General features: G+C 63.1%; 109 protein-coding genes and 1 tRNA gene (2 of these 110 running past the window's edge). 64 read left to right on the top strand and 46 right to left on the bottom strand.

Features of this window, described 5'->3' with window-relative positions; genetic code table 11:
• From IB279_RS22035 to IB279_RS22025, 3 genes are all read left to right on the top strand, one after another.
• Window positions 1-147 carry the end of a DUF2325 domain-containing protein gene (locus IB279_RS22035; protein ID WP_112771964.1) on the top strand. Its footprint begins 267 nt before the window's first position, so only the last 147 of its 414 coding nucleotides appear in the window; its start codon lies beyond the left edge, outside the window; its stop codon occupies window positions 145-147.
• Window positions 148-176: 29 nt separating this feature from the next.
• On the top strand, window positions 177-446 hold the full coding sequence (locus tag IB279_RS22030; protein ID WP_034794016.1) for a hypothetical protein: 270 nt from the start codon (window positions 177-179) through the stop codon (window positions 444-446).
• A 101-nt stretch (window positions 447-547) separates the two neighbouring features.
• Window positions 548-862 carry an antibiotic biosynthesis monooxygenase gene (locus IB279_RS22025; protein ID WP_034794014.1) on the top strand — a complete coding sequence of 105 codons (315 nt, stop codon included), beginning with the start codon at window positions 548-550 and terminating at the stop codon, window positions 860-862.
• Window positions 863-950: 88 nt separating this feature from the next.
• Here the strand turns inward: IB279_RS22025 and IB279_RS22020 are convergent, their stop codons facing one another.
• Both IB279_RS22020 and IB279_RS22015 read right to left on the bottom strand, forming a co-directional pair.
• Window positions 951-1,319 carry a DUF423 domain-containing protein gene (locus IB279_RS22020; RefSeq protein WP_034794246.1) on the bottom strand — a complete coding sequence of 123 codons (369 nt, stop codon included), beginning with the start codon at window positions 1,317-1,319 and terminating at the stop codon, window positions 951-953.
• A 2-nt stretch (window positions 1,320-1,321) separates the two neighbouring features.
• A complete protein-coding gene (locus IB279_RS22015; protein WP_034794012.1) occupies window positions 1,322-1,714 on the bottom strand; it encodes a group II truncated hemoglobin in 393 nt (130 codons plus the stop codon).
• A 141-nt stretch (window positions 1,715-1,855) separates the two neighbouring features.
• Here IB279_RS22015 and IB279_RS22010 point away from each other — a divergent pair, with 141 nt between their 5' ends.
• Window positions 1,856-2,416 (top strand): TetR/AcrR family transcriptional regulator, encoded by a 561-nt coding sequence (locus IB279_RS22010; RefSeq protein ID WP_034794011.1) that lies wholly within the window; start codon window positions 1,856-1,858, stop codon window positions 2,414-2,416.
• Window positions 2,417-2,537: 121 nt separating this feature from the next.
• The gene (locus IB279_RS22005) at window positions 2,538-2,879 is read left to right on the top strand and encodes a multidrug efflux SMR transporter (protein WP_034794243.1); all 342 of its coding nucleotides are present in this window, start codon (window positions 2,538-2,540) and stop codon (window positions 2,877-2,879) included.
• 21 nt (window positions 2,880-2,900) lie between these two features.
• Here the strand turns inward: IB279_RS22005 and IB279_RS22000 are convergent, their stop codons facing one another.
• Window positions 2,901-3,920: a substrate-binding domain-containing protein gene (locus IB279_RS22000; protein WP_112771965.1), complete on the bottom strand. Its 1,020-nt coding sequence runs from the start codon at window positions 3,918-3,920 to the stop codon at window positions 2,901-2,903.
• 363 nt (window positions 3,921-4,283) lie between these two features.
• Here IB279_RS22000 and IB279_RS21995 point away from each other — a divergent pair, with 363 nt between their 5' ends.
• From IB279_RS21995 to IB279_RS21970, 6 genes are all read left to right on the top strand, one after another.
• A complete protein-coding gene (locus IB279_RS21995) occupies window positions 4,284-5,546 on the top strand; it encodes an ABC transporter substrate-binding protein (RefSeq protein WP_112771966.1) in 1,263 nt (420 codons plus the stop codon).
• 116 nt (window positions 5,547-5,662) lie between these two features.
• Entirely contained in the window at window positions 5,663-6,646 is a 984-nt protein-coding gene (locus IB279_RS21990) for a carbohydrate ABC transporter permease (protein ID WP_112771967.1), read from the top strand.
• Window positions 6,646-7,476 carry a carbohydrate ABC transporter permease gene (locus IB279_RS21985; protein WP_034794005.1) on the top strand — a complete coding sequence of 277 codons (831 nt, stop codon included), beginning with the start codon at window positions 6,646-6,648 and terminating at the stop codon, window positions 7,474-7,476. The genes IB279_RS21990 and IB279_RS21985 overlap by 1 nt, the downstream gene beginning before the upstream one ends.
• An 11-nt stretch (window positions 7,477-7,487) precedes the next feature.
• On the top strand, window positions 7,488-8,516 hold the full coding sequence (locus tag IB279_RS21980; protein WP_060582430.1) for an ABC transporter ATP-binding protein: 1,029 nt from the start codon (window positions 7,488-7,490) through the stop codon (window positions 8,514-8,516).
• 107 nt (window positions 8,517-8,623) lie between these two features.
• Window positions 8,624-9,415 (top strand): ThuA domain-containing protein, encoded by a 792-nt coding sequence (locus IB279_RS21975; RefSeq protein ID WP_210333263.1) that lies wholly within the window; start codon window positions 8,624-8,626, stop codon window positions 9,413-9,415.
• Between the two features lie 5 nt (window positions 9,416-9,420).
• Complete coding sequence (locus IB279_RS21970) at window positions 9,421-10,464, top strand: Gfo/Idh/MocA family protein (RefSeq protein ID WP_112771987.1); 1,044 nt, start codon at window positions 9,421-9,423, stop codon at window positions 10,462-10,464.
• Here the strand turns inward: IB279_RS21970 and IB279_RS21965 are convergent.
• Window positions 10,461-11,735 carry an alpha/beta hydrolase gene (locus IB279_RS21965; RefSeq protein WP_234798763.1) on the bottom strand — a complete coding sequence of 425 codons (1,275 nt, stop codon included), beginning with the start codon at window positions 11,733-11,735 and terminating at the stop codon, window positions 10,461-10,463. The two genes, IB279_RS21970 and IB279_RS21965, sit on opposite strands and share 4 nt — an antisense overlap.
• Before the next feature lie 345 nt (window positions 11,736-12,080).
• Here IB279_RS21965 and IB279_RS21960 point away from each other — a divergent pair, with 345 nt between their 5' ends.
• From IB279_RS21960 to IB279_RS21935, 6 genes are read left to right on the top strand one after another with little or no spacing between them, the layout of a single operon-like run.
• Window positions 12,081-13,136 (top strand): dipeptidase, encoded by a 1,056-nt coding sequence (locus IB279_RS21960; protein WP_034794001.1) that lies wholly within the window; start codon window positions 12,081-12,083, stop codon window positions 13,134-13,136.
• 48 nt (window positions 13,137-13,184) lie between these two features.
• Window positions 13,185-14,825 carry an ABC transporter substrate-binding protein gene (locus IB279_RS21955; RefSeq protein ID WP_090298167.1) on the top strand — a complete coding sequence of 547 codons (1,641 nt, stop codon included), beginning with the start codon at window positions 13,185-13,187 and terminating at the stop codon, window positions 14,823-14,825.
• A gap of 42 nt (window positions 14,826-14,867) precedes the next feature.
• Window positions 14,868-15,929 carry an ABC transporter permease gene (locus tag IB279_RS21950; RefSeq protein ID WP_034793987.1) on the top strand — a complete coding sequence of 354 codons (1,062 nt, stop codon included), beginning with the start codon at window positions 14,868-14,870 and terminating at the stop codon, window positions 15,927-15,929.
• Window positions 15,926-16,858, top strand: a complete 933-nt coding sequence (locus IB279_RS21945) for an ABC transporter permease (protein WP_112771968.1) — start codon at window positions 15,926-15,928, stop codon at window positions 16,856-16,858. Before IB279_RS21950 ends, IB279_RS21945 begins: the two co-directional genes overlap by 4 nt.
• On the top strand, window positions 16,855-17,688 hold the full coding sequence (locus tag IB279_RS21940; protein ID WP_112771969.1) for an ABC transporter ATP-binding protein: 834 nt from the start codon (window positions 16,855-16,857) through the stop codon (window positions 17,686-17,688). The genes IB279_RS21945 and IB279_RS21940 overlap by 4 nt, the downstream gene beginning before the upstream one ends.
• A complete protein-coding gene (locus IB279_RS21935; RefSeq protein WP_060582433.1) occupies window positions 17,685-18,452 on the top strand; it encodes an ABC transporter ATP-binding protein in 768 nt (255 codons plus the stop codon). Before IB279_RS21940 ends, IB279_RS21935 begins: the two co-directional genes overlap by 4 nt.
• Window positions 18,453-18,527: 75 nt before the next feature.
• Here the strand turns inward: IB279_RS21935 and IB279_RS21930 are convergent, their stop codons facing one another.
• The 9 genes from IB279_RS21930 to IB279_RS21890 form a co-directional block, all read right to left on the bottom strand.
• Complete coding sequence (locus IB279_RS21930) at window positions 18,528-19,265, bottom strand: hypothetical protein (protein ID WP_234824482.1); 738 nt, start codon at window positions 19,263-19,265, stop codon at window positions 18,528-18,530.
• Window positions 19,266-19,456: 191 nt separating this feature from the next.
• On the bottom strand, window positions 19,457-20,689 hold the full coding sequence (locus tag IB279_RS21925) for a class I SAM-dependent methyltransferase (RefSeq protein WP_034793975.1): 1,233 nt from the start codon (window positions 20,687-20,689) through the stop codon (window positions 19,457-19,459).
• 8 nt (window positions 20,690-20,697) lie between these two features.
• Window positions 20,698-21,765 (bottom strand): CDP-glucose 4,6-dehydratase, encoded by a 1,068-nt coding sequence (rfbG, locus tag IB279_RS21920; RefSeq protein WP_112771970.1) that lies wholly within the window; start codon window positions 21,763-21,765, stop codon window positions 20,698-20,700.
• Window positions 21,762-22,529, bottom strand: coding sequence for a glucose-1-phosphate cytidylyltransferase (gene rfbF / locus IB279_RS21915; protein WP_034793969.1), 768 nt, complete (start codon window positions 22,527-22,529; stop codon window positions 21,762-21,764). Before rfbF ends, rfbG begins: the two co-directional genes overlap by 4 nt.
• A gap of 99 nt (window positions 22,530-22,628) precedes the next feature.
• Window positions 22,629-23,738: a DegT/DnrJ/EryC1/StrS aminotransferase family protein gene (locus IB279_RS21910; protein ID WP_060582436.1), complete on the bottom strand. Its 1,110-nt coding sequence runs from the start codon at window positions 23,736-23,738 to the stop codon at window positions 22,629-22,631.
• 102 nt (window positions 23,739-23,840) lie between these two features.
• Window positions 23,841-24,992, bottom strand: a complete 1,152-nt coding sequence (locus IB279_RS21905) for a class I SAM-dependent methyltransferase (protein ID WP_034793964.1) — start codon at window positions 24,990-24,992, stop codon at window positions 23,841-23,843.
• The gene (locus tag IB279_RS21900; protein ID WP_112771972.1) at window positions 24,989-25,846 is read right to left on the bottom strand and encodes a phytanoyl-CoA dioxygenase family protein; all 858 of its coding nucleotides are present in this window, start codon (window positions 25,844-25,846) and stop codon (window positions 24,989-24,991) included. Before IB279_RS21900 ends, IB279_RS21905 begins: the two co-directional genes overlap by 4 nt.
• Entirely contained in the window at window positions 25,843-26,568 is a 726-nt protein-coding gene (locus tag IB279_RS21895; protein ID WP_112771973.1) for a WbqC family protein, read from the bottom strand. Before IB279_RS21895 ends, IB279_RS21900 begins: the two co-directional genes overlap by 4 nt.
• A 94-nt stretch (window positions 26,569-26,662) precedes the next feature.
• Window positions 26,663-27,415: a cephalosporin hydroxylase family protein gene (locus IB279_RS21890; RefSeq protein WP_112771974.1), complete on the bottom strand. Its 753-nt coding sequence runs from the start codon at window positions 27,413-27,415 to the stop codon at window positions 26,663-26,665.
• A 191-nt stretch (window positions 27,416-27,606) separates the two neighbouring features.
• On the opposite strand from IB279_RS21890, the gene IB279_RS21885 reads away from it, so the two are divergent.
• The 6 genes from IB279_RS21885 to IB279_RS21860 all read left to right on the top strand — a co-directional run bounded on the left by IB279_RS21885 (window position 27,607) and on the right by IB279_RS21860 (window position 31,818).
• On the top strand, window positions 27,607-28,167 hold the full coding sequence (locus IB279_RS21885) for a dTDP-4-dehydrorhamnose 3,5-epimerase family protein (RefSeq protein WP_112771989.1): 561 nt from the start codon (window positions 27,607-27,609) through the stop codon (window positions 28,165-28,167).
• A 64-nt stretch (window positions 28,168-28,231) separates the two neighbouring features.
• The gene (locus tag IB279_RS21880) at window positions 28,232-28,702 is read left to right on the top strand and encodes an aminoacyl-tRNA deacylase (RefSeq protein WP_034794215.1); all 471 of its coding nucleotides are present in this window, start codon (window positions 28,232-28,234) and stop codon (window positions 28,700-28,702) included.
• A gap of 213 nt (window positions 28,703-28,915) precedes the next feature.
• Window positions 28,916-29,245, top strand: a complete 330-nt coding sequence (locus IB279_RS21875; RefSeq protein ID WP_234824483.1) for a hypothetical protein — start codon at window positions 28,916-28,918, stop codon at window positions 29,243-29,245.
• Between the two features lie 260 nt (window positions 29,246-29,505).
• Complete coding sequence (locus tag IB279_RS21870; protein ID WP_034793947.1) at window positions 29,506-30,183, top strand: L,D-transpeptidase; 678 nt, start codon at window positions 29,506-29,508, stop codon at window positions 30,181-30,183.
• Window positions 30,184-30,196: 13 nt separating this feature from the next.
• Complete coding sequence (locus tag IB279_RS21865) at window positions 30,197-30,733, top strand: OmpA family protein (RefSeq protein WP_112771976.1); 537 nt, start codon at window positions 30,197-30,199, stop codon at window positions 30,731-30,733.
• A gap of 452 nt (window positions 30,734-31,185) precedes the next feature.
• Entirely contained in the window at window positions 31,186-31,818 is a 633-nt protein-coding gene (locus IB279_RS21860) for a formyltransferase family protein (RefSeq protein ID WP_112771977.1), read from the top strand.
• Window positions 31,819-31,922: 104 nt separating this feature from the next.
• Here the strand turns inward: IB279_RS21860 and IB279_RS21855 are convergent.
• Window positions 31,923-31,999, bottom strand: a tRNA-Arg gene (locus tag IB279_RS21855).
• Between the two features lie 430 nt (window positions 32,000-32,429).
• Between IB279_RS21855 and IB279_RS21850 the strand changes: the two genes are divergently transcribed.
• The 3 genes from IB279_RS21850 to IB279_RS21840 are packed head-to-tail and all read left to right on the top strand — an operon-like array spanning window position 32,430 to window position 35,729.
• Window positions 32,430-33,908: a glycosyltransferase family 39 protein gene (locus tag IB279_RS21850; RefSeq protein ID WP_146749550.1), complete on the top strand. Its 1,479-nt coding sequence runs from the start codon at window positions 32,430-32,432 to the stop codon at window positions 33,906-33,908.
• 43 nt (window positions 33,909-33,951) lie between these two features.
• Window positions 33,952-34,959 carry a UbiA family prenyltransferase gene (locus tag IB279_RS21845; protein WP_051659300.1) on the top strand — a complete coding sequence of 336 codons (1,008 nt, stop codon included), beginning with the start codon at window positions 33,952-33,954 and terminating at the stop codon, window positions 34,957-34,959.
• Window positions 34,956-35,729: an HAD family hydrolase gene (locus tag IB279_RS21840; protein ID WP_090298132.1), complete on the top strand. Its 774-nt coding sequence runs from the start codon at window positions 34,956-34,958 to the stop codon at window positions 35,727-35,729. The genes IB279_RS21845 and IB279_RS21840 overlap by 4 nt, the downstream gene beginning before the upstream one ends.
• Here IB279_RS21840 and IB279_RS21835 read toward each other — a convergent pair.
• The 3 genes from IB279_RS21835 to IB279_RS21825 are packed head-to-tail and all read right to left on the bottom strand — an operon-like array spanning window position 35,713 to window position 38,608.
• Entirely contained in the window at window positions 35,713-36,741 is a 1,029-nt protein-coding gene (locus tag IB279_RS21835; RefSeq protein ID WP_060518859.1) for an NAD(P)-dependent oxidoreductase, read from the bottom strand. The two genes, IB279_RS21840 and IB279_RS21835, sit on opposite strands and share 17 nt — an antisense overlap.
• A gap of 36 nt (window positions 36,742-36,777) precedes the next feature.
• The gene (locus IB279_RS21830) at window positions 36,778-38,247 is read right to left on the bottom strand and encodes a GMC family oxidoreductase N-terminal domain-containing protein (protein ID WP_210209366.1); all 1,470 of its coding nucleotides are present in this window, start codon (window positions 38,245-38,247) and stop codon (window positions 36,778-36,780) included.
• The gene (locus IB279_RS21825) at window positions 38,213-38,608 is read right to left on the bottom strand and encodes a hypothetical protein (RefSeq protein WP_143556401.1); all 396 of its coding nucleotides are present in this window, start codon (window positions 38,606-38,608) and stop codon (window positions 38,213-38,215) included. The genes IB279_RS21830 and IB279_RS21825 overlap by 35 nt, the downstream gene beginning before the upstream one ends.
• Before the next feature lie 192 nt (window positions 38,609-38,800).
• On the opposite strand from IB279_RS21825, the gene IB279_RS21820 reads away from it, so the two are divergent.
• Window positions 38,801-39,244 carry a GtrA family protein gene (locus IB279_RS21820; RefSeq protein WP_060518852.1) on the top strand — a complete coding sequence of 148 codons (444 nt, stop codon included), beginning with the start codon at window positions 38,801-38,803 and terminating at the stop codon, window positions 39,242-39,244.
• 59 nt (window positions 39,245-39,303) lie between these two features.
• Here the strand turns inward: IB279_RS21820 and IB279_RS21815 are convergent, their stop codons facing one another.
• The 3 genes from IB279_RS21815 to xylF form a co-directional block, all read right to left on the bottom strand.
• On the bottom strand, window positions 39,304-40,089 hold the full coding sequence (locus IB279_RS21815; protein WP_034793927.1) for an ATP-binding cassette domain-containing protein: 786 nt from the start codon (window positions 40,087-40,089) through the stop codon (window positions 39,304-39,306).
• A gap of 12 nt (window positions 40,090-40,101) precedes the next feature.
• A complete protein-coding gene (locus tag IB279_RS21810; RefSeq protein WP_112771980.1) occupies window positions 40,102-41,427 on the bottom strand; it encodes a sugar ABC transporter permease in 1,326 nt (441 codons plus the stop codon).
• Between the two features lie 226 nt (window positions 41,428-41,653).
• Entirely contained in the window at window positions 41,654-42,691 is a 1,038-nt protein-coding gene (gene xylF, locus IB279_RS21805; RefSeq protein WP_192339804.1) for a D-xylose ABC transporter substrate-binding protein, read from the bottom strand.
• A gap of 347 nt (window positions 42,692-43,038) precedes the next feature.
• Between xylF and IB279_RS21800 the strand changes: the two genes are divergently transcribed.
• Window positions 43,039-44,265, top strand: a complete 1,227-nt coding sequence (locus IB279_RS21800; protein WP_060518848.1) for an ROK family transcriptional regulator — start codon at window positions 43,039-43,041, stop codon at window positions 44,263-44,265.
• A gap of 116 nt (window positions 44,266-44,381) precedes the next feature.
• Window positions 44,382-46,742, top strand: a complete 2,361-nt coding sequence (locus tag IB279_RS21795; RefSeq protein WP_112771981.1) for an EAL domain-containing protein — start codon at window positions 44,382-44,384, stop codon at window positions 46,740-46,742.
• A gap of 87 nt (window positions 46,743-46,829) precedes the next feature.
• Here the strand turns inward: IB279_RS21795 and iolG are convergent, their stop codons facing one another.
• Entirely contained in the window at window positions 46,830-47,822 is a 993-nt protein-coding gene (gene iolG / locus IB279_RS21790; protein WP_034793914.1) for an inositol 2-dehydrogenase, read from the bottom strand.
• Between the two features lie 336 nt (window positions 47,823-48,158).
• Between iolG and IB279_RS21785 the strand changes: the two genes are divergently transcribed.
• Window positions 48,159-48,413: a hypothetical protein gene (locus tag IB279_RS21785; protein WP_043611667.1), complete on the top strand. Its 255-nt coding sequence runs from the start codon at window positions 48,159-48,161 to the stop codon at window positions 48,411-48,413.
• A gap of 3 nt (window positions 48,414-48,416) precedes the next feature.
• Here IB279_RS21785 and IB279_RS21780 read toward each other — a convergent pair whose 3' ends face one another.
• Both IB279_RS21780 and IB279_RS21775 read right to left on the bottom strand, forming a co-directional pair.
• Window positions 48,417-48,866, bottom strand: a complete 450-nt coding sequence (locus IB279_RS21780) for a hypothetical protein (RefSeq protein WP_060582450.1) — start codon at window positions 48,864-48,866, stop codon at window positions 48,417-48,419.
• A gap of 75 nt (window positions 48,867-48,941) precedes the next feature.
• Window positions 48,942-49,913 (bottom strand): LysR family transcriptional regulator, encoded by a 972-nt coding sequence (locus IB279_RS21775; RefSeq protein WP_034793895.1) that lies wholly within the window; start codon window positions 49,911-49,913, stop codon window positions 48,942-48,944.
• Between the two features lie 288 nt (window positions 49,914-50,201).
• On the opposite strand from IB279_RS21775, the gene chvE reads away from it, so the two are divergent.
• The 8 genes from chvE (at window position 50,202) to IB279_RS21735 (ending at window position 60,379) form a co-directional block, all read left to right on the top strand.
• A complete protein-coding gene (chvE, locus tag IB279_RS21770) occupies window positions 50,202-51,269 on the top strand; it encodes a multiple monosaccharide ABC transporter substrate-binding protein (protein WP_034793892.1) in 1,068 nt (355 codons plus the stop codon).
• 97 nt (window positions 51,270-51,366) lie between these two features.
• A complete protein-coding gene (mmsA, locus tag IB279_RS21765; protein ID WP_034793889.1) occupies window positions 51,367-52,902 on the top strand; it encodes a multiple monosaccharide ABC transporter ATP-binding protein in 1,536 nt (511 codons plus the stop codon).
• Complete coding sequence (mmsB, locus tag IB279_RS21760) at window positions 52,902-54,110, top strand: multiple monosaccharide ABC transporter permease (protein ID WP_034793886.1); 1,209 nt, start codon at window positions 52,902-52,904, stop codon at window positions 54,108-54,110. The genes mmsA and mmsB overlap by 1 nt, the downstream gene beginning before the upstream one ends.
• 168 nt (window positions 54,111-54,278) lie before the next feature.
• Window positions 54,279-55,274: an AraD1 family protein gene (araD1, locus tag IB279_RS21755; protein WP_112771983.1), complete on the top strand. Its 996-nt coding sequence runs from the start codon at window positions 54,279-54,281 to the stop codon at window positions 55,272-55,274.
• Window positions 55,275-55,340: 66 nt separating this feature from the next.
• Window positions 55,341-56,774, top strand: coding sequence for an aldehyde dehydrogenase family protein (locus IB279_RS21750; protein ID WP_192339802.1), 1,434 nt, complete (start codon window positions 55,341-55,343; stop codon window positions 56,772-56,774).
• 55 nt (window positions 56,775-56,829) lie between these two features.
• A complete protein-coding gene (araD, locus tag IB279_RS21745; protein WP_034803454.1) occupies window positions 56,830-58,575 on the top strand; it encodes an L-arabinonate dehydratase in 1,746 nt (581 codons plus the stop codon).
• Window positions 58,576-59,092: 517 nt separating this feature from the next.
• The gene (locus IB279_RS21740; RefSeq protein WP_112772307.1) at window positions 59,093-59,479 is read left to right on the top strand and encodes a nuclear transport factor 2 family protein; all 387 of its coding nucleotides are present in this window, start codon (window positions 59,093-59,095) and stop codon (window positions 59,477-59,479) included.
• A 231-nt stretch (window positions 59,480-59,710) separates the two neighbouring features.
• Window positions 59,711-60,379 (top strand): hypothetical protein, encoded by a 669-nt coding sequence (locus IB279_RS21735; protein WP_060518841.1) that lies wholly within the window; start codon window positions 59,711-59,713, stop codon window positions 60,377-60,379.
• Window positions 60,380-60,430: 51 nt separating this feature from the next.
• Here IB279_RS21735 and IB279_RS21730 read toward each other — a convergent pair whose 3' ends face one another.
• The 4 genes from IB279_RS21730 to IB279_RS21715 form a co-directional block, all read right to left on the bottom strand.
• Window positions 60,431-61,294, bottom strand: coding sequence for a transglutaminase family protein (locus IB279_RS21730; RefSeq protein WP_192339800.1), 864 nt, complete (start codon window positions 61,292-61,294; stop codon window positions 60,431-60,433).
• 113 nt (window positions 61,295-61,407) lie between these two features.
• Window positions 61,408-62,346 (bottom strand): alpha-E domain-containing protein, encoded by a 939-nt coding sequence (locus tag IB279_RS21725; RefSeq protein WP_034803460.1) that lies wholly within the window; start codon window positions 62,344-62,346, stop codon window positions 61,408-61,410.
• A gap of 3 nt (window positions 62,347-62,349) precedes the next feature.
• Window positions 62,350-63,744, bottom strand: a complete 1,395-nt coding sequence (locus IB279_RS21720; RefSeq protein ID WP_034803477.1) for a circularly permuted type 2 ATP-grasp protein — start codon at window positions 63,742-63,744, stop codon at window positions 62,350-62,352.
• Window positions 63,745-63,978: 234 nt separating this feature from the next.
• Entirely contained in the window at window positions 63,979-65,058 is a 1,080-nt protein-coding gene (locus IB279_RS21715) for a YeiH family protein (RefSeq protein ID WP_090298347.1), read from the bottom strand.
• Window positions 65,059-65,138: 80 nt separating this feature from the next.
• On the opposite strand from IB279_RS21715, the gene IB279_RS21710 reads away from it, so the two are divergent.
• The 3 genes from IB279_RS21710 to IB279_RS21700 all read left to right on the top strand — a co-directional run bounded on the left by IB279_RS21710 (window position 65,139) and on the right by IB279_RS21700 (window position 67,604).
• Entirely contained in the window at window positions 65,139-66,008 is an 870-nt protein-coding gene (locus tag IB279_RS21710) for a LysR substrate-binding domain-containing protein (RefSeq protein WP_112772306.1), read from the top strand.
• Window positions 66,009-66,090: 82 nt separating this feature from the next.
• Window positions 66,091-66,546 (top strand): GyrI-like domain-containing protein, encoded by a 456-nt coding sequence (locus tag IB279_RS21705; protein ID WP_112772305.1) that lies wholly within the window; start codon window positions 66,091-66,093, stop codon window positions 66,544-66,546.
• A 182-nt stretch (window positions 66,547-66,728) separates the two neighbouring features.
• On the top strand, window positions 66,729-67,604 hold the full coding sequence (locus tag IB279_RS21700; RefSeq protein WP_034803471.1) for a DMT family transporter: 876 nt from the start codon (window positions 66,729-66,731) through the stop codon (window positions 67,602-67,604).
• A 147-nt stretch (window positions 67,605-67,751) separates the two neighbouring features.
• Here the strand turns inward: IB279_RS21700 and IB279_RS21695 are convergent, their stop codons facing one another.
• The 3 genes from IB279_RS21695 to IB279_RS21685 form a co-directional block, all read right to left on the bottom strand.
• Entirely contained in the window at window positions 67,752-69,302 is a 1,551-nt protein-coding gene (locus IB279_RS21695) for a DEAD/DEAH box helicase (protein WP_060518966.1), read from the bottom strand.
• Between the two features lie 294 nt (window positions 69,303-69,596).
• Entirely contained in the window at window positions 69,597-70,697 is a 1,101-nt protein-coding gene (locus IB279_RS21690; RefSeq protein WP_112772304.1) for a DNA alkylation repair protein, read from the bottom strand.
• 38 nt (window positions 70,698-70,735) lie between these two features.
• Complete coding sequence (locus IB279_RS21685) at window positions 70,736-71,035, bottom strand: hypothetical protein (RefSeq protein ID WP_034789021.1); 300 nt, start codon at window positions 71,033-71,035, stop codon at window positions 70,736-70,738.
• A gap of 143 nt (window positions 71,036-71,178) precedes the next feature.
• On the opposite strand from IB279_RS21685, the gene IB279_RS21680 reads away from it, so the two are divergent.
• Both IB279_RS21680 and IB279_RS21675 read left to right on the top strand, forming a co-directional pair.
• Complete coding sequence (locus IB279_RS21680; protein WP_090298358.1) at window positions 71,179-71,853, top strand: YafY family protein; 675 nt, start codon at window positions 71,179-71,181, stop codon at window positions 71,851-71,853.
• Window positions 71,854-71,980: 127 nt separating this feature from the next.
• Window positions 71,981-72,430 (top strand): host attachment protein, encoded by a 450-nt coding sequence (locus tag IB279_RS21675; protein WP_034789016.1) that lies wholly within the window; start codon window positions 71,981-71,983, stop codon window positions 72,428-72,430.
• A 54-nt stretch (window positions 72,431-72,484) separates the two neighbouring features.
• On the opposite strand, the gene IB279_RS21670 is transcribed toward IB279_RS21675, so the two are convergent.
• The gene (locus IB279_RS21670; RefSeq protein ID WP_060581679.1) at window positions 72,485-74,071 is read right to left on the bottom strand and encodes a trimethylamine methyltransferase family protein; all 1,587 of its coding nucleotides are present in this window, start codon (window positions 74,069-74,071) and stop codon (window positions 72,485-72,487) included.
• A 166-nt stretch (window positions 74,072-74,237) separates the two neighbouring features.
• Entirely contained in the window at window positions 74,238-74,954 is a 717-nt protein-coding gene (mnmD, locus tag IB279_RS21665) for a tRNA (5-methylaminomethyl-2-thiouridine)(34)-methyltransferase MnmD (RefSeq protein ID WP_112772302.1), read from the bottom strand.
• 39 nt (window positions 74,955-74,993) lie between these two features.
• Here mnmD and IB279_RS21660 point away from each other — a divergent pair, with 39 nt between their 5' ends.
• Window positions 74,994-76,136, top strand: a complete 1,143-nt coding sequence (locus IB279_RS21660) for an FAD-binding oxidoreductase (RefSeq protein ID WP_192339798.1) — start codon at window positions 74,994-74,996, stop codon at window positions 76,134-76,136.
• Between the two features lie 58 nt (window positions 76,137-76,194).
• Here IB279_RS21660 and IB279_RS21655 read toward each other — a convergent pair whose 3' ends face one another.
• Complete coding sequence (locus tag IB279_RS21655) at window positions 76,195-76,584, bottom strand: PRC-barrel domain-containing protein (protein WP_192339796.1); 390 nt, start codon at window positions 76,582-76,584, stop codon at window positions 76,195-76,197.
• Window positions 76,585-76,809: 225 nt separating this feature from the next.
• Between IB279_RS21655 and IB279_RS21650 the strand changes: the two genes are divergently transcribed.
• Window positions 76,810-77,613, top strand: a complete 804-nt coding sequence (locus IB279_RS21650) for a DUF1045 domain-containing protein (RefSeq protein ID WP_112772300.1) — start codon at window positions 76,810-76,812, stop codon at window positions 77,611-77,613.
• Here the strand turns inward: IB279_RS21650 and IB279_RS21645 are convergent.
• The gene (locus IB279_RS21645; RefSeq protein ID WP_112772299.1) at window positions 77,610-78,071 is read right to left on the bottom strand and encodes an NUDIX domain-containing protein; all 462 of its coding nucleotides are present in this window, start codon (window positions 78,069-78,071) and stop codon (window positions 77,610-77,612) included. The genes IB279_RS21650 and IB279_RS21645 overlap by 4 nt on opposite strands.
• Window positions 78,072-78,263: 192 nt before the next feature.
• On the opposite strand from IB279_RS21645, the gene puuE reads away from it, so the two are divergent.
• From puuE to uraH, 4 genes are all read left to right on the top strand, one after another.
• Entirely contained in the window at window positions 78,264-79,193 is a 930-nt protein-coding gene (gene puuE, locus IB279_RS21640) for an allantoinase PuuE (RefSeq protein ID WP_034789000.1), read from the top strand.
• The gene (gene uraD, locus IB279_RS21635) at window positions 79,193-79,696 is read left to right on the top strand and encodes a 2-oxo-4-hydroxy-4-carboxy-5-ureidoimidazoline decarboxylase (RefSeq protein ID WP_060518819.1); all 504 of its coding nucleotides are present in this window, start codon (window positions 79,193-79,195) and stop codon (window positions 79,694-79,696) included. The genes puuE and uraD overlap by 1 nt, the downstream gene beginning before the upstream one ends.
• A 96-nt stretch (window positions 79,697-79,792) precedes the next feature.
• The gene (locus tag IB279_RS21630; RefSeq protein ID WP_112772298.1) at window positions 79,793-80,290 is read left to right on the top strand and encodes an ureidoglycolate lyase; all 498 of its coding nucleotides are present in this window, start codon (window positions 79,793-79,795) and stop codon (window positions 80,288-80,290) included.
• 59 nt (window positions 80,291-80,349) lie between these two features.
• Entirely contained in the window at window positions 80,350-80,712 is a 363-nt protein-coding gene (uraH, locus tag IB279_RS21625; RefSeq protein ID WP_043623670.1) for a hydroxyisourate hydrolase, read from the top strand.
• Between the two features lie 217 nt (window positions 80,713-80,929).
• On the opposite strand, the gene IB279_RS21620 is transcribed toward uraH, so the two are convergent.
• The 4 genes from IB279_RS21620 to IB279_RS21605 form a co-directional block, all read right to left on the bottom strand.
• Window positions 80,930-82,066: an alpha-hydroxy acid oxidase gene (locus tag IB279_RS21620; protein WP_060518813.1), complete on the bottom strand. Its 1,137-nt coding sequence runs from the start codon at window positions 82,064-82,066 to the stop codon at window positions 80,930-80,932.
• A 115-nt stretch (window positions 82,067-82,181) separates the two neighbouring features.
• Entirely contained in the window at window positions 82,182-83,498 is a 1,317-nt protein-coding gene (gene guaD, locus IB279_RS21615) for a guanine deaminase (RefSeq protein ID WP_112772297.1), read from the bottom strand.
• Window positions 83,495-84,733 (bottom strand): urate hydroxylase PuuD, encoded by a 1,239-nt coding sequence (puuD, locus tag IB279_RS21610; protein ID WP_112772296.1) that lies wholly within the window; start codon window positions 84,731-84,733, stop codon window positions 83,495-83,497. The genes guaD and puuD overlap by 4 nt, the downstream gene beginning before the upstream one ends.
• Before the next feature lie 72 nt (window positions 84,734-84,805).
• Window positions 84,806-85,720 (bottom strand): LysR substrate-binding domain-containing protein, encoded by a 915-nt coding sequence (locus IB279_RS21605; RefSeq protein WP_034788978.1) that lies wholly within the window; start codon window positions 85,718-85,720, stop codon window positions 84,806-84,808.
• Between the two features lie 12 nt (window positions 85,721-85,732).
• Here IB279_RS21605 and IB279_RS21600 point away from each other — a divergent pair, with 12 nt between their 5' ends.
• Window positions 85,733-86,071 carry a hypothetical protein gene (locus IB279_RS21600; RefSeq protein ID WP_156411756.1) on the top strand — a complete coding sequence of 113 codons (339 nt, stop codon included), beginning with the start codon at window positions 85,733-85,735 and terminating at the stop codon, window positions 86,069-86,071.
• A gap of 18 nt (window positions 86,072-86,089) precedes the next feature.
• On the opposite strand, the gene xdhB is transcribed toward IB279_RS21600, so the two are convergent.
• The 3 genes from xdhB to IB279_RS21585 all read right to left on the bottom strand — a co-directional run bounded on the left by xdhB (window position 86,090) and on the right by IB279_RS21585 (window position 90,835).
• The gene (gene xdhB, locus IB279_RS21595) at window positions 86,090-88,426 is read right to left on the bottom strand and encodes a xanthine dehydrogenase molybdopterin binding subunit (RefSeq protein ID WP_060581689.1); all 2,337 of its coding nucleotides are present in this window, start codon (window positions 88,424-88,426) and stop codon (window positions 86,090-86,092) included.
• A gap of 2 nt (window positions 88,427-88,428) precedes the next feature.
• Window positions 88,429-89,904: a xanthine dehydrogenase small subunit gene (gene xdhA, locus IB279_RS21590; RefSeq protein ID WP_113079387.1), complete on the bottom strand. Its 1,476-nt coding sequence runs from the start codon at window positions 89,902-89,904 to the stop codon at window positions 88,429-88,431.
• A gap of 154 nt (window positions 89,905-90,058) precedes the next feature.
• Window positions 90,059-90,835, bottom strand: coding sequence for a 3-hydroxybutyrate dehydrogenase (locus IB279_RS21585; protein ID WP_089045040.1), 777 nt, complete (start codon window positions 90,833-90,835; stop codon window positions 90,059-90,061).
• A 254-nt stretch (window positions 90,836-91,089) separates the two neighbouring features.
• Between IB279_RS21585 and glpK the strand changes: the two genes are divergently transcribed.
• Window positions 91,090-92,577 carry a glycerol kinase GlpK gene (gene glpK / locus IB279_RS21580; protein WP_112772295.1) on the top strand — a complete coding sequence of 496 codons (1,488 nt, stop codon included), beginning with the start codon at window positions 91,090-91,092 and terminating at the stop codon, window positions 92,575-92,577.
• 95 nt (window positions 92,578-92,672) lie between these two features.
• Here glpK and IB279_RS21575 read toward each other — a convergent pair whose 3' ends face one another.
• The gene (locus IB279_RS21575; protein WP_034788969.1) at window positions 92,673-93,161 is read right to left on the bottom strand and encodes a RidA family protein; all 489 of its coding nucleotides are present in this window, start codon (window positions 93,159-93,161) and stop codon (window positions 92,673-92,675) included.
• A gap of 197 nt (window positions 93,162-93,358) precedes the next feature.
• Here IB279_RS21575 and IB279_RS21570 point away from each other — a divergent pair, with 197 nt between their 5' ends.
• The 5 genes from IB279_RS21570 (at window position 93,359) to sbmA (ending at window position 98,897) form a co-directional block, all read left to right on the top strand.
• On the top strand, window positions 93,359-94,054 hold the full coding sequence (locus IB279_RS21570; protein ID WP_112772294.1) for a TetR/AcrR family transcriptional regulator: 696 nt from the start codon (window positions 93,359-93,361) through the stop codon (window positions 94,052-94,054).
• A gap of 106 nt (window positions 94,055-94,160) precedes the next feature.
• Window positions 94,161-95,219, top strand: a complete 1,059-nt coding sequence (locus IB279_RS21565; protein ID WP_192339794.1) for an LLM class flavin-dependent oxidoreductase — start codon at window positions 94,161-94,163, stop codon at window positions 95,217-95,219.
• Window positions 95,220-95,320: 101 nt separating this feature from the next.
• Window positions 95,321-96,070, top strand: coding sequence for a type I methionyl aminopeptidase (gene map / locus IB279_RS21560; RefSeq protein ID WP_034788960.1), 750 nt, complete (start codon window positions 95,321-95,323; stop codon window positions 96,068-96,070).
• Between the two features lie 213 nt (window positions 96,071-96,283).
• Complete coding sequence (locus IB279_RS21555) at window positions 96,284-97,483, top strand: MFS transporter (RefSeq protein ID WP_181529574.1); 1,200 nt, start codon at window positions 96,284-96,286, stop codon at window positions 97,481-97,483.
• Window positions 97,484-97,637: 154 nt separating this feature from the next.
• Window positions 97,638-98,897 (top strand): peptide antibiotic transporter SbmA, encoded by a 1,260-nt coding sequence (sbmA, locus tag IB279_RS21550; protein WP_060609315.1) that lies wholly within the window; start codon window positions 97,638-97,640, stop codon window positions 98,895-98,897.
• Window positions 98,898-98,918: 21 nt separating this feature from the next.
• Here sbmA and IB279_RS21545 read toward each other — a convergent pair whose 3' ends face one another.
• Window positions 98,919-99,926, bottom strand: a complete 1,008-nt coding sequence (locus tag IB279_RS21545) for a polysaccharide deacetylase (RefSeq protein WP_112772292.1) — start codon at window positions 99,924-99,926, stop codon at window positions 98,919-98,921.
• Between IB279_RS21545 and IB279_RS21540 the strand changes: the two genes are divergently transcribed.
• The 5 genes from IB279_RS21540 (at window position 99,925) to der (ending at window position 103,487) form a co-directional block, all read left to right on the top strand.
• Complete coding sequence (locus IB279_RS21540; protein WP_060581700.1) at window positions 99,925-100,116, top strand: hypothetical protein; 192 nt, start codon at window positions 99,925-99,927, stop codon at window positions 100,114-100,116. The two genes, IB279_RS21545 and IB279_RS21540, sit on opposite strands and share 2 nt — an antisense overlap.
• 33 nt (window positions 100,117-100,149) lie before the next feature.
• A complete protein-coding gene (locus IB279_RS21535; protein WP_112772291.1) occupies window positions 100,150-100,737 on the top strand; it encodes an NnrU family protein in 588 nt (195 codons plus the stop codon).
• A 285-nt stretch (window positions 100,738-101,022) separates the two neighbouring features.
• Window positions 101,023-101,691: a tetratricopeptide repeat protein gene (locus IB279_RS21530; RefSeq protein ID WP_034788954.1), complete on the top strand. Its 669-nt coding sequence runs from the start codon at window positions 101,023-101,025 to the stop codon at window positions 101,689-101,691.
• Between the two features lie 57 nt (window positions 101,692-101,748).
• A complete protein-coding gene (locus IB279_RS21525) occupies window positions 101,749-102,060 on the top strand; it encodes a hypothetical protein (protein ID WP_112772290.1) in 312 nt (103 codons plus the stop codon).
• Window positions 102,057-103,487, top strand: a complete 1,431-nt coding sequence (gene der / locus IB279_RS21520) for a ribosome biogenesis GTPase Der (RefSeq protein ID WP_112772289.1) — start codon at window positions 102,057-102,059, stop codon at window positions 103,485-103,487. The genes IB279_RS21525 and der overlap by 4 nt, the downstream gene beginning before the upstream one ends.
• Window positions 103,488-103,565: 78 nt before the next feature.
• Here der and IB279_RS21515 read toward each other — a convergent pair whose 3' ends face one another.
• Window positions 103,566-104,483: a sugar kinase gene (locus IB279_RS21515; protein WP_090298387.1), complete on the bottom strand. Its 918-nt coding sequence runs from the start codon at window positions 104,481-104,483 to the stop codon at window positions 103,566-103,568.
• A gap of 174 nt (window positions 104,484-104,657) precedes the next feature.
• Between IB279_RS21515 and IB279_RS21510 the strand changes: the two genes are divergently transcribed.
• Both IB279_RS21510 and aac(6') read left to right on the top strand, forming a co-directional pair.
• Window positions 104,658-106,289: an alpha-glucosidase family protein gene (locus IB279_RS21510; RefSeq protein WP_112772288.1), complete on the top strand. Its 1,632-nt coding sequence runs from the start codon at window positions 104,658-104,660 to the stop codon at window positions 106,287-106,289.
• The gene (aac(6'), locus tag IB279_RS21505) at window positions 106,289-106,753 is read left to right on the top strand and encodes an aminoglycoside 6'-N-acetyltransferase (protein WP_060609302.1); all 465 of its coding nucleotides are present in this window, start codon (window positions 106,289-106,291) and stop codon (window positions 106,751-106,753) included. The genes IB279_RS21510 and aac(6') overlap by 1 nt, the downstream gene beginning before the upstream one ends.
• 13 nt (window positions 106,754-106,766) lie before the next feature.
• Here aac(6') and ade read toward each other — a convergent pair whose 3' ends face one another.
• Together ade and IB279_RS21495 are read right to left on the bottom strand one after the other, a co-directional pair.
• Window positions 106,767-108,464: an adenine deaminase gene (ade, locus tag IB279_RS21500; RefSeq protein ID WP_112772287.1), complete on the bottom strand. Its 1,698-nt coding sequence runs from the start codon at window positions 108,462-108,464 to the stop codon at window positions 106,767-106,769.
• 128 nt (window positions 108,465-108,592) lie between these two features.
• Window positions 108,593-109,918 (bottom strand): aspartate aminotransferase family protein, encoded by a 1,326-nt coding sequence (locus tag IB279_RS21495; protein ID WP_112772286.1) that lies wholly within the window; start codon window positions 109,916-109,918, stop codon window positions 108,593-108,595.
• 264 nt (window positions 109,919-110,182) lie between these two features.
• Here IB279_RS21495 and IB279_RS21490 point away from each other — a divergent pair, with 264 nt between their 5' ends.
• Window positions 110,183-112,066, top strand: partial view of a glycoside hydrolase family 9 protein gene (locus IB279_RS21490; RefSeq protein ID WP_112772285.1) — the 5' portion only. Its footprint extends 369 nt past the window's final position; the window shows 1,884 of its 2,253 coding nt (coding positions 1-1,884); it begins with the start codon at window positions 110,183-110,185; the stop codon falls past the right edge of the window.

Genomic DNA, 112,066 nt, shown 5'->3' with positions numbered 1-112,066 from the left:
ATCGACTGCATCAGCCATGACGCATGTCTTCGCGTGAAGACCGGCTGCAAGAAGTGGGGCAAGGCCTTCGTGCCGCTGCGCAACGGCTCGAAGTCGAGCCTGGAACGCGCGCTCCAGGACCTGACCACCAGCCGCAACGAGCGGTAATCCTCTGAAAGACAAGACGAGAATTTGCAATGAACGAAGAACGTCCCGACCTCGCCATGATGATCGGCTTGCACAAGCTGGCGGCCCAGCAGGGCGACGGCCTGGTGCCCGAGCTCTACGAGATCCTGACGCGACGGGCGCGGATGGTGGAAGAGAATACCAACGTCGCCGAGTTCCCCACCTGGCAGGCGCGCCCGCCGGTGCGCGACCCGTTCGGGCTTGCGGAGCCGAAGGAAGGAACTATCCTCGCCTTTCCACGGGCCACAAGCGATGCCGCCCTCAAGAAGGAAAGTGCCTAGCAATTCCAGGAAAAGTGCGAAGCGGTTTTCCGTGCGGGGTTGCGTCCGTTTAAAGATTCAGATCGTTTCGCCGTATCGGCGAAAGGACCTAGGAGACCAAGATGTTTGTTGCCATGAACCGTTTTCGTATCGCCATCGGCCACGAGGAGGCTTTCGAAGCGGTGTGGAAGGGGCGCGATTCCAGCCTTTCGGAAATGCCCGGCTTCGTTTCCTTCCATCTGCTGCGCGGCGACAGCGTGCCGGAGGAGGGCTACACGCTCTTCGTCTCGAACTCGGTCTGGAAGGACAAGGATTCGTTTTCAGCCTGGACCAAGTCGGAGAATTTTCGCGCGGCCCACAAGAACGCCGGCGAGAACAGGGCGATGTATCTCGGTCCGCCGAAGTTCGAGGGTTTTTCGGCCGTTGAAGGCGCCTGATCCGCGCGCCGGCGCGGACATATGATCCTGATTTTGCGTGTTATTCGCCTCCCGGATGGACCTCTCCGGGAGGCGGATTGTTTTGGGGTCAGGCCGTCTTCTTCGGCAGGAAGGCGCCGAGCGAAACGGCGAGCCACCCCGCCATAATCGTCGTGCCGCCGAGCGGAGCGGACATCGGGAAGAGACCGTGGCCTGCAACATGGCGCATGGCGAGATCGGCCGAAAACAGCGCCGTGCCAGCCGCGATCAGGAGCGCGGCAACGGCCGCCGTTCGAAAGTGCGGCCAGGCGGCGTAGAGCGCCACCAACGCCGGGGCGTGGGCGAGGCACATCGCCGAAATGCCGGCAAGCAGCCTCGGGTCGTCGCCATGCGAAGCGGCGGCCGCGCTGACGACGCCGGTCAGGCCCATCAAACCGGCAACAAATAGCGTCGTGGCGCGAAATCCGCTGTGCGACATGGTCATTCCTTGTTCTGCATGTGAAGGGCGAGGCGGGTGATCGGGTCGAGGATGATCTGCCGGAGCTTCGGATGGTCGATCGTTTCCTCAAGCGCGCGGGTAAAGCAAAGCAGCCACTCGTCCCGTTCCTCAGGCCCGATCTCGGCGACGAAATGGCGACGGCGCAGCATCGGATGGCCGCGCTTTTCGACATAGATGGGCGGCCCGCCGAGCCAGCCGGTCAGGTACTCGTAAAACTTCTCTTCGCTTCCGGAAAGATCGGGCGGATGCACGGCACGGCAGCGCGCCGCTTCCGGCAACGTGTCCATCAGCTCATAGAAACGGCGCGTCAGGGCGCGGACCGTCGGGTCGCCGCCGATGGCTTCGTAGAGGGTCGTGGTTTCCGGTTCCGCCATGCTCTGCGTCCTTCGTTCGTTCGGTCCTAGCGCGCAGCGACCGGGCGGACAACGAATTTCAGAACGCGAATTTGCGGCGTTTCATCGCGGTCAAACAACACTTCTCTTGACAAACCGTCCAGACGGTATCTTTATGGATGCATGACCGAAGCTCATCGTCGCAAGAAACAGCCGGAACAGGTGCGCCAGCAATTGCTGGAGGTTGCCGCACGCCTTTCGCACGAGCAGGGCGTGGCTGGCATCACGCTCGATGCCGTGTCGCAGGCAGCCGGGGTCAGCAAGGGCGGGCTGCTGCACCATTTCCCGAACAAGCTCGCGCTGCTCGACGGGCTGTTCGACGACCTGGTGACACGGTTCGATCGCGAGATCGAGGCGGCGATGGCGCGCGATCCGGTGGCGAAGGGGCGCTTCACCCGCGCCTATATCGATGTCTGCTTCGCGCTCGATCCGGCAACAGACGTGCCGGGCTGGCGCATGCTGACCATCGCGCTGATTGCCGAGCCGCATCTGAAGAGCCGTTGGCGCGACTGGGTCGGCCGGCGATCGGCGGAGTTTGCGGAGACGGACGGTTCGACCGGCTGCGTGCTTGCGCGTTTCGCCTGCGACGGCGTCTGGCTCGCGGATCTGATGCAGAGCCACGACCTCGATGCCGAGGCGCGGGTCGGTCTGGTTGAAAATCTCAAGGCGCTTTCGGCGCAATAGATCACTTCATCGTTTTATCGAAACACTGGAGTGATCTAAGTCTTTGAAATCACGCAGTTCCGGACGGAAAACCGCTTTGCACTTTTCCTGGAACTGCTCTGGTCCGGAATGGAGTCCCCCGATGAACCCCGCCATGCTCTATACCGTCCTGGTTGCAGCCATCGTCTTCGAAGTGCTCGGCACCTCGGCGATGCAGGCCGCGCAGCATTTCACCCGGCTGGGGCCGACGGTGATGATGGTGGTCTGCTATGCGATCGCCTTCTTCTTCCTGTCCTACACGCTGCGCTTCATCCCCGTCGGCATCGCCTATGCGGTGTGGAGTGGGCTCGGCATCGTGCTCATTTCGCTCGTCGGTTACTTCGCCTTCGGGCAGAAGCTCGATCTGGCGGCGATCCTCGGACTGGGGCTGATCATAGCAGGCGTGGTGGTCCTCAATCTCTTTTCCAAGTCGACCTTCCACTGAAGCGGTCGGCAGCGCCTGTCCTCAAGCGCCCTGCGGTGGCGCGGTCGATTCCCTGAGGATCAGTTCCACCGGCCAGAGTTCGTGAACCTCTTCGGTCGGCCGGCCTGAGAGAAGCTGCAGCACGAGGTCGGCCGAGCGCGCGCCCGCCGCCCGCATCGAAGAGCGTGTCGCCGAGAGCGACGGAACCATGTTGTCGGCCGTGAGGTAAGGGAAAACGTCGTCATGGGCGATGACCGAGACCTCGCGGCCGATCTCCAGGCCCATGGACCGTGCTGCCCGGTAGATGCCGAGCGCTGTCATCATCGAGCCGGCAACGAAGGCGGTCGGGCGGGGCGTCTGCTCCAGGAACGAGCGCGCGAAGCGGAAGCCGAGTTCGTCGGTAAAGTTGCCATGGGCGACGAAGCGCGGATCGAAGGCGATGCCGCGCGCCTGCAGCGCGTCGCGGTACCCCTTGTCGCGGTGAAGCGAGAAAGTGCGGCCCTGCCGGCCGTTGATCATGGCGATGCGGCGATGGCCGAGATCGATGAGATGCGAGGTCGCGCGGCGGATCGCGCCTTCGTTGTCGATGTCGAGCCAGGCGTGCGGCACGTCGATATCGGAGCGCCCGTGCACGAGGAAGGGCATGCCGAGCTTGTGGAGGAGGGCGATGCGCTCGTCGTTCGGTTCGGGCGAGTGCACGATCACGGCGTCGACGCGGCCGCTGACGGCGAGCCGGCTATAGAGCTGGATTTCGCCCGTGGGGTTCTTGTCGTCCATTGGGCTGACGAGAATGTCGATATCCTCGGTGCCGAGCCGTTCGGCCAGGCCACCCATGAACTCGGAAAAATGGAACTCGCCGGAGCGGCCCATGACCACGCCGATCGCGCCGGCCCGACCGGTGGCGAGCCGCACCGCATTGATGTTCGGACGATAGCCAAGGCGGGTTGCCTCTTCGGCCACGCGCTTGCGCGTCTTTTCGCTGACTTCGGGATAACCGCTCAGCGCCCGGCTGACCGTCGTCGGCGAAAGCCCCAGTTGTTGTGCGAACTCCCTCAGCTTCATTCGAAATGCGTTTCCTCAAGCCTAGCCCGGTCCCAGAAATATACACCTTCGCTGCCCGTAACAATCGGTTTGTCGGGGACGCCAGGTTCTACAGGTCGGGTATGGATTTTACCAAACCGTTTTAAATTAATACGGTTCCCCTTTGATTTTATGGGGTTCTGTGAGGGGCGAGCGATTTTTCTCTCCCATTGCTATTTGTTTGAAAAACAACGAATATTTGTAATAATCCACGCCAAATGGACTTTTCTAAGTGTGTGGATTGACAGTTTTTCTGTCTTCTGCCAACTTTTTCTCATCCAAACCGCTTTCGAATTTGCCGAGGAGCTTTCGTGCGGTGGAGGGGGAACAGGAGGAGTCGACCCAATGACAACCACGCTCAATGTGCTGAGTTTTTGTGCCGCAATCGTTGCAGCCGGGACGGCTGGCGCCGCCGAGCTTTCGCTGGCCGCTAACACGACCGGGAAGAACGTTCATTTCATTCGCGAACAGCTGGACATTTTCGAGAAGCAGACCGGGCACAAGGTGAGCCTGGTCACCATGCCGCCATCGAGCAGCGAGCAGTTCAGCCAGTACCGGCTGTGGCTTGCCGCCGGAAACAAGGATGTCGACGTCTACCAGACCGATGTCGTCTGGGCGCCGCAACTGGCCGACCAATTCGTCGATCTGACGGAGGCGGCAAAGGACGTTGTTGGCCAGCACTTCCCGTCGATCATCGCTTCGCAGACGGTGAACGGTCGCCTCGTGGCCTTGCCGGTTTTCACCGATGCACCGGCACTGTTCTATCGCAAGGACCTGCTCGAAAAATACGACAAGACGCCGCCGAAGACCTGGGACGAGCTGGCTGCGACCGCCAAGGAAATCCAGGAGAAGGAGCGGGCCGCCGGCCAAGCCGATCTCTGGGGCTATGTCTTCCAGGGCAATGCCTATGAGGGCCTGACCTGCAACGCACTCGAATGGGTCAAGTCGTCGGGCGGTGGCCAGATCGTCGAGCCCGACGGCACGATCTCGATCAACAACGAGAAGGCGGCCGCCGCAATCGACCGGATCAAGGGATGGGTCGGCACGATCTCGCCGCAGGGCGTGCTTGCCTATCAGGAGGAGGAATCGCGCGGGGTCTGGCAGACCGGCAATTCCGTCTTCATGCGCAACTGGCCCTATGCCTATGCGCTCGGCAATGGCGATGACAGCGCGGTGAAGGGCAAGTTTGCCGTCGCGCCGCTGCCGACGGCCACCGATGGTGACCAGCCGTCTTCGACGCTCGGCGGCTGGAACGTCGCCGTCTCCAAATATTCCGACGACCAGGAGGCGGCGATTGCGCTCGCCAAGTTCCTGTCGTCCGCCGAGGTGCAGAAGCGCCGGGCGATCGAGCTTTCGAACCTGCCGACGGTTGCCGCACTCTACGACGATGCGGAGGTCGCCAAGGCCCAGCCGTTCATGCCGGCCTGGAAACCGATCTTCGAAAGCGCGGTGCCGCGCCCGTCGGCCGTCACCAAGGTCAAATACAACGAGGTTTCCGCCAAGTTCTGGAACGCGGTGCACAACTCGCTTTCCGGCAACGGCACGGCAGCGGAAAATCTTGAACTGCTCGAAGTCGAACTCACCGAGATGAAGGGCGACAACTGGTGATCCTCCCGGGGGCGAGGGGAGTGCTTGTCAAGCCTCCCTTCGCTCCACCGAGCCACCGCCTTTTCTCTCCGATCAACCGCTCGGCCGTGCGCCGAATGGCAAGGGTGAGTACAGACATGACCGACATTTCCGTCGCAGACCCGCCTTCCGCCCTTGGGCAGCAGGCCCGGATCCGCTCCGATCTCAACGCCGAGCGCATCCGCTCCGCCTGGATCTTTCTCGCACCGACGCTTCTGGTGCTGGCACTCGTCGCCGGCTGGCCGCTCATTCGCACAGTCTATTTCAGCTTCACCAATGCGTCGCTGACCAACCTCGAAGGCGCCGAGTTCGTCGGCTTCAAGAACTACCTTTCCTGGATCACGCTGAAGAGCGGGCGCATCGTCTATAACGGCCTGCTTGCCGATCCGGCCTGGTGGAACGCCGTCTGGAACACGCTGAAGTTCTCGGCCGTTTCCGTCACCATCGAGACGGTGCTCGGCCTGATCGTCGCGCTGGTCCTGAATGCGAATTTCCCGGGCCGCGGGCTGGTGCGCGCCGCAATCCTGATTCCCTGGGCGATCCCGACGATCGTGTCCGCCAAAATGTGGGCCTGGATGCTCAACGACCAGTTCGGCATCCTGAACGATCTTCTGCTCGGCCTCGGCCTCATCAGCCAGAAGGTCGCCTGGACGGCCAATCCGGAGACCGCGATGGTCGCCGTTTTGATCGTCGACGTCTGGAAGACGACACCGTTCATGGCGCTCCTGATGCTGGCTGGCCTGCAGATGGTACCGTCGGATATCTATGAGGCGGCCAAGATCGATGGCGTGCATCCGCTCAAGGTCTTCTGGCGGTTGACGTTGCCCTTGATCCGGCCGGCGCTGATGGTGGCGGTGATCTTCCGCATGCTCGATGCGCTGCGCATCTTCGATCTCATCTATGTGCTGACGCCCAACAACGCGAAGACCAAGACGATGTCGGTGCTCGCGCGCGAAAACCTGTTCGACTTCGACAAGTTCGCCTATGGCGCCGCGGCCTCGACGATGCTGTTCCTGATCATCGCGGCGATCACCGTCGCCTACATGTGGTTCGGCCGCGTCAATCTCGAAGGAGAGCGCTGATGGTTGCCACCCTTGCCAAGCGCACGGCGTTCTACGCGCTCGTTGCCGCCATCATCATCATGGCCGTCTTCCCGTTCTACTATGCGGTGCTGACGAGCTTTAAATCCGGGACGGCGCTGTTTCGGGTCGACTACTGGCCGACCGAGATCTCCTTCGACAACTACGCGGGCATCGTCACCAGCAGCGGCTTCCTGCGCAACCTCGCCAATTCGCTGCTGGTCGCAACGATCGTCGTTGCCGTGTCGTTGCTCCTGGCCGTCACCGCGGCCTATGCGTTGGCGCGAGTGCGGTTCCGCGGTCGCGGGCTCCTGCTTCTGACGATCCTGTCGGTGTCGATGTTTCCGCAGATCGCGGTGCTTGCCGGCCTTTTTGAACTCATCCGCTCGGTCGGCATCTTCAACACGCCCCTGGCGCTGATCTTTTCCTACATGATCTTCACCTTGCCGTTCACGGTCTGGGTGCTGACCACCTTCATGCGCGATCTGCCTGTGGAGATCGAGGAAGCGGCGATCGTCGATGGCGCCACACCCTGGGTGATCATCACCCGCGTGTTCATGCCGCTGATGTGGCCGGCGCTGGTGACGACGGGGCTGCTCGCCTTCATCGCCGCCTGGAACGAGTTCCTGTTCGCGCTGACCTTCACCTCATCGGACAGCCAGCGCACGGTGCCGGTCGCGATCGCGCTGCTCTCGGGAAACAGCCAGTACGAAATTCCGTGGGGCAACATCATGGCCGCATCGATCATCGTCACCGTGCCACTGGTTGTTCTCGTGCTGATCTTTCAGCGGCGGATCATCTCCGGGCTCACCGCCGGCGGCGTCAAAGGATAAGGGGAGAAAATATGGCAGAGCTTCAATTGCGCAACATCCGCAAGTCCTTCGGCGCCTTCGAGGTGATCAAGGGCGTCAGCATGGATATCCGGGCCGGCGAATTCATGGTCTTCGTCGGGCCCTCCGGCTGCGGCAAGTCCACGCTGCTGCGGCTGATCGCCGGGCTCGAAGACATCTCATCGGGCACGCTGTCCTTCGACGGCCAGGTGGTCAACCAGTTGACGCCGTCGAAGCGCGGCATCGCGATGGTGTTCCAGTCCTATGCGCTTTACCCGCATATGACCGTATTCGAGAACATGTCCTTCGGCATGCAGCTTGCCGGCAAGGACAAGGAGCAGTGCAAGAAGCGCGTCGAGGCGGCAGCCGAGATGCTGCAGCTGACGCCCTATCTGCAGCGGCTGCCGCGGCAGCTCTCCGGCGGCCAGCGCCAGCGCGTGGCGATCGGCCGGGCTATCGTGCGCGATCCCAAGGTCTTTCTCTTCGACGAGCCGCTCTCCAATCTCGATGCGGCGCTGCGCGTTGCGACCCGCATCGAGATCGCCAAGCTGCATCGCAGCATGCACAAGACGACGATGATCTATGTCACCCACGACCAGGTCGAGGCGATGACACTGGCGGATCGCATTTGCGTGCTACGGGATGGCCGGGTCGAACAGATCGGCACGCCGCTCGAACTCTATGAAAGCCCGAACTCCGTCTTCGTCGCCGGCTTTATCGGTTCGCCGAAGATGAATTTTCTGTCCGGCGCACTGGCTGCGCCCTACGATGCCCATACGATCGGCATCCGAGCGGAGCATCTGGAGATCAAGGCGAGTGGGGGGCAATGGTCGGGAACGGTGGTGCATTCCGAAATGCTGGGGTCCGACAGCTACATTTATCTCGATATCGGCGCTGGCGAACCGGTCATCGTCCGGGAAGGTGGCACCTCGCATCACCGGCCGGGTGAGACAATTCACATCTCGCCGCTCGGCGGCAACATCCACCGCTTCGATGCATCGGGGCAGGCTCTCGGCCGCGCACCCATGAAAGGGGCGGCCTGACCAGACCCCGATCAAGCTGAAGACACCCAGAGCTTCGGGGTCGCCAATTCCTGGCGGCCCCATCTATCGTAAGACGAAGGCCCGCAACGGGCGAACACGCAAGGAGAATGGCCGTGCCTATCAGAACAGTTGTTTGGGGCGAGAATATTCACGAGCAGACCAACGAAATCGTCCGCAGCATCTATCCAAACGGGATGCACAACACGATCGCGGCGGCGCTGAATACGGAAGCTGCGATCGAGGCGACGACGGCGACGCTGCAGGAGCCGGAACATGGCCTGAGCGTCGAGCGCCTTGCCAACACCGATGTGCTTCTCTGGTGGGGCCACAAGGACCATGGCGCCGTCAGCGACGAGATCGTCGAGCGTGTTGCCAAGCGCGTCTGGGAGGGCATGGGCCTGATCGTCCTGCACTCCGGCCATTTCTCCAAGATCTTCAAGCGGCTGATGGGCACGCCCTGCGCGCTGAAATGGCGCGAAGCAGGCGAGCGTGAGCGCGTCTGGGCGATCAATCCGCGTCACCCGATCGCCGAAGGCATCGAGGAGAACTTCGTGCTCGAGAACGAGGAAATGTACGGTGAGCAGTTCTCGGTGCCGGAGCCGCTCGAAACCGTCTTCATCTCGTGGTTTGCCGGCGGCGAAGTGTTCCGCTCGGGGCTGACCTGGCGCCGCGGTGCCGGCAACATCTTCTATTTCCGTCCCGGCCACGAGACCTACCCGACCTATCACGACGGCAATGTCCAGAAGGTGCTGCGCAATTCGGTGAAGTGGGCCTACAACGCCGACAACCGCTACACGGCGATCCACGACGCACCAAACGTGCCGGTCGAAAAGGCGCTGGAGCCGATCGTCGAGCGCGGCCCCAGGCTGCACCAGGCCGGCGAAGCAGGATACAGGTGAGCATCATGCGTCTTCTCATTGTAGGAACCGGCGGCATGGCAAACAGCCATGCCCAGGCCTTTGCCAAGATCGAAGGCGTCGAGATGGTCGGCGCTGTCGATGTCGATCCCGCGCGGGCCAAGGCTTTTGCCGACAAGCACGGCATTGCCGCGACCTTCACCTCGCTCGACGAGGCGATCGCCTGGGGCAAGTTCGATGCGGCGACGAACGTGACGCCCGACAAGGCGCATCACCCGACGACGCTGGCGCTCATTGCCGCCGGCAAGCATGTGCTGTGCGAAAAGCCGCTCGCCGAGAATTATGCCAAGGCGGCAGAGATGGCGGAAGCGGCCGAGCGTTCCGGCCTTGTGACCATGGTCAACCTCACCTACCGCAACGTCGCGCCGCTGCAGAAGGCACGCGCAATGGTGCTTGCCGGCGAGGTCGGCAAGCTGCGCCACCTCGAAGCGTCCTATCTGCAGAGCTGGCTCGTTTCCAAGGCCTGGGGCGACTGGGCGACGGAATCGCAATGGCTGTGGCGGCTCTCGACGAAGCACGGCTCGAACGGCGTGCTCGGCGATGTCGGCATCCACATCCTCGACTTTGCCGGCTATGGCGCAGGCACGGACGCCGCCCGCATCTTTGCGCGGCTGAAGACCTTCGACAAGGCGCCTGATAACCGCATCGGCGAGTATGATCTCGACGCCAATGACAGCTTCGTCATGACGGCCGAGTTCGGCAACGGCGCCATGGGCGTCGTCCATGCCAGCCGCTGGGCGACCGGGCATCTGAACGAACTCCGGCTGAGGCTACACGGCGACAAGGGTGCCCTCGAAGTGGTGCACACGCCCGATGGATCGACGCTGCGTGCCTGCCTCGGGGCGGACGTCGAAACCGCGACCTGGCGCGATGTCGATGCGGGCACCGTCGCGACGAACTACGAGCGCTTCGTGGCCGCCGTCCGTAAGGGCAAGACGGAGGAGCCCGGGTTCCGCCATGCGGCGAACCTGCAGAAAGTGCTCGACCTCGCGATGGTGACGGAAGCCGAGCGGCGCGAGCTGCCCGTCTAACGAGAGTGACGGTCGGGGGTGTTGCTTTTCGCGGCTCCCCCGCTTTCCGGCGGTGTCCAAGGGGTCACTGCCGAGCCGACGGTGTTTTCCATCGATTGGCCGAGACGCCGCAGCTGCCCGTCGTAGTTCCTGCGGGTGTTGGGATCGAAGATCATGATCGGCGTCGAAACCGCCAGGCTCGCGGCATTGCCGACCGTCTGCGTGGCGCCGAGCGTGACGGCGCCGATGCGTTCGCCGAGACCGACATCGGAATCGGTCACGGTCTGGCCGGCGATCAGCCGGTTGCCAAGCAGGCGCACGACTTCGGGGCTTTCGGCGAACTTCCCGTGGTTGAGCTTGTCGCCGCCCTTCAGCGCTGTCAGATCGATGACGCTGATGCCGGCCTGTTCCAGCTGAGTGCGATAGGGCTCGGCGGTCGGGTCGATCTGGCCGAGGCGGTCGACATTGCCGGAGATACGCCTCGACAAGGTCAGCGCCCGGTCGTCGCGCGATACGAACAGCGTGAACTTCGGGCGCTTCGTACCCATGGCGCGGATCTGCTGGCCGAAGACGTCGACGTCGAGGTCGGGCGACGCCAGGATGACGTCGGTGATCTTGGGCGCGATGCGTCCGTCGCGGATCGCCATCTGGCGCAGTGCCTCGACCGTCACCCACGACCCCATGGAATGGGCCATGACGGTGATTTCGCCGACAGCAGGATTGCTTGAGGCACGCCGCAGCAGTTCCTCCAGCGCGTCGCGCGAATAGTTGGTGCTTTCCTTGTCGTAATTGTAGTCGAATATGCTGGCGCGCGAGGGCCAGGTGAAGATGACGGGCGCGACATCGGTGCCGCTGTCGTGCACGATCTGGGCGAAACGATAAACGGCGTCTTCGTAGCGGTTGTTGAAGCCGTGAACGAAGATCAGTACGCGCCGGGTTTTCGGCAGATGACCTTTCACCCAGTTCTGCACGTCGTTGCCCTGATTGAGCGGCGTGACGCTGACGGTGGAGAAATCCCGCTCCGGATTGGCGGGAAGCTTCGTCGGCCATTGCACCTGGCCGACCTTGCGGTTCTTTTCCGGCGGAATGGAGACGGCAATTTCCGTCAGTGAAAGCTCGGCTGAGCGTTCGCCGCTAAAAAGCACGCCCGGCTCGGTGGAGGGGGCACGGGTGGTTGCGACCAGCAGATCGACCTTGGAGGCGCCACCCGTCGTGCCCGAAGGGACGAGCACGCCCACGGGGCGTCCGGCGCAGGCCGCAAGGGTGGCCGCCAGGAGAAGCGTCGCAGCGATGCGGCCCCAGGGCCTCTCCGAGCCCGCAAGAGAAAACGAACGCACCACCAACCTCCCTGTGCCGCATCATGCAGCATGTCGGCCCGATCCGTGGGCCCAAGCCATTCTCCTTGCATGAGAAACGCTGGGTTTTCATCCCTTGGCTGGGGTTCGAAGCCCTGCGGCACCGTGTTTGCCAGCGGCTATGCGGCAATCATGCAACATTTCGCTACAGGCAGGCCTGGGTAAAACCCCCTGATATTCATTGAAAAGGCTTTGGGCTTTCACTAGCATCGCTTCGACTTTCCCCTGGACGCGACCCGAACGGCCCGTCCGATCTCCCTGAAATGATAAGGAAATTCAGGAATGCAGGCGGTTTTCGATGGCCATAACGACGTGCTTCTGCGTCTGTGGCAGAACGCCCGGAAGGGCCAGGACCCGGTACGCGAATTCGTCGACGGCATCGACCAGGGCCATATCGATGCGCCGCGCGCCAAGGCGGGCGGTCTCGTTGGTGGCCTCTCGGCAATCTACGTGCCCTCGGGAGATCTCGTCCTGCAGCCGCCGAACGAGAACGGTCACTACGAAACGCCGCTTTCGGCACCGCTCGAGCACCTGCCGTCGCTGGCGATCGCCATGGAGCTCGCCGATATCGCCGTCCGCCTCGACCGGGCAGGGGCGTGGAAGCTCTGCCGGTCGACCGCCGAAATCCGTAGAGCGGTCGAGGCCGGCGTCTTCGCCTCGGTCCTCCACATGGAAGGCTGCGAAGCGATCGGCGCCGATCTTTCCGCGCTCGAAACGTTCTATGCCGCTGGCCTGCGTTCGCTCGGGCCGGTCTGGAGCCGCCACAACGTCTTCGGTCATGGCGTACCGTTCTCCTATCCGATGTCTCCGGACACCGCACCCGGACTGACGGACGCCGGCTTCGAGCTCGTGCGGACCTGCAACCGTCTGGGCATTCTGATCGATCTTGCACACATCACCGAGAAGGGCTTCTGGGACGTGGCGAAGACCACCGACCAGCCGCTGGTCGCCAGCCATTCGAATGCGCATGCGCTGACCCCGGTCGCGCGCAACCTGACCGACAAGCAGCTCGACGCCGTCCGCGAAAGCAAGGGCCTCGTGGGGCTCAATTATGCGACGACGATGCTGCGCGCCGACGGCCAGGAAAATGCCGCAACGCCGCTTTCCGACATGGTGCGCCATGTCGACTATCTCATCGAGCGCATGGGCATCGACTGCGTCGCACTAGGGTCGGATTTCGACGGGGCAACGATCCCCGAGGAGATTGCTGATGCGGCCGGTAGTCAGGCGCTCGTTGCGGCGCTCAGAAGCGCCGGATATGGTGATGCCGAACTGGCAAAGATATGCCGGGAGAACTGGTGGAGAGTTCTGGGGCAGGCTTGGCACGAGGCCGCCTGAACCCATGAAGAAGGGGCCCAAAAGGGCGTAAACGAGGGAACTGCAAACATGATGCACAAGCTCAATGGACGTCTTCGTCTTCTGACGGCTTCTGCGGCGCTGGCCATGGTGATGGCTGCAACCGCACCGGCCTTTGCGGAAACGCCGAAGGACACGCTGGTCGAAGCCTTTGCGATCGACGACGTGATTACAATGGATCCGGGCGAAGCTTTCGAGCTGACCGCGGCCGAAATCACCGGCAACACCTACAGCATGCTGGTGCGCCTCGACATCAACGACACGACCAAGGTCGTCGGCGACCTCGCCGACAGCTGGACCGTGTCCGACGACGGCCTGACCTATACGTTCAAGCTGAAGCCCGGCCTGAAGTTCGCTTCCGGCAATCCGGTGACCGCTGAAGACGTCGCCTGGTCCTTCGAGCGTGCCGTGAAGCTCGACAAGAGCCCGGCCTTCATCCTCACCCAGTTCGGCCTTACGGGCGACAACGTGACGGAAAAGGCCAAGGCAACGGACGCGCAGACCTTTGTCTTCACCGTCGATCAGGCCTATGCGCCGAGCTTCGTCTTGAACTGCCTGACGGCAACCGTGGGCGCCGTGCTCGACAAGAAGCTCGTGCTCGAAAACGTCAAGCCGGTCACGCCGACGGACGAGTACAAGTATGACAACGACTTCGGCAATGAATGGCTGAAGACCGGCTATGCCGGCTCGGGCCCATTCAAGCTGCGCGAATGGCGCGCCAACGAAGTCATCGTTCTCGAGCGCAACGAAAACTACTATGGCGAACAGGCAAAGCTTGCTCGCGTCATCTATCGCCACATGAAGGAAAGCTCGGGCCAGCGCCTGGCGCTGGAAGCGGGCGATATCGACGTGGCACGCAACCTCGAGCCGGGCGATTTCGACGCCGTTTCGAAGAATGCCGAACTCGCCACCACGAACGCGCCGAAGGGCACGGTCTACTACATCAGCCTCAACCAGAAGAATGCGAACCTCGCAAAGCCCGAAGTGCGCGAAGCGTTCAAGTATCTGGTCGACTACGATGCCATCGGCTCGACCCTCATCAAGGGCATCGGCGAGATCCACCAGAGCTTCCTGCCGAAGGGCGTTCTGGGTGCACTCGACGAGAACCCCTACAAGCTCGACGTCGCCAAGGCGAAGGAACTGCTGACCAAGGCCGGCCTTGCCGACGGCTTCACCGTCACCATGGACGTTCGCAACGGCCAGCCGGTCACCGGCATTGCCGAGTCCTTCCAGCAGACGCTGGGCCAGGCCGGCGTGAAGCTCGAAATCATCCCCGGCGACGGCAAGCAGACGCTGACGAAGTATCGTGCCCGTAACCACGACATGTATATCGGTCAGTGGGGCATGGACTATTTCGACCCGAACTCGAACGCCGAAACCTTCACCAGCAACCCTGATAACTCCGACGAAGGCAAGAACAAGACCCTTGCCTGGCGCAATGCCTGGGACGTTCCGGAGCTGACGAAGAAGACCAAGGACGCTCTGCTCGAGCGCGACAGCGCCAAGCGTGCGGAGACCTACAAGGAACTGCAGAAGACGGTGCTGGGCGAAAGCCCGTTCGTCATCATCTTCCAGCAGACCGAAGTCGCTGGCTACCGCGGCAACGTCAAGGGCCTGAAGCTCGGTCCGAGCTTCGACACCAACTTCGTCGCCGGCATCACCAAAGAATAAGCCGTCTCGAAGGAATAAACCGAAAGGATCGTTCCCTTGAGCATGAGCGCAACAGGGACAGTGGGCGGGCGCAAACGCGCCCGTCCCGGTAAGATCGTGGCAGCGGTGCTGCGCTTTCTTGTCGTTGTCGTCACCACCTATCTCGGCCTTCTGGCCGTCACCTTTTTCATCGGCCGGGTAATCCCGATCGACCCGGTTCTGGCCGTTCTCGGCGACCGGGCGCCGACGCATGTCGTCGAAAGGACGCGCGAGGCGATGGGGCTCAATCTGCCCCTCTACCAACAATTCTTCATCTATGTCCGCCAGGCGCTGACCGGTGACTTCGGCGTTTCGGTGCTGACGACCAATCCGGTCATGACCGACATCCGCCGCGTCTTCCCGGCGACCATGGAGCTCGCGACGCTCGGCACGCTGATCGGCGCCCTGTTCGGCGTTCCGCTCGGCGTACTTGCGGCCGTCAAGCGCGGCAGCATTGCCGACCAGATCGTGCGCGTCATCGGCCTTGTCGGCTATTCCGTGCCGATCTTCTGGCTGGCGCTCCTGTCGCTGCTGGTGTTCTACGCGCGGCTGAAGTGGGTCGCCTATCCCGGCCGTATCGATATCGTGTTCGAGTACACGTTCACGCCGATCACAGGCTTCTACCTGTTCGACGCACTCTGGCAGCGGCAGTGGGACGTGCTCTGGGATGTATTCCGCCACATCATTCTGCCGGCCTCACTGCTCGGCTACTTCTCGCTTGCCTATATCAGCCGCATGACGCGCAGCTTCATGCTCAACGAGCTGCAGCAGGAATACATCGTCGCGGCGCGCGCCAAGGGCCTGTCCGAGACCCGGATCATCTGGGGCCACGCGCTCCGGAACGCGGCCGTGCCGCTCGTGACGGTGATTGCGCTCTCCTATGCCGGCCTGCTCGAGGGCTCGGTCTTGACGGAAACCGTCTTCGCCTGGCCAGGTCTCGGTCTCTACATCACCAACTCGCTGCAGAATGCCGACATGAACGCCGTGCTTGGTGGCACCATCATCATCGGTTCGGTCTTCATCGGCATCAATCTCCTGTCCGATCTTCTCTACCGGACGCTCGACCCGAGGACGCGCCAGCGATGAGTACCGTTACCGAAATCCGTGCGATGACGCGTCGCGAATGGCTGCTGTCCGATCGCCCGCAGTCGCGCACCCAGGCCCGGCTTGGCCGTGCCTATATGACGTGGCAGCGTTTTGCCGCCAACAAGCTCGCCGTTCTCGGCCTGCTCATCCTGCTGGCGTTGGTCTTCGTTGCCGCCTTCGCCGATTTCCTGGCGCCGCATTCGCCCTATATCGGGGATCTTGCCAACGCCCGTCTGCTGCCGCCGGGAACCCCCGGCTACCTGCTCGGCACCGACGATCTCGGCCGCGATATTCTCTCGCGGCTGATCCATGGTTCGCGGCTGACGCTTGCCGTCGTGCTTCTCGTTGCGATCATCGCAGCACCTGTCGGGCTCATCGTCGGCGCTGTCGCCGGCTATGCTGGCGGCTGGGTCGACGCAGTGCTGATGCGTATCACCGATATCTTCCTCGCCTTCCCGAAACTGGTTCTGGCGCTCGCCTTCGTGGCAGCGCTCGGACCGGGCATCGAGAACGCCGTCATCGCGATCGCCATCACCTCCTGGCCGCCCTATGCGCGTATCGCCCGCGCCGAGACGCTGACGGTGCGCAACTCCGACTACATCGCCGCCGTGCAGCTCATGGGCGCATCGCCGATCCGTATCGTCTTCCGCCACGTGATGCCGATGTGCATGTCGTCGTTGATCGTGCGTGTCACGCTCGACATGGCCGGCATCATCCTCACGGCCGCGGGCCTCGGCTTCCTCGGCCTCGGCGCACAGCCGCCGCTGCCGGAATGGGGCGCGATGATCGCCTCGGGCCGCCGCTTCATCCTCGACCAGTGGTGGGTGGCAACGATGCCCGGCATCGCGATCCTGATCGTCAGCCTCGGCTTCAACCTGCTCGGCGACGGTCTGCGCGACGCGCTCGATCCGCGGGAGAGCGGCCAATGAGTACGCTTCTGACCGTTGAAGACCTCAAGGTCTCGTTCCCGACCCGCACCGGCCTCGTCGAGGCCGTGCGCGGCGTCTCCTTCACGCTCGGCCGCGAGCGCCTCGGCATCGTCGGCGAAAGCGGCTCCGGCAAGTCGCAGACCGGCCGGGCGATCATGGGGCTGACGCCTGGTCATGCGCAGGTGACGGCAAAGCAGTTGAACTTTGACGGCATCGACCTGCTCTCCGCATCGCCGAAGGTCCGCCGGGATCTCAGGGGCAAGCGGATCGCGATGATCCTGCAGGACCCCAAGTACTCGTTGAACCCGGTGATGAGCATCGGCCGGCAGATCGTCGAGACGCTAAGGCAGCACGAAAATGTCAGCCGCGGCGAGGCCCGGGAGAGGGCACTCGACATGCTGGCCGCGGTGCAGATCCGTGATCCGAAGCGCGTTTACGATCTCTACCCGCACGAGGTTTCGGGCGGCATGGGGCAGCGCGCGATGATCGCGATGATGCTGGTTGCCGGGCCGGAACTCTTGATCGCCGACGAGCCGACCTCGGCGCTCGACGTGACGGTACAGCTCGAAGTGCTTGGCATCCTCGACAAGCTCGTCGCCGATCGAGGCATGGGTCTGATCTTCGTGTCGCACGATCTGCGACTCGTGTCGTCCTTCTGTGACCGCGTGATCGTCATGTATGCCGGCCGGATTGTCGAGGAACTGGCGGCGTCCGAGCTTGCCAATGCCAAGCATCCCTATACCCAAGGTTTGCTGAACTGCATGCCGGCGATCGGATCCGATCGTCATCCTCTGCCGGTTCTCGACCGCAAGCCGGAGTGGGCCCAATGACCTCAACCGTTTCCGTTTCGAACCTTTCCGTCACCTATGACGAGTTCAAGGCGCTGAACGACGTCAGCGTCGAGATTGCGCCGGGCGAATCCTTCGGGCTCGTCGGCGAGTCCGGATCGGGCAAGTCGACCTTGCTTCGGGCGATCGCCGGTCTCGCGCCCGTCACCGGCGGCACCATTCGCGTGCATGATCGTGTTCTGCAGGGGGCAAAGCGCGACAAGGCCTTCTACCGCGCCGTGCAGATGGTGTTTCAAGATCCCTATGGCTCGCTGCACCCGCGCCAGACGATCGACCGGCAATTGCTGGAGCCGCTGGCGATCCACGGCGTGGCCGACGGCGAGCGGCGCATCCTGAAGGCGCTCGACGAGGTCGGTCTCGGGTCGGGTTTCCGCTTCCGCTATCCGCACCAGCTTTCGGGCGGTCAGCGCCAGCGCGTTGCGATCGCCCGGGCGCTGATCCTTGAACCCTCGATCCTGCTGCTCGACGAGCCGACTTCGGCGCTCGACGCCTCGGTCCAGGCGGAAGTCTTGAATCTCCTGGAACAGGTCCGGCGCGACCATAAGCTGACCTTCATCATGGTCAGCCACGATCTCGGTGTCGTCACCCATATGTGTGATCGGTTGGCGGTGATGCAGGGTGGACGCGTCGTCGAGCGCTTGTCCTCGGCGGACCTCGTCGCCGGGCGTATCGGTGAAGATTACACGCGCAGCCTTATGGTCGCGAGCAAGGGCTTTCAGCGCAAGGACGCTGCCGTGACTGCGTGAAGGTACCGATACAAGCGGGGCCATCGTCCCGCTTGTATCGCTTCGTTTCGAGCCATCCGGTCCAGGCCCGGCCGCTTAGGCGCTTTGCCGCCAGACCGAGGTCGAGTCGGTGATCACCTTCTGGATGCGGCGTTGCTCGCGCCACTCCCGGCCCATATCCTTGATGACCGGCTGCGCCTCGGGCGAGAAGATATAGTTGCGGCGACTGGCGACATAGGCCTCCATCGCCGGGTTGACGCCCGAATAGAACTGCTTTTCCGGATCACGCGAGAGGTCCATCAGGCCGGCGCATTGCCGCGCGAAGTCGCCGCGAAGGATCGACGGCGACGTCGTGAATTTCGGGAAAGTGCGAAACAGCGGGATCTTGATCCCGAACAGATACGCGTATTCGTTGCGCCGATGGAAATGGCCCTTGCGGCGGATATCCCAGTTCTGGTCCGCCGTGTGGAACGAGACCTGGCTGATCGCCGGATCCGCGAAGGGCGTCAGCAGTTCGTCGCCCATGTCCCTCAGCGAGATCCAGTCGTCCTCCAGGTGGAAGACGTAGTCGGCGCTGGTGGCCGACCAGAGTTTCGCGACGGCCGCACAAAAGCCCGGGCTCTCGGGCTGGAACACGGTTCCGTCGGGGAAATGGTTGCGGAATATCTCGACGCAGGCGCGATGATCCTCCTCCGATCCGAAAACCGGATCGAGATTGAGATAGGCGCCGCGCAGGTCGAGCCTGCAAAAGATTTTGTCCCGGAAGCTCGCCAGCGTCTGGGCAAGCAGGTCCGGGCGCCGGGTGGCGACAAGGCATAGGTCAATCGTGGACATAGCACCTCCTTGGGTGCATTTTTTTCAACCGTCAATACCCACGCCAACCCTGACGTTCACTTAGATCGTGCCGAATTTACGGCAAAGTCACCGAATTTACGGCAAAGCGACCTAAGGCGATCAATAAAGTCGATTTTGGGCGGCTCAACGCGGTCTGGTTGAGGACTGTCCACACTTCCTGGCGTCTAGGATTAGAAGACGCTCAGCTTCGGAATGGCGACGACGAAGCGGCCGCCCCAGTCGCGGATCGCCTCGTTGTCGGCGACGATCTCGGTCTTCAGGTTCCAGGGCAGGATGACGAGATAATCGGGCTTTGCATCCTCGATGACCGTCGGCGCGTGCACCGGAATATGGGTACCGGGCAGGAGCTTGCCCTGCTTCAGGTCATTGCGGTCCACGGCAAAGGCGATTTCGCTGGGCGACAGCCCGCAGACATTGAGGAACGTGTTGCCTTTCGCAGCGGCGCCATAGGCGGCTACGGTTTTTCCCTCCGCCTTGGCGTTCGCCAGGAAATTCTGAAAATCCTTGCAGACGGCGGCGATGCGGTCGTCGAATGCCGTGTAGGTCTCCATCCGCATCAGCCCGGCAAGCGCCTCAGTCGCTCGCAACCGCTCGAGTTCCAGCGTGGTCTCGCGCACGCCGGACCTCAGCTGCGCATAGACGCGCAGCGAACCGCCATGGGTCGGCAGTTCCTCGACGTCGAAGACCTTGAGGCCTGAGCTTTCGAAGATGCGTTCGACGGCCGCCAGCGACAGATAGGAATAGTGCTCGTGGTAGATCGTGTCGAATTGCACGCCTTCCATCAGACGCAGCAGATGGGGGAACTCGAACGTCGCAACGCCATCGGGCTTCAGCAGGATGGCGAAGCCGCCGACGAAGTCGGCGATATCGGGCACATGGGCGAGCACGTTGTTGGCCGCCGTGAGATCGGCGCGAATGCCGCGCTTGACGAGTTCGGTTGCCGTCTCCCGTCCGAAGAAGGCGACCTCGGTCGGGACCTGCCGCTCCTCGGCCAGTCGCGCGGCATTGGCGGCCGGTTCGATGCCGAGCGCCGGGATGCCCTTGGCAACGAAATACTGCAGCAGATAGCCGTCGTTCGAGGCGATCTCGACGACCTGCGAATTGTCATCGAGCGCGAAGCGTTCGGTCATGCTCTCGGCGTAGCGGCGTGCGTGTTCGAGCCAGCTTGTGGAGAAGGAAGAGAGGTAGGCGTAGCCGTCAGTGAAGATTTCATCGGCCGGCACGTTTTCCGTCGTTTGCACCAGCAGGCACTCGGAGCAGACCATCGCCTTCAGCGGAAACGATCGCTCGCGGGCGATGGCTTCCTTCGTCGGTTCGAGAAAGGAATTGGACCAGGGCGTGGAGCCCAGGTCGGCAACGACGGTCTTGAGCGGTGTCGAGCAGAAACGGCAGTTGTGGGACATCGAAGTCGTTAGCCTCTCATGAATGCGTCGATTTGGCTGAGTGTCAGATCACGGGCGTCAGCGCCGCGGCGCCAGCCGTCATACCAGCGCGCGGTCCAGGCGATCGCCTCGTCCTGCGATAGACGGGTTGCCCATGACAACGTCCGTCCGGCAAGCGCCGGATCGAGGCCGAGCGACTTCATTTCGTGCGGCTGGTCCTCGGATGACGCGTCACGCCATTGCGTGGGCAAGCCCATTGCGGTCTGGATGGCGGCGGCAACGTCCCGAACCGGGATCTGTCGCTCGTCGGGCGCCGGGCCGAAATTCAGCGCCGCCACATCGGTCTGGCCGCCATGAAGCGCCTCGGCATAGACGAAGTATCCGTTGAGGCAGTCGAGCACGTGCTGCCAGGGCCGTGTCGCCATCGGACTGCGGATGTCCAGCGTCTCGCCCGAAAGGGCAGCGCGAACGATATCCGGAACCAGCCGGTCCGCGGAAAAATCGCCGCCGCCGAGCACGTTGCCGCCACGGGCGGTTGCCACCCGTATGCCGCGCTCACGCAGATAGGAATCCCGCCAGGTCGAAACGACCAGCTCGCAGGCGGCCTTCGAACCGGAATAAGGATCATGGCCGCCAAGCACGGCGTCTTCCGGAAAATGCCGGCCGCTTTCGTCGTTGCGGTAGACCTTGTCGGTGGTGACGACAAGGACGGTCTTGAGGGCAGGGGCTGCGCGTGTTGCCTCCAGCAGGCGCGCCGTGCCCATGACGTTGACGTCGAAGGTTTCGACCGGCGTCCGGTAGCTTTCGCGAACCAGAGGCTGGGCCGCCATGTGAAGGACGATCTGCGGGTCGCAAGCGCGGACGGCGGATGCGAGCGTGTCGCCGTCGCGGATGTCGGCGAAATGTTCGTTGGTGGCCGATTCCGATCCGAGCAGTGCGTGCAGCGAGGGGGTGGCCGCCGGTGACAGGCCGTATCCGGTCACCTCAGCGCCCATTTGTGTCAGCCACAGGCGGGCCCAGCTTCCCTTGAAGCCGGAGTGACCCGTCAGCATCACCCGTTTTCCGGCCCAGAAGGACGGGTCCGCAAGCCTGCTCATGCCCAGACTTTCCAGGGGGCCGCTCCGCTCTGCCAGAGGTCTTCGAGCTGGTTCTTGTCGCGCAACGTATCCATCGGGCGCCAGAAACCGGCGTGTTCGAAGGCCATCAACTGGCCGTCTGCGGCGAGACCTTCCAGGGGCTCCGCTTCGAACGGCGTCTGATCGCCCTCAATGCGATCGAGCACCGAACGGTTGAGGACGAAAAAGCCGCCATTGATGTGACCGTTGTCGCCTGCCGGCTTTTCGATGAAGCTTCTGACCCGCCCGTCGCTGACAGCAAGCGCGCCATAGCGGCCGGGCGGGACCACACTGGTGACCGTCGCCTGGCGGCCGTGATGGCGGTGGAAGTCGGTCAGCGCCTTGATATCGATGTCGGCGACGCCGTCGCCATAGGTGAGGCAGAACGTATCGCCGAGATGGTCGGCCACGCGTTTCAGGCGCCCGCCGGTCATGGAGTCCGTTCCGGTATCGACGAGCGTCACGCGCCAGGGCTCGGCCTTGTTCGAATGGAACAGGGTTTCACCCGTCGCCATGCAATAGGTGACGTCGGAGGAATGCAGCACGTAGTTGGCGAAGTATTCCTTGATCATGTAGCCGCGATAGCCGAGGCAGATCACGAAATCCGAGAAGCCGTAGTGGCTGTAGATCTTCATGATGTGCCAGAGAATCGGCCGCCCGCCGATTTCGATCATCGGTTTTGGCCGGAGATGGCTCTCCTCCGAGATCCGCGTGCCGTAGCCACCGGCGAGAATGACGATTTTCATGCGACCGCCCCGTATTTGCGCCGGCCACTCGGCATGGCGCATTGCAAAGTCCTAATATCCTGGCGACCTTGCGCGGAGGTGGTCTGCGCGCGCCTGCTCTCAGGCGGCGAGGCAGCCCCGCAGGACCTCGACTACGCGGCCGATCTCGTCGGATGTCATGTCGTGATAGCTCGGCAGGTTGATCGCGCGGCCGGGCAGGTCATAGGCCACGGTGTTCGCTGGCACCTCGTCGAAGGGCGGCAACGAACTCAGCGGCCAGAAAAAGACACGGGCGTCGATGTTCTCGGCCGCAAAGGCGTTCTGCAGAGCCTCCCGGGTGACGCCGGTTTCCGGCGCAAAGACGACGGTCGGCATCCAGAAGCCGTTCTTCGTTCCCTCCGGCTCTGGGTTCATGGCAATGGCGTTCACGCCTGCAAGCTGCTCGCGATAGGCGTAGAAGATTTCTCGCTTGCGATCGACCAGCTCGCCGACGCGCTCGATCTGCGCGAGGCCGACGGCGGCCTGCAGGTTCGACATCTTGTATTTGAAACCGATCTCGTCCGGCCAAAACTGCTTTTTCTGCCCGCGGGCGCGGCCGTGATTGGAGAGCGTCAGCACCTTTTCATGGAGCTTCGCATCGCTGGTGACGAACATGCCGCCTTCGCCGGTCGTCACCGTCTTGGTGCCGTGGAAGGAAAAGGCGCCGAAGGCGCCGAGCGACCCGGCCTTGCGTCCATGCCACTCGGACCCGAGCGCTTCGGCCGCATCCTCGACAACAGGAATGCCGTGCCGGGCGCCGATCTCAAGCAACCGGTCCATGTCGCAGAGATTGCCGTAGATGTGAACCGCAAGGATCGCCCTGGTTCTTGGCGTGATTGCCGCTTCGACCTTTTCCGGGTCGATGCACCAGCTGTCGGCAAGCACGTCGATGAAGACCGGTTTTGCGCCGAGGTGAACGATCGGCGCGGCAGACGCCGTCCAGTTGGTGTCCGCAAGGATCACTTCGTCGCCGGGTCCGACGCCGAGTGCGGCAAGCCCCATGTGCAGCGCGCCGGTGCAGCTCGATGTCGAGATCGCGTGCGTCGTGCCGAGATGCGCGGCGAAGGCCGCCTCGAAGCGGTTGATGTAGTCGTAGCAGCGCTCGCCCCAGCCATTGGCCGCCGCATCGGTCGCATAGGTCACTTCACGGTCGGTGATCGAAGGTTTGGTGTAGAGGATGCGGGGTTTCATGGGGAGCGCTTGGTGAGAACCGGGAGTTCGAAAGAGGCGTGGATGCCGGGCGGGATTTTGTCGAGTTTTCGTCCCGCTCCGGCTTCTTGCTGTGTGCTCTTGTCAGAGCCAGACGTGGTCGAGCCCAGGCCGCTGCAGCCAGGGTTGCGCGGCAATCGCAGCGCGGGCCTTCAGTGGGTTGAGGCCGATGAACAGTGCTTCGGCTTCCGCTGGCAGGTCCTCAGGCGAAAGCACCGGGATGCCGAAATGGGTGGCGCCCTTCATGTTCTCGTTGCGGTCGAGGAATGCCACGACATCGACGGCCTGGCCGATCCGGCAGTAGATCCAGCTTCCGTAGAAACCGGCGCCGTAGATCGCGACCTTGCGCTTGGCGTAGCGATCTGCCCCGCCCGCGAGCGTTTCCGACGCCCGATCCCAGAAGGCGCAGATGTCGCGGGCTTCCTTGGCCGCATCGGCGGCGGATTTCGACGTGTGGGCGGCCTCGACGGTCGCTTCCGCGCGCTTTGCAACGACGAAGAAGGCGCCAGGGAACGAGGTCGAGTCGATCACCTGCAGTTCGAACCCGACGCTTGCCAGGGCATGGGCGAGCGAGGCTTCGCTGAAATGGTTGACGTGATCGGCGACGGCCATGTCGCCCGGGTTGCCGGCGACATCGGGCATGGAAAACAGGAAGCTGCCGCCCGGCCGCAGGAGGTTGCGCACGTCGCGCATGAAGCCGACGGGATCGGCCACGTGCTCGATGACGAAGTGGCTCATGACGGCGTCGAACTTGTTCTGCCAGCCTTCGGGCGCGGCGTAAGTGGCCTGGGCCGCTTCCGGCACCCAGCCCTGCCAGGCGGCCGCATAATCGGCACTGACGTCGAAGACGTGCGGACGCAAGTCGCTGCGGTTCGCAACCATCTTGCGCAGTGTCACGGCCTTTGCTGCACCATAGTCGAGGATTGAGGCGCCCTCGGGCAGATCGAGCAACCGCAGCGCCAGTGCGGCCTGGTGATCGGTGCGATAGGTGATCGTGCCATCGGTTGCGACCGCGAAGATCTGATCATGATTTTCGCTGGTCAGCGAGATCCGGTAGCCAGTGTCGTAGAAGGCTTGGATATCGGGAATATCGTCGCTTTGGGCATGTCCACAAGCGCCGCAGACGAAGACGCGTGTCGGTACGTCGAGCAGCGTCATGATCGAGGTCAGCGCCGGCGCGGGCACGTCGTAGGTCGGTGCGCCAATGTGGCCGCCGCACACACGGCAGTTCGTCATGCCAATTCTCCCTGCGGTGCAACCAGCTCCGGCAGAACCTCGGCGAACTTTACGCCTGCGGCGAACGAGCCCTTCCAACCGATGCGGATGCCGAGCGGCTCGGCGTAGTTGAAATAGCGGAACTGGATGCTCCACCGCGGAGTCTGCGAAACGTTGTGACCCGACTGATGCAAGGTCAGGAAGTCCATCAGGATCAGATCGCCGGGCCTGCTCAAGGGAGCAACGTGTTTGTAGCGGGCAAGCCGCTCTTCACCCTTGTGAAGATGCAACGCATAGGCGCCGGTCTTGCCAGCGCCGGCGTCGTCTTCATAGACCGGAACGAGACCTTCGGCCTGCGACCCCTCGGCAATCTGGACCGGACCCATGTCTTCGGTGACCGGCAAAAGCGGCGTCCAGAAAACGATGCCGTCGACACTGCGCAGTTGCGAGGGGAATTCTTGATGCCACTGCGCGCGGAACTTTTCTTCGCCGGGATTGTCGATGCGCATGCCGTAGCCGCCAGCTGCGATGCCCGGGATGCTGCCGGGCCGAAGTGCCTTAAACACCTCGTCGTTGGCAGCCGAGCTGACGAGCCGCATGAAGGCAGGAATCTGCTTTATCGCATCATAGACTTCACCGCCCCAGGAGCGATTGACCGCAATGAGCTTGCGATAGGCGATCGTCATCGCCTCGTGCGCCGTGCCGGTCGGGGCATCGACGCCGTACTTGTTGCAGATCAGTTCGAGGGTCTGGCGGATGCCTTCGTGGATCGGGGCAATCTCTGACTGAATGTCGTAGAAGCCGGGTACGACGTGATAACCCTTGGTCTCGAATTCCTGGCGCGCGCTTTCGGAAATGATGGTGCCGTTCTTCATGATACGCTTGCTTCCTCCTTCAGGAATTCCCGCCACGAAATGGTTTTTGGTAACAAATGCTTGCGCGCATCGGGCCCAGTGCGCGCAATGAGGTCCAGGACGGAAACATAAGGCGTGAAGGTTTCGCGGGGCTGGGGCCACGGCGTGCAGCTGTAATTCATGTATTCGACGTAAACACCGGCAGCCTCGAAGGCCTGATGATCGAGATAGTTGGCAGCGCCGTGTCCGGTCAGGTAGCGCGTTCCGTTCGCCTCAAGCACCAGGTCGAGCACGCGCTGCCAGGACGTTCCATTCGAAGCCATGTCGCAGGAGCGCCGGATGATGCGTTCGAAGCCGATGCCGAGATAGCGGGCCGGGACCTCGGTGCTCGCAATCAGAAGATCACACAGGCTGTCGTTGGCGTAGACCTCGTCTAAGATTGCCAGCGCGTCATCGATGTAGGGCGCGCCATCAAGCGACTGGCGCAGCAACGAGCGATGGCTGGCGCGCCAGTTGTCGGCGGTCGCCGAAAGGTCCTGGATCTTCTGGAAGCTTCCTTTTCCCGCAAGCGGTATCGTCATCCAGCAACGATCGTTGCCTTTCAGGAGCTGGATGCGATTGGTGAAGCTGCCTTTCGAGAATTGGGCATCGTCGAGGTAGATGTAGCCGTCGGCAAGCGCCAGTTGTTCGAAAAAGCCCGGCCAGGGAAAAAGCATCGGCTGGGAGATGACGACGGCGGTCATACGTGGGGCTCGTCCGGCGCGAAGACGGTGTCGAGGTCTCCATCCGTGTCGTGGCAAGGACCCTCGAACAGCGCGCTTGGGATATCTCCGGTTCCTAGTTGCGCACGCACTTCAGATAGCCTCCGGGGGAGCTCGAAAGCACAAGCTTGCCGTTGAGAACCGGGTCCGTTTCGAAGCGATCCGTTTCCTTGAGGTAGGCGTTGAGCGCGGCGTAGGGCTCATCACCCGGATGCCAGATTTTCGAGCGCTTCGTAGGTGTCTGAGACGCGTCGCCATAGCCAAGCAGCGTGTCGGCGACCACGAGATATTGCCCTTCGGTCACCAGAGGTCCGTAGTTCCGCAATTCGTCCAGCACGTGATCACGGCTGTGGTCGCTGTCGAGTACCACCATGACCGAAGCACCCTCTGGGATTTCGGCCGCGACCCTCGCCAGCGTTTCGGCCGTCGTCGACGGCCCCTCGATCAGCGTGATGCGCGAGGACATCGGGTGGTTTTCGATCGAGTCACGATTGTGGGCGCGGATATCGATATCGACGCCGATGACTTTGCCTTTGCCGATCAGTTGCAGCATTGCGGCCATGAAGATCATCGAGCCGCCGCGGGCAACGCCCGTCTCGATGATGATGTCTGGCTTGGTGTTCCAGATGACCTCCTGGGTCGCCATGACATCGGCCGGCATCTGGATGATCGGCACGCCCATGAACGACCAGAGATAGGAGTACTCGTACTTGTCGAGCGCTACCACAGTGTCGTGTGCCTGCTGGAAAGCGCCCTGATCCTTGCCGAGCGCAAGGGCCATTTCGGTCTTGTGGGCTTCGAATGCGAGACGATCGTCTTCCACTGCCATTGCTGTCTGATGCCCTTCTTCGGATACAACCTATGGATACGCTCTCGACCGCGAATCGCGATCCCTGGCGCTTTCGCCGATTCGCAACGCTTTCCTGTGAACGCTTTCATGTCGGCAATTGCAAATACGGTCAAGGCCGGTTTCTTAAGGGCGAAAAGACGGGTAGTCCTTGGTCTCTGGCGGAAGGAACCATGTCGCGATTCGATCGAATTTCTACACCCATAGCGGGTCTCATCGTCGTCGAGCGGCAACGCAGGGGCGATGATCGCGGTTTCTTCTCGCGCTTCTTCTGTCGCGAGGCGCTGGCCGATTTCGGCGGCGATGGAAAGATCGCGCAGATCAACCATACCCTGACGCAGGCAGCAGGCACGATCCGCGGCCTGCACTTCCAGCAGGCGCCGCACGACGAGGCGAAATTCGTCTCCTGCCTTTCCGGCGCTGTCTTCGATGTGGCGGTCGACCTGCGGCCGGATTCTGCGACCTATCTGCAATGGCACGGGGAGGTGCTGAGTGCGGACAATGGTCGCTCGATGATGATCCCTGGCGGTTTTGCCCACGGGTTCCAGACGCTGACCGAGGATTGCGAGCTGATTTATCTGCACGACAAGCCCTATGCGCCCGAGGCCGAAGGCGGGCTTAACCCGCTCGATCCGGGGCTCGCGATCGCCTGGCCGGTGCCGGTCTCGCAAATGTCGCCGCGCGACCAGGCGCTCCCTTTGCTGCCGAACAGGATCGTCGGCGCCCGTCGTTGACTTCGTGAGGGATGGGAGGACAATAACCTCTCCGCGCCACCACGAGAGAGAAGGGGTGTCGACGATGACGATCGCCAGAAAACTTCAGGACTATATCGACGGTTCGGGTGTCGCCTATGACACCGTTGACCATCACCGCACCGCGACCACCAGCCAGACGGCGCGGGCGGCGCATGTGCCGGGCAGCCGGCTTGCCAAATCCGTGGTCGTTCACCACGAAATGGGCTACGTGCTCGCCGTCGTGCCGAGCACGCACCGGGTCGAACTCTCGACCCTGCAGGACGTAATGGACCGCCGCCTCGGCCTCGCTTCGGAAGAGGAGGTCTGCAATCTCTTTGCCGATTGCGACATCGGCGCCGTGCCGCCGGTTGGTTCGGCTTATGACGTGCCGGTGCTGCTAGACGAAAGCCTCGGCGATGTGAGCGACGTCTATTTCGAAGGCGGCGATCACCGGACGCTGGTGCACATGAGCGGCGCGAATTTCCGCAACCTGATGCGGGGCGCGCAGATCGCCCGCTTCAGCCATCCGGCGTGACTGGCCGTTCAGAACGATTTTGTTTGCGCTGGCGTGACGCCTGCCGCCTGTTCCTTGGCGCCATCCGCTTGAAGCGGGAAGGAGCGGCCAACCGCTGGTCGATATTTGCTGTGCTTGAATCTGCCAGTCGGGCTTGTCAAAGCGCATGCTAGGCGGCACCATCGCGCTCGACGGATACCTTTATCTAACTGGGTTGGGGGATCGATGGTGCGCATGCGCTCTGCGAATATGTCCAAGTCTCTGGCAGTCCTGCTGGTTGCGACCAGCGTTCAGTCCTTCGGTACCTCGGCACGTGCCGAAGGCGTCCTGTTCGATCAATTTCCGTTTGCCGTTGCCTGCGAATACAAGGGCACCCAGCACGCCTTCTATTTGTCCAAGGTGACGGCGGATGGAACCGCAACCTATCAGGCTTCTGACAACTTCGCCGGTACGATCACTCTGGACGGGGCGGCCAAGGCGGTTGGCTCTGATGCCGGCGGGAGTTGCCTTGGAAAGACGCTCGCGGAGCTCAGGGCGTCAGGTCAGGCACGCGATATCAAGTAGTTCGCCGCATATTGCCGGTAAACGCAGCTGATGCTTGCGCCGCGGCCGGCGCCGCGCAGCTGCAACGGCGAGGCGGGCGAAGGCACGTCCGCGGTGGGCTGGCGATGTCTGCCGCCTTTTCGTTTGCGACGAACGCCGAGAAGATCCAATCTATTGTCCGGTCGTCGCGAAAGAATCGATGCTTGAGAATTTTCTGTTGTAGCAGTTCAAAAATCTGATTTACTGCAGCCTCGCTAATTGGCTTTCGGGGGATATTGCCGATGGTGTGGACCCGCAGGGAGACTATGCTTGGTGGTTTGGCGCTGCTTGGCGCCAATGCGCTTCAGAGCCCGGCACTGGCAAAGGCGACAGCCTATTTTTCCGGCCCGGCCGTGGATAACGGCGTGACATACCGGAGCACCAATTTCGCCAACATTGACAGGAAATGGCAGCGCCAGGTCGTCAAGTATTTCAGCAGCGAGCCGATCGGCACCGTCGTCGTCGATACCAGGCACCACTTTCTCTACCTGATCATGGAGAACAAGACGGCCATCCGCTACGGCGTCGGCGTCGGGAAAGAGGGTTTCAAATGGTACGGCCGGGCGACAATCGACCGGAAATCGCTGTGGCCGCGCTGGACGCCGCCACCGGAGATGCGTGAGCGCCATCCCGAACTGCCTGAGTTCGTCGAGGGCGGCTCGCCGAAAAACCCGCTCGGCCCCCGCGCCATGTACCTGCTGCGCGACGGCGTCGATACCGGTTACCGCTTCCATGGCACGCTGGAGCCGGGCAGCATCGGCAAGGATGCCTCCAGCGGCTGCATCCGCATGTTCAACGAGGATGCGATCGACCTTTACCAGCGTTGCCCCATCGGCACGGCGGTGCAGGTGCTGCCGCATATCGCCGAAAAGGCCCCCGAGGTCAGCCAAGCAACCCCGGTCGCAACTCCGGTCGAATGAGGAATATCACCCGATGCCCGCTATGACCGGATTGACGAGGCTGCTTTCCGCGGCCGCCATTCTCTTGACGCTTGCTTCCTGCAACACCACCGAGATTGCCGCCGTCGAAGAGCCCGCAGCCGTGCCGATGACCGGAAAAACCGACGACCCGGCACCCGGCTTTGAGACCGTATCGGTCGGCACGGAAGAGGACTTTATCCTCAATGTCGGCCGCCGGACTTACTTCACCCAGGATTCCTCCGCACTCGACAGCGTCGCCAAGGCGACACTCGACAAGCAGGCGATCTGGCTCAACAGCAACCCGCGCTGGCTGGTCAAGCTGCAGGGCTTTTCCGACGACAGCGGCTCTGCTTCCAAGATGGAAACGCTGTCGCAGAAACGCGCCGATGCGGTAATGGCCTATCTGGTGTCCAAGGGTGTGGACCCCAATCGCTTGTGGGCCAAAGGCTACGGCAACGACCGCGAGGTGCGCGACTGCACCGAGCGCTCCTGCAAGGTCCAGAACCGGCGCGTCGTCTCCAACCTCAGGACGGAACGCGACGCGACTTGAGCGGGCGGCGGCTTCCAACGACCGTGGACGGTCGCTTCCGCCAACGCGGAATGGACTACATGTGTTGGCCATCAGCGCGGCGTTCAGCACAGGAGACCAGGGCGCATAGCCACAAACGGGCGGGCGTGGCTATTCGCAGCCCGGTACTTTTCTCGTTGGCCTATCGGTCGACGAATATGTTGCCCTGTGTTTCGCGGAACGACAGGGCACGGCGGCCGCCGCATCAATTGGTTGAAGCGCAAGTGCCATAGTCTTCTCAAAGCAGGGGGTGATCTGATACTTCCGTCTGCCTGCCTCTGCGTCATGCGTCCTTTCATGGCATCCACACGGATGGAAAGTGCGGCAGTTCGAAAACCTACAGTGCTTTCAGCGTCTCACCAGACGTGCGACGCGGTAGCTGCGCCATGTCGGGGCATTCCTCGGGGCGGTAAAATATTTACGGAGCGCAAAACATGAAACTCGCCGTCCTTGTATCTTCTGGTGGGGCAGCGTTTGAACAGGTGGCTCGCATTGTTCGACACGACGGCGTCGATTTCACGGTGATCACTGATAGAGGGTGTGGGGCGGAGGTGGTTGCCGGCCGCGTCAACGCGAAGCACATCCGCATCGAAGAGCGAGACAGGAAGCTGTTTTCCACCAAGGTGGCCGCAGCCCTTCAAGACCTGCGCGTCAACAATATACTGCTGTTCTTTGACCGTCTGGTTTCGAGCGAACTGTTTGATAGCGTCGATACGTTCAACATCCATCCGGCAGCCTTGCCGGCGTTCAAGGGGCTGAGAGGCGTGGAGGACGCCTATGAAGCGAAGGCTCGCCTGCTCGGCTGTTCGCTTCATCGCGTCGATCAGAGCGTGGACGGTGGGGAACTGGTGTCGCAGATCGCTTGCGGTGCCGATCCTCAGTGGCCGCTTTCGCGCTGGCAGAAGCGGGCATATCTCATGAAGGTCTATTGCGGATTGGTCTGGGTTAACCAAGCGATCCATATCAAAGCGCCCGACACGCCGGTGAACGCGTCACACGGCCTTCCCGAGGGGTGGATGGCTTCCTTCAGGGAATTGCAGGCACTCGAGGCCGAAACGGTAGTCTAGGAAAATCGGAAGGGCGCGGACATGTACGGATTGCCTGCCATCAACCAGCGCTTCTCGCATCTTGAAGACGGCACGTTATCAATCAACAATTTCAAGACGTAAAATGGCGCACCCGACAGGATTCGAACCTGTGACCTTTGGAATCGGAATCCAACACTCTATCCAGCTGAGCTACGGGTGCATCCGTTGGCGGCAGGGCCGCCGAAGCAGGCTGTGAGCGGTTCTTAGCCTAGCTTGCGCGTCGCTTCAATGGTCATTGCAAGAGATTGTGGTAGAAACCGCCATCCTGTGCTTGCGTTGTGGTCGCGGCGCATCGCTTCGGGCATGGCGCCGGGCGACGGCCAACCCATCTGACGGGATCACCCACCCGATGTAGCTAGAATTGGTCAGGCGAACGTCCTTGCGACGAAAGGCGGCGCGTTATAAATTCTGCATTAAAGATAATTCTAAATTAAAGTGCCAGTGCTCAAGTAGGCAAGCGTTCCAGTAACCAAGTGCTCCAGTACCCAGTGCTCGCGTAATTGTTTCAGGCGAGGGGGCAAGTTTTGGTCAACCGATATCTCACGACCGGCGAACCGGCGTTGGAGAGGCTGCGCTCCGATCCCGCATTGATGTTTCTTGTTGCTCTCGCGGCCGCGCTTTTCGTGCTGAACACCTGGAACGGTATCGGCATCCTTCCGGATTCGACGCGTTACATGCAGATCGTCAGCACGCCCTATGACGCGCCGCTTTACGCGTGGATGCTGGGTGCCGGGGGATCCCTTGGGTTTGCGCTTGAGCATGTCGCGCTCGGCATCGCCTTTCTGCTTTATCTTCTCAATACCTGGCTCGTCTTTTCGCTGTTCAGGACGGCGCTGCCGGATCAACCGTTCTTCGTGACCGTCGGAACGCTTTTGATCATCGTCAATCCGACATTCCTCTGGACGAGCACGATAGCGATGTCGGAGGCGCTGTTCCTTGCGCTGACATTTCTCGCCATCCGTTTCTTCATTCGCTATATGCGCGGTGAAGGGCGGGGGCCCTTGCTTGCCTCGTCTGCCTGCGTCGGGCTTGCCATGCTCGCTCGCTTCGTGGCGCCTCCGGTCGGGGCGGCCTTTGCCACAATCGCGCTCTTCTACAATTCGGCGCGATCCCTTCGCCAAAGGCTCCTCGACGTCGTCCTCCTGTTCGCTGGTAGCGCTGGTATCTTTCTCGCCTGGGTGATCGTCAGCAAGCTGCTTGTCGGCCGGTCGGTTGGCCGCGCGCTCTGGTTCTATGGCAATGCCGATGCCGATCGCTGGCTAGGCGGGCTGTCGCTTCTGGCGAGCTTTCTCCTGCCGAGCCAGGTGCCGCAGGTGATCCGCATCCCGGTGCTGCTTCTCGCGCTTGTCGCGGCGACGGTTGTTCTGGTGCAGACGCTGAAGCGAAACTGGCCCGAACGCCGGCCGGACGACCACGATCTGATGACCCTCATCTTCGGCCTGTTTGGATATTTCTATCTGCTGTTCGTCGTGCTCGCCGTGCATGTGGAGGCGAACCTGCAGCTTAATTCGCGCTACTCGCTTCCCTTCTATGTCGCCATCATCTTCGTTCTGGTAATTGCGGCGGCGGACTATTGCGGTCGCGTCGATGCAGCACCTGTCGTCCGGCGTTCGCTTGCGCTGATCCTGCTCTGCCTTCTCGCCATCCACGGACTGCGCAGCACCGCCCAGACGGCGGAGGCCTTCCGTGACGGGGTGGGGTTTCAGAGCACGGCCTGGAAGTCGTCGCCGATCGTGCGCGCAGTCAGGGCGTTGCCGGCAGATGCGGTCATCTTCACCAATGCGTGCGACCCGCTCAATTTCCTGACGCGCCGCTCGACGGACTGGATCCCCTCCCACAGCGAAAGACGAACCGGCCTTGAGAGTGACGCGGGTTCGCTCGACGTACAGCTAGAGCGGTTTCGCGAGGATATGGCGCAGAAGAATGCCTATGTCGTCTTCGTCGATGCGATCGACTGGCGGTTCTACCTGGTAACGGAGAAAGAGCTCGTCAAACTCGCCAGGCTGAAGCTCGTGCGCTCCGAGAGGGACGGTCGCATCTACCAGACGGCAAGTACCGGCGCGCCGTAGGCGTCCCGACTCAGGCGCGTGGTCTCTAGACAAGGAGAGGGACATGCCAGCAAACCCGGAAGAGACGACGCCTATCGAGGCGTTGGGGCCCCAACCGCGGGGGAGGGCAAGCGACTACCTGTCGCTGGCCCGGTTCGACCATGTCACCAAGCACGTTTTCATCCTGCCTGGGCTGATCCTTGCCTGTGCCCTCAGCGAGCCTGATCCGGCCGCTCTCGTCATCAATATTCCCGTGGGGCTTCTGAGCGCCGTCTCGATCGCATCGGCCAATTACGTCATAAACGAGTGGCTCGACCGGGAACGCGACGCGGCCCATCCGACCAAATCGCAGCGTCGCGCCGTCGTCGTCGAGATGCAGCCGCGCATCGTCTACGGCGAATATCTGCTGCTTGCCGTCATCGGACTGCTGCTTGCGTCGGTCGTCGGCAAGCTGTTCTTCGCCACGTCGCTGCTCTTCCTGCTGTCCGGCATCCTCTACAACGTCGAGCCCATCCGGGCGAAGGACAAGCCCTATCTCGATGTGCTGACGGAATGCCTCAACAATCCGATCCGCTTCCTGCTCGGCTGGGCCATCGTCGATCAGGTGACCTTGCCGCCGGTCAGCGTGCTTGCGGCCTACTGGATGGCCGGCGCCTTCCTGATGGCGGCCAAGCGGCTCGGGGAGTATCGCGACATCGCCGCGAATGCGGGGGTCGCCGTCCTGAAGAAATATAGGCGGTCATTCGAATACTACACCGAGGAGAGCCTCACCGTTTCCTGCTTCGTCTACGCGATGATGACGGCGTTTCTGCTTGGCGTTTTCCTGGTGAAATACCGGGTGGAATACATCCTCGTCTTTCCGTTCATCAGCGGCCTCTTCGCCGTCTATCTCTGGCTTGCCACGCGCCCCGGATCGGTGGTGCAACGGCCGGAAAGGCTGTTTCACTCCCGGCGGCTGGACGTCATGCTGACCTTGACCATCGTCGTCTTCCTGTTCGCGAGCTTCGTCAACGTGCCGGTGCTGGACTTCCTGGCCGCTTCGTTCCTCGTGCCGATATCGTCGCTGCAATGACCGGTTCGACGCTGCCGAACGGGGCCTTGCCAAATGGACCGGTGGATTGGGATCGGGTGCGTCTCGTGGTGTTCGATCTCGACGGCACGCTCTACGACCAGCGGCGGCTGCGGGCGCGGATGCTGCTGCGGCTTGTTGCTGACGCGGCGCGCAGGTGCAGCCTTGGCACCATCCGCATCCTGCGCGCCTTTCGCGACTGCCGCGAGGAACTGGGCGATGCGTTGGCGACCGATGTGGCAGCCCGGCAATACGAACTGACTGCGGAGCGGTGCGGGCAGTCGCCGGAGAGCGTCCGGAAGACGGTCGAGGAATGGATCGAACGGCGTCCGCTCGATCTCCTTCCGGCTTGCCGGTGCCACGGCGTCGAGCGGGTGTTTGCCGGCCTTGCGGTTCAGGGAAAGACGATTGCGGTTTTGTCCGACTATCCGGCGTCGGAGAAACTGAAGGCGCTTGGCCTTGGCGCCAGTATCGTCGTCTCCGCCATGGATCCCGAAGTCGGCGCTTTGAAGCCGCATCCGGCCGGTCTTGCCCATGTGCTCAATCGTGCGCAGGTGCCGGCGGAGCAGGCGATCATGATTGGCGACCGGGTGGAGCGCGACTGGGCGGTGGCGCAGAGCCACGGCATGCGCGCCCTGATTCGCAGCGCAAGCCCAATTGCCGGCGTCGATACGTTCCGCGGCTATGACGACGAGATCTTTTGGCCAGTGACGGAGCCGCAGCCGATGGGCGCGCCGGCTCCGGCGCCCCGCTCGCTTACGATATCATCTTGAGCAGCCAGAGCGCGCCCTGCTTGAGCGGCGCGCGGTGCGGGCTCTTTGCGGTGACGGCTGACGCGAGCTTCGCGCTTTGGCGATACCAGTCGTAGCTCTCCTGCAGCATGGCTTCGTTGGAGTATTTCGGCCGCCAGCCCATGGCAAGCAGGGGCTCGACGTCGAAGTAGCATTCCTTGTGGTAGGTGAGGTAGTGCCAGGGCACCAGCGGCGAGACCCTCAGCCAATGCAGCGCCCGCAGCGTGTTGATGGTGGCGGCGGTCGGAAGGCTCCGGACTTTCGATGTGCTGCCGGCATAGCGGATCAGGGCCTCCAGGTCATGGCGCAGCGTGCCGAAGCTGTCGGTGCCGACATTGTAGGTGCCGCTCCGACCGGCCTTGAGCGCCAGCATGTAGAAATCCATGAGATCATGGGCGTGGACGAACTGGAACTTGATGTTGCCGGATCCGATGACATAGACGGCGCGGTTTTCGCTGATCCATTCAAAGAGGATCTGGAAGATGCCGAGCCGGCCGCCGCCAAGGGTGGCGCGGGGCCGGATGGTGATCAGGGTCATATCGGCGGCCGTGCAGATGGCCTCGGCCACTTCTTCGCCGGCGCGCTTCGATTTTCCATAGGGCTCCACCGGGCGAAGCGGGGTTGTCGCCGTGATCGGGCCGGAAGGCGGGATGCCGTAGGCGGCGGTCGAACTGACATGGATCAGCGACCGGACGCCCGCTCTTGCGGCTTCCTCGCAGACGATACGGGTCCCCTCGACGTTGACGTTCCAGTAGTCGCGCCCCGCATCCGTCTGCGCCACCAGCGCCGCATTGTGGTGGACGACGTCGACGTCGCGCATGGCGGCGCGCACGCCGTCGCGGTCGAGCACGGAGCAATTGACGAACTCGATGTCCGCCGGGCGGGAACGATCCTCCCAGAGGTCGAGCACCCGCACCTCGTCGCCGTGTTCGCGCAACCGTCGAGCTGCGAGGTTGCCGATGAAGCCTGATCCGCCGGTGATGAGATGTCGCATATGTCCCTCCAGTCCCTGTCTGCGGAAGTTTTCTGATCAGATTGCCCGATCCTCGAGCGCGCGTGTGATGTTGCGATGCGCGACGGCCATCACTGTCCCTTGTGGATTGACGACCGTCGGCCCGCACAGAAGCGAAGCGTCGGCGATGTAGAGATTGCTGGCGCCATGCACGCGCCCGAACGAACTCGCAGCGCATTTCTCGGCGTCCTCGCCCATCGGGCAGGAGGAGAAAAGGTGAAGCGCAGTGGCGTTTGCCTGCTTGGGAGGAAGCGTTTCGGGAAGCTTGGCGATATCGGCCAGCGATTTCAGCACCGGATAGCCCGGAATGCTCGGATAGACTGCAAGGGCGCCGGCGGCAAAGAGCACTTCGGCGAGGCGTGCAAGGCCGACGGCCAGTTCCTTTAGATCCGACGGTTGAAGGCCGACGCGCACCAGGGGATCGCGAAAGCCGGGCAGGGATCTCACCTTGCCGGATCCGCCGGTGCTCTGAACGTAGTAGATCGCCATGCGCCGCCAGTCCCGATCGACCGCATCGATCATCTCCGGGTGTGCCGCCATGGCGAGCGCCAGCGCCGGCCGTTTGCTCATCGAGCAGCCCATGCTGAAGCGCGGGTCGAATTCCTTGATCTGGTGGACGGGTTCGAGTTCGCCAGGGGTGTTGAGTTCGTCGGGGAAGACTGCCACCACCTTCAGCATCGGATGGAAGCGCAAGCTGTCGCCGACATGGCGAGTGATGCCTGAGCGGCGCAGCAGCCACGGGGTCTGCACCGCGCCGCCGGCAACGAAGACGGTTTTTGCCTTCAGTTCGATCTGTCGCGTGCCCGCCGGTCCCTTGCTGCGCGCATGCACCGTCCACCGCCCGTTCGCATGGGTAAGCTTGGTCGCGCAGGTATCGGCGAGGAGCATACCGCCGGCGTCGAGGAAGCGCGGCACGAAGGTTGCCGACATCGATTGCTTGCGGCCCGGAGATCCGCCGGCCCCCGCGGCGGCGTAGGCAAAGAGGCGCGGCACTTCGAGGGAAGACCATCCGAGCCGCTGCGCACCCTCATCGAGCCGTGTCGATAGCTGCGGCGCAGGGCCAGGCAGGTATTCGACCCGGGCTACTGCCTCGCAGGCGTCGAAATGCGGGGTCAGTTCTTCGAGCGTCAGGGCATCGACCCGATAGTCGCGGCGCCAGCGGTCGAGCACCGCTTGCGGCGTGCGGTGGTAGAGGCCGCGGTTGATCTCGCTGCCGCCGCCGACGCAGCAGCCCTCGACATAGGCGATCTTCGTCGCGCCGAAGCCGATGTTGATGCCGGCGTTGCGGTACTTCTGAAGGATTTCCTCGCGGGAGAAATGCGGCGCAGACTCGAGCGCCAGATGCGGACCTTCCTCGATCATCAGCACGGACTTGCCCGCCTCCGCGCAACGGGTGGCGGTCACCGCACCGCCCGGGCCGGAGCCGATGACGATGATGTCGGGGGCAAGCCTCTCAGGGGCTAGCAGGTGCTCCGGTTGCAGGTTCATACTGGTAATCCTGGCCGTAAAGGTCTGAGTAAATACAGAATAATGCCAATGACATATGGAACTCGACGAAGCGCCGACGGAACTCGAGGCGGGATTGCCGCCATTTGTCGAGTTCGGCCAGTCGGTCGTCGAGCGAAAGCTGATGAAAGAACTTGCCTCTGCGCAGCAGCGGCCAGGCATTGAAAAGAAGCACGAGACTATGGAAGGGCGGGCGCAGATAGTCGGGCATCTGACGATGAACTTTCAGCAGAAACTCTGCCGCACGTACGCCCAGGGCGCCCCGGCTGTCATCGGTAGCGCCGCGTTCATGGGCAATCGCTTCGCCGAGCGCCAGGATGGCCTGTTGAAAGTGCTGCGACATGGCCGAGCCCCGTTATCAAGCCGGCCCCTCGAAAGGAGCCTGGCGCTGCTTTGATGAATACGGTTGTCTGCTCTTTACTGCCTGTATTTCTAGCTGCTCTTATAAGCAAAAGCTACTAAAACGTTGTTTTCGACCAGGCGGCGACCATCTATGCGCCAGCCGCTGGATGTCGCTCGATGCGAAAGGCACCGGATGAGACGCCTTCTGGATATGAGCTTTGTTCGCTATTTCGCCTGCGGCTGCATCGCGGCGAGCCTGCAGGTGGCCACGCTCGCCGTCCTGGTCGAGACGGCGCGGCTCGAACCGGTCTATGCGTCCACCATCGCTTTCTACTTTGCCGTCGTCGTCAACTATTTCCTGCAGCGGCGTTTCACCTTCCGATCCGACGAACCGCACCTGAAGGCGTTGCCGAAGTTCTTGGCGGTGTCGACCTTCGGCGCCGGAATAAACGCGGTCGCCTTCACGCTGCTATCGGCCGTCATGCACTATGTCGTTGCCCAGGCGCTGGCGCTGCTCCTGGTCTTTTCGGTGAACTATGCGCTGAGCCGGACGCTGATCTTTCGCGCCGGCAGCGCGGGGGAAGGGCGCGGCACAGAGCCGGCCCGTGCTGCGGGGCGAGCCCCATCGGGCAAATAGAAACGCCGCGCCCGGGGGGCGCGGCGTCATTGAGAGGGTGGTCTAGTGCGACGCTGGGCTTACGCCACCTGCATGGCGCCTGGGCCGGGGATCGCCTTTGGCGGCACCTTGCCCATGATGATCATGCCGAGCACCTCGTCCTTGGTGACGTCCTCGGTGCGGGCCTGGCCGACGACCTGGCCATTCTTCATGACAGACACGCGGTCGGCGAGGTCGAAGACGTCGTGGATGTCGTGGCTGATCAGGAAGATGCCGATGCCTTCGCGCTTCAGCTGCTTGATGAGATCGCCGACCTGGGCGGTTTCCTGCGGCCCAAGGGCTGCCGTTGGCTCGTCCATGATCAGGATGCGGGCGTCGAAGAGGATCGCGCGCGCGATCGCCACCGATTGCCGCTGGCCGCCCGAAAGCGCCTTCACCGGCTCCTTGAAGCGCTGGAAGTTGGGGTTGAGGCGCCCCATGACTTCGCGGGCCTTGGCCTCCATCGCCACGTCGTCGAGCGTGCCCCAGGGGGTGCGCAGCTCACGGCCGAGATAGAGGTTGGCGGCGGCGTCGACATTGTCGGCGACGGCGAGCGTCTGGTAGATCGTCTCGATGCCGTATTTCTTGGCGTCGCGCGGGTTGTTGATGTCGGCGGCCTCGCCATTGATCAGGATCTCGCCGGCATCGCGCTTGTAGGCGCCAGAGAGGATCTTGATCAGCGTCGACTTGCCGGCACCGTTGTGGCCGAGCAGCGCCACGACCTCTCCGGGGTAGAGGTCGACGGAGGCGTTGTCCACGGCGTGAATGCCGCCGAAGGAGATGGAAATGTTCTTCATTTCCACAAGCGGAGTGCGTTGGTCTTTCATGGATCGTACTCCTTACTTGGCGCGGGCGCGGTAGACGGTGTCGAGCCAGACGGCGACGACGAGGACTACGCCGACGACGATGCGCTGGAACGGACTGTCGATCCCCAAGAGCACCATGCCCGACTGTAGGGATTGCATGACGAGCGCGCCGATCATGGCGCCGGCGATCGTGCCGACGCCGCCGGCAAGCGAGGTGCCGCCGATGACTGCTGCAGCAATCGTGTAGAGCTCGTCGAGTTCGCCTTGCGCGTTGGTTGCCGCATTGAGGCGGGCGGTCGAGATCGCCGCGGCGATGGCGCAGAGGATGCCCATCAGCGTGAAGATCTTGACGGTAACCCAGCGGGTCTTGATGCCGGCGAGTTCGGCCGCTTCCGGGTTGCCGCCGAGCGCAAAGACGTAGCGGCCGAAACGCAGGCGGGTGGCAATGAAGGTCATGACGATGCCGACGACGATCGCCATCAGCACCGGAATGGCAATGCCGTGCGAGATCAGCAGACCGCCGTCCGGCCAGGCGATGCCGTTGGCGTCGGCATATTTGCGGGCGATGTTGGTCGGCCAGTAGTAGCTGTTGGCAACGGCGATCGCGCCGAGAACCAGGATACAGCCGAGGATCGCCAGGAAGTACTCCGCCCAGATCGGACGGAGCGGGAAGCGGAAGCGCTTGCGCTGCTTGCGCGAATTGAGGATGGCGGCGACGATGGCGATGCAGGCAAGGATGCCGACGATCCAGCTTGCCGTTGCGCCGATCGAGCCTTCAGTGCCGCCGCCCATCAGGCGGAAGGTGGCGTTCATCGGCGCGACCGTCTGGCCGCTGGTGACGAACCAGGTGGCGCCGCGCCAGACGAGCAGGCCGCCCAGCGTGACGATGAAGGCGGGCACGTTGAGGAAGGCGACGATCGAGCCCTGCAGCGCGCCGATGGCGGCACCGACGGCGATGCCGCTCAGAAGGGTGATGATCCAGATGGCCGGGTGTTCGAGGCCGAGATATTGCGGCAGGAACTTCGCCTGCATGACCCCCATGACCATGCCGCAGAAGCCGAGCACGGAGCCGACGGAGAGGTCGATGTTGCGGGTGACGATGATCAGCACCATGCCGGTCGCCATCACGGCGACGGAGGAGGTCTGAACCGTCAGGTTCCACAGGTTGCGCGGCGTCAGGAACAGCCCGCCGGTCATGATCTGGAAGCCGACCCAGATGATGATGAGCGCGCCGACCATGCCGAGCAGCCGGGTGTCGATCTCGGTGGCGCGGAAGAAACGTTTTACCGGGTTCTCGTCCGCTGTACGGGCGCGATTTGTCTGTGCGCCCTTTGTGTTGCCTTGTGTGATGTCGGCCATGGACGTGCCTTCCCCCCACTTATGTTGTTGATGTCATCGCGTCAGTGGCACCAAGAGCCCCAAGTGGACGCGACAAGTCCGGTACGACGGCAGAAACCGAGCCTTCGTGCTGATTGTGCGGTCGCGGTAGCGGTATTGTCCGCCGCGTCCGCACCTTGCGCAAGCGCCGCAACGGGTTGCGTTGCGGCGCTTGTCTTTTGTCAGCGCTCAGTTCTGCTGGTGCGGCTTATTTGCAGGCCGCGACGTCGCCCTTGACGCCCTGGCAGGCTTCAGCCTTGGAGATCCAGCCCGCGTCGATGACGACGTTCAGGTTGTCCTTGGTGATCGGCAGGGGAGCCAGGAAGACCGACTGCATGGCCACGCCCCTCGGGCCGCCGTTGAAGGTGGTGACGCCAGAGACTTCTTCCATCTTCTTGCCGCCGGCAAGTTCGACGGCGACTTCTGCGGCGCGCTTGCCGAGTTCACGGCTGTCTTTCCAGACCGAGACGGTCTGCGTGCCGAGAGCAACACGGTTCAGGGCCGCCTTGTCGGCGTCCTGCCCGGAGACCGGAACGGAGCCGGCCAGGCCCTGGGCGTCGAGGGCTGCGACCGCACCGCCCGCGGTGCCGTCGTTGGAAGCGACGACCGCATCGACCTTGTTGTCGTTGGCGGTCAGGAACTGCTCCATGTTCTTCTGGGCGTTTTCAGGCTTCCAGCCGTCGGTATAGGCTTCGCCGACATTCTTGATCTTGCCGGCGTCGACGGCTTCCTTCAGCACTTCCATCTGTCCGGAGAAGAGGAAGTCGGCGTTCGGGTCGGAGGACGAGCCCTTGATGAAGACATAGTTGCCTTCCGGCTTGACCTTGAACACTTCGCGGGCCTGCATGCGGCCCACTTCCTTGTTGTCGAAGGTGATGTAGAAGGCGGCCGGGTTTTCGATCAGGCGGTCATAGCCGACGACCGGAATGCCTTCGGCAGCGGCCTTTTCGATCGCCGGGCCGATGGCGTCGCTGTCCTGGGCAAGTACGATCAGTGCGTTGGCGCCCTGAGCGATCAGCGACTCGATGTCGGTCAGCTGCTTGGCGGCGGACGACTGGGCGTCAGCGGAGATGTACTTGTCGCCCGAGGCTTCGAGGGCTGCCTTGATGGCGGCTTCGTCGGTTTTCCAGCGCTCTTCCTGGAAGTTGGACCAGGATACGCCGACGACCAGGTCCTTCGCCTGGGCAACGGAATGCAGGGAAACGATGACGGCAACCCCTGCCATCAGCTTCAAAACGGTTTTCATTTCATCCTCCCGAGTGAGGGCCGGCCAAGCGTGCGAACCTCCCGCACCATCCTCCGCCAGCCTTAAGACGCTGTCGTAGATCGTGCCGCTACATTGTGCGGAATTATTTTCTCGACAGTCGAGAAAATGAATGTCATGGATTTTTGAGGCTGTCAACACGGTGCGAAAGCGGTGGTTGCGGCATCAACAAGGTGCTCCGCGAGCGGTCGCGTCCGATGTTTCTCGACCGCCCCGAAAATCGGTGCCACAAGGCTGTCGACAAGGCGTTCTGCTCCTTGTCTTGCCGTCAAACAGATGCTTTGGGAGGGGCATGTGTTCGAAGGATCCGCCACTGACAGGGACGTCTCATGCTGACCAAGTCCAGCACTGAGCTCGTGCGTCAGCAAAACAGCGCGTTGGTCCTTGCGGCGCTCAGGCGCGCCGGCAATCTCTCCCATACGGAAATCTCTGCCGAGACCGGGCTTGCCTCCGCGACCGTTTCGGCGATCACGGCGGAACTGGAAAAGGCTGGTGCGCTCGCCAAGGCAGAGCAGCAGGTCCAGGGCGGGCGCGGGCGGCCGCGGGTGCTGTTCACGCCACGCCGCGATCACGGTCATCTGATCGTCGTTCGGATCTCGTCCGACATCGTGCAATATTCGCTGGTCGACTACGGCGGCACGTTGCTCGACCGCTTCGACGAAAGCAGAAACCACGACGAGCGCGGTACGGCCCCTTTCGCCCGGGCATTCGTCGATGCGCTCGAGCGCCTGTTGCAGCGGTCGAGACTGGAGCGGAACCAGGTACTGGCCGTCTCTATCAGCAGCAAGGGCCTGGTCGACGGCGCGTCCGCGCGGCTCTTGTGGTCGCCGGTGTTCGGGCGGGAGGAGCTGGATTTCGCCGCGCTGCTCGCGCCGGACTGGCGGGCGAAGGTCATGCTCAGCAACGAAACCCTTCTGGTCGCGCAGGCCCTCGCCGCCCAGGCAGAGCGCAAGCCGGAGAGCGGCTTTAGGGCGCTTGCGGCGATCTCGCTCGGCCACAGCATCGGCCTTGGTGTTGCCCGCAAGAGCCAGAGCGGCGATATGGATGTCAGCGCGCCGAATTTCGGCCACATGCTGCACGCGCCGTCCGCGGGCCTTTGCCGCTGCGGCGCCTATGGCTGCATCGAGGCGGCGGCCGGCTTCTACGGCATCCTGCGCGCGGCGTTCGAAGTGCCGGCAGACACGATCCCCGCCAAGTTCGTTCCGGTGACGGAGCTCGACAAGATTGCCGCCAGCGCACGACAGGGCCACCGCATGGCCGGCTATGCCTTTCGCCAGGCCGGCATCGCGCTCGGCAACGGCATCTCACGCATGTTGAGCCTCTACGAGCGCATGCCGGTCCATGTCACCGGACCCGGCATCCGATACTTCGATCTGATGCTGCCCGGGATCGAGGAGGGGCTTGCCCAATCGATGCAGATCCGTCTTCAGGGGCCGCCGGAAATCACGGTCGTTGCCGACGAGCAGCGCCTGGTTTTCGAGGGGCACCTGGCGCGGGCGCTGGGTGTGATCGATGGCGACATCGCCAGCGTCGGCGGATCGGCGATGCACGGTTGAGGCGAATTTTCGGGCAACCATTTTTGGGGTTGTACCGAAGGCGAACAATTCCAGTGATACAATTTACAGTTATTTAGCGACTCCTTGTCAAGGTGACCCTGACGCGGGAGACGATTATGTTTTCAGTGATTGCATGCATACGCGACGATCATGACTGGCGCCTCATCCTGGTTGCCGCGATCGTCTGCCTGGCAGGCAGCGTCGCGACGATGCTGCTCCTGTTGCGCGCGCAACGAAGCGAAGGCAGCCAACGCGGTTTGTGGATCGCGGCCAGCGGTTTTGCCTGCGGTATCGGCGTCTGGTCCACCCATTTCATCGCCATGCTCGCCTATGACGGCGGCGTTCCCGTCGCCTATGGCGCCTGGGGCACGCTCCTGTCGGTGGCCGTGGCGATCGCAGCGTCCTGGATGGCCTTTGCGATCGGTCTTGGCGGGCGCTCGCATCTCTCGATGACCTGCGGTGGCCTGCTGCTCGGCGCCGGCATTGCGGCGATGCACTTTACCGGCATGCGGGCAATCGAGATCCAGGGACATATTGCCTACAATCCCCAATCCACCGTCTCCGCCGTACTCGCCGGGACGGTGCTGGCCGGTGCCGCGCTCTACGCCTTTCAGCTCTTGCGCGGCGTGCGGCGCCTGGTCGTCGCGTCGCTCCTGCTGGTCGTCGGCATCTGCGCGCTGCACTTCACCTCGATGAGCGGCATCACGCTGGTGCCCGAGGCCAATGTCGCCGTTGCCGATACCATCCATCCCGCCTGGCTTGCAGGCGGCGTCATTGCCGCTTCGACCACATTGATCGTGCTCGCCTTCGGCGCGCTCTTCCTCGACCGGCATCTGACGGATCTGCGCGGACTCGCCAATGCGTCGCTCGAAGGCATGGCGATCGTCTTCGATGGCGTAATCGTGGACGCCAACGAGCGCTTCGCGGGCCTGACAGGTCGCAAGCTCTCGGAGCTTTCCGGACGGCACCCGGCAGACATCTTCGTCTTCGGCGAGGAGGGGTTGGACGCCCACAGACACGGCGACGGTCCGGGCGAAATCGACCTCTTGAACGCAGAAGGTCGCACCATTCCCGTCGAGTTCATGTGCCGGACGATCGAGTATCGCGGCCGGGAATGCGACGTGATCTTCGTGCGTGACTTGCGGGCGCGTAAGGAAGCCGAGCGCACGATCGAACATCTCGCCCATCATGACGCGCTGACGGACCTGCCGAACCGCGCCTTCTTCGACCGCAGGCTGGGCCAGACGCTGGCGGCGGCGGCTGCGAGAAACGAGGAACTGGCGATCCTCTGCCTCGACCTCGACCGCTTCAAGGCGGTCAACGATATCTTCGGCCATGGCGAGGGCGACCGCATCCTGATGAAGGTCGCCGATATCCTGCGCGCAGCCGTCGGCGAGCAGGATACGATCGCCCGGCTCGGCGGCGACGAGTTTGCGATCATCCAGGTGGGCGGCAGGGAGCCGGAGGCGGCGCGGCAGTTGACGGACCGGATCCTGGCGCTGTTTGCTGCCGAGATGGACACCAATCGTGACCCGACCGCCGTCGGCGTCAGCATCGGGGCTGCGATCTTTCCGGCAGACGGGCAGACGGCGGATCAGTTGCGCAACAATGCCGACACGGCGCTCTACCGCGCCAAGCAGAGCGGCAAGGGCATCGCCTGCTTCTTCGACCGGGAGATGGACGAGGCGGTACGCACCCGCCGCCAGATCGAAAACGACCTGCGCCATGCGGTGCTCCGCCGACAATTCTTCCTCGAATACCAGCCACTGGTCGAAGTCCAGAGCGACCGGATCATCGGCTACGAAGCGCTGCTGCGCTGGGAGCATCCGCAGCGCGGGTTGATCGGCCCGGATGTCTTTATCCCGATTGCCGAGGAGAGCGGCTCGATCATCCAGATCGGCGAATGGGTGCTGGAGCAGGCCTGCACGGAAGCGGCGAAGTGGAACGAGCCCCTGCCGATTTCCGTCAACATTTCGCCGGTCCAGTTCCTTTTGCCCAACCTCTTCGACCAGGTTGCGAACATCCTGCGCCGCACCGGCCTTAATCCCTGGCGGCTCGAACTTGAGATCACCGAGGCGGCGCTGATGCACAATCGCGAGGACGTGCTGGCAGCGCTGGTGCGGCTACGGGTCCTTGGTGTGCGGATCGTCATGGACGATTTCGGCACCGGCCATTCGTCGCTGAGCAACCTTCAGACGTTCCCCTTCGACAAGCTGAAGATCGACTGCAGCTTCATCGCGGCGCTGGAAAAGGACCCTTCGGCGCAGGCGATCGTCCGGGCGATCATCGCGCTTGGCCACAGCCTTAGGCTCGCGGTCGTGACCGAGGGCGTCGAAACCGAACGGCAAAGACAGATCCTTGCGGAGGAGGGCTGCCTGCAGATACAGGGCTTTCTCTCCGGTCGGCCGGGTGCCGCGCCCAGCACCGGCCAGGAAACCGCGCGCCGGGAGAAGGTGCCGGCGCGCGCCGACGGTTGAAACGGCCGCGGCCGGGCAGTGCGGATACGAAAAAGGCCGGGCATATGGCGCCCGGCCTTTTTCCTTGATCGGTCGTCGGTCGAAGGCTCAGGCGACGCTGATCTGGCGCTTTTCGACGACGGACTTTACAGCCGCATCGGCAAGCGCGAGAGCCGCGAGACCATCCTTGCCGGACGGCGTGATTTCCGCACCCTTTTCGATCGCGGCGATGAAGCTCTCGATCTCGTTGGCATAGGCTTCGGTATAGCGGGTCATGAAGAAATCGTGCAGCGGCGGGCGGGTGTAGCCGTCGCCATTGGCGATCTCGATCGAGACCGGGCGCTGGTTCTCGGCGGAAGCCACGCCCTTCGAGCCGTGGACTTCGATGCGCTGGTCGTAGCCGTAGGTGGCGCGACGGGAGTTGGAGATGATCGCCTGCTTGCCGGACGCCGTCTGCAGGATGACCGAAACGCTGTCGTAGTCGCCGGCTTCGCCGATCGCCTTGTCGACGAGAACGGCAGCGGTTGCCGTCACCGAGACCGGCTCTTCGCCGAGCAGGAAACGGGCCATGTCGAAGTCATGGATGGTCATGTCGCGGAAGATGCCGCCCGAACGCTTGATATAGTCGACCGGCGGGGCGCCCGGATCGCGCGAGGTGATCGTCACCATTTCGACATCGCCGATCTTGCCGGCGTCGATCGCCTTCTTCACGGCCATGAAATGCGGGTCGAAGCGGCGGTTGAAGCCGACCATCAGCTTGGCCTTGGTCTCGCTCACGACCTTGAGGCAGGCCTTCACGCGCTCGGCGTCGAGATCGACGGGCTTCTCGCAGAAGATCGCCTTGCCGGCGCGGGCGAAGCGTTCGATCAGGTCGGCATGGGTATCAGTCGGCGTGCAGATGACGACGGCGTCGATGTCCTTCGCCGCTTCGATCGCTTCGATGGTGCGGACCTCGCAGCCATACTGCTTGGCGATGGCATCGGCGGCGGCGGGGAAGGCATCGGCGACGGCAACAAGCACAGCGTCGGGATTGCCGCTGACGGCTTTCGCATGAACCTTGCCGATGCGGCCGGCGCCCAGAAGACCAAATCTGACTGTCATCTCTGTTTCTCTCGAATTCCGGTTCGCGACCGGGAAGGGGCGTGATGATAAGCGCTCATCGCGCAAAGGCGCCGCGGAACGCTGCTTCCGCGAATGGTTTGGAGAATTGCCACGAAAGACCGCGCGTTGGAACGCTGCGCTCAGCACCTCTCCCTTGATACCTCCGTTTCTACTCGGCTGCTTCTTATTTGGAATGAAGTCGCCGATGTAGATTATTTCGGAATTTTTATTCCATTTTTATTGCGTCCGTCAAGGGGAGTCGGAGGCCATGGCCTTGCCGTCAGCGACGAATTTCCCCTAAATGGGACGCACGCGACAAGGCCACCAGAGGACAGAATGCTCAAATTCATCGATCCGGACCATCCCTTCTACCGCCCACTGTGGATCCGTCTGCTGATCGTGGGCTTCTGCGGCGTCTGGACAGTGGTCGAATTCCTGGGCGAGCAAACGATGTGGGGGATGATTTTCCTCGCGGTCACCGCCTATGCCTCAGCGGCTCTCTTGGTTTTCTACAAGCCGAGCGAGAAGGGCGTCGAGAAAGCTGGGGACGAGGGGCAAGGCAAGGGCGACGGGAGCGACGCTGCCGGCTGAGGTTCACGGCGCCGGGGTGATGGCGCGCATCTGCTTTGCGGCTTCGTCGATCAGCATGTTGGCGAGTTTCATGCGCACGGTGGCATTGGCGCGAAACGCGGCCGGCAGACGGTCCGGATGGTTCAGGGCCGCGAAGGCCCGGCGCTTTGCCGCAAGCGTCATTTGTGTTTCGCTGTCGACAAGGGCCAGTTCCTCGGCCACGTCGGCAAGGGTCGTACGGCTGAGATAGTCCGGCATGACCGGCGGAGGTGGCGGCTCCACGAAGGACGCATCGAGATAGGCCCGCTCGACGGCGCCGAAGGCCGCCGAGCGGGCGCTTTCGGCCGCAAAGGCGTTGTCGAATGCCGGGGCGTAAGGCGTGGCGACGCGCGTCGCTTCGGCCGGTGCCGGTTCGATATCCTCTTCCGATTTCAGCCGCTCGAGCACCGACTGAAAGACTGACATTCCAAACATGACGTCTCCGATCGCGGCGCACCATGGCAGGCGGAGATTATCCCGGGCTGATCAGACTGATCATGCCAGGGCTGATCAGGCGCGGCCCTGCTTGAGGATCAGGTCGTAGAGCAGCTTGGCGCTCGGCGGAAGCGCGCGTCCCTCGGCAGTGATCAGCCCATAGGGTTTGATTCGGATCGGGATTTCGGTCTTCAGGATGCGGATTTCGCCGGCCGGCGTACCGTTGCCGGCAATCAGGTTGGCGACGTCGAGTGCCACAGGTGCAATCGCGTTGGTGTTGCGCACCATCGACAGCGTCAGGATGATCGAGGAGGTGTTGATCACGGTCGCCGGCAGTCTCACCCCGGCCGCCACAAAACTGTCTTCGACTGCGCGTCTCAGAAGGGTGCCGGGCGGCTGGAATACCCAGTCATAGGAGGGCAAGTCCTCGGCGACGACCATGGGCTTGTCGAGCAGCGGATGGCCGTCGCGCACGATCAGGCAAACCTCCTCGTAGCCGATCTCCACCATGTTGAAGAGCCGCGGCGGCTGGTCGTCGGGGATGCGGCCGATGATGAAATCGTGGCGGGCGGCGAGCAGTTCCCTTGCCAGCACGTTGCTGTTTTCGATCTGGACGTTGATCTCGATGCCGGGATAGGCGGTCATCACCTGACGGATGGCGGGCACGGCGAGATTGAGCGCCGGGCCCGTGACCGAGCCGAGCGAAACCGAGCCGCCGCTGCCGGTCTTCAACTCGTTGATCTCGCGCGATGCCTCCCGGAGTTCCAGAAAGATGCTGCGCGCGCGTCGCGCCAGCGCTTCGCCATAGGGTGTCAACAGGACACCGCGGGCAACGCGTTCGCAGACCGGCGCCTTCAGCATGGTCTCGATTTCCGAGAGCATGCGCGAGGCCGCCGGTTGCGAGATGCCGAGGGCGTCAGCGGCGGCGCTGATGCGGCGGTGATCGTCGATCGCGAGAATCAGCCGGAGGTGGCTGATCTTCAGGCCCGAGCGGAAAAGCGTCGAATCGAAGAGTTCGCCGGCGGTGCTCGGTTTCTGATCGCGCATTTCAACCTCTGCGTTTTTTTCTTTGGTTTTCAGGGATTTTCAAAAATCACACTGTTTGCGCTCGATATATCATTTTTGGTATGTATTCAAAGCAATATTGTATTTGACAGTTATATGGTTTCATTCCAGTTTTTGCTTATGTGCCAGCGCATGTAGGAGCATGCGAGGCGGGGAGGCCTCTCCTTCACCTTGATCCGCTGCCGGAGACGAAGATCTCGGGCGGCGGATTGCTGCGCATAGACGGAAAGGCTCTCGCCTGCCGGCTTCAACTTTTTTGGGAGAGAACTGATGAAATTGATGACTTCGCTTCTCGCAGCCGCCGCGATTTCGATCGCGTCCTTCGCTGCACCGGCATTTGCGCAGGACAAGGGCACGGTCGGCATTTCCATGCCGACGAAGACGTCGACCCGCTGGATTTCCGACGGCGAGACCATGGAGAAGCTGTTCAAGGAAGCTGGCTACACGCCGGACCTGCAGTTTGCTGACGACGACATCCCGAACCAGCTCGCTCAGATCGAGAACATGGTGACCAAGGGCGCCAAGGTTCTCGTCATCGGCGCCATCGACGGCACCACGCTCTCCGACATCCTGCAGAAGGCCCACGACGCCGGCGTCAAGGTCATCGCCTATGACCGCCTGATCCGCGACTCGGGCAATGTCGACTACTACGCCACCTTCGACAACTTCCAGGTCGGCGTGCAGCAGGCAACGTCGCTGGTCCAGGGCCTCAAGCTCGACGGCGCAACCGAGCCGAAGAACATCGAGCTCTTCGGTGGTTCGCCGGACGATAACAACGCCTTCTTCTTCTACGACGGCGCGATGTCGGTCCTGCAGCCGCTGATCGACAGCAAGAAGATCGTCGTCAAGTCCGGCCAGAAGGGCATGGACCAGGTCGGCACGCTGCGTTGGGACGGTGCCGTGGCCCAGGCCCGCATGGAAAACCTGCTGTCGTCGAACTACACCGACGCCAAGGTCGATGGCGTTCTGTCGCCCTATGACGGCCTGTCGATCGGCATCATTTCGGCGCTGAAGGGCGTCGGCTACGGTTCGGGCGACATGGCAATGCCTGCCGTCACCGGCCAGGACGCCGAGCTGCCGTCGGTCAAGTCGATCCTTGCCGGCGAACAGTATTCGTCGATCTTCAAGGACACGCGCGAACTCGCCAAGGTCACCGTCGGCATGGTCAACGCGATCATGGAAGGCAAGGAGCCGGAAGTGAACGACACCAAGACCTATGACAACGGCGTCAAGGTGGTTCCGTCCTACCTGCTGAAGCCGGTTGCCGTCGACAAGTCCAACATCAAGGACGTGCTCGTCAGCTCGGGCTACTACACCGAAGACCAGATCAACAACTGATCTTTTTGAGCGTGAGGGCCCGTGCATGCGCGCGGGCCCTTTTATCCAGATGACGGAGCCGGTACTCTCTTGAAGACTGCCGCTGGAATGACTGAACATGGACAATATCATTCTTGAAATGCGGGGCATCACCAAGACGTTCCCGGGCGTCAAGGCGCTGGACAATGTCAGCTTCAAGGTCCGCGAAGGCGAGATCCACGCACTCGTTGGCGAAAACGGCGCCGGCAAGTCGACGCTGATGAAGGTGCTGAGCGGCGTCTATCCCGCCGGCACCTATGATGGCGAAATCCACTATGGCGGCGAAGCCCGCCGCTTCTCGACGATTTCCGACAGCGAAGACCTCGGCATCATCATCATCCACCAGGAACTGGCGCTGGTGCCGCTGCTGTCGATCGCCGAGAACATCTTCCTCGGCAACGAGATCGCCAGCAACGGTGTGATTCACTGGCCGCAGACCTTTGCCCGTACGCAGGAACTGCTGAAGAAGGTTGGCTTGAGCGAATCCCCGGCGACGTTGATCACCGACATCGGTGTCGGCAAGCAGCAACTGGTCGAGATCGCCAAGGCGCTTTCGAAGAAGGTGCGGCTGTTGATCCTTGACGAGCCGACCGCCTCGCTCAACGAAACCGATTCCGATGCGCTTTTGAAGCTGCTGATGGAGTTTCGCACCCAGGGCATGACCTCGATCATCATTTCGCACAAGCTGAACGAGATCCGGAAGGTTGCCGACCAGATCACCATCCTGCGCGACGGCGGCACGGTCGAAACGCTCGACTGTCACAGCGAAGACATTGGCGAAGACCGGATCATCAAGGGCATGGTCGGCCGCGCCATGGAAGACCGTTATCCGCCGCGCGAACCGAAGATCGGCGAGACGCTGCTCGAAGTGAAGAACTGGAACGTCTTCCACCAGCAGCACCGCGATCGGCAGTTCCTGCACGACGTCAATTTTACCGTCCGCGCCGGCGAAGTCGTCGGCATCGCCGGGTTGATGGGGGCAGGGCGCACCGAAACGGCGATGAGCCTCTTCGGCAAGTCCTGGGGCCACAAGATCACCGGCGACGTGACGATGCGCGGCAAGCCCGTCGACGTCAGCACCATTCCGCGTGCGATCGATGCGGGGCTCGCCTATGTCACCGAGGACCGCAAACAGCTCGGTCTCGTCTTGATCAACAACATCAAGGAGAACACAACGCTCTCCAATCTGAAGGCGGTGGCCGCGAACGGCGTCATCGACGATCGCAAGGAAGCGAAGGTCGCCTCCGACTATCGCTCGAAGCTGCGCATCCGTTCGCACTCGATCTATCAGGAAACGGTCAACCTTTCGGGCGGCAACCAGCAGAAGGTCGTCTTGTCCAAATGGCTGTTCACCAATCCGGAAGTTCTCATCCTCGACGAGCCGACACGCGGTATCGATATCGGCGCGAAGTATGAGATCTACACCATCATCAACCAGCTTGCCGCCGAGGGTAAGGGCATCCTGATGATCTCATCGGAAATGCCGGAGCTGCTTGGAACCTGCGATCGCATCTACGTCATGAACGAGGGCCGCATCGTCGCGGAGCTTTCGAAGGCGGAAGCGAGCCAGGAATCCATCATGCGTGCCATCATGCGTTCAGGGGAGAAACACTAATGGTCGCCGATACGAGCACCCAAAACAACAAGCCCTCGATCGGGGACTATCTCAAGAACAACATCCGCGAATACGGCCTGCTCGTCGCGCTCGTGGTGATCATGCTGTTCTTCCAGTTCGTCACCAACGGCGTGCTGTTCAAGCCGGTCAACATCACCAACCTGGTGCTGCAGAACTCCTTCATCGTCATCATGGCGCTCGGCATGCTGCTGATCATCGTTGCCGGGCATATCGACCTGTCGGTCGGCTCGATCGTCGCCTTCATCGGCGCGATCTCAGCGATCATGCTGGTCAAATGGGGCTTGCCCGCCATTATCGTCATTCCCGCCTGTCTGATCGTTGGCGGCGTCATGGGGGCGGCCCAGGGCTATTGGGTTGCCTACCAGAAGATCCCATCCTTCATCGTGACGCTGGCCGGCATGCTGGTGTTCCGCGGGCTCACCTATGTGGTGCTCGGCGGCCGCCCGATCGGTCCGTTCCCGAAGGAATTCCAGCTGCTGTCGACCGGCTTCGTTCCGGATTTCCTCTATTTCCTCAATCCGGCGCCCGAGACCATTCAGAACATGGTGGCGCTCGTCGCCGTCATCGCGCTCGTCGGCTACGCGATCTACGCGGGCATTCGTGACCGCAAGATCAACGAGCAGCACGGCACGGAGAACGAGCCGTTCATTTTCTTCGCCGTGCAGATGGCTGTCATCGCTGCCGTGGCGCTGTTCATCGGCTTCCAGCTTGCGACCTATCGCGGCCTGCCGAACGTGCTGATCGCCATGGCCGTGCTGATTGCGCTCTATACCTTCGTCACCACGCGCTCGACGATCGGTCGCCGCATCTATGCCATGGGCGGCAACGTCAAGGCGACCAAGCTTTCGGGCATCAACACCGAGCGGCTGACCTTCTACACCTTCGTCAACATGGGCGTGCTTGCGGCACTCGCCGGCATGATCATCACCGCTCGCCTCAATTCGGCAACGCCGAAGGCCGGCGTCGGTTTCGAGCTCGACGTCATTGCGGCCTGCTTTATCGGCGGTGCCTCGGCGTCGGGCGGTGTAGGCAAGATCATCGGGGCCGTCATCGGCGCCTTCATCATGGGCGTGATGAACAACGGCATGTCGATCATGGGCATCGGCATCGATTACCAGCAGTTGATCAAGGGCCTCGTGCTGCTCGCTGCCGTGTTCTTCGATGTCTACAACAAGAACAAGGGTTGAGCGGAAAGCCATAAGACCCGACGCGAACCAGTAACATTCACCGGCAGCCACAGCTGCCAGGATCGGCGGATTGGTCCGCCGGAATTGGGTGGCGAAAGCCACCCACGGGGACGCTTTTGCCTTGAAGAGGCGAACACAGCGACCCAAGACGATAGGAAGGATAGCATCGTGCTGATTTCGCAGATCAGGAACGAAGACGGGTCGATCACGGTGGCGGTACGGCTGCCGGGTGAGGCGGCGCATGCGGTGAACGGCGCGACAAGCGTCTATGCGCTGGCGATGGAAGCGGCCAATGCCGGACGGAGCCTGAAGCAGACGATCGAGGCCAATGGGCTCGGCGCCGTCGTCGACCTCGAAAAGGCCTATGCGGAGGGGCGCTTCCTGCCGCCGATCACTCATCCGGATCCGGCACACCTGCACCTGACCGGCACGGGTCTCACCCATCTCGGCTCGGCTGCGACCCGCGACGCCATGCACAAGAAGACGAGCGAGGCGGCCGAGGAAACCCTGACCGACTCGATGAAGATGTTCCGCATGGGGCTCGAAGGTGGCAAGCCGAGGGCTGGCGAAACAGGCGTGCAGCCGGAATGGTTCTACAAAGGCAACGGCACCTCCGCGGTCGCGCCGGGGTCGGCACTCGTTTCGCCCGCCTTTGCCGAGGATGGTGGCGAGGAGCCGGAAATGGCCGGGATCTACGTGATCTCCGAGAAGGGCGTGCCGTTCCGCATCGGTTTTGCCGTTGCCAACGAATTCTCCGACCACAAGACTGAACGGGTCAACTATCTCTGGCTCGCGCATTCGAAGCTGCGCCAGGCGAGCTTCGGTCCGGAGATCCGCATCGGTGTCGCACCGGAGGACATTCGCGGCATGTCGCGTATCCTGCGTGGTGGCAAGGTGCTGTGGGAAAAGCCGTTCCTGTCGGGCGAAGCCAACATGTCGCACAGCTTCGCCAATCTCGAGCATCACCATTTCAAGTATGGCCTGTTCCGCCAGCCGGGCGACATCCACGTGCACATGTTCGGCACGGCGACGCTGTCCTTCGGTGATGGCATCCGCACCGAGGAAGGTGACGTGTTTGAGATCGAGGCCGATGGTTTCGGCCTTCCGCTCCGCAACGCTCTTGCGATCGCAGCTGACGAAGAGGTCGCGATCCGCCAGCTCTGACACATCTCCTAAGCGCGACCGTTCGCGAGGGACGGTCATGCGCATCTATGAAGGAGGCCTGAGGCCATGACTTTGCACCAGAACCTGATAGCCGGCGAATGGGTCGGCGGTGACGGGGTCGCCAATATCAACCCGTCCGATACCAACGACGTGGTCGGCGAATATGCCCGCGCGTCAGCCGAGGATGCGCGCGCAGCGATCGCGGCCGCCAAGGCGGCGTTTCCGGCCTGGTCGCGCTCCGGTATTCTCGAGCGCCACGCGATCCTGAGGAAGACCGCCGACGAGATCCTTGCCCGCAAGGACGAACTCGGAAAGCTCTTGTCGCGTGAGGAAGGCAAGACCTTGGCCGAAGGCATCGGCGAGACGGTGCGCGCCGGCCAGATCTTCGACTTCTTCGCCGGCGAGTGCCTGCGGTTGGCGGGCGAGGTGCTGCCGTCGGCAAGACCCAATATCGGCGTCGAGATCACCCGCGAGCCGGTCGGTGTCGTCGGCATCATCACGCCCTGGAACTTCCCGATCGCCATTCCCGCCTGGAAGATCGCGCCGGCACTCTGCTACGGCAACACCGTCGTCTTCAAGCCGGCCGAACTGGTGCCCGGCAGTTCCTGGGCGATCGTCGACATTCTTAACCGCGCCGGCCTGCCGAAGGGCGTCTTGAACCTCGTCATGGGCAAGGGCTCGGTCGTCGGCCAGGCGATGCTCGACAGCCCGGACATTCACGCCATCACCTTCACCGGCTCGACCGGCACGGGCAAACGCGTGGCGCTCGCCTCGGTCGAACACAATCGCAAATACCAGCTGGAAATGGGTGGCAAGAACCCCTTCGTCGTGCTCGATGACGCCGACCTCAATGTTGCAGTGGAAGCCGCGGTCAACTCCGCCTTCTTCTCGACCGGCCAGCGTTGCACCGCATCTTCGCGGCTCATCGTCACCGAGGGCATTCATGATCGGTTCGTGGCGGCCATGGGCGAACGGATGAAGGGGCTTGTTGTCGACGACGCCTTGAAGGCCGGCACCCAGATCGGTCCGGTGGTCGATGAGAGCCAGCTCAACCAGGACACCGACTATATCGCCATCGGCCGACAGGAAGGCGCCAAGCTTGCCTTCGGCGGCGAGCTTCTGAAGCGCGACACGCCCGGCTTCTACCTGCAGCCGGCGCTGTTTACCGAAGCGACGAACGCGATGCGCATTTCTCGGGAAGAGATCTTCGGCCCGGTTGCATCCGTCATCCGGGTCAAGGACTACGATGAGGCGCTCACGGTCGCCAACGACACGCCCTTCGGTCTGTCCTCGGGCATTGCCACCACCAGCCTGAAGCACGCGACCCATTTCAAGCGCAATGCCGAGGCCGGCATGGTGATGGTCAACCTGCCGACGGCGGGCGTCGATTTCCACGTGCCCTTCGGCGGCCGCAAGGGCTCGTCCCACGGCTCGCGCGAGCAGGGGCGCTACGCCGCCGAGTTCTACACCACCGTCAAGACGGCCTACACGCTCGCCTGAAGCACGCCGTCATCGGGCCCGCGTGAACGGTGCGGGCCGCATAAGGAAGGAAGAGATGAAGAAGAAAGCTGAATGGCCGCGCAAGCTGCGTTCGCAGGATTGGTTCGGCGGTACCGGCAAGAATGCCATCATGCACCGCTCCTGGATGAAGAACCAGGGCCTGCCCGCCGACACCTTCGATGGCCGGCCGATCATCGGCATCTGTAACACCTGGTCGGAGCTGACGCCGTGCAACGCGCATCTGCGTGATCTCGCAGAGCGGGTGAAGCGCGGCGTCTACGAGGCCGGTGGCTTTCCGGTCGAATTCCCGGTGTTTTCCGTTGGCGAAAGCACGCTGCGGCCCACGGCGATGATGTTCCGCAATCTCGCGGCCATGGACGTCGAAGAGGCGATCCGCGGCAATCCGGTCGATGGCGTCGTGCTGCTCGGCGGTTGCGACAAGACCACGCCGAGCCTGCTGATGGGGGCTGCCAGCGTCGACATCCCTGTCATCCTCGTTTCTGGCGGCCCGATGCTGAACGGCAAGTGGCGCGGCAAGGATGTCGGCTCGGGCACGGCGATCTGGCAATTCTCGGAAATGGTGAAGTCCGGCGAGATGTCGCTCGCCGAATTCATGGATGCGGAGCAGGGCATGGCCCGCTCGGCCGGCAGCTGCATGACCATGGGCACGGCCTCGACCATGGCCTCGATGGCCGAAGCGCTGGGCATGACCCTGCCCGGCAATGCGGCGATCCCTGCCGTCGACGCCCGCCGCCGGGTGATCTCCCAGCTCTCCGGCCGCCGCATCGTCGACATGGTCAAGGAGGATCTGAAGCCTTCGGATATCCTGACGAAGCAGGCCTTCGAGAACGCCATTCGCGTCAACGGCGCTGTCGGCGGCTCGACCAACGCCGTGCTGCACCTCTTGGCGCTTGCCGGCCGTGTCGGTGTCGACCTCAGTCTCGACGATTGGGATCGCCTCGGCCGCGACGTGCCGACGATCGTCAACCTGCAGCCGTCGGGCAAGTACCTGATGGAGGAGTTCTATTATGCCGGCGGCCTGCCGGTCGTGATCAAGGCCGTGGGCGAAATGGGCCTCCTTCACAAGGATGCTGTGACCGTCACCGGTGACACGATCTGGAACGACGTCAAGGATGTCGTCAACTACAATGACGACGTCATCGTGCCGCGCGACAAAGCGCTGACCAAGTCCGGCGGCATCGCGGTGCTGCGCGGCAATCTTGCGCCCAAGGGCTGCGTGCTGAAGCCGTCCGCCGCATCGCCGCACCTGATGCAGCACAAGGGCCGGGCGGTCGTGTTCGAGAGCATCGAGGACTACCACGCCCGCATCAATCGCGATGATCTCGACATCGACGAGACCTGCGTGATGGTGCTGAAATATTGCGGCCCGAAGGGTTACCCGGGCATGGCCGAGGTCGGCAACATGGGCCTGCCCCCGAAGGTGCTGAAAAAGGGCATTACCGACATGATCCGCATCTCCGATGCGCGCATGTCCGGCACGGCCTACGGTACGGTCATCCTGCACACGGCGCCGGAAGCGGCCGATGGCGGCCCGCTGGCACTGGTTCAAAACGGCGACATGATCGCCGTCGACGTGCCGGCCCGCACCATCCATCTCGATGTCTCCGACGAAGAACTGGCCCGTCGTCGCGCTGCCTGGGTGTCGCCGGTGATGCCGCTCAAGGGTGGTTATGCCGGCCTCTACGTCAAGAGCGTGATGCAGGCCGACACGGGCGCGGATCTCGACTTCCTCGTCGGTCCGCGCGGCGCGGAAATTCCGATGAACCGCGACAGCCACTGACGCTGTCGGCGCGAGAGCGGACAGTTCGCTCTTGTCTTTGGCGCTCAACGCAGCTTGCGTCATAACAGACGCGCAAAGGCCGCCGTCGCACCGTAATTGCGGTGCGACGGTCCCAGGTGCCAGCGTCGAGGAGGCCGCTGCGAGCTGAGCAGGCTTGGCGCACCCGCAAGCATCGTCGCGGGACGGGACCTGTAACTTTTATGCTCGCACTGACCCGCGACCGTCTTCATCGCTGCAATCAGCCCTAGTCGGCGGGCCTGTTCATCTTCCCTTACCTCTGGGTAACCACTGACCGCGCGGTGCGTATTGGCGTCGCAGCGTCGACGTCATAGTTTTCCCCCGCGACGTTGCGTGCCTGCAGGTGGGCGGCCGCGGCAGTGCTCCATTGATCGCAGACGATCGAAGGATAAATGCAGCAGCCGAACAGCCGTCAGCTATCTTGCGGCGAGAAGGAGCATGCGCCTCGGCTTGGCCGTCGGAGCGTGTCGGAACCTATGATCTACGGGAGTGAAGAAGCGTGCCGTTAACAGATCTTATCGATTCGTATTGCGCTGCCTGGTCGTCGGAGGACGCCGAGCATAGGCGGGCGTTGCTGGTGCCGATCTGGGCCGATGGCGCAACGTACACGGACCCGACGGTTCATGCCGCCGGTGCAGAAGAACTGCTCGCGCACATTGCAGGTATTCAGGCTGGGCACCCGGGCGCGCGTATTACTCGGACAAGCGACGTGGACGTTCATCATGGGATCGCACGCTTCGCCTGGCGATTTGTGATGCCCGACGGATCATCTTTCCCCGAGGGTCTGGACATCGCATTCCTCGATCCCAACGCGACGCGCATTACGCGCATCATCGGTTTTTTCGGGCCATTGGCCAGCCTTCCAGCGTCATCAGACGTCCTTTGATCGGCTAAGAGCCTCAGAGCGATCACCGCACCACTTTCGGTGCGGCGATCCTGTTTGGGTGCCAAGGCCATCGTTTCGAAAAGACACGCCTTCGGCCGCATCTTCGCCCTGTGTTATCCACACCGGGCAAAACCCTCGCTTTTCGGCTGATCCGCTGCAACCGGCAGCAACCCTGCGACGTATCCCCATTGTCGGGGCCATTCCGACCCTGACCTTGTTAGGAGGACGATCATGCGGAGGAATGTATTTGCGTTGTCGCTCGGTCTTCTTGCGACGGTGGCGCTGTCCCAGCCGGCATTTTCACAGAGTGCGAACGGTCTTGGCGTCGGCGTGTCCGTCGGTGGCCCGAGCGGGCTGAACGCCAATGTCGGACTTGGTGGCTCGAACGGCCTTAAGGCCGATGTCGACGCATCGCTCGGCGGCGCAAACGGCGTCAATGCCAACGCAAACGCCTCGATCGGCGGTGCGCAAGGCGTCAACGCCGATGTGCAGGCGAGCGCCGGCGGCGCCAATGGCATCAACGCGGATGCCGATGTCGGCCTTGGCGGCGGAAAAGGGCTCAACACTTCGGTCAATGCCACGGTCGGTGGACGGAATGGCCTGACTGCTGGTCTCAAGGCCAATGCAGGCGGCGGCAACGGCGTCGGGCTTGGGCTCGGCGTGGGAGTTGGAACGGGATCCGGCGGCGGGAGCTCCGGGGGTGGCGGCAGCGTTGGCGGTGGCACCGGAGGCGGTTCGGGAGGCTCGGTTTCACCAGGCGCTTCGATGGCCGCGTTCAATGCACTGCCCGCCGGCGAGCGGGTCAAGCTGATCAAACGCTGTCGCGATGTCGTTGGCGGCGGTTATGACAGCGGGCTGGTTTCGCTCTGCCGCATCCTGCAGGCGAGCGCCTCGCGGTAGTCGGAACATCCGGTAGCTTCGACGGGGCGTCGCCGCCGCCCCGTCTCCGACCTACTGACTCTGATTTTGGCTCTGGCCCCGGGCCTGGCTTTGATTCTGGCTTTGGCTTTGGCTTTGCTGCTGCTGTTCGACCGTGACCGACACCTTCAGCGTCTCCTTCGCCTCGCCGTGGATCAGCCCGGAGATGGGGGCGGCGTCGCGGTAGCAGAGGCCGGAGGCGATGCGGACATAGCGATCATCTGGGCAGATCTTGTTGGCTGCATCGAAGCCGACCCAGCCGAGCCCGTTGAGATGCACCTCGGCCCAGGCATGGCTGGCCGTCTGTTCGGGGTGCCCCTCCATCATCAGGTAGCCCGAGATGTAGCGCGCCGGTAGATCGAGCGAGCGGGCCGCTGCGATCAGGATATGGGCATGGTCCTGGCAGACGCCTTGGCCGCTTTCCAGCGCATCCTCGGCCGCCGTTTCCGCATGGGTCTCGCCGGGTTTGTACGTCACCGCCTCGTGGATCGTCTCCATCAGCGCATGCATGCGGGCGAGGGCCGTGTCACCTTCGGCGGATTTTGCGAGCTCGCGGATGAGCTTTCCGGCCTTGGTAAGCGGTGTTTCGCGTGCAAAGAGCCACAGCGGCACATAAGACTGGTGCGGGCCGAAGACGCCGGCGCGGTCCTCCGTGTGGACCTCGCCGGAGGCCGTGATATGGATCGTTTCGCGGTCGCCGTCGATGCTGACGAGGTGAACACGGTTGCCGAAGTGGTCGTCGTAGTTCACTTCGATCGCAGCGCCATCGACGAGGGTCTCCCAGCCGAGCACGGTCTGGCCCACCTGGGTGAGCGGCGTCAGCCGCAAGCGCTGCAGGGCATACTGCACGGGCTCGTCATAGTGATATTCGGTCGTGTGGCTGATCTTCAGGTGCATGCCATCCTCCGATCTAGAACGCTTCCGGTTAACGGAGTTGTGAAAGCGCTCTATCTCCTTGTTTTTACGCAATTCCAAACGCGAAACGGCGTCACACTTTCGCTGGAACTGCTCTAGTAGAATCGGTAGCCGTCGGAGATTTCCTGTCCCAGGCGGTTGTTGTGGCTGATGAACTCTTCGAGATACTCATGCAGCCCCTGATCCATGATGTCCTTGATCGACTGGCTGCGCAGCGACGCAAGCGTCCGGTCGGCCGTCTCGTGGGCGGCATGGCGTTCGCCATACTCCCGCTCGAGATAGCCGAGGTTGCTGGCGATCTTCTCGTAGCAATAGGCAAGCGAGCGCGGCATGCGGCCGTTGGAAATCAGGAAGTCGGCGATGTTGGCGGGGCGAAGTTCGGCGTCATAGACCCAGCCATAGGCGCGATGCGCCGAGACCGAGCGCAGAATCGATTCCCACTGCACATTGTCCATCGACGAGCCGACGGCGGCGACCGCCGGCAGAAGCACGTAGTACTTCACGTCAAGGATGCGGGCGGTGTTGTCGGCCCGTTCGATGAAGGTGCCGATGCGCGAGAAATTGAAGATCTCGTTGCGAAGCATGGTGCCGTGGAAGGCGCCACGGATGAGGCCGGCGCGGCGCTTGATCATGTCGATGATCTCCGGCATGTCCGTCGGGCGCGCCTTCTTCGACAGCATTGCCCTCATCTCGAGATAGCACTCGTTGGTGGCTTCCCAGGTTTCGCGCGTCAGCGCCGTGCGCACCATGCGGGCATTGTGGCGCCCCGCCTCGATGCAGGACATCACGCTTGAGGGATTGGCCCGGTCGCGCAGCAGGAAGTCGATCGCGTCGATGCTCGTCAGCGTTTCGTGCACCTCGTCATAAAGTTCGCGCACGCCCGCACTTTGCAGCACACCGTCCCAGTCGCCCTCCGTTGCCTCGCTGCGGGTCAGCGCCATGCGCAGGCCGGCATCGATCAGCCGGGCGCTGTTTTCGGCGCGTTCGATATAGCGGAACATCCAGTAGAGGCCGTTTGCAGTTCTTCCCAGCATCTCTCAGTCCTCCAGCACCCAGGTGTCCTTGGTCCCGCCACCCTGGCTGGAGTTCACGACGAGCGAACCGGCTTTCAGCGCCACGCGCGTCAGGCCGCCGGGGATGATCTGGACCTTGTCGGAGACGAGGACATAGGGGCGAAGGTCGACGTGCCGGGGCGCGATGCCCTTGTTGACGAGGATCGGCACGGTGGAAAGGGAAAGCGTCGGCTGGGCGATGTAATTGGTCGGGCGGGCTTTCAGCTTCTCGGCGAAGACGGCGCGTTCCTTCCTGGTCGCCGTCGGGCCTACCAGCATGCCGTAGCCGCCGGAGCCGTGGACCTCCTTGACCACCAGCTCTTCCAGATGCTCGAGCACGTATTTGAGGCTCTGCGGCTCGGAACAGCGCCACGTCGGGACGTTTTCCAAGAGCGGCTTGCGGCCGGTATAGAACTCGACGATCTCGGGCATGTAGGAATAGATCGCCTTGTCGTCGGAAATTCCGGTGCCGGGCGCGTTGGCAATGGTGATGTTGCCGGCGCGGTAGACGTCCATGATGCCGGGAATGCCGAGGGCGGAATCCGGTCGGAAGGTGAGTGGGTCGAGGAAGTCGTCATCGACGCGGCGGTAGAGCACGTCGATCGCCTCGTAGCCGCGGGTGGTGCGCATCTTCACCTTGCCGTCGATCACCCGCAGGTCCGATCCTTCGACGAGCTCGACGCCCATCTGGTCGGCGAGGAACGCGTGTTCGTAGTAGGCCGAATTGTAGATGCCGGGCGTCAGCACCGCGACGCGCGGCTTGCCGCTGCAGCCGGGAGGGGCTAGCGACGAAAGGCTCTGCCGCAGCAGGTAGGGGTAGTTCTCGACCGGGCGCACGCGGTTCTGATGGAAGAGTTCCGGGAACATCTGCATCATCGTTTCGCGATTTTCCAGCATGTAGCTGACGCCGGACGGGGTACGCGCGTTATCTTCGAGAACGTAGAACTGGTCTTCGCCGGTTCTGACGATGTCGGTGCCGACAATGTGGGTATAGACGCCGCCCGGCGGGCGGAAACCGATCATCTGCGGCAGGAAGGCTTCGTTCTTCTCGATCAGTTCGCGCGGGATGCGGCCGGCGCGGATGATTTCCTGCTTGTGGTAGATGTCGTCGAGAAAGGCGTTGAGAGCGATGACCCGCTGTTCGATGCCCTGGGCGAGCTTGCGCCATTCGCGGCCGGAGATGATGCGGGGGATGAGATCGAAGGGGATGAGCTTTTCGGAACTGTCTGCGTGTCCGTAGACCGCGAAGGTGATGCCGGTTTTCCGGAAGATGTTCTCGGCGTCCTTGGATTTCGCTATGAGCCGATTTCTGTCCTGGCTGGCATACCAATCATGATAGGTCGAATATGGCTGGCGCGGACTGCTGTCCGCATTCATCATTTCGTCAAATGCCAAAGGCGTGGTCCCCTTATTTTTGACCATTTGAGTACAAGGCTGGTTGCAATGCAAGAAGCGTGCTCAGTCGCCTGAAAAGAAAGTTGGCCACGCCAGAAGCGCCCGTTCGCGGGGAAATCTGCCCAACGACAGGGCAGCCGCATCCGGTCGCAGAAAGTGGTTGCGACCGGGTGGGCAAGAAATATGCACTTGCTCTAAATTTGGACGCGGGCGCCGAAGCTAGCCGAGACCCAGGCAGACGATCGCGAGGACCGCGAGGAGACAGAGCACCAGCAGCGACAATGTGGCGGCAGCACTTGCACGCGGCCCGCAATGGGCGAGCGCGCGGATGTCGACCTCAAGGCCGAGGGCGGCCATGGCGATGACCGTCAGCCAGGTGGAGACCGTCACGGCGTCGGTCGCGAGTGTGTCGGAGATTGCGCCGCTGTTGCGGGCGATCGCAACGGCGAGGAAACCCAGAATGAACCAGGGAACGAAATGGAGGATCGTGGCGAGGCGCGACTTCCGTTGTCTGGGCGCTTTGCATTCCGGCTCGGTATCGCGGCTGCCAATTAGCGAGAAGCAGAAGACGACGGGGCCGAGCATCAGCACGCGCACGAGCTTGACCAGCGTGCCCACCTGGACCGAGAGCGGGCTGAAGGGGCTGGCCGCGGCCAGGACCTGGGGTACGGCATAGACGGTCATGCCGGCAAAGACGCCGTAGCCCTGGGGCGTCATGCCGAGCCAACCGCCGACGAAGGGCAGCGACAGGACGACGGCGATGCCGAGGATGGCGGTAAAAGAAATTGCAGCTGCGACCTCCTCGCCGCGGGCACCGATGGCCGGTGCGACGGCGGCGATCGCCGAGTTGCCGCAGATGGCGTTGCCGCAGGCAATCAAGGTCGCCAGGCGTTTCGGCAGCCCGAGCATGCGCGCAATCAGGTAGCCGGTGGAAATCGACAGAAGAACCATGGCGACGATAGTGACGAGCAGGGTCGGCCCGCTCGCTGCGATCGCGTCGAAGCTCAGCATCGCGCCGATTAGCACGATCGCTGTCTCCAGCAGGACTTTCGCCGAGAAGTGGATGCCGGAGAGGAAGCGGGGGCCGGGCGTCCAGAGGGTGCGGACGATAGCGCCGAGAAGGATCGCGAGAACGAGCGCTTCCAGCCAAGCGCGGCCGGTCCAGCGCCGCTCGATCCATTCCAGACCGATGGCCGCAAGTGCGACGAGACAGCAGAGGAAAAGGCCCGGAAGAATGCACGTCAGGCGGGAGGCGACTGAGGAAAATTGGGAGCGAAATGGGGAATGCGATCTGGACATGGGCGCAACCTACGCTCATCCATGAATCAGTCTAACGGATTATTCTTGTCATTCTGATCGATTTTTGCGATTGATCTTCCATGACACTCGATCAGCTTAAAATCTTCGTCGCGGTCGCCGAGCGGCTGCACATGACCAAAGCCGCCGAGGCGATGAACGTCACGCAGTCGGCCGCAAGCGCGGCCATCGCGGCGCTCGAAACCCAGCACGACATCAGATTGTTCGATCGCGTCGGCCGCGGCCTGACGCTGACCGATGCCGGCAAGATCTTCCTGCCGGAGGCAAAGGCGGTGCTCGCCCGGGCGCTCGCCGCCACTGCCTGCCTGCGCGATCTCTCGGAGCTTCGCCGCGGCGAACTGTCGATCGCTGCCAGCCAGACGGTCGCGAGCTATTGGCTGCCGTCGCGCCTTGCCCGCTTCACCCACGACTATCCCCAGGTCGATGTGAAGCTCACCGTGCGCAACACGGCCGTCGTCGCCGAGGCGGTGGAAGAGGGCACGGCGCAGCTCGGCTTCGTCGAGGGGCGCGTGGATGGCGCCAAGCTCGACCATCGCCGCGTCGCCGTCGATCGCATCGCCGTCTATGCCGCGCCCTCGCACGCGTTCGTTGGGGCTGCCGTCAATCTGGAAATGCTGCTTTCTGCGCGCTGGGTGCTGCGCGAAGATGGCTCCGGCACGCGGGCAATGTTCCTGCAATCGATGAATGATCATGGAGCAGACGTCGATCGGCTCAGGATCGAGCTTGAGCTGCCCTCGAACGAGGCGGTGCTGACGGCGGTCGGAAGCGGTCCTTTCGTCACGGCCGTTTCCCGGCTCGCAGCACAACCTTTCGTCGATAGCGGCCGGCTCGTGGAACTGCCGTTCGAACTGGCTGAGCGCAGCTTCGAGCTTTTGACCCACCGCGAGAGGCAGTTCAGCCACGCGGCGCGGGCCTTCGTGGAACTGCTTTGAGGCAAATTCCGTTTTGCTCCAGGGCTTGCCATGCGGGAGACCCCTGGCAATCGCTGCAGGATCTCTTTTTTAAGAGGCGACCATGGTGTTCGAAATTGTCGAGAGACCCGCACAGCGCATTTCCGGATCGTTCTGGGAGGGCACCTTCGGCGAGGCGGCCGATGGTGCCGTTCGCCGGCTGATCGCCGAAATGCAGGGGCATCACCAGCATCTTCATCCAGGCGATCATGCAGCCTTGGTCGGCATCTCCTGGAACGATCGCCCGGATGGATTCCGCTATCTCGTCGGCTATGTTTCCGACAAGGCAGAGACGACCGTGCACCCAGGCTTTGTCGACCTGCCGGCCATGCGCTTCGTCACGGCCCTGCAACACCCTGACAGCGGCGACGTCTTTGCCCATTACCAGAGAATGTTCGACTGGATCGCGGCCGAAGGCCACGCGGTCGATACCGCCTTGCTGCACTATCGCGAGGAGTACGATCCCGGTTTCGTCTCGCTGTCGCTATCCTCGCTCAGGCTGATGGTTCCGATTGGCTGATGCTTCCCATCAGAAAAATTGCTTTGACGATCAATACCGGCGCGGATACTTGCATGAGTGCTTAAATCGGAGGGATTTGAGCGCGAAATCAGCGGCAGATCAAAGCGTTACAACGGCCCGACGCGCTTCAGCGAAGGCGGTTCATTGCTTCCACCTGCCGCCGTCATTCCGATAGGCTCACCATGCTCGCCCGTCTGGCTCCCGCCATCTTCGTTCTGCTCTGGTCCACCGGCTGGGTGGTGGCGAAATATGCTGCGGTCTACGCAGATCCGCTGACCTTTCTCGTGTTGCGCTACACGCTGGCGATCGCGCTCTTCATCCTGTTCTGCGTCGTCACCGGCGCACGATGGCCGAAGTCCTGGAAAATGGCCGGTCATGCGATCGTGTCCGGCATGTTCCTGCACGGGCTCTATCTCGGGTCGGTCTGGTGGGCGATCGGCGAGGGCGTGCCGGCCGGCATTTCCGGCATCATCGCCGGCCTGCAGCCGCTGATGACCGCGGTCGCCGCGGCCTTCGTCATCGACGAGAGGCTGAGCACGCAGCAGAAGCTCGGGCTGGTGCTCGGCTTCTTCGGCATTGCGCTTGCCGTCCTGCCGAAGGTTCTGGCGATCGACACCGGTGCGACGCCGATTCACTTTCTGCCTGTGATCATCAACGTGCTCGGCATGGGCGCCGTCACCTATGGCACGCTCTACCAGAAGCGCCATCTGCAGAGCGGTGACATCCGCACCATCGCAGCGCTGCAATATCTCGGCGCGCTGATCGTGACGATCCCGCTGGCGCTGATGCTCGAAGACCTGCACGTCACCTGGAACCTCCAGGTGGTTCTGGCACTTGCCTGGTCGGTTCTCGGGCTCTCGATGGGCGCGATCGCGCTGCTGCTTTATCTGATCCGTCGAGGGCAGGTGTCGCGCGCAGCGTCGCTGATCTATCTCGTGCCGCCGCTTGCCGCCGTGCAGGCGTGGCTCTTCTTCGGCGAAGCGCTGACGCTGCCGATGGTCATCGGCACCATCATTGCCGTTGCTGGCGTCTATCTCACGAACCGCAAGCAGGCGTGAAGCACGACGCGCGAGAGTGTGAAGCGGTTTTGCAATAGCGGCATGCGCATGGCCCAAAACTAAAACGGCGGGCCGAAGCGACCCGCCGTTCACATTTCAAAGTTCTACGCTGGCTTTTGCGCGCCCGGTTGACACGCAGCGCCTCGGTCAGCCCTGGTGGCCGCGATTGCCGCCATTGCCCCGACGCTGGCCCTGGCCGCCTTCGCGACGCTCGCCACCGCCACGGTTTTCGTTGCGGCCGCCATGGTTGCGGTCACGACGGTCGCCCTGCTTCTGGCCGGGACGTCCGTGGTGCTTCTTGCCTTCGTGGTTGCGGTTGCCTTCGCCACGGCCGTCGGTCTGCGGATGGCCGTGATCGCGGCGCTCCTGGCGCTGCGGGCGACGCTCGTCGCGCAAAAGGTCGTCACCGGTGAAGCCGCTGGTCGCAGCAACCGGCTCGCCGGCCGGACGCTCACGGCGCGGCGGACGGCCGCCGTTCTGGTGGTGACCGCCGCCATTGCCCTTGCGGTGGCCGGCGCCGTTGTTGCCACGGCCGCCGCGGCCCTTGGCCGGACGCGCCTGGTCGGCGGGCGCCTCGCCGCTGGCAACGGCAATGTTGATGCCCATCAGCTTTTCGATGTCGCGCAGCAGGCGGATTTCGTCCGGCGCGCAGAAGGCGATGGCGATGCCGTCGCGGCCGGCGCGCGCGGTGCGGCCGATGCGGTGAACATAGGCATCCGGCACTTCCGGCAGGTCGTAGTTGTAGACGTGGGTAACGCCGGGGATATCGATGCCGCGGGCGGCGACGTCGGTCGCGACCAGCACACGGATCTCGCCGTCACGGAAGGCCTTGAGCGCGCGCTCGCGCTGGCCCTGGCTCTTGTTGCCGTGGATCGAGGCGGCCTTGAAGCCGACGTGGTCGAGATGCTTCATCAGCTTCTCGGCGCCATGCTTGGTGCGGCTGAAGATCAGCGACAGGCCGTCCGGGTTCTCTGTCAGCGTCTTCTTGAGGATGGTCGTCTTCAGGTCCTTGCCGGGAACGAAGTGAACATACTGTTCGACCTTGTCGGCAGCCTTGCCCGGAGGCGTGACTTCGACCTTGACCGGGTTGGTCAGGTACTCGCCAGCAAGCTCGGCGATCTGCTTCGGCATGGTGGCCGAGAAGAGCAGCGTCTGGCGGTTCTTCGGCACCAGCTTGGAGATCTTGCGCAGGTCGTGGATGAAGCCGAGGTCGAGCATCTGGTCGGCTTCGTCGAGCACCAGGTAGCGGCCCTGCGTCAGCGTCACGGCCTTGCGGGCAACGAGGTCGAGCAGGCGGCCCGGCGTTGCGACCAGGATGTCGACACCGCGGGCGAGCTGTTCGGTCTGCTTGTTGATCGAGACGCCACCAACGACAACGCCGATCTTCAGCGGTGACTTCTTGACGAACAGCTTGAGGTTGGCGGCGATCTGGTTGACCAGTTCGCGGGTCGGCGCCAGAACCAGGGCGCGAATGTTGCGCGGATCGGGGCGCTTGCCTTCGGCAACGAGCTTCTCGATCATCGGCAGGCCGAAGGCGGCCGTCTTGCCGGTGCCGGTCTGGGCGAGACCGATGAGATCGTTGCCCTTCAGCACCAGCGGGATCGCCTGAGCCTGGATCGGGGTCGGCTTTTCGAAGCCGTTGGCAGTCAGGGTTTCCAGAATGTGCTCGGAGAGGCCGAGATCTTTAAAGGTGGACAAATGCATATACCTTTTGGGGGCGCCAAACGCATTCGCCGGAACCGCATTGTTGCTGTTCCGGTGTCGTTCGGCGTCAAGAACCCCGCGTGAATTGGGAACTTGTGGGTTGAATTAAGTCGTCAAGCGCCTGTGCTGTACCGCCTATCGCGGTGATATGTGCGCTATCCTTCTTCACGGCTTTCGATGTCTGCCGAGGGCGCGCTCACGCGGCGGCCGGAAGGTGACGCTGGGCACCATGTCGTTGGTTTGGACGAAAAAGTCAAGGTCCATCTTTTCGCAGGTGCGAAATGAGATCTACTCAAGCGCGAGATCGAAGCCTGCTTCTGCCGCTTCCTGGCCGTTGACGAGGATGACGATGCGATGCGCGCCCGGGTAATAGCGACGGGTCGTGATGGGCCGGATCGCATGGCGTTTCTCGATCTCGATCGATGCGCCGGGGGTAAGCAAAGCCGACGTCCACTTGAAGACTTTCGGCGACGTGGTGCCGTTCGCCTTGCGATGGTGCACAGCGTAGTCGATCATCACCTTCTGGCTCGTCTCGGCGTCATGGCTGACGGCGAGGCGCAGGCCGAGGCTTTCGCCAAGCACGATGTCCGAACGATCGAGCGAAAAGCGCGCATTGATGCCGGCCGGGGGAGCGAAACCGAAATTGCCGAGCGCGTCCGCGTGCCCCTGCTTCAGCAGCGTGCGCGAGGCGTGGCGCAGAAGCTGGCGGCGCTCCGGCGATGCGTCGCCGATATGTTCGGCGACGAAAGCAGCCACCAGATCCGAATGGTCCTTGGCGATGTCGTTGAGGCTGTTGGCAACCGAGCGGCGCACATACTCCTCGGGGTCGTCGAGAAGCGCGGTCAGGATCGGCAGGATCGGCTGCGGATCGCGGATGAGCTGCGGCAGTCGCATCGCCCAGGGCAGGCGCGGGCGGGTACCTTCGCTCGCCAGTCGCCGGACGTGATGGTTGGGATCCTTCGTCCAGTCCCGGATCGTCGCGAGGGCGCGCTCCTGGTCGCGATCGATGAAGACGCGGATGCCGAACTCGGCTGTGAAATGCGGCGTCAGCGCCCGCAGCAGCGACAGCGAAAGGTCGAAGTCGTCGAGGCCGCGCAAGGCGACGTACTGGCTGAAGGGCAGCAGCGACCAGCCGCTGATGCCGTCGGCGCCGTCGCGAGGAAGGCAGGCGTGGAGGTTGGCGGCCGCCTCCGGAAACGCCTGCGGCAGCGTCTCGACCAGCGCGTCGCGGATCTGCAGCGAGCGCTGCATCAGCTCCAGCGCCTCCAGCCCGTCACCCGCAAGCGCCACGAACCTCTTGCGGTCGAAACCGGCGGCGTTGCGTTCGAGCGCATCGGCGATGGCGATGACGACACCGGGGTGCAGCAGATTCTTCAGTGGTTCGGCCATCGCTCAGGCAGTCCTTTGCTCGTCCAATTCCGGGCCGGTCAGATCCTCTGGCCGCCGCTAAAATGCTGCACGAGCATTACCGCGCTGATCGTCGCTGCGTAAGGTGCGAACTCCGGATCGACCCGGACGCGCTCTCCGGCCGATTGCGCAGCCTCCAGTGTCTCCCATTCGACCAGGTCTGCGAACATGCCCGAGGTCTCGCAGGAATCGACCGCGCGCCAGGAGACGAAGCCCGGATAGCGGGAAACGGCCTGCATCGCTCGCTGGCGCGTGGCTGTGGCCGCCGGCCTGTCGGTGACGATGCAGACGGCAAGTTCAAGGATGTGATCGCTGGTCATGATGAGGCTCCCTGTGAGTTGTCGCTTGATTTAACACAGGGCAACTGACAGCCTTATGGCCATTATCCACGGTGCCGTGCTTGTGGACACGCGAGGCGCGCGGTAGCCCTTTAGAACGAAGTCTTGCCGTGGGGAGGCCAGGCATGAGACCCGCCGACCGGCTGTTTCGCATCATCCAGCTCCTGCGCGCGAGCGGCCGGGTGATGACGGCGCGCGAGATCGCCGAGAAGATGGAGGTCGCCCAGCGCACCATCTATCGCGACATGGAGCACCTGATCGCCTCCGGCGCGCCGATCGACGGCGAACGCGGTGTCGGCTATCTCCTGCGCGGTGCGTTCGATGCGCCGCCGCTTGCCTTTACCTTCGAGCAGCTCGAAGCGCTCGCTTTCGGCGCCCGCGCCGTGCAGATGCTCGGCGACGGCAGGCTCGCCCAGGCGGCGCGCGAGGCGATGGAGAAGATCGCCCATGGTCTGCCGCCCGAACATCGGCAGCGGCTGACAGCCGCGCCCCTTCGCGCCTTCCGCTCTTCGCTCCAGCCGGAACCGCCGGCGCTGCTCGGCGAGATCCGCCTGGCGATCGCCGGTCGCCGCAAGCTTCGCCTGGCCTATGACAGCCTCAAGGACGAACATTCCGAACGCACCATCTGGCCACTCGGCCTCAGCGTCTTCGGCCACTTCTGGCTGCTGACGGGCTGGTGCGAACTGAGGTCGGATTTCCGCGATTTCCGGGTCGACAGGATCAGCACGCTTCATGTCCAGCGCGAGCGTTACGAGGTGACGCCGGAACGCAGCTTCGAAGCCTATATCGCGCGGATGTGAGCGGCGCATCCGGCCAAATAATCAGCATCATCGGCACCTTCCGATGGAACCGGATCGCCGCTCGTTCGTTTCCTTTACAGGGTCTTCATGACCCTTCGCGATCCACACCTTTCACTGGGAGACAATCGTGCAGAACCGGACTTGGATACTGGCCGCGGATGGCAACACCGCGCGCATCGTCAAGGGCGTGAACCTGTTGAAGGAAGAGCGCCAGCGGCCGGAGGAGGAGACCTTTCACACCGAACCGAAGCGCGTTCAGGACATCATGGCCGACAAGCCGGGCCGGTCGCATTCGTCCGTCGGACACGGACGCTCGGCCATGGAATACAAGAGCGATCCCGTTCGCGAGGAGCAGCAGCGCTTTGTTGCGGACGTGGCCGGAAGGCTGGAGAGCTACGCCGCCAACCATGCCTTCGACAGCCTGGTGATTTGCGCAGCACCCCGGACGCTTGGCGATCTCCGCAAGCAGCTTTCCGCCCATGTCCGCGAGCGGACAGTCGCCGAGATCGACCGCAACTGCGTGGCTGCAACCACCGAGCAACTGATCGCAACGGCACGGGCCGCGGTGTTCCCTTAAGGCTCGGCCGCAGCCGGACTTCGTAACGCTTTCCGGTTTACCCAAGGCGTCCCGTCAGAAGTCGGTGGGGACGCCGCCCTCGGCCTTGCGTTTGGCGACAAAGGCATCGAGTTCCTCCTCGATCGCCGGATCGAGGGGCGGGCGCTCGTATTCGTTCAGCTTCTGTTTGAAGATCCGGTTGGCGTGATCGTATGTCGTCGGCCGCCCGGCTTCGGTCCAGGTCTCGAAGTTGCGCCAGTCCGACAGGATCGGTGAATAGAAGGCGGTCTCGTAGCGCTGCAGCGTGTGCAGCGTGCCGAAGTAATGGCCGCCCGGGCCGACGTCGCGCACGGCATCGAGGCCCAGCGCATCTTCGCTGACATCAAGCGGGGTCAGGTATTCCGCCACCATCTGCAACATGTCGACGTCGAGAATGAACTTCTCGAAGGAGGCCGTAAGCCCACCTTCGGTCCAGCCGGCGGCATGCATGACGAAATTGCCGCCCCCTTGCGTCAGCGCCCAGAGCGACATGGCGGATTCGTAGGCCGCTTGAGCGTCTAGCGTATTGGCGGCATTGGTGTTCGAGGTGCGGTAGGGGATGTTGTAGCGGCGGGCGAGCTGGCCCCCGGCGACCACCGCCTTCATGTATTCCGGCGTGCCGAAGGCGGGCGCTCCGGTCTTCATGTCGACGTTGGAGGTGAAGCCGCCATACATCACAGGTGCGCCGCGCCTGACCATCTGGGTGAAGGCGATGCCGCAGAGCGCTTCGGCGTTCTGCTGGACGAGCGCACCGGCGATCGTCACCGGCGCCATGGCGCCGGCGAGCGTGAAGGGCGTGACGACCACCACCTGGTTGCGCGAGGACATCTCGATGATGCCCTGCAGCATCGGCCCGTCGAGCCGGAGCGGCGAGGAGGTGTTGATGATGGTGAAGAGCGACGGCTCGCGCTCCATCTGCTCCATCGTGATGCCACGGCCGATGCGGGCGATCTCGATGCCGTCGGTGTTGCGCTGCTTGCCCAGCGAATAGACGTGGAACACCTTGTCGGTGAGCTTCACCATGTCGGAGAGGCAATCGAGGTGGCGCACCGAGGCATGGATGTCGACCGGCTCGACCGGATAGCCGCCGGTCGTGTGGACGATGTCATAGGACTGCGCGAGCTTCACCAGCTTGCGGTAATCTTCCTGGTTGCCGGTGCGGCGGCCGCCGTCCCGGTCTGCGACGAACGGCGCGCTGGCGATCTGGGCGAACACCAGATTGTTGCCGCCGATCGCGACATTGCGGGCCGGGTTGCGGGCGTGCATGGTGAAGGCCGGAGGAACAGAGGCGATCATGTCCATGATCAGACCGCGGTCGAAGCGCACCCGGTCGGTGCCGGGCGTCACGTCGGCGCCAGCCGCCTTCATCCGCTCGCGCGCCTCCGGCAGGATAACGTCCATGCCGATCTCTTCGAGGATCGTCAGCGATGCCTCATGCACCGATTCAAGCGCATCATCCGAAAGTACGGTGGATTTCGCCAGCGTATTGACAAGATTGAGATATTTCCCGCCGGGAGACTTGCGCACACGCTCGGCGCTGCGCCCGCCCGGGCGGCGTCGGCGCTCCAGCGGCGTCGAGGCTGCGTCGCCGGTTGCTGCATCGGGAAACTGATCGTCGTTCATGAAAGACCCACCGTGTTGCCGATGGGGAGTGTGTCGCAGATTCGAGACGGCGATGGCCCGCCATTTGCGACAGTTCAGTTCTCTTGTGGAGTAAAACGCTTGCGCTGACGCATTTCTGCAGTCGGGTGGCGCAACCGTTCAAGACAGGCCGCAATCGCGACGAGCGCTAGGCTCGGTCGCCCCGCAACATCTCGCGTTTGCCGGCAAAACCCTTGCGCTTCTCGACGGCAAAGCCTGCGGCCTGCAAATTGCGTCGGACGAAACCGGCGGCGGCATAGGTGGCGAAGCTGCCGCCGGGCGTGGTCTTTTCGAAGACCAGCCGCATCAGGTCCTCCGACCACATGTCGGGATTGCGCGACGGCGCGAAGCCGTCGAGATACCAGGCTTCGAACGGGTCTTCAGCGCGGGCGACGCCGCCGAGTGCCGCGCCGCAGACGACCGTGAGGCTGACGCCGTCACCAAAGTCGATCTGGACATCACCATCAGGCTCGACCGGCCAGCGCGAGGCCAGCGCCTGGCGCTCCGTGTCGATCTCCGGCCAATGGCTGAGGGCGCGCGAAATCTCTTCGGCCGCCATCGGAAAGCGTTCGAAGGACACGAACTGCAGCTGGTCGCCAGCGGCCGCGGTCATCTTCCACTGGCGCCACGTCTCGCAGAAATTGAGCCCGGTACCGAAGCCGAGTTCGCCGATGCGGAAGGTGCCCGCACCGACCCAACGATCGGGCAGGCCGTTGCCCGACAGGAAGACGTGGCCGCACTCCAGCCGCCCGTCGGTGCGGCAATAAAAGTGATCGCCAAACTCCCGGGAATAGGGCATATCGCCCTCGTGCCAATCAAGGTTCTGGTGCGCCGGGGGCTCGATCGGGTCTGCGGATCCTGTCATGGCCAAGGCGATAATCCGCCGGCCGGAGAAGGTCAATCGATGAGCGAGCTTTTGGTCGTCGGCGGCGGCATCATGGGGCTGTGGGCCGCCATTTGCGCCACGCGCAGGGGCATGACCGTGCGGGTCGTCGAGCAACAAGCGATCGGCGCAGGTGCCAGCGGTGGCCTTTTGGGCGCGCTCATGCCGCATATGCCGGATCGCTGGAACGATAAGAAGCAGTTCCAATTCGACGCGCTTGTGACGCTCGAGGAAGAGATCGCGGCGCTCGAGGCGGAGACAGGCCTTTCGACCGGCTATCGGCGGACGGGTCGTTTGATCCCGCTTGCCAAGCCTCACCTGCGCGATATCGCCCTCCGGCACGAGCAGGATGCACGGAGCCATTGGCGCGCGGCCGACAGGCAGTTCCACTGGCACGTGAAGGACGACGGGCCCGAGGGCTGGCCGGGTGCTGCCGCGGCGGCGCATGGCATGGTCTTCGACACGCTCGCCGCACGGGTTTCGCCGCGTCGCATGCTTGCTGCGCTCCGCACAGCGCTCCTGCAGGCACCGAACGCCTATTTAGACGAGGGCAGGGGCGTGCGCCGGATCGAGCCGGAACACGGCCGGGCCGAACTCGACGATGGCACCCGTATCGATTTCGAGCATTGCATCATCGCGGCCGGCGTCGGCAGTTTTCAACTGATCGACGACGTGTCGGTGCCGCTGGCGGAAACGAGCGGCACGGCTGTCAAGGGGCAGGCGGCACTGCTGCGGGCGGACATCGATCCGGCGCTTCCGGTGATCTTTGCCGACGGCGTCTACATTATTGCCCATGACGACGGCCATGTGGCGGTCGGCAGCACCAGCGAAAACAGTTTTGCCGATCCCCTGTCGACGGACGAGCAGCTGGATGAGCTGCTTCGGCGCGCCGTAGCGCTCGCGCCGCGCCTGGCGGGTGCCGAGGTGGTGGAGCGATGGGCAGGGTTGCGCCCGAAAGCGACGGGGCGCGAGCCGATGGCAGGCCGGCATCCGGACCATCCGAACGTCTCGGTCCTGACCGGCGGGTTCAAGGTGAGCTTCGGCATCGCCCACCGCCTGGCGCGTTTCGTCGTCGAAGAGATCGCCGGTTCTCCGGCGATCGATATTCCCGATTCTTTCTTCTGCCGGAATCACATAACCGCACTTCGCGAGAAACGTCTTTAGGGCCGGACATGCGAAGGGCCCCGCCCGCGGCGGGACCCGAAAGATCGAAAGTCAGGCATTACATCCAGTAGGGCGGCACGCCGTAGTAGTCGTAGACACGGCGTCCGTTTTCCGCGTTCCAGTCGTATTCTTCGGTGCCGTGATATTTCGGCGCGTTTTCGACCTGATCGCGAGTCACATCCGTGCGATAGCCGCCGAGCTTCTCGTCATAGGCCAGCTTTGCCCAAGGCAATGGATAGTGGTCTTCGCCGAGGCCGAGAAAACCGCCGAATCCAAGCACCGCATAGGCGACGCGCCCGCTGCGCTTCTCGATGATCACGCGCTCGATCGAGCCGATGTGTTTGTCGTCGGGGCCATAGACCCTCGTGCCTTCAACCTTGTCGCTTGCGATCAGGTCGTGGGTCTCCTTGATCCGGGCGTCCTGAAGGTTCGCATTGTGATAGGTCACGCTTCTTCTCCATCCTTGTTTTCCTACCTTTTAGAAACGGGCGATGGGCCGGATGGTTTCGAAAAACGAGGGGCGACGTTCGCACCGCTGCCGCGCTCATCCCCGGCCGACTTCGTCAATCTGTCACGCAAATCACCTAAGACGCGGCCATTGGACAAGTCGGGGTGAGGGCGGAAAACCGCAGCTTTTGCTCATCCTGCGCTGACGGATACCCGGAGCCAGCCGATGCGCTATGCCATTTGTTTTACGCCGCCGATGGCCGACCCGCTTTCCGCGACCGCTGCAAGCTGGCTGGGGCGCAATGTCTATTCCGGGGAACCTGCCGAATTGCCGTCGGTCGCGGGCTTGAGCGCCGCGGATGTCGCCTATCACACGGCGGTTCCGCGACGCTTCGGCTTTCATGCAGTGATGATGTCGCCGTTCCGCCTGCATCCGGACATGACGGAACCGAAGCTTCTGAAGGCGCTGATGCATTTTGCCGGCGCCCAGACTCCGTTCGAAATCGATCGCCTGGAGGTCGCCCGCATCGGCCGATGCTTCGGGCTGATGCCGCAGGTGCCGAGCACGGCCATGCATCTGCTTGCGGCCAACGTCATCCAGGAGTTCGACGTCTTCCGCGCGCCGCTCAGCGAAGACGAGATCGAGCGCTCCGATCCGGACCGGCTGACCGCCCCACAGTTCTCCAACCTGCACCGTTGGGGCGATCCGCATGTGATGGACGAATACCGTTTCCACATGATGCTGACCGGTCCGCTTGCGCCAGACGCGATGCGGCGGGTCGAGGCGCCGCTCCGTGACCTGTTCGAGCCCTGCCTATCAAAACCGCTTTCGATCGGCAGCCTTGCGCTGTTTGTCGAGCAGGAGACGGGCGCACCCATGCGGGTGCATTCACAGCACCCGCTCGGCAAGATCTCGACGAACACGCGAGCAGAGCGGGCGAAGCGGGCCGCCGCCGATCCGTCGCTGGCGCCGCAAGGCGCGGTCCGGCCGCTGCCGCTGATCGTCGCTGCGCTGATGGCGCAGCGCTAACCGGAAACGGACGCGGGCGAAGCTGCAAAGAGCAGCGCTTTCGGATAGGGCAGGCCGAGGGCCGGCATGTCCGCCGGCGCGAAGTAGCGCAGCGACTTCGTTTCGCCATCGGTGATCGGCTGCTGGGAACCGACGATCCGGCATCGATAGAGGGTAACCACATATTCGACGTGGTCGCCGTTCGGGTAGGTGTAGCGAAACGCTTCTCCGCCGAAGACGCCCAGTATCCGCTCGACCGAGACTGGATAGCCGGTTTCTTCCATGACCTCGCGGATGACCGCATCGACAGGCGTCTCGCCCGGCTCGATCGCGCCGGCCGGCAGGCTCCAGCCTTCGCCACTTGCTTTCTCCTGCAAGAGGACCCGGCCATCGGAATCGACAATGACGGCCGCCACTGACGGGCAGAGAAGCAGGCCGGAACCGACTTTTTCGCGGAGCGCTTGAATGTAGGATTTCATCTAAAGAGGGCCGTTGTCCTTGCCGATCCATTCAACGCTGTTTCGAAAAATCTCTCAACCTCGGGCTCAGCCGAATTTTTCTGGTAATTTCCGTCAGGGCCGTGGCGCTGCCGCTGCCCTGCCTCACGTCATTTCGGTATCGACAATCCGGTCGGCGGTGATACCGTTCCTAAAAATTCGAAGGGTGATTTGATGTCTGAGACTAAGTATCCGCGCGACCTCGTTGGCTACGGCCGCAATCCGCCGAAGGCAAACTGGCCGGGCGATGCGCGCATCGCTGTGCAGTTCGTGCTGAACTACGAAGAGGGCGGCGAAAGCTGCATTCTCGATGGCGACCCAGCGTCCGAGTGCCTGCTGTCGGAAATTGTCGGCGCGCAGCCCTGGGCTGGCCAGCGTAACCTCAACATGGAATCGATCTACGAATACGGTGCCCGTTCCGGCTTCTGGCGGCTGTGGCGCATGTTCACCAGCCGCAACGTCCCGCTGACCGTCTATGGCGTGACGCAGGCCATGGCGCGCAATCCGGAAGCGGTCGCTGCCATGAAGGAAGCCGGCTGGGAAATCGCCAGCCACGGTCTGCGCTGGCTGGAATACAAGGACGTGCCGGAAGAGGTCGAACGCGAGCATATCCGCGAGGTCGTCCGCCTGCACACGGAGCTCACCGGCGAGCGGCCGCTCGGCATCTACCAGGGCAAGCCTTCGGCCAATACGCTGAAGCTGGTGCTGGAGGAGGGCGGGTTCCTTTACTCCTGCGACAGCTACGCCGACGAACTGCCCTACTGGGTGCCGGGTCTTTCGGCCGACAAGCCGCACCTGATCATTCCCTATACGCTTGATGCCAACGACATGCGCTTTGCGACGCCGCAGGGCTTTAACAGCGGCGACCAGTTCTTCAGCTACCTCAAGGACACATTTGACGTGCTCTACGAGGAAGGTCGCCAGGGCGACGCCAAGATGATGAATATCGGCCTTCACTGCCGTCTCGTCGGCCGCCCGGGCCGCGCTGCTGCGCTCGCGCGCTTCATCGACTACGTCATGTCGCACGACAAGGTCTGGGTGCCGCGTCGCATCGACATCGCCAACCATTGGTACCAGCACCACAAGCCGGAAGGGGCGCTCTGATGACCGACCGTGATGCCTTCGTTGCCCGTTTCGGTGGCGTGTTCGAGCACTCGCCCTGGGTTGCCGAACGCGCCTACGACCGAGCCGCGGCGACCGGGCTGACGGCGGGCACGGTGCATTCGGCGCTCTGCCAGGCCTTTCGCACGGCGCTGCCGCGCGAGAAGATGCAGGTGCTGCGCGCGCACCCCGATCTTGCCGGCAAGCTGGCGATCGCCGGTAAGCTGACGGCGGACTCGACGGCGGAGCAGGCGTCTGCCGGCCTCGACCGGCTGACACCAGAGGAGCATGAGCGCTTCACCGCGCTCAACGACGCCTACACGAAAAAATTCGGCTTCCCCTTCATCATCGCGGTGAAGGGGCTGACCAAGGGGCAAATTCTTGCCTCCTTCCAAAGCCGCATTGACAATTCGCCCGAAGAGGAATTTGAAACCGCTTGCGCACAGGTCGAGAAAATCGCCCGCCTGCGCCTGCAGTCGATGATTCCTGGAGACGAAAATGCCTGACAAAACCGTTCGATGCCTGTCCCCGCTCATGAGGAGGGCCCTCGAACTGGATCGGAGATCCGCAAGCGCAAAATCGTCTTGCGAGGTCTCCGCATAATGTCGCGCCTGCTCAAAATCGAACCGCTGACACGCGAGGCCTTCGCTCCCTTCGGCACCATCATCGAAGCCGATCCGGCAACGATGCGCCACATCAACGGCGGCAACACGGAACGTTTCCACGGTCTTGCGCGTGCCGATGTCGTCGGCGACGGCGCTAATGTCATCATCAACATCTTCCGCGGCCAGCCGCGGTCTTTCCCCTATTCGGTGACGATGATGGAGCGCCACCCGCTCGGCAGCCAGAGCTTTTCGCCGCTCGACGACCGCCCATGGCTCGTCGTGGTGGCGGACGACGAGGACGGGCGCCCGGGCACGCCGCGCGTTTTCCAGGCGAACGGCCGGCAGGGCGTCAACTACGGCCGCAATGTCTGGCACCACCCGCTGATGTCCGTCGGCGCCGTCAGCGATTTCCTCATCGTCGACCGCGAAGGGCCGGGCAACAATCTCGAGGAGTTCTTCTATGACGAGCCTTTCGTCATAGACAGCGCTATCTAGCAGGACGTGCGCGCGGCTTCTGACAGCATCCCGCGCCAATGTGTGAGAAGAGAGAAGCCATGAGCAGTACCGGCCGCCTGACCACCCATGTTCTCGATACCGCTCTCGGCAAACCGGCCGAGGGTCTGCGCATCGACCTCTACTGGCTGGAGGGGGAAGAGCGGCAGCTGATCCGCACCGTACATACCAACAGCGACGGCCGCGTAGACGGTCCGATGGTCGAAGGCATCGGCTTCATGGCCGGCAACTACGAGCTGGTGTTCCATGCCGGCGACTATCTGCGCCGGTCCGGCGTTACACTGCCGGAGCCGGCCTTCCTCGACCGCATCCCCTTGCGCTTCGGCATCGCCGATCCGGCCAGCCATTATCACGTGCCGCTGCTTCTCTCGCCCTACGGCTATTCGACCTACCGGGGTAGTTGAGGCTTAGGAGGCTTGCGCTCGCTTCGCGTTTTGCCGGAAGGGTCACTCCAAGCTCCCTCATCCTCGCCCTTGTGGCGGGGATCCAGCGGCCCGACGTCCGTCGGGTCAAAAGACCTTTCAGCCCAAGGACTTGTGCTGGTCCCGCAGTTCCAACGGAACTGCTAGAGATTCCTGTGACAAGCACAGGAATGAGGGCGGGAGTGGCTGGTGCCGCGGCCTATTCCGCCAGAATGCTACGATCCACGTCGTTGATATCGCGCTTGCCGCAGAGGGCCATGGTGATGTCCATCTCCTTGCGGATGATTTCCAGCGTCTTGGTGACGCCCTCCTTGCCCATGGCGCCGAGGCCGTAGAGGAAGGGGCGGCCGATATAGGTGCCCTTGGCGCCCATGGCGACGGCCTTCAGCACGTCCTGGCCGGAGCGGATACCGCCATCGATATGCACCTCGATCTGGTGGCCGACCGCATCGACGATGCGCGGCAGCATGCTGATCGAGGAATGGGCGCCGTCGAGCTGGCGGCCGCCGTGGTTGGAGACGATGATCGCGTCGGCACCGGTCGCCGCTGCCATCTTGGCGTCCTCGGGGTCGAGAATGCCCTTGAGGATCAGCGGTCCGCCCCAGCGTTCCTTGATCCAGGCGACATCCTTCCACGAGAGCTGCGGGTCGAACTGTTCCGCCGTCCAGGCGCCGAGCGACGAGAGGTCGGTGACGCTTTTCGCGTGGCCGACGATGTTGCGGAAAGTGCGGCGCTTGGTGCCGAGCATCTTCATGCACCAGCCGGGGCGCGTCGCCATCTGCCAGAGGTGCTTCGGCGTCATCTTCGGCGGTGCCGAGAGGCCGTTGCGAAGATCCTTGTGACGCTGGCCGAGGATCTGCAGGTCGAGCGTCAGCACCAGCGCCGAGCACTTCGCCGCCTTGGCCCGGTCGATCAGGTTCAGCACGAATTCGCGTTCGCGCATGACGTAGAGCTGGAACCAGAAGGGTTTGGTGGTAACCGAGGCGACGTCCTCGATCGAGCAGATGCTCATCGTCGAGAGCGTGAAGGGCACGCCGAAGGCTTCCGCCGCCTGGGCTGCCAGCATCTCGCCGTCGGCGTGCTGCATGCCGGTGAGGCCGGTCGGGGCGAGTGCCACCGGCATCGACACCTTCTGGCCGATCATCGTCGTTTCCAGCGACCGGTCGGTCATATCCACCAGCACGCGCTGGCGCAGCTTCACCTTGGCGAAATCCTCCTCGTTGGCGCGATAGGTGCCTTCGGTCCAGGCGCCGCTGTCGGCGTAGTCGAAGAAGAGTTTCGGCACCCGGCGCTTGGCGAGCGCCTTGAGATCGCTGATTTCGAGGATTTGCGTCATGGATAAGGCCTTCGTCCAAGGGAGATTGAACGAGCCATTACCATGTTTGGCAGAGGCTTGTTAATAGCCAGAAAGCAGAGAGGTCAATTTTCTTGACCTCTCTGCTTTTGGTCGGTCATGCGGCGGCAAGCGCCGATTTTGCCGGCTTGCCGGCGACATAGGTTTCGACGATCGACCGGTCGTCGCCCATGGTCTGCAGCAGGAAGAGTTCGTCTGCCAGAGAGTTGACCACTTCGGCCCGAAGCGCCATCGCCGGCGTCGCGGCCATGTCGAGCACGATGAAATCGGCATCGGTGCCGGCTTCCAAGGTTCCGATCTTGTCGACCAGCGATAGCGCCTCGGCATTGCCGCGGGTCATCATGAAGAAGCTGTCGAACGGGTTCAGCCGCTCGCCCTGCAGCTGCAGGATCTTGTAGGCCTCGTCGAGCGTCTTCAGCATGGAATAGCTGGTACCGCCGCCGATGTCGGAGGCGACCGACGTGCGCACCGGCTTTTCGCGGCGGCTGAGCGCGCGCAGCGGGAAGAGGCCAGAACCGAGAAAGAGATTGGAGGTCGGGCAGAAAACGGCGACCGAGCCGGTCTCGCTCATGAGATCCGCCTCGCGCTCAGACAGATGGATGCAGTGGCCGAACAGGCTCTTCGGTCCGAGCAGGCCGTAGCGGGCGTAGACGTCTGTGTAGTCCTTGGCTTCCGGATAGAGTTCGCAGGTAAAGGCGATCTCGTCGCGGTTTTCCGAAAGGTGCGTCTGGACGTGCAGGTCGGGGAATTCGTGCACCAGCGACTTCGCGACGTCCATCTGCTCCGGCGTTGAGGTGATGGCGAAGCGCGGGGTGATCGCCACATGATTGCGGCCCTTGCCGTGCCATTCGCGGATGACCGCGCGGGTTTCGTCGTAGCTCATCTGCGGCGTGTCGAGCAGGCCTTGCGGGGCGTTGCGGTCCATCATCACCTTGCCGGCGACCATGCGCATGTCGCGGCGCAGCGCCTCGGCGAAGAAGGCATCGGCCGACGCCTTGTGAACCGAGCAATAGGCGGTCGCTGTTGTCGTGCCATAGCGCACCATCTCATCGAAGAAGCGCGTCGCGATGCGCTCCGCATGGGCGGTCTCGACGAAGCGGCACTCCTCGGGGAAGGTGTAGGTGTTCAGCCATTCAAGCAAGTTGGCGGCATAGGAGGCCATGACCTGCATCTGCGGGAAATGCAGATGCGTGTCGATGAAGCCGGGCACGATCAGGTGTGGGCGATGGTCCACTTCCGCGACGCCGTCAGGCGCGCTTGCCTTGACCGCAGCATAGGAGCCGCTCGCGGCGATCTGTCCACCCTCAATCAGAAGCGCACCGTCGCTCTCGTAGCTGTAGGCGGCGCTGTCGTCGATCGACGTAGGCGCGCGGTTAAAGCTCAGCAATCGGCCGCGGATGAGGGTGGTCGTCATTGTGTCTTGCCTTCCTCGACGGCGCTTTCGAACCAGGCTGTCAGAAGCTGGCGCTCGTCCGTCGTCATGTCTGTCACGTTGCCGGGCGGCATCGCGTGGCTGCGCCCGGCCTGGATATAGATTTCGCGGGCATGGGCGGCAATCTCCGCGTCGCTTTCGAGCATCACGCCCTTCGGAGCCTGGGTGATACCCTCATAAACCGGTTCTGCCGCATGGCACATGGAACAGCGTGTCGAGACCGTGTCCTTGACTGCAGGGAAGTGGGCATTGGCGGCGAAGCGGCTGAAGGCGGGCGCAACCTCGGCCTTTTTGCCGCCGGTCAGCACCTTCGGCACGGTCGAAAGCCACATGATCAGGATGAAGAGGAGGGCGGTGACGAGCCAGGTCCAGGTCGGCCGGCCCTTGCGGGCGTGGGTGGTGTTGAACCAGTGGCGGATGGTGACGCCCATCAGGAAGACGAGTGCGGCGATGATCCAGTTGAACGCGGTGGCAAACGCCAGCGGATAGTGGTTCGACAGCATGAAGAAGATGACGGGCAGCGTCAGGTAGTTGTTGTGCAGCGAGCGCTGTTTGGCTTGCGCGCCAAGTTTCGGATCCGGCGTGCGGCCGGCGATCAGGTCGGCGACGACGATCTTCTGGTTGGGGATGATGATGAAGAACACATTGGCCGACATGATCGTTGCCGTGAACGCGCCAAGATGTAGAAAGGCGGCGCGGCCGGTGAAGACCTGCGTATAGCCCCAGGCCATGACGACCAGCGCCACATAGAGCAGTGCCATCAGCCCCCAGGTGTTCCTGCCGATCGGCGACTTGCAGAGCAGATCGTAAAACAGCCAGCCGATGCCGAGCGAGGCGAGCGAAATCAGGATCGCCGTGGTCGCCGAGATGTCGAGCACGTGGCGGTCGATCAGGAACAGATCGGCGCCGCCATAGTAGACGACACAGAGCATGGCGAAGCCAGAAAGCCACGTCACGTAGGATTCCCATTTGAACCAGGTGAGATGCTCGGGCATCGAGGCCGGTGCGACCAGGTATTTCTGGATGTGATAGAAACCGCCGCCATGCACCTGCCATTCTTCGCCATAGGCGCCGACGGGCAGGTGATCGCGCTTCACGAGACCCAGGTCGAGCGCGATGAAATAGAAGGATGAGCCGATCCAGGCGATGGCGGTGATGACGTGCAACCAGCGCACGGCAAAGGCCAGCCATTCCCAGGCGATGGCGAACTCGTACATTCAGATCCCCTTTGTCTCCGTTGCCTCACTTTGCGCATAAACCGCGGAGGGGAAAAGGGGCTTCGGCGCTCCTCAAGCGCTATTTGCTTGCAGGAAGTTCGGCGCGCAAAGTTCGCCGAGGATCCAGTCGCGGAAAATCCTGATCTTGGGTGTGTTGCGGCGGGCGTGCGGATAGGCGAGCCAATAATCGCAGCCGTCGCTGCAGCGCAGCTCGAAGGGCTGGTAGAGCCGACCGAGCGCCACGTCATCGGGGTAGAATTCCGGCGTCAGGATCGCCACGCCCTGGCCAGCGATGGCGGCGCGCGCCTCGAAGGACTGCGCGCCGAGGCGGCTGTGCGGTCGTCCTTCGAGATCGGGATCCTTGACGCCGGCGGCCTTGAACCACATCGGCCACCAGGGGTCACCGGGATCGATGATGCGCAGCTTCAGCAGGTCGCGCGGCTCGTGCACGCCGCCAATGGTCTCGGCAAGCGCCGGGCTCAGCATCGGGCTGAATTCCACCCGCATCAGCGGATGCGTGTCGAGGCCGGGCCAGACGCCGGCACCCGAGCGGATGGCAAGGTCGGCCGGCTCGCGGGTAAAATCGGTGAGCGAGTCGCTGGTCGTCAGCCGAACGGCGATGTTCGGATGGGCGAGCTGGAAGCTGCCGATGTTTCGGGCAAGCCATTGCGAGGCGAAGGTCGGCGTCGAGCTGATCAGGAGCGCGCTGTCGATATCGCCACGGGCATTCGAAACCGCTTCCTGCAGCATCTCGAAGGCTTCGGTGACGCGCGGCGCCATGCGCTGGCCGACTTCCGTCAGCGAGATCTGGCGCGGGCGGCGCAGGAACAGCGGCTCGCCGACATTCTCCTCGATCAACTTGACCTGGTAGCTGACGGCCGTCTGGGTCATGCCCAGCTCTTCACCGGCCTTGGTGAAGCTGCCGAGCCTTGCGACCGCCTCGAAGACCCGCAGCGCATTCAGCGGAAACTGCTTCGACATCTTCATGGATAAGTTCTCTTGATGCATCCAGACGGATGTTCGATTGGATTTCGATCCTCCTCCACGGCATCCTTCAAGTCAACTTCCCAAGACGAAACAGGTGCTGAAATGACTTGCGACACTTACGAACGTACTGAAAGAAAAGCATTTCTTTCATTCGAGCCGGTCGCCCGGCTCACAGCCGCCCTGTTCGGCGGCCTTGTTGCCCCCAAGCCGATGCTCGATGTCAACGCGCTCTCCGATCATATCAAGAGAGACATGGGTTTCATGGATGTCCATAGCCCGCACCGCGACGACGAGGAGGCGATGGCCAACGCTCGCCGCCTGTTCAGCATCAATGAACTGCCTCGGATCTGAGGCAAATCGTGATGGCCGTCAGCGATTGCGCAGACGCTCGACGGCCATCAGCACACGCTCCGGTGTTGCCGGAGCATCGAGCCGCGGGCACTCGCGGTAGTCGGCGACACTCGCCACCGCCATCGACAGGGCTTCCAGAACCGAGATCGGCAGCATGAAGGGCGGCTCTCCCACCGCCTTGGAGCGGCCAATGGTCTTCTCGGCGTTGCTCGACCATTCGGCAAGCTTGACGTTGAAGATCTTCGGCCGGTCGGAGGCAAGCGGGATCTTGTAGGTGGAGGGGGCGTGCGTGCGAAGCCGTCCCTTGTCGTCCCACCAGAGCTCTTCCGTCGTCAGCCAGCCCATCCCTTGCACGAAGCCGCCCTCGATCTGACCGAGGTCGATCGCCGGATTGAGCGAACGGCCGACGTCGTGCAGCACGTCGACCCGGTCGACCATGTATTCGCCGGTCAGCGTGTCGATCGAAACCTCCGAAACCGCAGCGCCATAGGCGAAGTAATAGAAGGGTGTGCCGCGGCCGCTGGCGCGATCCCAGTGGATCTTCGGCGTCTTGTAGTAGCCGGCGGCCGAAAGCTGGATACGGCCCATATAGGCCTGCTTGATGAATTCAGGGAAGGGGATCAGCTCCTCGCCGATCTTCACGTGGTTGGCGACGAAGCTGACATTCTCGGGCGTCGTCTGCCAGCGCTCGCAGGCGAAACCGACGAGACGGTCCTTGATCTGGCGCGCGGCGTCGAAGGCGGCCATGCCGTTCAAGTCAGAGCCCGAAGAGGCGGCGGTCGCCGACGTGTTCGGCACCTTGCCGGTCGTCGTCGCAGTGATGCGAACGCGGTCGAGGTCGACCTGGAAGCTGTCGGCGATCACCTGCGCGACCTTGATGTAGAGGCCTTGGCCCATCTCGGTGCCGCCGTGGTTGAGGTGGATCGAGCCGTCCTGGTAGATATGCACAAGCGCGCCCGCCTGGTTGAAGGCGGTCATGGTGAAGGAGATGCCGAACTTCACCGGCGTCAGCGCGATGCCCTTGCGGATGACGCGGCTTTCCCGATTGAACGCGAGGATCGCCTGACGGCGCGCCTGATAGTCGGCGCTTTCTTCCAGCTCCGCGACGATCTGCGCGATGATGTTGTCTTCGACCTGCTGATGGTAGGGCGTGACATCGCGGCCGGAGCCCTTGTCGCCATAGAAATTCAGCTTGCGGATTTCGAGCGGATCCTTGCCGAGCTGGTAGGCGATTTCCTCGATGATGCGCTCGCCGCCGACCATGCCTTGCGGGCCGCCGAAGCCACGATAAGCGGTGTTGGAGACGGTGTTGGTCTTCAGCGGCTGTGAGGTGAGCTTCACATGCGGATAGAAATAGGAGCTGTCCGCATGGAACAGCGCACGGTCTGTGACCGGGCCGGAGAGGTCCGAAGAGTAGCCGCAGCGCGCCGCGTAGTTGGCATGGACCGCATGGATGCGGCCCTCGTCGTCGAAGCCGACGTCGTAATCGACCAGGAAGTCGTGGCGCTTGCCGGTTGCCGTCATGTCCTCGTCGCGATCCGGGCGGAACTTGACGGCGCGGTTGAGCTTCTTCGCCGCGACCGCGGCAAGGGCTGCGAACTGGTTTCCTTGCGTTTCCTTGCCGCCGAAGCCACCACCCATGCGGCGCACGTTCACGGTCACCGCATTGGAGGGCACGCCGAGCACGTGCGAGACCATGTGCTGGATCTCGCTTGGATGCTGGGTCGAGGACCAGACGGTGACCTCGTCGTCCTCGCCGGGAATGGCAAGGGCGATATGGCCTTCGAGGTAGAAATGCTCCTGTCCGCCGATGCGCATGCTGCCTTTGAGCCGCCGTGGCGCCTTTTCCAGCTCCGCCTCGGCATCGCCGCGCTGCAGCGTGAGCGGCTGGGTGACCAACTGCCCGCCATGGGCGACGGCATCGAGAATGTCGGTGAAATGCGGCAGGTCGCGGTAGGTGATCTTGGCGAGCCTTGCCGCCCGACGGGCGATGTCACGGGTTTCTGCAATCACGGCGAAGGCCGGCTGGCCATGAAACTGCACGAGGCCATCGGCAAGCACCGGCTCGTCATGCAGGTGGCTCGGGCTGATGTCGTTGGAATGCGGCATGTCCTTGGCGGTCAGCACCAGCATGACACCGGGCACGGCGGCGACGGCCGAAAGGTCCATGGCGGTGATTTCCGCATGCGCCCGGTCGGTCATGCCAAGCGCGCCATGCAGCGTGCCCGCCGGCTCGGGCATGTCGTCGATGTAGTCGGCGGTGCCGGAGACATGCTTGTGGGCGCTGTCGTGACGCTGGGAAACATGCATCTCGCCGCGGATCGTCTTGCGTTCCTCGAAGGTGGATTTGTCCATGATTATCGGCCTCCCGCAGCAAAGCGAACCAGTTGCGCCGGCTCGCCGCCGCTTTCCAGGAAGAAACGCATCAGAAGGTTCTTCGCCGCAAGCATGCGGTAGTCGCTCGTTGCCCGCCAGTCGGTGAGCGGCTGGTAGTCGGTCTCGAAGGCGGCTTGCGCGGCGCGGACCGTTTCCTCGGTCCATGGCTTGCCGATCAGCGCCGCCTCGACGTTGCTGGCGCGCTTGGGCGTCGCGGCCATGCCGCCGAAGGCGATGCGGGCGGAGCGGACGATGCCGCCATCCACCGATAGACGGAACGCGCCAAGCAGCGCGGAGATATCTTCGTCGCGGCGCTTGGAGATCTTGTAGGCGGCAAAGAGATCGCCCGCCGGTAGGCGCGGCACGAAGATGCTTTCGACGAATTCGCCGGGTTGGCGATCCTGCTTACCATAAGCGATGAAGAAGGATTCGAGCGGCAACGTCCGCCGACCGGCGGTCGAGCGCAGGGTCACCGTCGCGCCAAGCACGATCAGGGGCGGCGGACTGTCGCCGATCGGTGAGCCGTTAGCGATATTGCCGCCGATCGTGCCCATGTTGCGCACCTGTTCGCCGCCGATGCGGTTGATCAGCGGACCGAGCCCGAGAAACGTCTTGGCGAGGGCGGCATAGGCCATGGTGTAGCTGACGCCGGCGCCGATAATCAGACCGTCCGCGGTTTCCTCGATCTGCTGCAATTCGGTGATTCCGTTGATGAAGATCACCGGGTTGATCGTCCGCATCTGCTTCGTCACCCAGAGGCCGACATCGGTGGAGCCGGCAACGACCGTCCCCCCGGGATGGTCGGCGAGCGCTTCCGCCAGGCCACTGCCGTCGGCCGGCACGATCAGACAATTTTCGCCCTGGCGGAGTGTGATCGTTTCCGTCGGTGCCAGCGCCTTCAGCCTGATGGTGATCGTTTCCCGCTCCCTGGTGATCGGATCGAAGATGTTGGAGGGGCGCGCCTCTGCCGCCGCTTCGGCCGCGCGCACGATCGGCTCATAACCGGTGCAGCGACAGAGATTGCCCTGCAGCGCCTTTTCGATATCGGCGCGGCTGGGGCTGTCGTTGCCAAGCCACAGGCCATAGAGCGACATGACGAAGCCGGGCGTGCAGAAGCCGCATTGCGAGCCGTGAAAATCGACCATTGCCTGCTGCACCGGATGCAGCGTGCCATCCTGACCGGCGAGATGCTCGACGGTGACGACATGGGTTGCCTGCAGCGAGCCGAGGAAACGGATGCAGGCGTTGACGCTTTCATAGACGAGCCGGTCGCTGACCAGTCGCCCGACGAGCACGGTGCAGGCGCCGCAGTCGCCCTCCGCACAACCTTCCTTGGTGCCGGTCAGCCGGCGTTCCAGCCGCAGATAGTCGAGCAGCGTCGTTGTCGGTGCGATGTCGGAAAGAGCGACCTCGCGGTCGTTAAGGATGAAGCTGATTGAACCGGTCGGCTGGGGCATGCCATTCATTCCCTGCTGCTGCATACGTCCTGAAATCACTTTGATCTTAGGTGGTTATGCAGAAAAGCAAAGGGCTGAGCGGACTTTTGCACGCCATGCGGGCAGCGCGGGGGCATCCGGTCCGCGCTGCCGTCCACTTGACGGATGTCGGCCGTTACTGCGCCGTCCAACCGCCGTCCATCGACACATGGGTGCCGGTGATCTGTGCCGCGTCGTCGCCGGCGAGATAGACGGCAAGGGCTGCGACCTGTTCGACGGTGATGAACTTCTTCGTCGGCTGCCCCTTCAGCATCACGTCGTTGATCACCTGCTGCTCGGTGATGCCGCGGGTGCGGGCTTGATCGGGGATCTGCTTTTCGACGAGCGGCGTCAGCACGTAGCCCGGGCAGATCGAGTTCGCAGTGATTCCGCTTTCGGCCACTTCGAGCGCCACGGTCTTCGTCAGACCGAGAACGCCGTGCTTCGCCGCCACATAGGCCGCCTTGAAGGGCGAGGCGACGAGGCCATGGGCCGAGGCGATGTTGATGATGCGGCCCCAGCCTTTCGCCTTCATGCCGGGAATAGCGGCGCGGATCGTGTGGAAGGACGAGGAGAGGTTGATCGCGATGATGCGGTCCCATTGCTCGATCGGGAAATCCTCGACCTTCTCGACATATTGAATACCGGCATTGTTGACGAGGATATCGACGCCGCCGAAGCGGGTCGTCGCCGTAGCGATCAGATCGGCGATCTCGGCTGGCTTCGTCATGTCGGCAGCATGATAGACGACCGTTCCTGTCGTCAGCGCGCTGACGTCGTCCGTCGCCTTCTTGATTTCGTCCGGGCTACCGAAGCCGTTGAGCACGATATTGGCGCCACCCTTGGCGAAGGCCTTGGCGATCGCAAGCCCGATGCCGCTCGTCGAACCGGTGATGACCGCTGTTTTCGTCATTGCTGCTCTCTCCCTTTGTGGCGCCGCGCACTGCTTTGTTGCGGCGCAACAGCGCCAGCCTACGCGGAAAACGCCGGCGCTGACAATTGTGTTTTTGGGTTGCGGACCGCAGAGTTGAGGAGGGGAATGGCGAAGTCGACGGTTGCGTTTTGTTTTCGTTTGACATTCGTTTTGCCATCGTATTGAAGTTTTCGAAATGAGATCCCGCCTTCAAGGCCGGGTGAACAAACATGCGTGTGGCCGGGGAGGGGCATATGGGCGGATATATTCTCGCGATCGATCAGGGTACGACCTCGAGCCGGGCGATCATCTTCGACGGTCAGCAGCAGATCGCCGGGGCCAGCCACAAGGAATTCAAGCAGTATTTTCCGAAATCCGGGTGGGTCGAACACGATCCCGAGGAAATCTGGCAGACGGTGCTTTCGACGGTTGAGGACGCTATCGCCAAGGCCGGCATCAAGGCCGGCGACCTTTCGGCGATCGGCATCACCAACCAGCGCGAAACCGTCGTCGTCTGGGATCGCGAGACCGGCAATCCCATTCACAACGCGATTGTCTGGCAGGACCGTCGCACCGCCTCCTATTGTGATCGGCTGAAGAAGCAGGGGCTGGAAAAGACCTTCACCCGGAAGACGGGCCTGCTGCTCGATCCCTATTTCTCCGGCACCAAGCTCAACTGGCTGCTGAACAACATCGACAGGGCGCAGGCCCGCGCCGCCAAGGGCGAACTCTGCTTCGGCACCATCGATACCTTCCTCATCTGGCGGCTGACCGGCGGCAAATCCTTCGTGACCGACGCGACCAACGCCTCGCGCACGCTGCTCTATAACATCGCCGAAAATGCCTGGGACGACGAGCTTCTGAAGATCCTCAAGGTGCCGCGCGCCATGCTGCCCGAGGTCAAGGATTGCGCCGCCGATTTCGGCGTTACCGATACCGCACTTTTCGGCGCGGCGATCCCGATCCTCGGCGTTGCCGGCGACCAGCAGGCGGCGACCATCGGCCAGGCCTGCTTCAAGCCGGGCATGTTGAAATCCACCTATGGCACCGGCTGCTTCGCACTGCTCAACACCGGCAAGGACATGGTGCGTTCGAAGAACCGGTTGCTCACCACCATTGCCTACAAGCTTGATGGCGAAACCACCTATGCGCTCGAAGGCTCGATCTTCGTCGCGGGTGCTGCGGTGCAATGGCTGCGCGACGGGCTGAAGGTGATCAAGGCTGCGCCCGATACCGGGACGCTTGCCGCAAGCGCCGATCCGACGCAGGACGTCTATCTCGTGCCGGCCTTCACCGGGCTCGGCGCGCCGCATTGGGATCCGGACGCGCGCGGCGCGATCTTCGGCATGACCCGCAACACCGGTCCGGCGGAGTTTGCCCGCGCGGCACTCGAAGCCGTCTGTTACCAGACGCGCGACTTGCTTGAGGCGATGCACAAGGACTGGCGCAGCAACGGCAAGGAGACGGTTCTGCGCGTCGACGGCGGCATGGTTGCCTCCGACTGGACGATGCAGCGGCTTTCCGACCTGCTCGACGCGCCGGTCGATCGGCCCGTCATCCTGGAAACGACCGCGCTCGGCGTCGCCTTGCTTGCCGGCAGCCGCGCCGGCGTCTGGCCGAAGCAGGAAGACTTTGCCAAGTCCTGGGCACGCGACCGCCGCTTCGAGCCCGCCATGGACGAAAAGACGCGTAAGGCCAAGTTCAAGGGTTGGCGCAACGCGGTCAAAAGGACGCTGAGCTAAGAGCCGGGCGAGCGGCGATTTTCGCCGCGCGTCCGTTTCTCCCGACCATACTCTGCCTTCCGGGCCGACGGGCGGTGCCGCAAACCGGGCCGCCGTCAGTCGATGACAGCGACCGCTTCCACCTCGAACAGCATGCCGTCGACCGCCAGCTTGGGCACGGGTACCAGTGTCTGCGCCGGCAGCGTCGCGCCGAACATTTCCTTGACGCTGCCGGTCAGGACCTCGAGCTTGGACATGTCGTGGTCGACCACGAAGATGGTGAGCTTGGCGACCTGGTCCGGCCTTGCGCCGAGCCCCTCGAGCGCTGCGCCCAGATTGGCATAGGCCTGCTTGACCTGAACCGCGAAGTCGGGAGACAGGCCGCCGGTGCTATCCTGGCCGCCCTGTCCTGAAATGTAGGCCACCCGTGCCCCGGCAGGCACGATCACCGCGGTGCTATAGCCATGCGGCGTCGGGTCGTAGAGGTTCTTGGGGTTGACGACCGTCAGCTTGGCCGCCTGCTCGCTCGCTGTGGCCGCCGTGGAAACGCCCGTAGTCATGATGATGAGTCCTCCGATCATGAGATGTCTGATTGCGCGTGACATGGTGTTCTCTCGTCTCCGAGGTCTGCGCGCGATGCCGCTTGCAGGCCTGCAGGTTTGACCTTTCGCCGACGCTCTTGCTATTGACTCGTACGGCGTACGACTCATTTACATCGTACGCCGTACGAGTCAATCGTTCAGGATCGACATCCGGCGCGTTGTCGGCGTAAATCGACACCTCCAATCAGCAAGGAAGACGCATGGCGGCGAAAGGGAACGGCGGGCAGGGCAAACGCTCCCAGCGGGTAGAGTCGGCAGCCCAGGCCGGGAAGAAGCCGGGCGGCGAGCCGTCCCTGTCTCTGGAGCGCATCGTGGCGACCGCGGTCGAATTGCTGGACGCCGAGGGTATCGACGGCTTGAAGATGCGCCGTCTCGCCGACCGTCTCGGTGCGGGCGTCATGAGCCTCTATTGGCATGTCGCCAACAAGGAGGAGGTCTTCGACCTGGCGCTCGATGCGGTGTTTGCCTATCGCGCCCTCCCGCAAAGGATCGAGCCCGAGGACTGGCGCAGGGATGTGGTTCACATGCTCGAAGACTGGCGCGCAATCATGCTGCGCCATCCCTGGTCGGCGTCGCTGCTGCCGCGCCGGGCGCTCGGCGCGAATGTACTCGGCCGCCTGGAAACCATGAGCGAGGTGCTGTCGAGAGCCGGCGTTGCCGACGCGGACATGAATGTCGCGATCTGGTCGCTCTGGAACTACGTGCTCGGCGCCACCGTCACCCGGGCGAGCTTCGCGCTTTCGCACGCCGACCAGGCTGCCGGACAGAAGCGCCTCTCGGCGCTCAGCGAACGCTATCCGACGATCGAGCGCACGCGCCTGCTCCTGGACAGCGATTGGGATGGCACGTTCCGGAAGGGCCTCGACGTCCTGCTTGACGGTCTACCGAGAGGGTAAGGTTTCGTTCGTATGCATCCGGGAAACACAGCGTTTCCCGGATGCGCATTTGCTGCTCATGTGTGCGCCAACTATCTGTTGTGCAAACAGAAAAAGGACAAACCTCATGGAACTCGGGCTTTACACATTTGCGGATGTCGATCCGAACGCGGATCACAAGGGCAGGGAGGGCCAGCGTCGCCTCAGGAACCTTCTCGAGGAAATCGAGCTTGCAGATCAGGTTGGCCTCGATGTTTTCGGGCTCGGCGAACACCATCGGCCTGACTACGCGGCCTCCGCGCCGGCGGTTATCCTCGCGGCCGCAGCGGCAAAAACGAAGAATATCCGGCTGACCAGTGCCGTCACGGTCTTGAGCTCGGACGATCCCGTACGCGTCTTCCAGCAATTCTCGACACTTGATCTGATCTCGGGCGGCCGCGCCGAGATCATGGCCGGTCGCGGGTCGTTCATCGAATCCTTCCCGCTCTTCGGCCAGTCGCTCGATGACTACGACCAGCTCTTTGCCGAAAAGCTCGACCTCCTGATGACGCTGCGCGAAAGCGAAAAGGTCTCGTGGGCCGGCGAGATGCGGCCGGCGATCCATGATCGCGGCGTCTATCCGCGGCCGCTGCAGGAGGTGCTGCCGCTCTGGATCGCCGTTGGCGGCACGCCGCAATCGGTAGCGCGCGCCGGCGCGCTCGGCCTGCCGGTGGCGCTTGCGATCATCGGCGGCGAGCCACGCCGGTTTGCGCCGCTCTTCGACCTCTACCGCGAGGCCGCGCGCCGCGCCGGTCAGGATCCGGCAAAGCTGAAAACCAGCATCAACGTGCACGGCTTCATCGCCGATACGACCGATCTTGCCGCCGACCAGTTCTACGGGCCGCAGGCGGAAGTGATGAACCGCATCGGCCGCGAGCGCGGCTGGGGACCAACCAACCGGGCGCATTTCGACCAGGCGCGCAGCCCCTCCGGCAACCTCTTCCTCGGTGATCCGGAAACGGTGGCCGCTAAGATCGTCGAGAACTGGAAGCTCTTCCGCAACGACCGCTTCCTGTTGCAGATGGCGATCGGGCCGATGCCGCACGACCAGATCATGCGCGGCATCGAACTCTACGGCACCAAGGTGGCGCCGCTCGTGCGCCACGCGTTGGCCGAGGAAAAGGCAGCAACGGCGGCGTCCGTCTGACCATTCGACGACCGGGGTTGGGGCCCGGCTCCGGTAGTCCCGCTCGACGCTGGTATAACGCGTTGCGACACGCTACATGTGAGCGCGAAAGCGAGACACGGATGACCCTCAACAACGAAGAAGACCTGCTGCGGCTGAAGGAAATCGGCCGCATCTGTGCCAATGCGCTGCAGACGATGGGCGAGGCGCTTGAGCCCGGCATCACCACGGCGGAGCTGGATGCGATCGGCCGCAAGGTACTGGAAGAGGCCGGCGCACGCTCGGCGCCCGAACTCTGCTACCAGTTTCCTGGTGCCACATGCATCAGCGTCAACGAGGAAATCGCCCACGGCATTCCCGGCAACCGCGTGATCAAGGCCGGCGATCTCGTCAACATCGACGTCTCGGCCGAAAAGGACGGCATCTTTGCCGATACCGGCGCCTCGTTCCCGGTACCGCCGGTCACGGCCGCGATCGACCGGCTCTGCCGCGATGGCAAGCGGGCGATGTGGGTGGGCCTCAAGCAGGTGCGCCCCGACCAGCCGCTGGCTGCCATCGGCAACGCGATCGGCGACTTCGCCCGCAAGAACCGCTATTCGCTTGTCACCAATCTCGCCAGCCACGGCATCGGCCGATCGCTGCACGAGGAGCCGACCGAGATCGCAACCTGGCCGGATCCGCGCGAACGTCGCCGGATGACCGACGGCATGGTCTTCACCGTCGAACCCTTCCTGTCGATGGGCGCGCAATGGGCCGAGGGCGGCAACGACGACTGGACGCTCTACAGCGACCCGCGCGCGCCGACGGTGCAGTATGAGCACACAGTTGTCGTCACCCGTGGCGGGCCGCTGGTGGTGACACTACCGGGCTGAACCGGGAATACGGCGGCGGCCTGCAGCCTCCGTCGTCCTCCAGACGATTTTTTGCTCCATCGCCGCGGTGCATGATCTGCCGCCGTGATGTGGTGCACCTCACCTTCCGGCGATTGGTCTAAGCATTTGAAATCGCCGATCGTTCGATTTCTTCAATAGATCCTTCAATTATTGTCGTTTGTCGTGCGTCGTGTTGCGGCGCAATAAAATGATATGACCACGCTCGACAGACCGCTGCAGACCAACATCTCCGCCACGGCAACCGCCGGTGCCATCGCCATGGCTGTTGCCATGGGCTTCGGGCGCTTCTCCTATACGCCGATCCTGCCGGCGATGATGGTGGATCTCGGCCTGTCGCCGGGTGATGCCGGGCTCATCGCCTCGGCCAATTTCGTCGGCTATCTCGCCGGCGCCATTCTTGCGGCCTATGGCTGGGCCCATGGGCACGAGCGGCGGATCGGTCTGCTGTCGCTCGTCGCCACGACGGCTCTGCTGGCGGCCATGGGCCTCTCGTCCTCCGTCGTCGTGCTGGCGCTGATCCGTTTCCTCGCCGGCCTTGCCAGCGCCTTTGCGATGATCTTCATCTCCGGCATCGTGCTCGGCCATGGCGTGCTCGCGCGCTCGGAACACGTGCCGGCCGTCCACTTTGGCGGCGTCGGCCTCGGCATCGCGTTTTCATCGCTTTGCGTATGGGCGAACCCGATCGCGGGTCGCGCCGGCCTGACGACCTCCATGGGCGACTGGTTTACCGGCGCGCTGGTCGGATTGGTCGGGACGATCGTCGTTGCCGCACTTCTTCCCGGCGTTCCGTCGTCCGGTTCCGGTCCGATGCGCGAAAAGCCGCTGCGCTGGACGCGGCCGCTGACCGTAGTGACGTTCACCTATGCGCTCTTCGGCTTCGGCTATGTGATCACCGCCACGTTCCTCGTCACCATGGCGCGCGATCCGAGCGGCGGCCACAGCATCGAATTTCTCGCCTGGCTGCTAACGGGGCTTGCCGCAGCGCTCTCCGTCTATCTCTGGCGCTTTGCCGTGCCGCGCTTCGGTCTTGCCGGTGTCTACGCGATCGGCCTTCTGGTCGAGGCGGTCGGGCTGGTGCTGACGGTCAGCCTGCCTTTGCCCTATGCGCCGCTTGCCGGCGGCCTGATGCTCGGCGCAACCTTCATGATGATCACTGCCTATGGCCTGCAGATCGGCCGGAAGCTGGCGCCCGAGAGCCCGCGCAAGGCGCTTGCGTTGATGACGGCTGCTTTCGGTATTGGGCAAATCGTCGGTCCGCTGGTCGCCGGCTGGCTTGCGGAGCGCACCGGCAGCTTCGCCGCACCAACCTTGATCGCGGCTGCCGTTCTTTTCCTGTGCGGTGGGGTCATCGTCGTCGAGCTGAAGCGGATTTCACAGGCATTGAGGGCCTGAGCAGCGGCGAAAAAAGACCCTCCGGCACCGGCGCGCGCCTGGATGAAATAACAGTAACGTTTACATTACCCGATTGTTGACGACGGCGCTTTGCCCTAGTTTCGGCGCTTCGGGAGGCGAGTTGTTCGTCTCCACCGAAACGAGAGTGCCGCACTTGTTCCTATCCTTCTTTCCGAAGCCGAAGCTCTTCTTCATTTCCTTTGTCGTCTGGTCGCTGGTTGCCATCGCCTTCTGGTATGGGGAAGGCGAGCAACTGGGCGCAGTCTTCGGCATGCCGCCTTTGCCGTCCGACGCGCCGCCGATCGTCGGCATTTCCGCCTTCTGGTCTCCGGCCTTCCTCTGGTTCTACATCTATTTCGCGCTGGTCACGGGGTTATTTGCGGCGTTCTGGTACGTCTACTCACCGCATCGCTGGCAGAATTGGTCGATCCTCGGATCCGCCCTCATTCTGTTCGTCACCTATTTTCAGGTGCAGGTCAGCGTCGCGATCAACAACTGGTATGGGCCGTTCTGGGACCTGATCCAGGCGGCGGTTTCCAAGTCAAAGGTCGTCACCGCGGAGGAGTTCTACGGCGAAATCGCCACCTTCCTCGCGATCGCGCTCGTCGCCGTGGCCGTGGCCGTCATGACGCGCTTCTTCGTTAGCCACTATATCTTCCGGTGGCGCACCGCGATGAACGAGTACTACATGGCCCATTGGGGCAAGCTGCGCCATATCGAAGGTGCCTCGCAGCGTGTGCAGGAAGACACGATGCGCTTTTCCACGACCGTGGAAGGTCTCGGCGTCAGCCTGATTGACAGCGTGATGACTCTGATCGCGTTTACGCCGGTGTTGATCCGGCTGTCCGCAAACGTCACCGAACTGCCGATCGTCGGCGCCATTCCCTATCCGCTGGTCACCGCCGCGGTGCTCTGGTCGCTGTTCGGCACCGTGTTCCTGGCTGTCGTCGGCATCAAATTGCCGGGGCTTGAGTTCCGCAACCAGCGCGTCGAGGCGGCCTACCGCAAGGAACTGGTCTATGGCGAAGATCACGCCGATCGCGCCCAGCCGACGACCGTTGCCGACCTTTTCGAGAACGTGCGCCGCAACTATTTCCGGCTGTACTTCCACTATCTCTATTTCAACATCGCCCGCATCTTCTACCTGCAGATCAACAATATCTTTTCGCTGCTGATCCTGGCGCCGTCGATTATTGCCGGTAAGATCACGCTTGGCGCGCTGAACCAAATCTCCGGCGCCTTCGGCCAGGTCACCTCGTCGTTCCAGTATCTGGTATCTTCCTGGCCGACGATCGTCGAGCTCCTGTCGATCTACAAGCGCCTGCGCGCGTTCGAGGCGACGATCGACGAAGAGCCGCTACCGCATATCGATCAGAAGTTCATCGAGGTCGGTGGTGAAGAGGAACTGGCCTGAGCTTGGCCGAACGCATAGCAATCAGAAGGCGGTTCGACCCGCCTTCTTTTTTGCCTGCTCGATCAGCGGCCGCGCCTGGGCGTAGCTGACGCAGGCGACGTCGGGCTTGCCGCAGACTTCGCCCAACAGCCGATCGAGCGCGCGCCAGTAGGCGCCGCCGTTCATTTCGACGAAATGGAAGCCGAGCTGCAGCGGGATGCGGTCGCCCGCATATTCCCGGTCGAAGGCTTTCCTGTAGGCCTCGTAGGTGCGCTCCTCGAAGCGGGCGCTGTCCTTCTTGTTCTCCACACCCATGGAGTGGCGGACGAAGAGATTGTAGTCCATGCCGATGACAGGGCGCTGCGACGGCCCTTCGGGGATCAGCGGCAGTCCGAAACGCGGCAGGCCATCCTTTGTCGTCGGCCAGCCCGGACCCTTGGTCACCAGGCTTGCGTCATAGGTGAAGTTGTTCGCCTTGAGTGCCGGCAGCAGGCCGTCGCTCAGCGACAGATAGGGGGCGCGGAATCCCTTGATCCCGGTTGCGGCGAATTCGGCCCAGCCGGCCGGCTCGGCCTCGGGCTTGTCCGCCTTCTTCCAGGCGTCCTTGAGCGCCGCGTTGAAGGTCGAAAACTCGCTTTGCCAGTCGGCTTTGCTCCAGCCCTTGCCGTCGAAGTGGCCGCAGGCGTGGCTGGCGATGTCGTGGCCGTCGAGATGGGCCTGCCAGATGTGGCCGACGCGGGCCGCGATCTCTTCACGGCTCTGCGCGAAGCCGACATTCGAGCGGCCTGCCTTCTGGCCCGGCGGCTTGTAGAGCGTCTTGCCGTCCGCCCGGGTCATCAGAAAGGTGCAGGAGAGGAAATAGGTGAAATGCGCACCGGTGCGCTTGGCCATCGCCAGGCTTTTTTCCCATAGCGCGTTGTCATGCGCGCCGTCGAACGAGACGATCACCAGCTGCCTGTCACCGGCGGGCGCGGTGGCCGGCGACGCCGGCTCGGCCCTGGCAAGAGCGGGAAGAAGGGCGAGCGAGAGGGCAAGCGGAATACGGATCATGATCAACTGCACTGTTTTGGTTTTGTCGCAAATGGTTCGAAAATGCGGCAATCCTTTGATCGGTCTGGAAAAAACGCGCTATCAAGGCTACTCCATAGCAACCTGGGCGGAATCGGTCCGGGAACCGAATACACTGGAAATCAACACGCTTCAGCGGCCAGCTCCCGTCTTTTCCGACGCGCGGCGCTGAGTTTGCCCGATACTCGAACAAAGCGGTGGCCCCATGGCGATACTCGTTCTCGGCATCATTCTTTTTCTCGGCCTGCATCTCATCCGCGTCGTCGCGCCCGGTTTCCGCGCCGGCGTCATCGAGCGCCGCGGCAAGGGCACCTGGATGGGGATCTATGCAATCCTCAGCCTCATCGGCCTCTGTCTGATCATCTATGGCTTCGGCCAGGCCCGCAGCGAAACGGGCATGCTCTACGATCCGCCCGTATTCATGCGCCACATCGCACTGCTTCTGATGCTTTTTGCCTTCATCTTCCTTGCTGCCGGCTTCCTCCCGGCCGGGCGCATCGCGGTTGCGGTCAAGCATCCTCAGGTGCTTTCGATCAAGGTCTGGGCACTTGCGCATCTGCTCGCCAATGGTGAGACGTCCTCCGTCCTGCTGTTCGGCTCGTTTCTCGCCTGGGCGGTGATCCTGCGCATCTCGCTGAAACGCCGCGAGCGGGCAGGCGAACGCGTACTGCCGGTGTTCAAATCGGCCTCCAACGACGTGCTCGCCATCATCATCGGGCTTGTCGCCTACGTGCTCTTCATCTGGAAGCTGCACGAATGGTTGATCGGCGTTGCACCGGTCGTCATGGGCTGATGCAATTTCCAGCAAAAGTGCACCGCGGTTTTGCGTCCGGAATTGCAGTAACAGAAAATTTAGAGCGACGGAGTCGGCCTCGTGTCGGCCATAGGCGCTCTAAATCGCGTCGGCCCCCTTACAAGCGCCGCAAAATCGGGTAGAAGGCGCAAAATCCATGAGAGTGCGGCGGGTGCGGCAAGGACCCCTCGTGCATGCTCGAACAGTTTGAGAGTGTCCGTTTCGCCGATCGTCATATGACCGTTGGCGCGACGGGCCAGTGTGCAGGCAAGGCCGGGGCAATAGATGGCGAACCAAGACGACAGCTTTATCCGCGAGGTCAATGAGGAACTGCGTTCCGACCAGATGAAGAGCATCTGGGCCCGCTTCGGCGGCGTCATCGTGGCCATCGCCGTGCTTATCGTACTCGGCACCATCGGCAAGGTCGGCTTCGATTACTGGCAGGATGGCGCCTCCTCGAAGTCGGGCGATGCGTTCCTGCAGGCGTTGAACCTCGCCAAGGAAAACAAGACGGACGAGGCGCTCGCCGCCTTGAACACGCTGGAGAAGGACGGCTACGGCGCCTATCCGGTGCTGGCGCGTCTGCGCGCTGCCACGCTGCAGGCGCAGAAGGGCGAGACAGAGGCGGCTGCCAAGGCCTTCTCCGCTATCGGCAAGGACAGCAGCGTCCCGGCAGCTATCCAGGAGGCAGCGCGTCTGCGTGCAGCCTACCTGCTCGTCGATACCGGCGGTTACGACCAGGTTTCGGCCGAGGTCGAGCAGCTTGCTACGCCGCAGAACAACATGCGCCACTCGGCGCGTGAAGCCCTTGGTCTCGCTGCCTACAAGTCCGGCGACTACGCCAAGGCGAAGACCTGGTTCCAGCAGATCGTCGACGATGCGCAGAGCCCGCGCAACGTCACCGGTCGCGCCCAGATGCTGCTCGACGTGATCGCCGCGAGCGGCAAGGCCTAAGACGACAGCCCATCCCACCGGAAGGGCACAGGGTGAAAGACCCTTTCGAATCAGCGCATGATCCCAATGTCGGTCTCGACCTTGGGATTGTGCGCTAAAGCGTTTAAAGCAGTTTCAGCAAAAGTGCTTAAGCGGTTTTGCGTCCGGAACTGCGAGAGGCAAAGCAAGCAGTTCCAGCAAAAGTGCTTAAGCGGTTTTGCGTTCGGAACTGCGAAAGACAGGCAGCAGTTCCAGCATCTGGAATTGTCTGAAACAATCGCAACGGTTCCCGGTGGAACCGGCGCCGCCTGGATGCGGCAGAAAACAAGATTTGAGCGCGACCTGGCCAATGGGCTTTCGCGCTCCAAGCGGAAACGGATAGATCCATGAGCTTCACCGTCGCCATCGTCGGGCGTCCCAATGTCGGCAAGTCCACCTTGTTCAACCGTCTGGTCGGCAAGAAGCTGGCGCTCGTCGACGATACGCCGGGGGTCACCCGCGACCGTCGCCCGGGCGATGCCAAGCTCATCGACCTGCGCTTCCGCATCATCGACACGGCCGGTCTCGAGCAATCGGGTCCGGAAACCCTGCAGGGACGCATGTGGGCGCAGACCGAGGCCGCGATCGACGAGGCGGATCTTTCGCTGTTCCTGGTCGACGCCAAGGGCGGCCTGACGCCGGCCGACGAGACGCTTGCCGAAATGCTGCGCCGGCGCGGCAAGCCGGTGGTGCTGGTCGCCAACAAGTCTGAGGCGCGCGGCTCCGACGGCGGCTTCTACGATGCCTTCACGCTCGGCCTCGGCGAGCCGTGCCCGATCTCGGCCGAACACGGCCAGGGCATGCTCGATCTGCGCGACGCGATCGTCGCTGCGATCGGCGAAGAACGGGCCTACCCGCCGGAAGACGACGTGGCCGAAACCGATATCGATCTGCGCCCCACGTTCAAGGACGACGGTGAAGACGAAGAGGTGGAGACCGCCTATGACGAGACCAAGCCGCTTCGCGTGGCGATCGTCGGCCGTCCGAATGCCGGCAAGTCGACGCTGATCAACCGCTTCCTCGGCGAAGACCGGCTGCTGACGGGTCCGGAAGCCGGTATCACCCGCGATTCCATTTCCGTGGAATGGGACTGGCGTGGCCGGACCATCAAGATGTTCGACACCGCCGGCATGCGCCGCAAGGCGAAGGTGCAGGAGAAGCTCGAGAAGCTCTCGGTCGCAGACGCGCTGCGCGCCATCCGCTTTGCCGAAACGGTGGTCATCGTCTTCGACGCGACCATCCCTTTCGAGAAGCAGGATCTGCAGATCGTCGACCTCGTGCTGCGCGAAGGCCGGGCGGCCGTTCTCGCCTTCAACAAGTGGGACCTCGTCGAGGACTGGCAGGCGGTGCTTGCCGATCTTCGCGAAAAGACCGAGCGGCTGCTGCCGCAGGCCCGCGGCATCCGTGCCGTGCCGATTTCCGGTCACACCGGCTACGGCCTCGACCGGCTGATGCAGGCGATCATCGAGACGGACAAGACCTGGAACCGCCGCATCTCCACCGCGCGGCTCAACCGCTGGCTGGAATCGCAGACGATTCAGCATCCGCCACCAGCCGTTTCCGGTCGCCGGCTCAAGCTCAAGTACATGACCCAGGTGAAGGCGCGCCCGCCGGGCTTCATGATCTCCTGCACGCGGCCGGACGCACTGCCGGAGTCCTACGTGCGCTACCTTATCAACGGCCTGCGTAACGATTTCGATCTGCCGGGCGTGCCGATCCGCATGCACTTCCGTTCGGGCGACAACCCGTACGAGTCCAAGGCGAAGAAGCGTCGCTAAAGATAAAGAGGGAGCGGAAAACCAAACAGGCTTTCCGTCTGCATCCTTCCTAAAGTTCCTGAAAAGTGACCCCGCCGCTCACGCGGCAGGCAGCTTCTCCCGCGCCACGAGCGCGCCGTGATGGCCGATGACGCCGGCAGCGACGCTTGCCGCAAAGGTGGCGGCCTGGGCTGGCTTGTCGCCCGCCACCAAGCGGGAGACGAAGGCGCCGTTGAAGCTGTCGCCGGCACTGGTCGTATCGACGACGCGCTCGACCGGGGTCGCCGGCACATGCTCAACCGGGGCATCGCCGAAGGCGAGCGTCACACCCTTCTCGCCATCCTTGACGACGAGGTTGGTGGCGCCCAGGCTCTTGTAACGGGCAATCGTCGCGTCGATCGAAGCATCGCCGAAATGGGTCATCTCGTCGTCGAAGCTCGGCATCACCAGGGTCGCGGCGCGGGCACCGTCGGTCAGCGTGCGGCGCATGCGCTCGGCATCGTCCCAGAGACGCGGGCGAATGTTCGGGTCGAAGACCACCGTCTTGCCGGCAGCCTTGGCGCGGCGCAGCTCCGACAGCAGCGTTTCTACGGCATCGGGCGCAAGGATCGCCAGCGTGATGCCGGAGAAGAGGATGAGGTCGGAGCTTTCGATCGCGCGTCGGAGGTGCTCGGCGTCGTCGGCAAGCAGCTTGGCAGCCGAGTGCGAGCGCCAGTAGGAGAAGCTGCGCTCGCCGTCCTTCAGATGGATCATATAGAGGCCTGCCGAGCGGTTCTCGATGCGGCGGACGGCCGAGGTGTCGATCGCTTTTTCCGCCATGAAGGCCAGCATCTCGTCGGAAACCGTGTCGGTGCCGACGGCGGAGCAATAGGCGACGGTCCAATCAGCAGGCATGAAGAGCCGCGCATAATAGGCGGCGTTGAACGTGTCGCCGGCATAGCCTTTGCGCAAGAGCCCGCCTTCCGCCTGCATGAGCTCGACCATGCACTCTCCGATCGCAAGCATCTTTCCGGCCAACGACTTTCCTCCTCACAAGATTTCGTCTGAGACGGGATAAGGGTCTCGATCGTTCTCGGCAAGAGATAGTTTCCGGCTGTTTGGTGGCGATCCGTGCGTGGCGGTGAATGGCGTTTACTCCGGCGCCGGGCAACGCTACACCTTTGCGCGACAGACCGTCTTCAGGGGGCTTACATGGCGTCTCGGCAGGTATCGGGTGACGATTGGTGGCGCGGTGCGGTGATCTATCAGGTCTATCCGCGCTCGTTCCAGGATACCGACGACGACGGCATCGGCGATCTCAAGGGTGTCACCCGCAGGCTGCCGCACATCGCCTCGCTCGGCGTCGATGCGATCTGGCTGTCGCCGTTCTTCACCTCGCCGCAGGCCGACATGGGCTACGACGTTTCGGATTACTGCGACGTCGATCCGATGTTCGGAACACTCGCCGATTTCGACGAGATGCTTGGCGAGGCCCATCGTCTTGGCCTGAAAGTGATCATCGACCAGGTGATCTCCCACACCGCCGATCGCCATCCCTGGTTTGTCGAGAGCCGCTCCAGCCGAACGAACGGGAAGGCGGACTGGTATGTCTGGGCCGATCCTAAGCCGGACGGCACAGCGCCCAACAACTGGCTGTCGATCTTCGGCGGACCGGCCTGGGAATGGGACGGGGTGCGCAAGCAATATTACATGCACAATTTCTTAGGCTCGCAGCCGGACCTCAACTTTCACAATCCCGAAGTTCAGGACGCGGTGCTCGATGCTGCCCGCTTCTGGCTCGATCGCGGGGTCGACGGCTTCCGTCTCGACACGGTCAACTTCTACTTCCACGACAAGCACTTGCGGGACAACCCGCCGCTCGTGCCGGATCCGGATGCCACCAGCAACGATGCGCCCGACGTGAACCCCTACGGCATGCAGGACCATCTCCACGACAAGAGCCAGCCGGAAAACATCGCCTTCCTCGCGCGGTTCCGGGCGTTGCTTGATCGCTACGAAGGCCGCATGACCGTCGGCGAGGTAGGCGACGGCGCCCGCTCGCTGAAGACCGTGGCCGCCTATACCAGCGGCGGCGACAAGCTCAACATGTGCTATACCTTTGACCTCCTGGGGCCGGACTTTACCGCGACCCATATCCGCCGCTGCGTCGAGAACTTCCAGAAGGCGGTGACCGACGGCTGGGTCTGCTGGGCCTTTTCCAACCACGACGTGACGCGCCATGTCAGCCGGTTTGCGCGCAGCGAGGCCGAACGCGAGACGGTGGCGAAGCTGGCGATCACGCTGCTTTCGAGCCTGCGTGGCTCTATCTGCCTCTATCAGGGCGAGGAGCTGGGGCTTCCGGAGGCGGAGCTTGCCTTCGAGGACCTGCGCGATCCCTATGGCATCCGCTTCTGGCCCTCCTACAAGGGCCGCGACGGGTGCCGCACGCCCATGGTCTGGGAGCAGGCAGCGGCCAATGCCGGCTTTACCGCCGGCAAGCCGTGGCTGCCGGTGCCCGAGGACCATCGGCGGCTTTCGGTCGACGCCCAGCAAACCGGGGACACGGTGCTCGATCACTATCGCGCGACGCTCGCCTTCCGCCGATCGCAGCCGGCACTCAGCGATGGCACGATGCGGTTCCTCGACACGAACAGCGATCTCCTGGCCTTTGTTCGCGAGAAAGACGGCGAGCGGCTGCTCTTCGTCTTCAATCTCACCCGGGAACCGCTGGAGTTTTTGGCGCCGTCGGCGGTTGAGCCCCTGGAATTGCCCGGATATCCGGCACGGCTTGAAGCCGGTAGCATCAGGGTTGCCGGACTGTCGGCCTTCTCAGGGAAGTTCTGATGCGCGTATTGTTGATGGATGGCGAAACCATCGGCCGCTGGGTCGAGATGCGTCTGGCGCTCTGGCCGGATACGCCGGCGGCGGATCATCGCGCCGAGGTCGAATCCTGTCTCGCGGAGGGCGACCGCTACGCTTCGTTCCTTTGCGAGGACGAAGCCGGCGTCGCTGCCGGTTTCGCTGAAGCGTCGATCCGCCACGATTACGTTAACGGCTGCGAGACCTCGCCCGTCGGCTTCCTCGAAGGCATTTACGTCTTGCCCGCCTACCGCCGTCGCGGCGTGGCGCGCGCCCTGATCACCGCGGTTGAACGCTGGGCGACAAGCCGGGGCTGCCAGGAACTCGCCTCCGACACGGCGACCGACAATCTGAGGAGCCAAAGCCTGCACATGGCGCTTGGTTTTGAGGAGACGGAGCGCGTCGTCTATTTCCGCAAGGAACTGGCGCCCGCCGTAGCCGACAACTGAGTGCCGCCGCCAATCACCCGATCAGCATGAACTTATCGGCATCGACCAGCCCGCGATCCGAGATCTTCAGATGCGGGATGACCGGCAGCGGCAGGAAGGCGAGCTGCAGGAACGGCTCCTCCAGCGTTGCGCCGAGCGCGAAGGCGGCGTGGCGCAGGTCGTGTAGCGTGTCACGGACGCTCTCATAGGGCTCGAGGCTCATCAGGCCTGCGACCGGAAGCGCGATCTCGCCGGTCACCTTGCCGTCCTCGACGACGACGAAACCGCCCTTGATCTCGCCGAGCCGGTTGGCGGCGATCGCCATGTCCTCGTCGTTGACGCCGACGACGCAGATGTTGTGGCTGTCATGGCCGACGGTCGAGGCGATCGCGCCCTTCTTCAGCCCGAACCCCTGCACGAAGCCATTGGCATGGTTGCCGTTGACGCCGTGGCGTTCGATGACGGCGACCTTGATGATGTCGCGGCCGAGATCGACGCCGGTCTGGTTGCCGACCGCCGGCAGGCGGTAGCGGCGGTGCTCGGTGATGATCTTGCCGGGCAGAACGCCGATGACCGAGGTGTCGCCGTCTGCGACCGGAATGCCGAAGGCGCTGGCATGGACTTGGCCGGCCTTGACGCTGTCGAGCCCAACGGGCGCGACCGGATTGCGGGTGGCAAAGAGCGCGTCGGTGACGCGGCGGCCACCGGAGAACACCGTTTCGGCCTTGCAGTTTTCCAGGCTGTCGATGACCACGAGATCGGCGCGCCAGCCGGGCGCGACCAGGCCGCGGTCGCGCAGCCCGAAGGCGCGGGCGGCCGAGATCGAGGCGGCGCGGTAGATCGCCAGCGGCTCGACGCCGGCGGATATCGCCGTGCGGATCATGTGGTCGAGGTGACCCTGTTCGGCGATGTCGAGCGGGTTGCGGTCGTCGGTGCAGAGCGCCAGGTGCGGCGACAGCCGCTCGGTGATGATGGGCATCAGCGCATGCAGGTCCTTGGAGACCGAGCCCTCTCGCACGAGGATGTGCATGCCCTTGCGGATCTTCTCCATGGCTTCTTCAGCGCTGGTGCATTCATGATCGGTGCGGATACCGGCTGCGAGATAGCCGTTCAGGTCCTTGCCTGAAAGCAGCGGTGCGTGGCCGTCGATATGGGCGCCCTGGAAGGCATCGAGCTTGGCGAGGCAGACCGGGTCCTTGTGCACAACACCCGGAAAGTTCATGAACTCGGCAAGGCCAATGACTTTCGGATGGTGGCGGAAGGGCAGGAGACGTTCGATCGGCAGGTCGGCGCCCGACGTTTCCAGATGCGTCGCCGGCACGCAGGAGGAGAGCTGGACGCGGATGTCCATGATCGTTTCGAGTGCCGAATCCAGGAAATACTCGATGCCCTCGGTGCCGAGCACGTTGGCGATCTCGTGCGGATCGCAGACGACCGTGGTGATGCCGAGCGGCAGAACGCAGCGGTCGAACTCGTGCGGGGTGACCAGCGAGGATTCGATGTGCAGATGGGTGTCGATGAACCCGGGCACGACGATGCGGCCGGTGATGTCGATTTCCTCGCGCCCCTCGTAGCTGCCGAAGGTGCCGACGATGCGGTCGCCGGAGATCGCGATGTCGGAGGCGACCAGTTCGCCAGTGACGAGATCGAAGAACTGCCCGCCCTTCAAGACGATGTCAGCCGGCTCGCGTCCGACGCCCTGATCGATATAGCGTTCCAGCGCTTCGGACATGAGGCAACTCCTTCTTATACGCGCCCCGGATGTCTCGGCGGGACGACGCTTGGCTTCATTGTTGCGGATAAGAGTAACCCTTCCCCCGTTGCCGGGGAAAGGGTTCTGACAGTCTCGACGAGGCCTGCTTAGATATTGCTGTTGAGAACGGCGCGCAGCTTGCCGAACAGCTCGTCGATTTCTGCCTTGCTGATGATCAGCGGCGGTGACAGCGCAATGATGTCGCCGGTGGTGCGGATCAAGAGGCCGCTCTCATAGGCCTTGAGGAAGGCGGAGAAAGCGCGCTTTGTCGGCTCGCCGGCGATCGGCTGCAGCTCGATCGCGCCGATCAGGCCGAGATTGCGGATGTCGATGACATGCGGGCAGTCCTTCAGCGAGTGCAGGCCCTCTTCCCAATAGGGCGCCAACTCGGCGGCGCGGGTCAAGAGGCCCTCTTCCTTGTAGGTATCGAGCGTGCTGAGGGCGGCGGCCGAGGCGATCGGGTTGCCCGAATAGGTGTAGCCGTGGAAGAACTCGATCATGTGCTCCGGGCCATTCATGAAGGCATCATGGATCTCGGAGGTGACGAAGACCGCACCCATCGGGATGACGCCGTTCGTGAGACCCTTTGCGGTCGTGATGATATCCGGCTTCACGTCGAAATACTGCGCGGCAAACGGCGTGCCGAGGCGGCCGAATCCGGTGATCACTTCATCGAAAATCAGCAGGATGCCGTGCTTGGTGCAGATCTCGCGCAGTTTCTGCAGGTAGCCCTTCGGCGGGATCAGCACGCCGGTGGAGCCGGCCACCGGTTCGACGATGACGGCTGCGATGGTCGAGGCGTCATGCAGCGTAACGATACGCTCGAGTTCGGTCGCGATATCGCCGCCATGCTCGGGCTCGCCGCGGGTGAAGCCATTCTGGGCCGGCAAGTGGGTGTGCGGCATATGGTCGACGCCGGTCAGAAGCGTGCCGAACATCTTGCGGTTGGAGACGATGCCGCCGACCGAAATGCCGCCGAAGTTGACGCCGTGATAGCCGCGCTCGCGACCAATCAGGCGGAAGCGCGAGCCGTCGCCCTTGGCGCGGTGATAGGCGAGTGCCACCTTCAGCGCGGTGTCTACCGATTCCGAGCCAGAGTTGGTGTAGAGAACGTGGTTCATGCCCTCGGGCGCGATGTCGACCAGGCGGTTTGCCAGTTCGAAGGCCTTGGGGTGGCCGAGCTGGAAGGCCGGCGCATAGTCGAGCTCGCCCGCCTGCTCACGGATCGCCTCGGTGATCTTCGGGCGACAATGGCCGGCGTTGACGCACCACAGACCCGCCGTGCCGTCCAGTACCGTGCGGCCGTCATGGGTCGTGTAGTGCATGTCCTTGGCGCCGACGAAGAGGCGCGGTTCCTTCTTGAACTGCCGGTTCGCAGTGAACGGCATCCAGAAAGCACGCAGGTCGTTCGGCGTGTTAAGGCGGTTCGACATTCCAGTTCTCCTCGGTCTCTCTTGTCGTCCGGGCGGTGCTGCCGCCCAAATTTTTACCCTTTGGTCAAACTATCAGGGCGCCGAGGCGCGTCAAGCCTCGCACCGGTCCGCCAGACAGGTCGCGACGGGTCTTGGCGACAGCGAAATTTCGCCGCGCCGCCGGATCTTTTCTCAAGCTTAACTTGTTTGCGGCAACGCTCTGCTGCCATGGCTTGTCGGCTCCGTGGCGCTTTTTGAGTGGCCGGCGAGTTCGGAGTTGGAAACGTGTCGAGGTTCGGGATAGCACACGCGGCGATTGCCGCGCTCTTCCTGCCGGGCCTGGCAAGGGGCGCCGAACTGATTGCTGACGGCCACTTTGACAAAAGACAGGACACGTTCTGGGCGAGCGACGGGCTGGCGTTCGCGCGCGAGAACGGCCGGCTTTGCGTCGAGGCTGCACGGGGCGGTGAAGCCTGGAGCCAACTCATCGGCACCAATGGCTTGAAGCTCGAGCCCGGTCGCATCTACCGTTTGTCGATGAGGGTGATCGCCGAGCCGGCGCGCAGCGTCCAGGCAAGGGTGCAGCGCGCCGCCGATCCCTGGACCATGGTGGACGAATTCACGATGGAAGGCACGCCGGAGGGCAGCCTTTTTTCGGCGGAGTTCGCGGGGCAGGAGCCGGACGAAGCGCAGCTCGTTTTTCCGCTTGGCGGCGGCGAGGGCGGCCGTGTCTGCCTCGACGACGTCTCGCTGGTGGCGACCGGGGCTTCCTCGCCGGCGGCGCGGCGGGCGGCCGAAGGGCCGGCCATTCGCGTCAACCAGCTCGGCTACCTGACGGATGGCCCGAAGCGGGCGACCTTCGTCGCCGATGCGAAACAACCCATCGATTTTCAACTGTTGGATTCTGCGGACAGGATCGTCGGCAAGGGCAAGACGCAGCCCCACGGTTTCGATCCGACGGCCGGGGTCGAGACGCAGGTTGCGGACTTCTCAGCGTTCAAGACGCCGGGCGACGGCTATCGACTGGTGTCCGGCGACTGGGCAAGCGACCGCTTTTCGATCGGCGAGGATCTCTACACGCGGTTGCGGGTCGATGCGCTATCCTGGTTCTACCCGCAAAGAAGCGGGATCGAGATAAGGGGGGCGATCGCCGGCAAGGCCTATGCCCGATCGGCCGGCCATGTCGGCGTCGCGCCGAACCAGGGCGACAAGGCGGTTCCGTGCCTTGGCGGCGCGCAGGCCGAGGCGCACTACGGCGGCTGGTCCTGTTCCTACCAACTGGACGTCACCGGCGGCTGGTATGACGCGGGCGACCACGGCAAATATGCGGTGACCGGAGCGCTGGCTGCTGCGCAACTGCTTGCCGCCTACGAACGCGGCCTGACGTTTGCGCCCAAATCGGCGGTGACGCGCGATGGGCTGTCGCGTATTCCGGAAAACGGCAATGGCCTTCCGGATATTCTCGACGAGGCGCGCTGGGAGCTGGAGTTCCTGCTGCGGATGATGGTCCTGGACGGCGAGCCGCTCGCCGGCATGGTGCACCACAAGATCCACGATACGGCCTGGACCGCCGCACCGATGCTGCCGGGCGACGACCCGCAGCCGCGCGCGCTTTACCGCCCCTCGACCGCGGCGACGCTCGATGTTGCGGCGGTGGCTGCCCAGGGCGCGAGGCTCTTTGCCGAGCATAACCCGACATTTTCCGCGCGGCTGCTTTCGGCGGCGCGCAAGGCGTGGGTGGCGGCGAATGCCAATCCGGCGCTCCTTGCCCCCAAGTCCGATGGGTTCGGCGGCGGCGGCGACTACGACGACGACAGCATTTCCGACGAGCTTTTCTGGGCGGCGACCGAGCTTTATCTGACGACCGGCAACGGCGAATATCTCAAGACCCTGCGGGCCTCGCCGCTCTGGGAAGCGGATATGTTTTCGCCCGGCGGCGCTTTCAACTGGCGCGACGTTGCCGGCTTCGCGCGGCTGCAACTCGCCCTTTATGGCAGGGCGTTGCCGGCGGTCGATCAGGAAACGATCCGCAATTCGGTGCTCACGAGCGCTCAGCACCTGCTGTCGCTGCAACAGGCGGAGCCATTCGGTATCGTCTACCGGCCGAACGAGCGCCGCTACGACTGGGGATCGAACCAGTTGATGCTGCAGAACATCGTCGTGCTGTCG

Source organism: Ensifer sp. ENS06, assembly GCF_014852205.1.
Classification (GTDB): domain Bacteria; phylum Pseudomonadota; class Alphaproteobacteria; order Rhizobiales; family Rhizobiaceae; genus Ensifer; species Ensifer adhaerens.
Note: the sequence above shows the minus strand (reverse complement) of the source record. Positions and strands in the feature narration are given on the sequence as shown.

Bases quoted from the DNA above. Each gene is read 5' to 3' on its own strand.
- IB279_RS21955 (WP_090298167.1), top strand. From the start codon at position 13,185: ATGATGCACAAGCTCAATGGACGTCTTCGTCTTCTGACGGCTTCTGCG.
- IB279_RS21565 (WP_192339794.1), top strand. From the start codon at position 94,161: ATGGAACTCGGGCTTTACACATTTGCGGATGTCGATCCGAACGCGGAT.
- IB279_RS21705 (WP_112772305.1), top strand. From the start codon at position 66,091: ATGGTGTTCGAAATTGTCGAGAGACCCGCACAGCGCATTTCCGGATCG.
- IB279_RS21870 (WP_034793947.1), top strand. From the start codon at position 29,506: ATGGTGTGGACCCGCAGGGAGACTATGCTTGGTGGTTTGGCGCTGCTT.
- IB279_RS21905 (WP_034793964.1), bottom strand. From the start codon at position 24,992: ATGACGAACTGCCGTGTGTGCGGCGGCCACATTGGCGCACCGACCTAC.
- chvE (WP_034793892.1), top strand. From the start codon at position 50,202: ATGAAATTGATGACTTCGCTTCTCGCAGCCGCCGCGATTTCGATCGCG.
- xylF (WP_192339804.1), bottom strand. From the start codon at position 42,691: ATGAAAACCGTTTTGAAGCTGATGGCAGGGGTTGCCGTCATCGTTTCC.
- IB279_RS21935 (WP_060582433.1), top strand. From the start codon at position 17,685: ATGACCTCAACCGTTTCCGTTTCGAACCTTTCCGTCACCTATGACGAG.
- iolG (WP_034793914.1), bottom strand. From the start codon at position 47,822: ATGACAGTCAGATTTGGTCTTCTGGGCGCCGGCCGCATCGGCAAGGTT.
- IB279_RS21875 (WP_234824483.1), top strand. From the start codon at position 28,916: ATGCGCTCTGCGAATATGTCCAAGTCTCTGGCAGTCCTGCTGGTTGCG.
- IB279_RS21800 (WP_060518848.1), top strand. From the start codon at position 43,039: ATGCTGACCAAGTCCAGCACTGAGCTCGTGCGTCAGCAAAACAGCGCG.
- IB279_RS21555 (WP_181529574.1), top strand. From the start codon at position 96,284: ATGACCACGCTCGACAGACCGCTGCAGACCAACATCTCCGCCACGGCA.
- IB279_RS21710 (WP_112772306.1), top strand. From the start codon at position 65,139: ATGACACTCGATCAGCTTAAAATCTTCGTCGCGGTCGCCGAGCGGCTG.
- IB279_RS21685 (WP_034789021.1), bottom strand. From the start codon at position 71,035: ATGACCAGCGATCACATCCTTGAACTTGCCGTCTGCATCGTCACCGAC.
- uraH (WP_043623670.1), top strand. From the start codon at position 80,350: ATGAGCAGTACCGGCCGCCTGACCACCCATGTTCTCGATACCGCTCTC.
- IB279_RS22000 (WP_112771965.1), bottom strand. From the start codon at position 3,920: ATGAAGCTGAGGGAGTTCGCACAACAACTGGGGCTTTCGCCGACGACG.
- IB279_RS21820 (WP_060518852.1), top strand. From the start codon at position 38,801: ATGAGACGCCTTCTGGATATGAGCTTTGTTCGCTATTTCGCCTGCGGC.
- mmsB (WP_034793886.1), top strand. From the start codon at position 52,902: ATGGTCGCCGATACGAGCACCCAAAACAACAAGCCCTCGATCGGGGAC.
- IB279_RS21785 (WP_043611667.1), top strand. From the start codon at position 48,159: ATGCTCAAATTCATCGATCCGGACCATCCCTTCTACCGCCCACTGTGG.
- IB279_RS21735 (WP_060518841.1), top strand. From the start codon at position 59,711: ATGCGGAGGAATGTATTTGCGTTGTCGCTCGGTCTTCTTGCGACGGTG.
- IB279_RS22005 (WP_034794243.1), top strand. From the start codon at position 2,538: ATGAACCCCGCCATGCTCTATACCGTCCTGGTTGCAGCCATCGTCTTC.
- IB279_RS21960 (WP_034794001.1), top strand. From the start codon at position 12,081: ATGCAGGCGGTTTTCGATGGCCATAACGACGTGCTTCTGCGTCTGTGG.
- ade (WP_112772287.1), bottom strand. From the start codon at position 108,464: ATGTCCGAAGCGCTGGAACGCTATATCGATCAGGGCGTCGGACGCGAG.
- IB279_RS21950 (WP_034793987.1), top strand. From the start codon at position 14,868: ATGAGCGCAACAGGGACAGTGGGCGGGCGCAAACGCGCCCGTCCCGGT.
- IB279_RS21930 (WP_234824482.1), bottom strand. From the start codon at position 19,265: ATGTCCACGATTGACCTATGCCTTGTCGCCACCCGGCGCCCGGACCTG.
- IB279_RS21850 (WP_146749550.1), top strand. From the start codon at position 32,430: ATGTTTCTTGTTGCTCTCGCGGCCGCGCTTTTCGTGCTGAACACCTGG.
- mnmD (WP_112772302.1), bottom strand. From the start codon at position 74,954: ATGACAGGATCCGCAGACCCGATCGAGCCCCCGGCGCACCAGAACCTT.
- IB279_RS21730 (WP_192339800.1), bottom strand. From the start codon at position 61,294: ATGCACCTGAAGATCAGCCACACGACCGAATATCACTATGACGAGCCC.
- IB279_RS21620 (WP_060518813.1), bottom strand. From the start codon at position 82,066: ATGACGCAAATCCTCGAAATCAGCGATCTCAAGGCGCTCGCCAAGCGC.
- IB279_RS21895 (WP_112771973.1), bottom strand. From the start codon at position 26,568: ATGACCGCCGTCGTCATCTCCCAGCCGATGCTTTTTCCCTGGCCGGGC.
- IB279_RS21835 (WP_060518859.1), bottom strand. From the start codon at position 36,741: ATGCGACATCTCATCACCGGCGGATCAGGCTTCATCGGCAACCTCGCA.
- IB279_RS21795 (WP_112771981.1), top strand. From the start codon at position 44,382: ATGTTTTCAGTGATTGCATGCATACGCGACGATCATGACTGGCGCCTC.
- IB279_RS21585 (WP_089045040.1), bottom strand. From the start codon at position 90,835: ATGACGAAAACAGCGGTCATCACCGGTTCGACGAGCGGCATCGGGCTT.
- IB279_RS21885 (WP_112771989.1), top strand. From the start codon at position 27,607: ATGTCGCGATTCGATCGAATTTCTACACCCATAGCGGGTCTCATCGTC.
- IB279_RS21525 (WP_112772290.1), top strand. From the start codon at position 101,749: ATGATCCCAATGTCGGTCTCGACCTTGGGATTGTGCGCTAAAGCGTTT.
- IB279_RS22010 (WP_034794011.1), top strand. From the start codon at position 1,856: ATGACCGAAGCTCATCGTCGCAAGAAACAGCCGGAACAGGTGCGCCAG.
- puuD (WP_112772296.1), bottom strand. From the start codon at position 84,733: ATGTACGAGTTCGCCATCGCCTGGGAATGGCTGGCCTTTGCCGTGCGC.
- puuE (WP_034789000.1), top strand. From the start codon at position 78,264: ATGTCTGAGACTAAGTATCCGCGCGACCTCGTTGGCTACGGCCGCAAT.
- glpK (WP_112772295.1), top strand. From the start codon at position 91,090: ATGGGCGGATATATTCTCGCGATCGATCAGGGTACGACCTCGAGCCGG.
- IB279_RS21650 (WP_112772300.1), top strand. From the start codon at position 76,810: ATGCGCTATGCCATTTGTTTTACGCCGCCGATGGCCGACCCGCTTTCC.
- IB279_RS21985 (WP_034794005.1), top strand. From the start codon at position 6,646: ATGGTTGCCACCCTTGCCAAGCGCACGGCGTTCTACGCGCTCGTTGCC.
- IB279_RS21645 (WP_112772299.1), bottom strand. From the start codon at position 78,071: ATGAAATCCTACATTCAAGCGCTCCGCGAAAAAGTCGGTTCCGGCCTG.
- IB279_RS21680 (WP_090298358.1), top strand. From the start codon at position 71,179: ATGAGACCCGCCGACCGGCTGTTTCGCATCATCCAGCTCCTGCGCGCG.
- IB279_RS21860 (WP_112771977.1), top strand. From the start codon at position 31,186: ATGAAACTCGCCGTCCTTGTATCTTCTGGTGGGGCAGCGTTTGAACAG.
- xdhA (WP_113079387.1), bottom strand. From the start codon at position 89,904: ATGCCCCAGCCGACCGGTTCAATCAGCTTCATCCTTAACGACCGCGAG.
- IB279_RS21975 (WP_210333263.1), top strand. From the start codon at position 8,624: ATGGCCGTGCCTATCAGAACAGTTGTTTGGGGCGAGAATATTCACGAG.
- guaD (WP_112772297.1), bottom strand. From the start codon at position 83,498: ATGACGACCACCCTCATCCGCGGCCGATTGCTGAGCTTTAACCGCGCG.
- IB279_RS21575 (WP_034788969.1), bottom strand. From the start codon at position 93,161: ATGTCACGCGCAATCAGACATCTCATGATCGGAGGACTCATCATCATG.
- IB279_RS21780 (WP_060582450.1), bottom strand. From the start codon at position 48,866: ATGTTTGGAATGTCAGTCTTTCAGTCGGTGCTCGAGCGGCTGAAATCG.
- IB279_RS21810 (WP_112771980.1), bottom strand. From the start codon at position 41,427: ATGGCCGACATCACACAAGGCAACACAAAGGGCGCACAGACAAATCGC.
- IB279_RS21725 (WP_034803460.1), bottom strand. From the start codon at position 62,346: ATGCTGGGAAGAACTGCAAACGGCCTCTACTGGATGTTCCGCTATATC.
- IB279_RS21825 (WP_143556401.1), bottom strand. From the start codon at position 38,608: ATGTCGCAGCACTTTCAACAGGCCATCCTGGCGCTCGGCGAAGCGATT.
- der (WP_112772289.1), top strand. From the start codon at position 102,057: ATGAGCTTCACCGTCGCCATCGTCGGGCGTCCCAATGTCGGCAAGTCC.
- IB279_RS21700 (WP_034803471.1), top strand. From the start codon at position 66,729: ATGCTCGCCCGTCTGGCTCCCGCCATCTTCGTTCTGCTCTGGTCCACC.
- IB279_RS21775 (WP_034793895.1), bottom strand. From the start codon at position 49,913: ATGCGCGATCAGAAACCGAGCACCGCCGGCGAACTCTTCGATTCGACG.
- uraD (WP_060518819.1), top strand. From the start codon at position 79,193: ATGACCGACCGTGATGCCTTCGTTGCCCGTTTCGGTGGCGTGTTCGAG.
- IB279_RS21715 (WP_090298347.1), bottom strand. From the start codon at position 65,058: ATGTCCAGATCGCATTCCCCATTTCGCTCCCAATTTTCCTCAGTCGCC.
- IB279_RS21830 (WP_210209366.1), bottom strand. From the start codon at position 38,247: ATGAACCTGCAACCGGAGCACCTGCTAGCCCCTGAGAGGCTTGCCCCC.
- IB279_RS21865 (WP_112771976.1), top strand. From the start codon at position 30,197: ATGCCCGCTATGACCGGATTGACGAGGCTGCTTTCCGCGGCCGCCATT.
- IB279_RS21495 (WP_112772286.1), bottom strand. From the start codon at position 109,918: ATGTCGAACCGCCTTAACACGCCGAACGACCTGCGTGCTTTCTGGATG.
- IB279_RS21535 (WP_112772291.1), top strand. From the start codon at position 100,150: ATGGCGATACTCGTTCTCGGCATCATTCTTTTTCTCGGCCTGCATCTC.
- IB279_RS21840 (WP_090298132.1), top strand. From the start codon at position 34,956: ATGACCGGTTCGACGCTGCCGAACGGGGCCTTGCCAAATGGACCGGTG.
- IB279_RS21540 (WP_060581700.1), top strand. From the start codon at position 99,925: ATGATCAACTGCACTGTTTTGGTTTTGTCGCAAATGGTTCGAAAATGC.
- IB279_RS21995 (WP_112771966.1), top strand. From the start codon at position 4,284: ATGACAACCACGCTCAATGTGCTGAGTTTTTGTGCCGCAATCGTTGCA.
- rfbG (WP_112771970.1), bottom strand. From the start codon at position 21,765: ATGAGCAGGCTTGCGGACCCGTCCTTCTGGGCCGGAAAACGGGTGATG.
- IB279_RS21980 (WP_060582430.1), top strand. From the start codon at position 7,488: ATGGCAGAGCTTCAATTGCGCAACATCCGCAAGTCCTTCGGCGCCTTC.
- IB279_RS21910 (WP_060582436.1), bottom strand. From the start codon at position 23,738: ATGAAACCCCGCATCCTCTACACCAAACCTTCGATCACCGACCGTGAA.
- IB279_RS21605 (WP_034788978.1), bottom strand. From the start codon at position 85,720: ATGAAGATGTCGAAGCAGTTTCCGCTGAATGCGCTGCGGGTCTTCGAG.
- IB279_RS22030 (WP_034794016.1), top strand. From the start codon at position 177: ATGAACGAAGAACGTCCCGACCTCGCCATGATGATCGGCTTGCACAAG.
- map (WP_034788960.1), top strand. From the start codon at position 95,321: ATGACCCTCAACAACGAAGAAGACCTGCTGCGGCTGAAGGAAATCGGC.
- mmsA (WP_034793889.1), top strand. From the start codon at position 51,367: ATGGACAATATCATTCTTGAAATGCGGGGCATCACCAAGACGTTCCCG.
- IB279_RS21660 (WP_192339798.1), top strand. From the start codon at position 74,994: ATGAGCGAGCTTTTGGTCGTCGGCGGCGGCATCATGGGGCTGTGGGCC.
- IB279_RS21890 (WP_112771974.1), bottom strand. From the start codon at position 27,415: ATGGCAGTGGAAGACGATCGTCTCGCATTCGAAGCCCACAAGACCGAA.
- IB279_RS21970 (WP_112771987.1), top strand. From the start codon at position 9,421: ATGCGTCTTCTCATTGTAGGAACCGGCGGCATGGCAAACAGCCATGCC.
- IB279_RS21940 (WP_112771969.1), top strand. From the start codon at position 16,855: ATGAGTACGCTTCTGACCGTTGAAGACCTCAAGGTCTCGTTCCCGACC.
- IB279_RS21545 (WP_112772292.1), bottom strand. From the start codon at position 99,926: ATGATCCGTATTCCGCTTGCCCTCTCGCTCGCCCTTCTTCCCGCTCTT.
- rfbF (WP_034793969.1), bottom strand. From the start codon at position 22,529: ATGAAAATCGTCATTCTCGCCGGTGGCTACGGCACGCGGATCTCGGAG.
- IB279_RS21570 (WP_112772294.1), top strand. From the start codon at position 93,359: ATGGCGGCGAAAGGGAACGGCGGGCAGGGCAAACGCTCCCAGCGGGTA.
- IB279_RS21900 (WP_112771972.1), bottom strand. From the start codon at position 25,846: ATGAAGAACGGCACCATCATTTCCGAAAGCGCGCGCCAGGAATTCGAG.
- IB279_RS21670 (WP_060581679.1), bottom strand. From the start codon at position 74,071: ATGAACGACGATCAGTTTCCCGATGCAGCAACCGGCGACGCAGCCTCG.
- IB279_RS21845 (WP_051659300.1), top strand. From the start codon at position 33,952: ATGCCAGCAAACCCGGAAGAGACGACGCCTATCGAGGCGTTGGGGCCC.
- IB279_RS21750 (WP_192339802.1), top strand. From the start codon at position 55,341: ATGACTTTGCACCAGAACCTGATAGCCGGCGAATGGGTCGGCGGTGAC.
- IB279_RS21690 (WP_112772304.1), bottom strand. From the start codon at position 70,697: ATGGCCGAACCACTGAAGAATCTGCTGCACCCCGGTGTCGTCATCGCC.
- IB279_RS21925 (WP_034793975.1), bottom strand. From the start codon at position 20,689: ATGTCCCACAACTGCCGTTTCTGCTCGACACCGCTCAAGACCGTCGTT.
- IB279_RS22020 (WP_034794246.1), bottom strand. From the start codon at position 1,319: ATGTCGCACAGCGGATTTCGCGCCACGACGCTATTTGTTGCCGGTTTG.
- IB279_RS21510 (WP_112772288.1), top strand. From the start codon at position 104,658: ATGGCGTCTCGGCAGGTATCGGGTGACGATTGGTGGCGCGGTGCGGTG.
- IB279_RS21530 (WP_034788954.1), top strand. From the start codon at position 101,023: ATGGCGAACCAAGACGACAGCTTTATCCGCGAGGTCAATGAGGAACTG.
- xdhB (WP_060581689.1), bottom strand. From the start codon at position 88,426: ATGGACAAATCCACCTTCGAGGAACGCAAGACGATCCGCGGCGAGATG.
- IB279_RS21630 (WP_112772298.1), top strand. From the start codon at position 79,793: ATGTCGCGCCTGCTCAAAATCGAACCGCTGACACGCGAGGCCTTCGCT.
- IB279_RS21880 (WP_034794215.1), top strand. From the start codon at position 28,232: ATGACGATCGCCAGAAAACTTCAGGACTATATCGACGGTTCGGGTGTC.
- IB279_RS22015 (WP_034794012.1), bottom strand. From the start codon at position 1,714: ATGGCGGAACCGGAAACCACGACCCTCTACGAAGCCATCGGCGGCGAC.
- araD (WP_034803454.1), top strand. From the start codon at position 56,830: ATGAAGAAGAAAGCTGAATGGCCGCGCAAGCTGCGTTCGCAGGATTGG.
- IB279_RS22025 (WP_034794014.1), top strand. From the start codon at position 548: ATGTTTGTTGCCATGAACCGTTTTCGTATCGCCATCGGCCACGAGGAG.
- IB279_RS21945 (WP_112771968.1), top strand. From the start codon at position 15,926: ATGAGTACCGTTACCGAAATCCGTGCGATGACGCGTCGCGAATGGCTG.
- IB279_RS21990 (WP_112771967.1), top strand. From the start codon at position 5,663: ATGACCGACATTTCCGTCGCAGACCCGCCTTCCGCCCTTGGGCAGCAG.
- IB279_RS21815 (WP_034793927.1), bottom strand. From the start codon at position 40,089: ATGAAAGACCAACGCACTCCGCTTGTGGAAATGAAGAACATTTCCATC.
- IB279_RS21720 (WP_034803477.1), bottom strand. From the start codon at position 63,744: ATGATGAATGCGGACAGCAGTCCGCGCCAGCCATATTCGACCTATCAT.